The sequence below is a fragment of the Marinobacterium zhoushanense genome, from assembly GCF_014641945.1.
Lineage (GTDB): Bacteria > Pseudomonadota > Gammaproteobacteria > Pseudomonadales > Balneatricaceae > Marinobacterium_D > Marinobacterium_D zhoushanense.
The window spans coordinates 431845-546865 of sequence record NZ_BMIJ01000004.1; the positions used below are offsets into that span (position 1 = coordinate 431845).

The following is a 115021-nucleotide window of genomic DNA, read 5'->3' on the forward strand; positions in this document are numbered from 1 at the left end:
TGCCACTCGACCAGCACGAGCCGGTGCTGCGTAAGCTGTTCGCTCAGTTGAACCCTGGAGGTGTCTGTATCTTCTCCGCCGGAGGCCTTGATAGTGCCGATCAGCACCTTGATGCCAGCATGGGGCCGGAGCTGTATTACTCAACGCTGGGCATCCCCGCTTTGTTAAGAGTGATTGATGAAGCAGGCTGTCTCTGCAAGCATCTGGAGTTTGATCAATATCCGGAGTTACATACTTACTTCATCGTCCAGAAACCGGATTCATGAGTCGCCCACATATGGCCATCAGGCTATTTTTCACAGCTTCAGCCATTTGGCTCGCTATGGTGTTGTTGGCCATCGCCAATGGCCTTATCCGGGACAAGCTGTTGGCCGAACTCATCGGTCCGCACCCGGCGCTGATCGTCAGTGGGCTGAGCCTTTCGCTGCTCATATTGAGCGCCACCTACTGCGCGTTTCCGCTTATTGGCAAGCGGAGCAGCCGAGTCTATCTGGCGATAGGATTGCAGTGGGTCTGCATGACCCTGCTGTTCGATATACTCTTTGGTCACTTTATTGCCGGGAAAAGCTGGAGCGAGTTAGCCCAGCTATTTAACCCGGCCTCGGGCGATCTGCTACTGTTGGTGCTAATCACCACACTGCTGGCTCCCATCCTGGTCGCCCGGTTCAAGGGTGCCCCATGAGCCGCCATTAGGCTGGACGCCAATGGTTCAATACAACCACAAGAGATTGCCATGAACGCACAATGGATCGATATCCCGAACGTCGGGACAGAGGGCTTTTCCGGATACCTGTCATTGCCGCCCACCGGGAAGGGGCCCGGCATTGTAATCATCCAGGAGATCTGGGGTGTAAACAGCCATATCCGTGCCGTCGCCGAGCAATACGCACTGGACGGCTACGTCGTACTCGCCCCCGACGTATTCTGGCGCCAGCAGCCTCGCGTCGACCTGGGCTATGACGACGTGGGCAGAACCGAAGCGATAGCACTGCGCCAGCGCGTGGACGATGCCCAGGCAGGTGCCGATGTGGCGGCAGCCGCCGAGTACCTGAGGACGCTGCCGGAGGTCGAAGGCGGCGTCGCCGCGATTGGTTACTGTCTTGGCGGTCAATTGGCTTACCGCGCCGCGGCTGCGGGCAGCGTCGACGCCACGGTGGCCTATTACGGTGGCGGCATCCAGAACAGCCTGGAGCTGGCCGAGAAGATTACCCAGCCAATACTGTTTCACTACGCCGAGCTGGACAAGATGATCCCTGCCGAGGCCGTCGGCAAGGTCAGGAACAGTTTTGCCGGCCGCGAAAACGCGAGCTTCTTCGACTACCCCGGTGTCGATCACGGATTTAACTGCTGGGGCCGCCCCGCCTACAACCAAAAAGCTGCGGCCCTGGCCCATGGCCGGACGCTGACATTCCTCTCGGAGCAGCTGTAGCACTACCTGATACTCGAGCCACAGTGCGTCCGAATTTATAAGAGCAAGGAGCCTGACGATGAACACGCACGTAAACCTATGCCTGCGTCTGGTGGCCGCCGGTCTTCTGACGGTCGCCCTCGCCCCAGCATATGGCGAAAGCACGCCGCAACAGCATGTGCACCAGATGTCACACCATGTGATGCCGTTTGATATCGCCGGCAGCGTGCATCTGTTCAAAATGACCGAACAGGGCGGCCGCCAGCGTGTGGTATTGAGGGAGGGTCAGGACGAGCAGCAGGTGGCGCTGATCCAGCGCCACCTGAAACATGAGGCAATGCGCTTCGCGCAGGGCGACTACGGAGATCCCGCAACCTTGCACGGCGCCGATATGCCGGGACTGAAGGAGCTCGCTGATGGCGCCAGCAGTATCCGCGTGACTTATGCTCCTCTGCCCAACGGCGCCGAAATCCAGTTTGAAACCGATGACCTTAGCCTGCTAACCGCCATACATCGCTGGTTCGGCGCACAGCTGTCGGAACACGGCGCGGACGCACACGCCGAGTAGACGCTCACCCGTCCCTGTCGCTGGAGGGCCGCTAATCCGCCGCCGAACGGTATCTTGGCCACTGCGTGACCGAAAAAACCTGGTTGGAATTGGGATAGATATTCAATCCGATCACCGGCGAGCTGTTCCTGCTGGCCTTGACCGTCACACTCTGGGCGCCCTATCTGGTAGCCGGAATCCGAGGCATTTCGTAATCACCCCCCGTTTGCGATCGGTCAATCCAACCCCAAGAGCACCGCGCTATGATCATTCCTCTAGCCAGGAGCGCCCTAGATGCCCAAACCCAGCCCCCGAATCGCGATGCAGAACCTGATAGACAAAGCCAGGAGCACCCTGCCCTTCGACCTGCCGGAAGCCCAGGTTTGCGATGGCATCTGCAATGGCTGCTCCAAGAAGCTGCTCGATTATCTCGACGGTGAGTTACTTGACTGGCAGATGCGCCTTGATCGCGGCGAAATACCCAAGCTGGGTGAACTCAGCGCCCTCGGGCGAACCAGCCTCAAGATCTACCGCGTCGTTAAACGTAATGGCTTGATCAGTTAAGCACCCGCTTCCGCTTTCGCTATACGCATGTCCTGTCGAGCGTGGCGCAGAATGCTGACGCCGCTGGTCAGCGCCAATCCCGCCATAATGCCCGCCACCACCAGATCCGGCCAGGCATCGCCGGTGCCGAACACCCCGGCAGCGGCAAGGATCACCGCCAGGTTGCCGATTGCGTCGTTGCGGCTACACAACCACACCGACCGCATATCCGCATCCCCCAGGCGGAACCGATACAACATGACGGCAACCCCCACATTCGCGAGCAACGCCAGCGCGCCTATACTCGACATCACCAGCGGTTCGGGTGGCTGACCCAACGCCAGGCCCCAAACGGCCCGTGCCGATACCAAAAGACCGAACAGCACCATGGTCAGTCCCTTTATCCATGCGCCGCGTGCCCGCCATAGCAGCCCCATCGACATCACCACCAGCGACAGCAGGTAGTTGGCACTGTCGCCGAAAAAGTCGATCGCGTCGGCGAGCAGCGATACCGACCCCGACTGCAGGCCCGCGCCCAATTCCACCACAAACATCACCGCATTGACCGCGAGCGCGATCCAAAGCGCACGTCGGAATCGCCGCCCGTCCCGGGTGAGGGGCGACCCAGCCGAAATCGTCCCGCAACAATCCCCTGCCATCTGAACCTCCTGCTTCAACCTGAAGTAGAGCCCATTAAAAACCTTGGAGCCACTACAGGGTCAATACTGTTAAGCTATTAAATCGTCCATTCGAAGAGGAGGTCGCGATGCGCATCGGCACACTGGGCCGCCACACCGGGGTCGACCCGGAGACCATTCGCTATTACGAACGTGAAGGGTTACTGCAGCCGCCAAAACGTGAAGCGAACGGCTATCGACGCTACAGCAGCACCCACGCCGAACGCCTGCGTTTTATTCGTCACTGCCGTGCCCTGGAGATATCCTTGTCGGAGATTCGCGGATTGCTGACCCTGCTTGACTCACCCGACAGCGACTGTGACGAGATCAACCTGCTGATCGACCGCCACCTCACTGCCGTACACCAGCGTCGTGCAGAACTCGCCGAACTGGAGTCGCAATTGATGGTTCTGCGCCAGCGTTGCGCCCGGCACCAGACGGTGGCGCAATGCGGTATCGCCGAGGAGCTGAAGGCCGCTGCCACCGGCGAGTCCTGTATCTGCCATCGCGATTAACGGCCATAACTGGCGCGATAGCCCGATCTTTATCTCAACGCCATCAGAATCGACAGCGCCGCCAAGCGTTTTCTCTGATCGTATAGATCATTGGTGAACATCAGCTCATCGACCGGAAACTCGTTGATCAGCTGTTCCAGCTTCGACTTGAGCGTTGCCGGGCCGCCAACCACCTGAAGGCCGAGAAACGCCTCCACCGACGCTTTGTCATGCGGGCTCCACAACGCCTCCATGCTTTCCACCGGCGGGCGCAACCAGAGCGGTTCCCCACGCATCAGCGCCAATATGCGCTGCTGTGAGCTGGTCGCAAGATAGCGGGCCTCATCATCGCTGTCGGCCGCAATCAATGGCACCCCGAGCATCGCATAGGGCGCATCGAGCACCTCGGATGGCCGGAACTGTCGGCGATAAAGTGTCAGCGCCTCATAGGCGTAGCGTGGAGCAAAATGTCCGGCAAACGCATAGGGCAGCCCCCTCTCAGCCGCGAGCTGGGCACTGAACAGGCTCGATCCCAACAGCCAGATCTTCACCTGGCTTCCCTCCCCCGGTACTGCGCGCACCCGGGCAGCCGGATCCTTCGGACCCAGCAGTTTCTGCAGCTGGGCTACCTCCTCCGGAAACTGCTCGGCACGCATATCGTCACGCCGTAGCGCCCGACTGGTTAACGAATCGGTACCCGGCGCACGCCCAAGCCCGAGGTCGATCCGGCCAGGATAGAGTGCGTCCAGGGTGCCAAACTGCTCCGCGATTACCAACGGCGGATGGTTGGGCAACATGATGCCGCCGGAGCCCACCCGCATCCGCTGGGTATTGGCAGCCACCGCACCGATCAACACCGAGGTCGCGGAACTGGCGATCCCCTGCATGTTATGGTGCTCCGCCAGCCAGAAGCGTTCGATGCCCGAAGCCTCCGCATGGCGGGCAAATTCGATACTGCGGGCAAGGGTGTCGCTGACAGACTCATGCAGGCGTATCGGCGCCAGCTCCAGAACAGAGAATGGGATATCGGACAGTGCTTTCATCGTACGCTCCTTTTACATCCGCCCATGGTGCCATATCGTTTTTCAACGATATACCCCATGCCGCCGAAAAAGATCTGCCGCAGTCGCCAACAAAAAGCTAAGGCGTTAAATTTAAAGGCACAAGAAAGGTTGACCGGAGGCCAGCGCCCTACCCACCAACCCACCAACCCACCAACCGGGAGCACAGCATGATACGGGAGGTAAGAATTGCCGATCTGGACAGCTGCTATGAGATCGAAACCACAGCTTACGCCGGTGATGAAGCGGCCAGCAGAGAAAAGATCGAGAAGCGCATTCAAACATACCCCGAGGGTTTTATTGTTTTAGAACTCGGCAACAGAATCGTCGGTTTTGTCAACGGCGGCGCCACCGACAAGGTGGAGATGTCGGATGAAGCATTCAAAGAACTGGTCGGTCACGACCCTGCCGGTAAGCATATCGTGATCATGTCGGTGGTCGTGCACCCGGCATATCAGGGTAGAGGCTACGCCAGCCAGCTACTGGTCGCCTTTATCGACAAGATGCGCGCTCTGGGCAAGCACTCGATCCATCTGATCTGCCAGACCGAATTGATCGACTTCTACACCAAGCACGGTTTTCAGTACTGCTGCAAATCCGCATCAGACCACGGCGGATTGAGCTGGCACGAGATGCAGATGGATCTGAGATGATGCAGAAAGGCACTGAATAGACCCGGCAAACAGCAATCGCGTTCTGGATAACTTCCGCGTACTGAACTTCACTTCATTACATCACCCGCCAGCCACGGTGCTGACGGAGGGAGACACGCTCGATAGCCAATCGATCTGGAGGGCACCATGACATTCGTTGAAACCCTTGAAACGGTCTGGACACCCCGCGTCCAGTCGGTCCTGCGCATCGTTACCGCCTATCTGTTCCTGTTGCACGGCAGCTCGAAACTGCTGTTGATCCCCTATAACGAGCGCTATGAAGATCTGCAGTATTTCTCGATAACCGGATTTGCCGGCATGCTGGAGCTGGTCGGCGGCGCACTGCTCATTCTCGGTCTGTTCACTCGCCCGGTCGCTTTTCTTCTCTCCGGCGAGATGGCCTTCGCCTACTTCATGGCCCACGCCAGCGCCGATACCTTCCTCGCGCCCTTGATGAACCGAGGCGAACCTGCGGTACTGTTCTGCTTCATATTCTTTTTTCTGGCCTTTGCCGGCGGTGGTGCATGGAGCGTCGATAAGCTGATCGCGAAGCGGGAGTGAACGCCGGCATCAGACAGCCGGACTGATGCCGAGTGTCACCGCTAAAAACCTTCACTTCCGCTACCGCGCTAGCGGCTCGAGGGACGAAACACCAACCACCTAAAAAAGAAAAAAACCGGGCACCAGGCCCGGTCAAAACAACAACGGAAAATCAGCAGTAACCTCAGTTACTGAATACCACCGTTCGTTTGCCACTCAGGAACACACGCTTTTCCACGTGGTAGCGCACGGCGTTGAACAGGGTGATGCGTTCCACATCCTGCCCTTTGGAGACCAGGTCTTCCGGGTAGTGAGCATGGTCAACGCTCTGGATACCCTGGGTAATAATGGGGCCTTCATCCAGATCGTTGTTAACGTAGTGCGCAGTGGCACCGACCATCTTGACCCCTTTTTCCCATGCCTGGTGGTAGGGGCGTGCGCCCTTGAAGCCCGGCAGCAGGGAGTGGTGGATGTTGATCGCCCAGCCATCCAGCTTTTCGCACATCTCCGGTGACAGTACCTGCATGTAGCGGGCAAGTACGACCAGATCGATATCGTACTGCTCGAGCAGGTCGAGTATCTGCGCTTCCTGCTTCGGCTTGGTCTCCGCCGTGATCGGCAGATGGTAGTACGGTATGCCATGCCATTCGGCCAGAGGCCTCAGATCCGGGTGGTTGGAGATGATCACCGGGATATCGATATCGAGCTGTCCGGTACGGTGGCGGAACAGCAGATCGTTCAAACAGTGGTCGAACTTGGAAACCAGGATCGCCACCCGTTCGCGGTGTCCGGGCGGGGTCAGGTTCCACTCCATATCGAACTCGGTAGCCCGAGGCGCGAATTGGTCATCGAAGCTTTCAGGCGTGAAAGCATCGCCCTGAGGTTGAAACTCGATGCGGATGAAGAAACGCTCGCTGACGCGATCGTCAAACGAGTGGATCTCGTTGATGTAGTTTTTTGATTCCGCCATAAAGCGGGTCACCACATCTACAGTACCGAGCCGACTGGGACATTGGGCGGTAAAGATCCAGGAATCGGGCAGAGAGCTCATGGCAATCTCCTCCAGCAATCTAAGACGGTGCGCCGGGGGCGTCTGGCGGAAACACCCCGGCGCACCAAAACGGTTTAGCTCTTGATCACAAGACCGTATTCGCGGCTGGCATCCTGCAGCCAGAGCCAGATGTAGTCTGCGAAGCTGCGGCGCACCACCAGCTCCCAGCTTTCCTCACCGCTGCGGCGAACCACAGCCGTGCTCTTGGCAAATACAGTACCGGCGACCTTACCTACCGGGAACTGGCTCGGATGAACATCCAGAGGGCAGCTTTTCTTCAGCACGTCACGGGCGTTAGGCCCGGACAGCTCCAGGAGAGTCTGTCCACCGCTAACGTTAACCACCGAGAAATGGCCCTCGATAGCCGCACGCAGGCCCTGCTCCACTTCGTACGCCTGATCGGCAGGCAGCACAACCAGCCACTCGTCCGGGCTGATCCAGCGGATCGATACACTACCCTTCTCCACCGAAGTCAGGGGCTGGGTCGGCAATGCCAACCCCAGCACCTCGGCGCAGCCGTTCATGAAGCTTTCGTTCTGCTGCGAACCGCGCAGGGTCAGGTGACCGAGCAACTTGAGTTCACGCAGCATCACACCGCCGGTGCGCGGGTTACGCGCAGCCAGCTTGTCGAGTTCGGCGTGATGCAGCGGAGACTCGGCGCGAGCACCGCTTCCAGCCACTTGGTTCATAACCGCCACGTTGACGGTGCCTTCTTTTTCAGGTGCAAGTGTCTCAGACATTCTGACGCTCCCCTTTCGGATCGAGGAAGATCGGGCTGCAGATTTCAGCTTCGATCACGCGGCCATCGGCCAGCGGGTAGTAAACGGATTCGCCCATGCGCTCAAGGCCGCCTTTGACGAAGCCCATCGCGATACTGTGGCCCAGGTTGGCACTCCAGTAGCTGGAGGTGACGTGGCCAAGCATATCCATCGGGATCGCCTGCTTCGGATCGGCCACCGCTTGGGCGCCCTCCGGCAGAACCACCTTCGGATCCTTGGTTTTCAGACCCACCAGCTGCTTGCGGTTCGGGCGTACGCAATCTTCACGCGCCATACCGCGCTTACCGATATAGCTGAACGGCTTGTTGTTACCAACACACCAGCCCATGCCAAGATCGAACGGATGCACGGAACCATCGGTATCCTGACCGGCGATGATGAAACCTTTCTCTGCACGCAGAATATGCATGGTTTCGGTGCCGTACGGCGTCAGGTTGTACTTGGCGCCATGCTCGAACAGCTTTTCCCATACGTGCAGACCGTAGTTGGCCTGGACGTTGATCTCGAACGACAGCTCACCGGTGAAGGAGATACGGAACACACGTGCCGGTACGCCCGCCACTGTGCCTGCACGCCAGTCCATGAACTTGAAGCCGTCCTTATCCAGGTCGATGTCGGTCAGCTCGGCCAGCAGCTTGCGGCTGTTGGGACCGGAGATGGTCATTGTCGCCCAGTGATCGGTCACGCTGGTGAAGAACACTTCCAGCTCCGGCCACTCGGTCTGGTGGTAGAGTTCCAGCCACTCCAGAACGCCGGCGGCGCCGCCGGTGGTAGTGGTCATCAGGAAGTGGTTTTCGCCCAGGCATGAGGTCACACCATCGTCGAACACCATACCGTCTTCTTTACACATCAGGCCGTAGCGGCACTTGCCGACGCCGAGCTTGGCCCAAGCGTTAGTGTAGACGCGTGACAGGAATTCGCGCGCATCCTTACCCTGGATGTCGATCTTACCCAGCGTGGAGGCGTCGAGGATACCAACGCTCTCACGGGTAGCCTTGCACTCGCGATCCAGCGACTGCTGCATGGTTTCGCCCGCTTTCGGGAAGTACCAGGGACGTTTCCACTGGCCCACATCCTCGAACTTGGCACCGTTTTCCACATGCCATTTGTGCATGGCGGAGAAGCGCTTGGGATCGAACAGCTCGTCGCAGTTGCGTCCGGCAATCGCACCGAAGGTGATCGGTGTGTAGTTCGGACGGAACACGGTGGTACCGGTTTCCGGGATCGTCTTGCCCAGCACCTTGGCGGTGATCGCCATACCGTTGATGTTACCCAGCTTACCCTGGTCGGTACCGAAGCCCATGGCGGTGTAACGCTTGACGTGCTCGATCGACTCGAAGCCTTCGCGGGTCGCCAGCTCGATACCGGCAGCGGTTACGTCGTTCTGGTAGTCGACGAACTGCTTCGGTGCACGAGAGGTCGGCTTGGTGTGCGGTACGTGGAACAGCGCCATCGGCTTGCCTTCACGCAGGTTGCGCACGTTGGGCAGCTGTACGTCGGCCACAGTCAGGCCCAGACGCTTAGTCGCTTCCTGACCTGCTTTCGCACCTTCTGCCAAAACCTTGTCCAGCGCATAAGTGCCGGTGATACCGCCGGCAATCAGCTGCTTCTGCACGGTCGGGCCCGGCACGAAGCCGATAATGTCATCGCGCCATTCGGGGCGGCTACCGGCATGGCAGGACAGGTGCACAACCGGGCTCCAGCCGCCGGAGCTGGCAACGGTGTCGCAGCTCAGCAGTGAATGAGCCTTGCCGGTGACCTTCTCGCCTTTGGCGTCGATGCCGGCGACGGTGACGCCACTGACACGCTTCTTACCGCTAACCTCGATCACGGCGCTGCCGGTGATCACCTTGATGCCGCGCTTACGCACTGCTTCGATCAGTTCACCCTGAGGATTGGCGCGGGTATCAACCACAGCCACAACCTCACGACCGGCGTCAGCCCAGTCCAGAGCGGTCTGGTAAGCACCATCGTTGGTGGTCATCAGCACCAGCTGCTTGCCCGGTACTACGCCATAACGGTTGATGTAGGTGGACACGGCGGATGCAACCATACAGCCCGGTACGTCGTTATGGGCGAATACCAGCGGACGCTCCTGCGCACCGGTGGCCAGTACCACCCAGTGTGCACGCACGCGGTGCATACGCTGACGAACCTGACCAGACGGCGCCTTGTCGGCGATGTGGTCGGTACGACGCTCGTGAATGGTCAGGAAGTTATGGTCGTGATAGCCGTTCACGGTCGAACGTGGCAGCATCAGCACATCCGGGAAACTCGCCAGCTCCTCGACGATACTGGCAACCCAGTCAGCCGCCGACTTGCCGCCGATACGCTCGCGACTGGACAGCAGGTGACCGCCAAACTCGTTCTGCTCATCGGCGATGATGACACGCGCACCACTACGGGCAGCGGTCAGCGCCGCCATCAGACCGGCCGGACCTGCGCCCACGACCATCAGGTCGCAGTGCTGGTTAACGCTATCGTATTCGTCCGGATCGTTTTCCAGCGGTGAGCGACCGAAACCGGCAGCCTTACGGATCACCTTCTCGTAGGTTTCCCACATGGACTGCGGGTACATGAAGGTTTTGTAGTAGAAGCCCGGGGGCATCATCTTGCCGCCGACTTTACCGAGGATCGACATCATGTCGGACTCGGCGTTCGGCCAACCGTTGGTAGCACTGCACACCAGGCCGTCGAACAGCTCCTGCTGGGTAGCACGGACGTTCGGCACCTGGGTCGCTTCGGTAGCGCCCATCTGCAGGATGCCGTTCGGCTCATCGGCACCGGCAGTGACGAGGCCGCGCGGACGGCTGTATTTGAAACTGCGGCCGACGATATCGACGCCGTTGGCCAGCAGTGCTGAGGCGACGGTGTCGCCCTGGTAACCCTTGTACTGGCGACCGTTGTAGCTGAAGGTCATTGCCTTGGAACGGTCGATGCGGCCTCCGGACTGGAGGCGGTTTTTCTGGCTCATGCTTTCCGCTCCTTAACCCTTAGCAACCACTTGGGGCTGTTCGCCAATCTTGTAAACCTCTTTGATCTCGTAGCTGACCGTGTCGCGAGTCACGTTGAAAAACTTGCGACAGCCGGTGCTGTGGTACCAGATCTCGTGATGAATACCGCGCGGGTTCTTGCGGAAGAAGAGGTATTCCCCCCACTCCTTGTCGGTGCAGCTCTCCGGATCAAGCGGACGGGCGATATGCGCCTGGCCCTTGACGTGAAACTCTTCCTCTTCGCGATGCTCGCGGCAGTGCGGACAGTAGATATGCAACATTTCGTAAGTCCTCAGTGAGCAACGCCAGCGGCGCCGTGTTCGTCGATCAGTGCGCCGTTGTGGAAACGGAACATGGAGAACGGCTTGGCCAGCGGATGCGCCTCGCCCTTCGCCAGCGTCGCGGCGAAGACGTTGCCGGATCCCGGAGTGGCCTTGAAGCCGCCGGTACCCCAACCGCAGTTGAAGAACAGGTTCTCAACCGGAGTGGCGGAGATGATCGGGCAGGCATCCGGGCAGGTATCCACGATACCGCCCCACTGACGGTTCATGCGCACGCGGCTGAAGATCGGGAACAGCTCGACGATCGCCTGAACGGTGTGCTCGATGGTCGGGTAGGAACCACGCTGACCGTAGCCGTTGTAACCGTCGATACCGGCACCGATCACCAGGTCACCCTTGTCGGACTGGCTGACGTAGCCGTGTACGTGGTTGGACATGACCACAGTATCCAGAATCGGCTTGATCGGCTCGGATACCAGCGCCTGCAGCGGATGAGATTCCAGCGGCAGTTCGAAACCGGCCATCTTCGCCATCACACCGGAGTTACCGGCAGTGACGCAGCCCACACGATCGGCCTTGATCACGCCGTGACTGTTGGTCTTAACCCCCACAATAGCGCCATCCTCGATCACCATGTCGACCACTTCACACTGCTGGATCAGGTCGACGCCGTAGCTGTCGGCGCCGCGGGCGAAGCCCCAGGCCACCGCATCGTGGCGGGCAACACCGGCACGCGGCTGCCAGGACGCACCCAGTACCGGGTAGCGACGGTTGGCGGAGCAATCCATATGCGGAACGATCTCCTGAACACCCTTGGTGTCCAGCACTTCACCGTCGATACCGTTCAAACGGTTAGCGTTGACGCGGCGCTGGATATCACGCATATCCTGCAGCGTGTGACCCAGGTTGAGTACACCACGCTGAGAGAACATGACGTTGTAGTTCAGGTCCTGCGACAGGCCTTCCCACAGCTTCATGGCGTGCTCGTACAGGTGAGCCGCTTCGTCCCACAGGTAGTTGGAGCGCACGATAGTGGTGTTACGGGCAGTGTTACCGCCGCCCAGGTAACCCTTCTCGATCACCGCCACATTGGTGATACCGTGCTCTTTGGCCAGGTAGTAGGCGGTCGCCAGACCATGCCCACCACCACCAACGATGATGACGTCATACTTTTTCTTCGGCGTCGGGTTGCGCCACGCCCGCTGCCAATTTTCGTGATAGCTCAGACTGTGCTTGAACAGTCCAAATCCGGAATAACGCTGCATAACGTCAGCTCCACTGATAGCCGCTTGCGCGGATTTTCGAAATAACCAATAAGATCAACGGTAGACCGGGAAGTCAGCGCACAGCGCCTTAACCTGCTCTTTCACTTCAATGATCTTCGCTTCCAGCTTCTCTTCGTCGTTCAGGACGTCGAGGAGGTCGGCGATCCAGCCAGCCAATGTACGGCACTGCGCTTCCTTGAAGCCGCGAGTGGTCACAACCGGAGACCCGATACGCAGACCGGAGGTCACGAACGGAGACTGCGGGTCGTTCGGCACAGCGTTCTTGTTCACGGTGATGTTGGCACGACCCAGCGCAGCGTCAGCCGCCTTACCGGTCAGGCCCTGCTTGATCAGGCTGAGCAGGAACAGGTGGTTGTCGGTACCGCCGGACACAACATCGAAGCCGCGCTCGATGAACACTTCCGCCATCGCCTTGGCGTTTTTCACTACCTGAGTCTGGTACTCAGTGAAGGCGGGATCCAGTGCTTCCTTGAACGCAACCGCCTTGGCGGCGATGACGTGCATCAGCGGGCCACCCTGACCGCCCGGGAATACCGCGGCGTTCAGCTTCTTCTCCAGCTCCGGGTTGGACTTGGCCAGGATCAGGCCGCCACGAGGACCACGCAGAGTCTTGTGGGTGGTGGTGGTAACAACATCGGCGTACGGCAGCGGGTTCGGGTACAGTCCGGCTGCAACCAGACCAGCAACGTGCGCCATATCGACAAACAGGTAGGCTCCGACCTTGTCGGCGATTTCACGGAACTTGGCCCAGTCAACGATACGGGAGTAGGCAGAGAAACCCGCCACGATCATTTTCGGCTTGTGCTCCAGGGCCAGTGCTTCAACCTGGTCGTAGTCGATCTCGCCGGTGGCTTCGTTCAGACCGTACTGAACCGCGTTGTAGATCTTGCCGGAGAAGTTGACGTGCGCACCGTGAGTCAGGTGACCACCGTGGGCCAGGCTCATGCCCAGTACGGTGTCGCCCGGCTGGCACAGTGCCATGTAAACAGCAGCGTTGGCCTGGGAACCGGAGTGCGGCTGTACGTTAGCGTAATCGGCGCCGAACAGCTTGCAGGCGCGATCGATCGCCAGCGCTTCCACCACGTCGACATACTCGCAACCGCCGTAGTAGCGCTTGGCCGGATAACCTTCGGCGTACTTGTTGGTCAACACCGTACCCTGAGCCTGCATCACACGCGGGCTGGTGTAGTTCTCGGAGGCGATCAGTTCGATATGTTCCTCCTGACGCACCGCTTCGTGCTGGATCGCGTCCCAGAGTTCATTATCGAAGCCCTGAATATCATCACTCTTTGCAAACATCTTTTTCTCCTCCAATGCCAGACCTGCTAATGCCGATTGCTTGGGCCAGGTACAGCAAGAACGTGTTGGGTACACCAGTTCGGCCAAATAACTTAAGACCAGACTAGCTGGCTTTGAGAGGATGGTATCCAGAGCGATGGGAGACATGATGTTCCGCAACGCCTCGGCAATGTCGATTTGCGACACAGTGAAAAATCTCTGTCATTCAGCGATTCGCCAGGGTTGGCGCGAGATTGGATCGATTTTTACGACTGGATGGCGCCGACGGAAACGGGATTGACGTTGCCGGATAGCGACGTCGGCTGACGGGCTCAATTTGATGTGAAGCGAAATGACTCGGCGAATAACCCTGGCGGAGGGTTCAGAATGGCAACCGCCCCTCGACCACCAGAGCAAACAGCTGATTCTGGGTGCCGATACCGACCTTCTCGTAGAGGTGGCGCCGGTGCGTCAACACCGTGTTAACACTGATATCCAGATCCAGCGCGATCGCTTCGGAGTTATATCCAAGCACGATCCTCGCGCCGACATCCAGCTCCCTGGCCGTCAACAGTTGGCCACAGGCCCCCTGCAAACGCGACATCACCCAGGGCAAGTCGAATCGAACCTGCTGCTGACCGGCGAACGCAATATGCCGCTCCAGTATCGAAGCCAACACCGCACCGCCCTCCTCCAGCGGGCCACTGTCTAGATTGCGACGTGTAGCCGTATTCACTCGATACAGGTTCAGACAGAAGGGCTGGCCGTTGCTCTGGCCGATAAATGCGATCTTTTCGCGAATATCGCATCGTTCCATCAACTGATGCCGATACTCCTGATCGTAGAATTCGTCCACCTGCACCTGGCGGATCCTGGGCTCAGTTTTTCTATCGCCAGCGGCCATCAACCCCAGGTTAGGGTCACGCAGGTAAAACACCTCGTCATACAGGCGCCGACACTCCTGGGCCAGAGGCTCACGTATGGATCCAGCAGAGAAAAGCGTAAAGGGGTGTTTCAAATAAGCGGGATAGGAGACCAGCACGCAGTGATCGGCACCGGTCAGCTTGTGCATGGTGTCTGCCAGCACCCGGTCAAACCGACACTGTCCGACACTGGATATCAGCGTCGCCAGCGACGACTGGTCAAGCGTTGGGTTCATCTGTGGGCCTCATCGGCGCGTTTTTTATTGTTATCCACCCGTGTCGACCGGGCCTTCACTCGCCCTGGCAGTATTACACGCCCCATCGCCAATATCGAGCCTCACAAGATCTTGTGAGCGCCTCCCACACAGCGCTGATTTACCGTAGACACAGGCTTGCATACAACAACAAACAGGAGAGCCCCATGTCACTGACACGAGTCCAGCGCGCCGCCCAGGCCGCCTGCCGCCGAATGGCCGATCGCCAAACTCCTTTCATCTACAACGAATGGTATGTTGCCGCGCTGTCCCGGGAGGTGGGCCGGGAATTGATGGCGCGCACCATCCTCGGCCGTCAGGTCGTATTGTTCCGCAAAGAAGACGGCACGCCCGTTGCGCTGGATAACCGTTGTGGTCACCGCTCCTTCCCGCTGTCACGCAGCATGTTGGACGGCGACACGGTCGTCTGTGGCTACCATGGTCTGCGCTATGACGAAAACGGCCAGTGTATTGAGGTCCCCTCCCAGTGCAACTGCTCCGGCATCTCGATCCGCAGCTATCCCCTGCACCGGCAAGGTCCGGTAATCTGGATCTGGATGGGCGAGCCGGAACAGGCGGATATCGACAAGATCCCTGCTATGCCCATGCTCGAGGAGGGCTGGGTCACCTCCGAGGACTACATGGACCTGAAATGCAGCTATGTCTATCTGCATGAGAATCTGCTCGACCTGACCCACCTGAGCTTCCTGCACGCCAATACCTTCGGTACGCCGGATTATGCCCGTGCCGAATTCGATACCGATATCAGCGACGACCGTTTCCTACTCAAACGTTATGTGGTGCCTACCCGTCTGCCGCCGGTCTGGGCGAAACCCACCAGGCTGGAGGGCAAGGATGCGGCGCGGATCACCACCTCCGATTTCGTGTCACCGGCGCTGCATATCGTGCACGGCGAGTTCTACGACATCGCGTTGGATGAGTCTGAGCGCCCGGACCAGCGGATCAAGACTGCGCATATTCCGACCCCCGCCACTGCCGACTCAACCCACTACTTCATCGTGCACGGCCGCAACTTCGCACTCGAAGAGGATGAGGTCACCGAGTTCATGCATCAGCAGTTGATGGCCGCATTCCAGGAGGATGTGGTCGGTCTCCAGGCGGTGTCGCAGATGATCGAGGAGCAGGGCGATTCGGACGACTACTACGAGATCTCGGTCAAGGCCGATGCTGCCAGCGTGGCCATGCGCCGCTACCTCAAGCGCCGGGCCGAAGCTGAACTCACCGAGCGTGAAGCCGCTGTTGCAGTGAACAGCACGCCTAACAAACTAGCCCCTGCGTAACGCCACCTAGCAGTGCAGATACGACCGTACCGCGGATAGACCTTCGTCACCTGGGTTCCAGGCCAGCGTCTTAGGCCGACCGACAACCCGGCAGCACACTGATGAAATGCGCCTGCTGAACAAACTATGACCAGCTCAATATTAGAATAAAAAGGAGCACACTATGCTGAGCAATAAAGGTTTCAAAACCGCCCTCGCCGCTCTGATGCTGAGCACTTCACTGACTGCTTACGCGGACGAACCGATCATCATGCATATAGCCACCGCCGGCCCTCCGGGCCATGTCCAGAACAGCGTGGTATTCCCGACCTGGGGTAAGTGGATCGAGGATGCCACGGAGGGGCGCGTACAGATAAAGCTGGAGTACGGTCTGGGTGATCAGGGCTCATTCTTCACCCTGGTGGAGGATGGCGTCGCCGATGCCGCCTGGAGCTTCCACGGCTATGTGCCGGGGCGCTTCCGTCTGACCAAGATGGCGGAGCTGCCGGGGCTGGGCGTCAACGCTGAAGCCGCTTCCGCCGCCTACTGGGAGGTATACCAGCAGTACTTCGCCAAGGCGGGCGAACATGATGGCGTCGAGCTGATGGGACTGTTCACCCACGGACCCGGCCAGATCTTCAGCAAGCAGGAGATCAACAGTCTCGCCGATCTGCAGGGCAAGAAGATCCGCCTGGGCGGGGGGATCCAGCAGGATATCGGCGAACGTCTGGGCGTTACCCCGGTAGCGGCGCCGGGACCGAAGGTCTACGAGCTGATGCAGCAGGGTATCGTCGATGGCGTGTTCATGCCGGCGGCCAGTGAAAAGGATTTCCGCCTCGCCGAGGTCGCGCCCAACCTGACCCTGTTGCCGGGCGGGCTCTACCTGGGCAGCTTCGCGATCATCGCCAACGAGGAGTTCCTCGACAAACTGAGTGCGAAGGATCGACAGGCGGTTATGGCGGTCTCCGGAGCACAGCTCTCAATCCTGGCCGGCCAGGCCTGGGACCAGTCCGATAAGAACGGCATCGCCGCGGCCCAGCAGAACCAGGTTGCGATAAAACAGGTCGGAGACGACTCACCGCTTGCCCTGGATTACTGGAAACTCACTGCTGGCATGGATCAGAACTGGATCGACAGCGTCAGCGATCCCGATGTGAATGCGGCAGAAGCGCTGAACAGGTTCCGCGAAAGCGCACAACGCTATCAGTCACAACAGGGGGGCAGTGCAGCACGCTAACGCCTCGGGTCTGCGCTCTATGGGCAGGCCCTCCCCGCTTCTACGACTCCATTCGCCATCACTATGAGGTAGTTTTTCAACTTCCTTATCAGTTATGAATATTTTTCAACACATAATCTGCTCTTATCTGTCTCTGTGATCGCCTCCCCATCGCCCATGGGATAGCTGCGCACAAAAATGCGACATATCCAGCTTCGCCTTCGCCTGCAGCCTTGTCATATCCGTTGAATTCAACCGATTAGAGACGCCCTGTTTTGGCTCGACGTCAAAAATCGGTGTTCATTTTCGGCGCGATACCGGCCTTTTCACCCTCGGAGAACGGCTTTTCCTGGCAAATAACCACTGGCCTGATCACGTCACAAACCTTTCAATTTACGACACAAAATATATAAACCCTTACTTATCAACGATTTATAAATATTTGGCTTTTTTGACTTTTGTCAAAGAAGCTTTATTTTTAATTAAACGATCAATCAATAAAAAATTCCAGCTCCGTCAGGCTGGATGAGTTACCGGCTAGAGACTGAGGAATAACTTCGATGCAGCAGCACGCACTCTATATTCACGGCCAGTACCGCAACGCCAGCTCTGGCGAGACCTTCGTCAGCCGTAACCCGGCCAGCGGCGAGGTGATCGCCGAGATCCAGCAGGCCGCCCAGGCCGATGTGGATGCCGCCGTCGCCTCCTGCCGCGAAGGCCAGGCGATCTGGGGCGCCCTGAGCGGCGCCGAGCGCGGCCGTATCCTGATGCGCGCGGTGCAGATCCTGCGTGAGCGCAACGATGAGCTGGCCAGAATCGAGGTGCTGGATACCGGCAAGCCGCTGCAGGAAGCGATCTGCGTGGACATTGTCACCGGTGCCGACGTGATCGAGTACTACGCAGGTCTTGCCGCCTCCCTCGGCGGCGAACACCAGCAGTTGGGCTCTACCAACTTCTTCTATACCCGGCGCGAACCGCTCGGTGTCTGCGCCGGTATCGGCGCCTGGAACTACCCGATCCAGATCGCCATGTGGAAGGCCGGGCCCTGCCTGGCCGCCGGCAACGCGATGCTGTTCAAGCCCTCGGAGGAGACCCCGCTGGGCGCACTTAAGCTGGCCGAGATTTTCACCGAAGCCGGTCTGCCCGATGGCGTGTTCAACGTGGTGCAAGGCGATGCCCGGGTCGGCCAGATGCTCACCGCCCACCCCGGCATCGCCAAGGTCTCCTTCACCGGCGAATGCGGCACCGGCAAGAAGGTAATGGAAGCCAGTGCGAAAACCCTGAAGTCGGTGACCATGGAGCTGGGCGGCAAATCACCGCTGATCGTGTTCGACGATGCCGACCTGACCAACGCCGTGTCCGGCGCCATGCTGGCCAACTTCTATACCCAGGGCGAGGTGTGCACCAACGGCACCCGGGTGTTCGTGCATGAGTCGCTCTACGACGCCTTCCTTGAGCAGCTGGCCGAACGCACCGCGAAACTGAAGATCGGCGACCCGATGGATATGCAGACCCAGGTCGGCGCGCTGATCTCCGAAGCCCACCTGGACAAGGTGCTCGGCTATATCGACGCGGCCAAGGCCGCCGGCGCCCGCCTGCTCTGCGGTGGCCAGCGCGTGACCGAGGGCGAACTGGGCAAGGGCAACTTCGTCGCCCCCACCGTGTTCGCCGACTGCACCGACGACATGCCGCAGGTGCGCGAGGAGATCTTCGGTCCGGTGATGTCGGTGCTGAAGTTCAGCTCCGAGGAGGAGGTACTCAAGCGCGCCAATGATACCGACTACGGTCTGGCCGCGGGCCTGTTTACCCGCGACCTGAGCCGGGCACACCGGGTGATCGCCCAGCTGCAGGCGGGGATCTGCTGGATCAACACCTGGGGCGCCTCCCCCGCCGAGATGCCGGTAGGCGGCTACAAGCTGTCCGGTATCGGCCGCGAGAACGGCGCCGAGACCCTGGCCCACTACACCCAGACCAAGGCGGTGTATGTGGAACTCGGCGACATCGAGTCGCCCTATGCCTGACAGGCGCCTGTAACGACAAACATTTAACGGTTTAGCAGGGTACAGATAGATGAACGCTTTCGATTACATCATTGTCGGCGCCGGTTCCGCCGGTTGCGTACTGGCGAACAGGCTCAGCGCTGACGGTCGCACCTCCGTACTGCTGTTGGAAGCGGGCGGCTCCGATCGCAGCCTGTTTATCCAGATGCCGACCGCCCTCTCCTACCCGATGAACAACGAGCGTCACACCTGGCAGTTCCATGCTGAGAAGGATGCGGGAATCGACGGCCGCGCACTGCACTGTCCGCGCGGCAAGGTGCTTGGCGGCAGCTCCTCAATCAACGGCATGGTCTACGTGCGCGGCCACGCCTGCGACTTCGACCAGTGGGAACACGCCGGTGCCAGCGGCTGGAGCTACCAGGACTGCCTGCCCTACTTCAAGCGTGCCGAGACCTGGTCCGAGGGCGCCGACGACTACCGTGGCGGCGATGGCCCACTGGCCACCTGCAACGGCAACGAGATGTCACTGAACCCGCTGTACCAGGCTTTCATCGATGCCGGTGAGCAGGCGGGATATCCGAAAACCGCCGACTACAACGGTTATTGCCAGGAGGGCTTCGGCCCGATGCACATGACCGTGCGCAGTGGCGTTCGCGCGTCCACCTCCAACGCTTATCTGCGCGAGGCGCTGGCCCGGCAGAACCTGACGCTGCAGCAGGGTGTCACCTGCCGCCGCGTGCTGCTCGACGGCAAACGCGCCAGCGGCGTGGAGTATGAGTTGAATGGCAAGGTGGTACAGGCATCGGCCAGCAAAGAGGTGATCCTCAGTGCCGGTTCCATCGGCTCGCCCCATCTGCTGCAACTGTCCGGCATCGGCTCAGCTGAAGTGCTGAAACAGGCGGGTGTTGAGGTCAAGCATGAGCTGCCCGGCGTCGGCGAAAACCTGCAGGACCACCTGGAGGTCTACTTCCAGTACCGCTGCAACGAAAAGATCACCCTGAACGGCAAACTGGACCTGCTCAGCATGGGCCTGATCGGCAGCCGCTGGATGCTGTTCAAGGATGGTTTGGGCGCCACCAACCACTTCGAATCCTGCGGCTTCATCCGCTCCCGGGCCGGGCTGAAGTGGCCCAATATCCAGTACCACTTCCTGCCTGCGGCGATGCGCTACGACGGCCAGGCCGCATTCGATGGCCACGGTTTCCAGGTCCATGTCGGCCCCAACAAGCCGGAGAGCCGCGGCACGGTACGCATCAAGAGTGCCGATCCACATGTCGCCCCCGAGATCCGTTTCAACTACCTGAGCACCGAGCAGGATCAGCAGGACTGGCGCGACTGCATCCGCCTGACCCGCGAGATCCTCAATCAGCCGGCGCTGGATGGCTACCGTGGCGAGGAGATCCAGCCCGGCGCCAGCATACAAACGGACGAGGAGATTGACGCCTGGGTGCGCCAGAACGTGGAGAGCGCCTACCACCCCTCCTGCTCCTGCAAGATGGGCGCGGCCGACGACCCGATGGCGGTGGTCGATCCTGAGTGCAGGGTGCGCGGACTTGAGGCCCTGCGCGTGGTGGACTCGTCGATATTCCCGACCATTACCAACGGCAACCTGAACGCGCCGACGATCATGGTGGCGGAGAAAGCCGCCGACCTGATTCTGGGCAAGCAACCCCTTGCCCCCTCCGACGTGCCGGTATGGATAGATGACAAATGGACCGAGCGTCAACGTCCCGGCAGAGCGGCTCGTCCCGCTGCGGGGGCGACTACCGGCAGCTCAACCGCCGGACAAAGCCAATACCTGCCACTGGAGGTATCCAACTAACTATCTGGTCAGTAGAGAGCATCAGCTCCACGGCCCTTTTTGATCCTTTGCAGTGCCCCATAAAAAGACTAATAGCATAGAGGTATCAACGATGAAGAAAGCGAGTAGCCGTAATAACAGCATCCGCGTCAGTATCTACCGTGCCGGTGCAGCACTCACGCTGAGCACTGCACTCTCGCTGACAACCCAGGCCCAGGCAGCAGACTGCTCCACCGTACGTTTTTCCGATGTCGGCTGGACCGACATCACCGCCACCACGGCCATCACCAGTGAAGTGTTGCAGGGTCTTGGCTACAGCACGAAGACTCACCTGCTGTCGGTTCCGGTCACCTACACCACCATGGCCAACGGCTCGATCGACGTATTCCTCGGCAACTGGATGCCGACCATGGAGGGCGATATCGCCAAGTATCGCGATAACGGCACAGTGGAAACCGTACGCGCGAACCTAGAAGGGGCCAAATACACCCTGGCGGTGCCCAAGTACGTCTACGACGCCGGGGTTCACTCTTTTGCCGATCTAGCCAAATTCGCCGACCAGTTCAAGAACCGCATCTACGGCATCGAACCGGGTAACGACGGCAACCGCCTGATCCAGGATATGATCGACGCCGACGCTTTCGGCCTGAAGGGCTTCAAACTGGTTGAATCCAGCGAAGCCGGCATGGTGTCCCAGGTCTCCCGTGCCGTTAAGCGCGAGGATTGGGTCGCCTTTCTGGGCTGGGCACCACACCCGATGAACTCAAACTTCGAGATCGAGTACCTCTCCGGCGGTGATGACTACTTCGGCCCCAACTACGGTGGCGCAAACGTCTACACCAATGTGCGCAAGGGCTATACCGGGGAGTGCCCCAACGTGGGCAAGCTTCTCACCAACCTCAATTTCAGCCTCAAGCTCGAAAACGAAGTCATGGGCCTGATTCTCGACGAAGGCCAGCAACCAGACGCAGCTGCCCGCAGCTGGCTGAAAGCGAATCCCGACGTGCTCAATAGCTGGCTGGCCGGGGTCACCACCCTCGACGGTTCAGACGCACTCACCGCGGTTCGTTCGCATCTTGGACTTTAAAACGGGTAATCAACATGAACTGGCTAACCGAACATAAACTGCCGCTCGGCGCGGCGATGGAAAATTTCGTCGACTGGCTGACGATGCACGCCTCCTGGCTGTTCGACGCCATATCCGGTTCACTGGAGTGGATGATCCTCAACCTGGTCACGCTGATGCAGTGGTTTCCGCCGACTGTGCCGATTTTGGCGACTGCGGCCATCGCCTGGTTCTGGCACCGCAGCATCGCGCTGGTGATTTTCGTTACCTTCGCACTACTGCTGATCCTGAATCTGGGCTACTGGCAGGAGATGCTGGAGACCTTCGTACTGGTATTGGCCGCTACCACCCTCTGCGTTCTGATCGGTGTACCGCTTGGCATCCTGGCCGCGCACAAACCCTGGGTCTATACCCTGCTGCGTCCGATCCTGGACCTGATGCAGACCATACCCACCTTCGTCTACCTGATCCCGACGCTGGTGCTGTTCGGCCTCGGTGTGGTGCCGGGCCTGATCTCCACCATCATCTTCGCCATCGCTGCACCGATCCGCCTGACCTATCTGGGCATCGTCAACGTACCTGAAGAACTGATGGAAGCGGGCAAAGCGTTCGGCGCCACGCCGAGAAAACTGCTGTTCAAGGTGGAGCTGCCGGCCGCCATGCCACAGATCATGGCCGGCATCACCCAGTGCATCATGTTGTCACTGTCGATGGTAGTGATCGCGGCACTGGTCGGCGCCGACGGCCTCGGCAAACCGGTGGTGCGCGCGCTGAACACCGTCAATATCTCGCAAGGGTTCGAAGCCGGACTGGCGATCGTACTGGTCGCCGTGATCCTCGACCGCCTGTGCAAGGCGCCGGCAAGCCGTGCCGCGAAACGCTAAAAGGGGTAGAAAAATGAAAGCAGTCAGCATTCGCAACCTGGACGTAGTATTCGGCAACAATGTGCCACGCACTCTGGGCATGCTCGATCAGGGCAACACCCGACAGCAGATACTGGAAGCCACCGGCGATGTCGTGGGTGTGCACGACGCCAACCTGGAGGTAAACCAAGGCGAGATCTGTGTGTTGATGGGGCTCTCCGGATCCGGTAAATCCAGCCTGCTGCGCGCCGTCAACGGCCTTAACCCGATCAGCCGCGGCTCGCTCGAAGTCCGTGACGGTGACCGGATGGTCAACATGGCCGGGTGCCAGGGGCACAGCCTGCGTCATATGCGCAGCAAGCGTATCTCAATGGTATTCCAGAAGTTCGCCCTGATGCCCTGGCTCAGCGTGGTCGATAACGTGGCCTTCGGCCTTGAGATGCAGGGGATAGGGAAAAACGAACGGCGCAAACAGGCGATGGAGAAGCTGGAGATGGTGGGCCTGGCCGAGTGGCACAACAAGCTGCCACATGAGCTCTCCGGCGGAATGCAGCAGCGCGTCGGTTTGGCCCGTGCTTTCGCCATGGACAGCGATATCCTGTTGATGGACGAACCGTTCTCGGCGCTGGACCCGTTGATCCGTACCCAGCTACAGGATGAGTTGATATCCCTGCAGCGCCAACTGCACAAAACCATACTGTTCGTCAGTCACGATCTGGACGAAGCGCTGAAGATCGGCTCCCACATCGCGATCATGGAATCGGCACGCATTATCCAGCACGGTGCGCCCGAGGATATCGTACTCAACCCAAGCAACGCCTATGTGGAGAAGTTCGTCGCCCATACCAATCCACTCAACGTACTGCGCGGCCGCTCACTGATGACCGGCATCAACAGCCTGAGCTGCGAGAACAACCGTCTGTTGCTGAATGCCTACGACCAGAGCCATGTACACCTCGACGCCGGTAAACCGGTCTCAGCCCAGAGCAATGGCCAGGCACTCGAAATCAAGCAGTGGCAGGACCACTACCTGCTCGACGAGTTGCGCGAGAACATGCTGATGGTCGCCAACCCCGATATCTCCATGCGCACCGCCATCGAGCTGCGCTACCGCACCGGGCGGCCCGTGTTGCTCAGCGATGGTGACCGCCTGGTGGGCATGCTCTCGGACAAGGACTTCTATCACGCGTTGCTGGGCAAGCACTTCACCCAAACCGAAGCCGCCTGACTCAGATGAAGGTTGCGCCTATCCCCTGGGAGATATTGTGGGGCTCAGGGCGCGACCTTTAGATTTCCGCCGTTACCGCACAAAACCGCAACCGGCGATATGTGATCAAACCCAACCAACGATCCAAGGAACGTTCAATGAAAAAGGTTTTTCTTAGTGTGTTAGGCGCCCTGGCAATCACCCCGGCGTACGCAGTGGAAACCTCGGGTACCATCGGCTTCACCAGCGACTACCGCTATAACGGTATCTCCCAGACCGCTGGCGATCCTGCGATTCAGGGCAGTCTCGACCTGGCCTTCGACAGTGGCCTCTATGCCGGCATCTGGGGCAGCAACGTGGATTTCGGTGATGATGCCAATCTGGAGATCGACTACTACATCGGATACGGCAACGACATCACCGACGACCTGAGCTACGACGTCAACTACGCCTGGTACACCTACCCCGGCTATGACGCTGCCGATGCTGATTACGGCCAGCTCAACCTGAGCCTCTACTACGGCAGCGCCTCCGTGACTTACGGCTATGCCAACGACTACTTCAACAGCGGCGAAGCCGGTCAGTACATCGCCGTCGACTACAGTCACCCGCTGCCCTACGAGATGAGTCTTGATCTGCACGCCGGTCACAGTTTTGGCGACTACTGGGGCAAAGTGGATATCGATGACTACGAAGATTATTCCATCGGCCTGTCCGGCAGCTTCGCAGGTCTCGACCTGTCAGCCGCGTACATCATCACCAGCATCGACAGCGAAGACGAGGTCGACTCGGGTCTGTTCCGCAACGATAACGCGCTGGTTGTCAGTATTTCCCGCACCTTCTAAGGCTCTCCTTGCCTTTATACCCCCCTTGACGGGAGTCTTCGCGACTCCCTTTTTTACCTTGCCCCCTGTATACGCCTGTTAGACAATCGCCCCCACAGCCTAAAGATGCATATCATAAATATGAAAAGATCAGCGGAGTTAAGAGCGCTGTCCAGCGACCATCACCGGGCTCTGGTGCTTGCCAAGCAGGCAAAACAAGCGACTGCCGAGAACGAAGCGGCGCTGGCCAAACTCTGGCTAGAGATCGAACGGGCCTACCGGTCGGAGCTGGAACCGCATTTCGCGATTGAGGAGCGATATCTGTCGGAACCGTTGATGGAGCTCGGCGAGACAGCCTTGGTCGAGCGTCTGCACAAAGAGCATCGTCGTCTGCGCAGCTATTTTGCAACGGATGCGGATCACAGCCTGAACGCCCTGCACGCCTTTGGCGAACTGCTGGCCCGGCATGTACGCTTCGAGGAGCGGGAGTTTTTCAACATTGCCGAGTCGCGGCTCAGTACGGAAATCCTTGCTGCAGTGGAACACACCAGTGAGCACAGACAGCCTTAACCTGGTACTCGCTTAGCCGAGCCCGACGGCGCATCTGATTCACTATCGTCACGCCACGCCGCCACCCGATTGCGGCCCTGCTGCTTGGCTCGATACAGTGCTTCATCCGCACTTTGCAACAGCGCCTCATAACTGGTGCCGTGTTCGGGATAGCTGGCGACCCCCAGGCTCAGAGTAACCCCGGCCGAACGTCCATCCTCCAGCCGAATCTCCAGCGCCTCCACGGCCTGCCTGACACGTTCGGCGGTGTTGCGCGCGCCATCCATATCGCACTCCGGCAATACCAGTACCAGCTCCTCGCCACCATAACGGCAGGCCTGGTCCACCTCGCGCAACCCCTCGCTCAATGTTGCCGCAACCTCCCGCAACGCCTGGTCACCGGCCAAGTGGCCGTACCTGTCGTTAAACTGTTTGAAGTGATCGATATCGCACATGATCAGGCTCAGCGGGTTGCCGTAACGTTCGACGCGACCGATCTCATTGCTTCAAAATGCGGTCGAACTCACGCCGGTTGTGCAGACCGGTGAGCTCATCCGTACGTGCAGCCAGCAGCAGTGCCTGTTCCTGGGAGTGGATCCTGTCGGTCATCAAATTGAACGCCTCGGCCAGATTGACCAGTTCGCTCGGCAGTTCAATGTCGATCCGGCTCTCGCGGTCCCCTGCCGCAATACGTTTGGCTCCCGCCAACAGCTGGTCCGTACTTTTCACCAGGGAGCGGTTGATCAACAGGACGCCGATACCGGCAAACAGCAGCGACAATGCAAAACCTATCACAACCAGCAGTTCCGACCGTTCAAAGTCTGCCAGTGCGATGTCATGAATGCGCTCATTTTCACGACGCAGATCCTCGAAGATGACTCCGATATCCTGGCCAAGTCGGTCCATTCCCGCCTCGAAACCCTGAATCCGCCGGGAAGCCAGAGACGCAACACCCAACGGCGGTGTCGTCATGATTGATCCGGCCAGCAGGTTCAACTCGTCCCAATCCCGCTGCAGCGTTGCCATATCGCGCGACGTCGATTCGTATACGCCGACTGCCTGAGACAGGCTGGCGATGCCCTGGGTAATGTCGTCCAGCTCCCGCCGATAGTTGTGCGCGTGTTGATTCTCGCCGGTCAACGAATAGTCGATCACGTCCCTGGACATACCCCAGAGAGACAGCTGGATCTTTTGCAGTGGCTGCAGAATCTCGCGCTGCTCGCGTGACACCTCAATCAGGGGGCGGGCGATCGATTTTTCGTACAGGAGATAACCGAAGACCGAAAACAGCAGAATAGGGACGATAGCCAACGCCATGCCCGTTGCCAGCCAGAACTTCAGGGAACGTCGCCGCCAGAACGCTGAAATATGTCTCACTGAGTTCACCATCTTTCCCGAGGTCCTTCGCAGGATATGGTCCTCAGTGTAGGCAAAAAACGCTCGATGCTCTTACTGGAGACCAATATTTGCCGGGTTGATCCGCGTCCAGGCGGTCTCACAACAGGATATCGAGCGGCTCCAGCAAGGCGATCCGCTCTGCCGATATCGATGTCTTCCACGCCAGCACATCAACCCCGCTATCGCCAGCCTCGCGCAGCAGCTCGCCGTAGCGGGCATCCACCTCGTCCGCAGGACGGAAGGCCCGCGCACCGCTGTGCTGGACACAGAACAGCAGTACCGCCCGCTTGCCGCAGGCCACCACCTGCATCAGGGTCTGCAGATGTTTCTGTCCGCGCTCGGTGACCGAATCGGGAAAGGCGATCACGCCATCATCCGGATCATCCGGACCCGGCCCCAGTGTCACGTTCTTGACCTCGATGAAGGTGTGCGGATCTGAGCGTTTACCCAACGCCAGATCGAAGCGGCTGTCGTTAAACCTTACCTCCCGCTCCACGCCATCGTCGGGCGAGAGCGCGGAGATCAAGCCGGCGCGGATCGCCTCCTCCACCAGTGAGTTGCTACGTCCGGTGTTCACCCCGGCCCAATGACCATGCGCTACCTGCACCGCCTCCAGGGTGTGCCGATACTTACGCTTGTCATTCCCACTATCGGAGATCAACGCCGCCTGTTCCTGGCCGGGCAGCACGCCGTTCTTCATCGAACCGGTATTCGGGCAATGCACCGTTATCTCGCTGCCATCGGCGCGGCGCACATCGGCCATGAAACGCTTGTACCGGCGTAACAGAGTGACCGGCTCCAGAGGGGGATCGAAAATCACAGGGTGTTCCTGGCTCAAAGGCAAAGGAGGGAAGCTTCGGCAACTGCGCGCCTCCCGTCAAGCGGTGCCGATAGCCGCCGCACCTAACGGCCGCCTGCTGGTTTGCTTTCATCCAGAACAGTGCGGATCTGCTCCGCCAGCTCATCGATGGCGTAGGGTTTGCTGATCAAGTGCACCTGCTGATCCAGCTGTTCGAGCTGCGCAATCGCATTGCCAGTATATCCCGAGGTGTAGAGTACCGGCAGATCCGGACGCAATCTCCTGGCCTTTCTGGCGATATCGGGACCGTGCATACCACCGGGCAGCACCACATCGGTAAACAGCAGTTCGATCGCAGGGTCGTTTTTCAACAGCGACAGGGCCGCCGGGCCATCTGCCGCTTCAAGCACCTGATAGCCCAGACTGCGCAGAACACGAACGGCCAATGCCCGCACATCGGGCTCATCTTCAACCACCAGAATCCGTTCGTGTCCCGTGCGGTTGGGGGGGCGCTCCGGCTCAGCGTGAATAACCTCGCCGCCCGCAGGCGCCAGGGGCAGAAAGAGTTTGACCGTGGTGCCCCTGCCCTCGACGCTGTATATCTTCACATGTCCGCCGGACTGCTTGGCGAAACCGTAGACCATCGCCAGCCCCAGTCCACTGCCCTGCCCCACCTCCTTGGTGGTGAAAAAGGGTTCGAACACTCGTGACAGGTTAGCCTCCGAGATGCCGCTGCCGTTGTCCGACACCGCCAGTACGACATAAGAACCGGGCTTGAGATCCCCCTCCAGTGCTGCCGTTTGCTCGTCGAAGCGGATTGTTGAGGTCTCGATCAGCAGGCGTCCGCCCAGGGGCATAGCATCCCGCGCATTGACCGCCAGATTGAGCAGGGCCACCTCCAGTTGAGATGGATCAGCCAATGCCTTGGGCAAGTTATCCATCGTCCTGACATCGAGTTCTATCGACTCACCCAGAGTGCGCCTGAGCATGCTGACGATCCCCTGCGCCAGTGCGCTCAGGTCGATCAGTACCGGCTGTAACCGCTGACGGCGGGAGAATGCAAGCAGGGTGCGATTCAACTCCGCACCGCGCCGCCCCGCTTGCAGCGCGGCATCGATCAGTTCCCGGGCCAGTTCGTCATCCCTGCAGTGTCCGGCGAGAATCTGCAGGTTACCGTTAATGATGGTGAGCAGGTTGTTGAAATCATGCGCCACGCCACCGGTGAGCTGGCCGACAGCCTCCATCTTCTGCGCCTGGTGCAAAGCCTCCTCAGCGCTCCGCCGGTCGGCCATCTCCTCCTGCAACGCTTTATTGGCAAGTTCCAGTTCGGCAGTACGCTCCCGTACCCGGGTTTCCAACTCTGTCTTTGCCTTGCGCAGAGCCTGCTGTACCGCGCGTCGGTCACTGATATCACGAATCGACGCGGACACCAGCACGCCATCGGCGGTTTCCAGCGGGCTAAGACTGATCTCCACTGGAATCTCACGGCCATCCTTACATCGGGCCGCCAGGTCCAGGCCTGAGCCCATTGGCCGCACCTCGTGGTTAGCCAGAAAGTGATTACGGTGGTCGACATGCCGAGCCCGTGCCCGCTCCGGAACCAGCACCTCGATCGACTGGCCGATCAGCTCCTCCTTGCGATAACCGAACAACGGCGCAACCTGGGCATTGACCAGTACGATTCGCCCCTGCTGGTCGACCACAACCACCGCGTCCGGTGCCGCCTCAAGTAGGCGCCGGTAGCGCTCCTGTGTGGCGTTTGCTTCCGCCAGCGCTGCTTCCAGCTGCTTGATTTTACTGTCGATATCCTGGTTCACCGCCATCCCACCGCCATTGCGCCAGCCCGAGAGGGTACTCAGTTCTGCTCACGTGTCAGCGCATCCACAACGCTTTGGAACTGCTCGCGATTACCGGTCGAGAGCTCACAAAGCGTACGATGAGCATCGAGTATGGTTTGCCGCATCCCCGCTTCATCCGGCTCGATCCTGGGCACCACCTCGTCGGCACTCATCTGTGCCGAGCCCGCCACCATAAGGCAGTAGCGATCCAGGCAGAGTGCGCTGAGCAGTTCGTTGATCTCGTCGTTGGTACTGAAGATTACCGGCTTGCCGCCACCGGCTACGGCAAGCAGCCGTGTAATCTTGGCCAACAGCCCGATACCCGTGCTGTCGATTGATTGGGTGGCGTTCAGATCGATACAGACACTTTTCGGCGGTTGTGCGGTAAAGGTTTGATCCAGAAACGTATCCAGCCCGTGCGCCAGGGTATAGCGGATTGAGCCTTCGAAGCGCAAAGCCAGATCGTCACCGGATCTGGCGAAACTGACTTTTCCTTCATCCATTTGCGGATATCCTCCGTATCGAAAGAATACTGGCATCGTCCGGTAACGAGTTACACTCCACCAAGCCGATCTCCACGGCCAGTGCTTCAGCATCCCTGTCGTCCCGGGCGGCCACCGAAGCCAAATGCTCCTTGCAGCCATGCAGGTCCGCCTGCGGCAGCGTGTCCAGTACACCATCGGAATACAGCGTCAGCGAAAACCGCTCGCCGATACTGCGCTTGGCACAGGTATAGCTTGCCTCGTCGAAGAGACCGACAGGCGGGCTTCTATCGCCAACGACCTCCACCTGATCGCCGTCAAAGCAGTAGGGAAAGGGGTACTGACCACCGATGCCGTAGGTCAGCGAACACTTCTTCGTATCGACAATGGCGTAGAACATGGTCAGGTACTTGCCGTGATCGCCCTGTAACAGTTCGCCGTTGAGCGCCTCAAGCAACGCCGCAGGATCCAGCAATCGTCCATCGCGGTAGCGGCGAAAGTTCTCCAGATAACGCGACATCAGGTGTTTGACCATCACCGTGATCAGCGCGGAGGAGATGCCATGGCCGGAAACATCCACCATATAGAAGGCGAAGCGGTCACGGTCGATGGCGAAGTAGTCAACGAAATCGCCGCTGAGCAGTGATGAACTCTTGATATGGTGGCTGCACTCATACTCGCCAAAGCGCTGACGTTGCGGCGGCATCAATGCGAACTGCACCCGTCGTCCTGCCGATTCATCCTCGCGAATCTTTCCCAGGCTCCTTTCAAGCTGGCTATTGGCCCGCTCCAGGTACTGTCGGTAGTTACGGTTCTCTTCGATCAGTCGGCTGCGCTCCAGCGCTCGCTCGACTGCATGGCGCAGCACCTCCAGATCGGGCAGCGGTTTGGTCAGGAAGTCCGATGCACCCAGTTTCAGCGCCTGGATCGCGTCGTGCATCTCGCCAGTGCCGGAGACGACAATCACCGGCAGAGCCTCATAACGCCGACGCAGGGCCTCAAGCAGCTCAATTCCATCCATATGGCCGGGCATACGTAGATCACAAAGCACGAGTGCCGGTAACGCCTGATGGCAGGCTTCCAGTACCTCGCTGCCTTCGGCGCTGGTTTCAACCAGGTAGCCGAGCGTGCGCAGGTAGCGTGCGAACAGGTCCCGAACAGCCCGGTCATCATCGACGATCAGTATAGGTGCCGACAAAAAGCGATCTCCTCCGTTCCCTGATGGCGGAATTGTGCTGCTTATCTGTGACCAGGGGATGACCCAGGCTCTGACGCGGATCGTGTCCCTGAACCCTGCGCTCACCTCTTACCGGTGAACCCAACGACTCTTCCGATGCAGCACTACGCCAGCCGACTGATGACAGTCAGCCGGCCTGGATATCTTTCGAGGGGCGCTATGACATTAGCCCCGTATTACACAGGGTTAATGTCATAGTGTTTTAGTAGGATAAGAATAGACAGGCTATTACGGAATTTCTACCGGTTTCGAGGGAACCTACCTATCCTTTAGTATCAGTTTCGGCTCGCCAGGTAGACACCCGCCAGCGCCATGACCGACCCGGAGGTGCGATTCATCCCCTTCACCGCACGCTGGGAACGCAGATAACGGCGGGCTTGGGCGGCGCTGAATGCAATCAGCATAAGCCCAGCCAATAGCCCGACGAAGGTCAACAGCGACACCAAAACCATCCCTTCACCGCTGAGTGCGGTGACATCCATGAAGGTGGGCAGAAAGGCGATGTAAAACAGAATCACCTTGGGGTTGGACGCGGAGATCAGGAATCCCTGTGTCAACGCGTGCAATGCATCGCGTCTATCGGGCGTCGCAGACGCCTCTATCACTGTGACTGGCGCGGTCCACATCTTCCAGCCCAGGTAACAGAGGTAACCCGCACCCAATAGACGGATCACCGTAAACACCTCCCCCCAATGGGTAGCCAGTGCGGCCAAGCCCAGGCACGCCAGCAACAGATAGATGATATCGCTGACAATCATCCCCACCGACAACGGCAGGCAGCTCCATGCTCCGCGCTGCAAGGCTCGGGCTATGATGGCGAAGACGCCCGGTCCTGGCGTGATTCCGAAAATAAATACCGCAATCAGAAAACTGACAGCACTCTCAATGCTCATACAATGATTCCATGGTCGTGACTGCGCCTGTTCGCCACCATGCCTGATTAGCATGAGGACAATTCACCACGCTTGGCTAAACTTATAATTAAAAAAATAGAGCAGAGCAAAACTTGAAGATGGCCAGCCCCACCCCGTCCGCTATATCACGTTGCGGCCCATCAGCACGCCAATTTGCATTGGCGCGGCGCCATCCTGATACTATTACGTTCCTGACTAACTGGCCAAGTTATTGCTTGTACCGCAATAGTCTCGGCATACAGGTCATTCAGAGCAACTCCCCCCACCAACACCAAGGAGAGTCGATATGACGGATTCCAAAGATCCGATGATACCCGACGGCGAGGTCAACCCCTACGATACCGACTACCAGATTGGCCAAGACAATGTTGTGGTCAATGTAGGACCTTTCGGACTGGATATCCATAACCGAGTATTTGCCATCTCCGGGCTGACGATTGTCGCTTTCGTCGTTCTGACATTGGCATTTCAGAATCAGGTCGCACCGTTGTTCGGTGGATTGCGCAGCTGGCTGACGACCAATCTGGACTGGTTCTTTATAGGCGCCGGCAATATCTTCGTCATTTTAAGCTTGGTGCTGGCGTTTTCGCCACTGGGCAAGGTCCGCCTGGGTGGCACCCTGGCCACGCCGGACTACAGCTATCTCGCCTGGTTTTCCATGCTCTTCGCGGCCGGCATGGGCATCGGCCTGATGTTTTATGGCGTATCCGAACCCCTGTCGCACTTCTCCAGTTCCCTGGGCGGCACCAGCGTTGAGAACGGCGTACGCACAGACTGGGCACCTTTGGGCGCCGCCGTGGGTGACCCCGAAGCCGCCCGCCAACTGGGCATGGCCGCAACCATCTATCACTGGGCGCTCCATCCCTGGGCGATCTATGCAATGCTGGCCTTGGGCCTGGCACTGTTTTCGTTCAACAAGGGCTTGCCGCTGACGATGCGATCGGTGTTCTATCCGCTGCTCGGTGAATCCGTGTGGGGATGGCCGGGCCATATCATTGACATATTGGCAGTGTTTGCCACGCTGTTCGGCCTAGCAACCTCACTCGGCCTAGGCGCTTCGCAGGCGGCGTCCGGTCTAAATTACCTGTTCGATATCCCCATGGGCGCGACCACCCAGGTCATCCTGGTCATCGGAATCACCGCCATCGCTACCATCTCGGTTTTTGCGGGTCTCGAAGCGGGCGTTAAGCGCCTGTCAGAGATCAACATGATCCTGGCCGCGCTGTTGCTGCTGTTTGTGATTATTGTCGGTCCAACGCTGGCGTTGATCACCGGCTTCTTCTCCAACTTGGTCTCCTACCTGGAGTACCTGCCGGCACTGGCTAACCCCATCGGACGAGAGGACGCCAACTTCGCCGCTGGCTGGACCTCCTTCTACTGGGCCTGGTGGATCTCCTGGTCACCGTTCGTCGGCATGTTCATCGCCCGTGTATCCCGCGGTCGAACCGTTCGCGAGTTTATGATCTCGGTGCTGCTCATCCCCTCCCTGGCCTGCGTGTTGTGGATGACCGTATTTGGCGGTACTGCCATCCATCAAGTTGTCGACGAGGGCTACAGAGCGGTAGCAGATGCGGAGCTGCCGCTGCAGCTTTTCACTATGCTGGATGCGCTGCCTATGGCTCAGATCACCTCGTTCATCGGCATAATCCTGGTGGTGGTGTTCTTCGTCACCTCGTCGGATTCAGGCTCGCTGGTCATCGACGTAATCTCAGCAGGCGGTAAGGTAGACGCACCAACACCCCAGCGCGTGTTCTGGTGTACCTTCGAAGGACTGGTGGCGATTGCACTGATTCTGGGTGGCGGCTTGGTCGCTCTCCAAGCAATGGCGGTATCCACCGGGTTCCCGTTCACCATCGTTCTGCTGGTCGCATCGATATCGGTGATTAAAGGACTGGTAACGGAGCCCAGGCTGAGCTAATAAACATCGTACGTTAGAACGGGGCGGATAGTAGGCAGTCACACTATCCGCCCTTTTTATCACCGGTTCGGAATCCAGAGGACAAAATGCAGGCCGAGCACCTGGAAATCATGGACTTTCTGCGCCGCTACCCCCCTTTCAACGAGCTTCCGGAGGAAGCGCTGGGACGGGTAGCCGCCAATATCGACGTCAGCTACTTTAAAGCTGGTACTCAGATCCTGGAATTCGACCAAGAGGTGGACGCTTGGTACGTCATTCGTAGCGGCGCGGTGGAGGTGTACCGACGTAACGGCGATCTCTACAACCGGCTCAGCGAAGGGGGCTATTTTGGTGAGTTCGGTTTGTTGCGTGAGAACCGGGTGCGGTTTCCTATCGTCGCCCTGGAAGATACTCTCGCCTACCTGATTCCGGCGCCGATCTTCAAAGAACTGTTTGAGCAGTACGAAAACTTCGCAGATTTCGTCGAGGTGGAGGACCGTAGCCGACTGAGACAGACCGTAGCCCGCCGCGAGGACGCCAATGAACTGCTGACCTCCAGTATTGAGGTGTTGATCGGCCGGGCTCCGGTTACCATCGAGACCGGCAGTACTGTGCGCGAGGCTGCCATACGCATGAGCGACGAGGGGGTATCCTCGTTGTTGATCGTACACCCTTCAGGCTCAGATCAGGCCAATGTCTCCTGCATGGCCGGTATGATCACCGACCGTGACCTGCGCAACCGTGTAGTGGCAAAAGGATTGAGCTACGACACGCCGGTAACCCAAATCATGACGGCGGAGCTGATCCACGCCGAGCACAACCAACTGGTGTTCGAGGCGATGCTGGCGATGCTGCAGCACAATGTGCATCATCTGCCGATTCTCAAGCACGGAACCCCGGTGGGCGTTATCGCGCTATCCGATATTATCCGTTACGAATCGCAGAACAGTCTGTTTGTGGTCAGCCGTATATTCCGCGCGAATAGCGTTGAGGAGCTGAGTACGCTGGAGGGCGAGGTGCGTTCATGTTTCAGCCGCATGGTGCATGAGGATGCCAACTCGAAAATGATCGGTCGCGCCATGGCGGTGATCGGCCGCAGCTTCAAGCAGCGTCTGCTTGAGCTGGCCGAGGAGAAATTGGGGCCACCGCCTGTGCCGTACTGTTTTCTGGCTCTGGGCTCTATGGCACGCCAGGAGCAGCTGATCGTGACCGATCAGGACAACGCCCTGGTGCTCGACAACAGCTTCGACCCGATGAAACACGACGCCTATTTCCTCCAGTTGGCACAGTTTGTCAGCGACGGCCTTGCCGCCTGCGGTTATACCTACTGCAAAGGGGAGATCATGGCCACCACGCCAAAATGGCGTCAACCGCTGCGGGTATGGGAGCGTTACTTCGATGAGTGGATCGATGAGCCGACACCACAAACGCTGCTCAACAGCTTCATATTCTTTGACCTGGACGGCGTCTGGGGCAAAACCGAGTGGGCCGACCATCTTAGTCGCTATATCGCGAACAAGGCCCAGCACAACTCCCGCTTCCTGGCCTGCATGGCGCGCAACGCACTGCTGCGCACTCCACCGCTGGGCTTCTTCAAGGAGTTCGTCATGGAACCCTCGGGACAGCAAACTCAGTCGATCGATATGAAGCGGCGCGGAACCGCTCCGCTGGCTGATCTGATACGCGTGCACGCATTGGCCGTGGGCTCAGTCGCCCGCAACTCATTCGACCGACTTCAAGACGTTATCGAGGCGGATATTCTACCTCAGGGAAGAGGACAGGATCTGCGCGACGCGCTGGAGTTCATCTCGATGGTGCGCATCCGTCACCAAGCGCTGGACCTGGACGCAGGGCAAAAACCCGATAACAAAATCGAGCCGGAAAACCTGTCGGACTTCGAGCGCAAGAACCTTAAGGATGCCTTCCAGATTCTAAGCAGCGCACAGAAGTTCATAAAATACCGTTACCAGGCCAGCCGTATAGGTTAAGGACGAAGCGTGTTCTATCTCAGTAAGAAGCAGCTAAAGGAAGAGGAGCTACCGGCAGGCCATCGCTCACCTGACTGGCCATCCCGACTGGCCCAACTGGCAGAGCAGGCACGTAACCCGTCGCTAAAGGCTTTCTATGAAGCCGGCGTGGTCGCCGCCAACACACCGATATCGGAGGTGCCGCTGGTCGCGATGGATTTCGAAACCACCGGCATCGACGCTAGCCGCGACGAGATCGTCAGCATCGGCCTTGTCAGCATGAGCCTTGAGCGGATCCGCATGAGCGAAAGCCAGCACTGGATACTCAAACCTCGCGCGGACCTGCGTGACGAATCGGTGGTAATTCACGGTATTACTCACTCGGAGGTGGAGAGCGCACCTGACCTGACCCGGATTCGGGAGCAACTGCTTGAAACCCTGGCCGGTCGGGTCGTCGTCGTGCACCACAAGGGGATCGAGCGAAAATTTCTCGATGCCGCACTGAAACGGCGTATCGGCGAGGGTATAGAGTTTCCCTGTATCGACACCATGGAGCTGGAGGCACGCCTGCACCGTCGCAAGCCCAGCGGCCTGATCGACAAGTTGTTCGGCCAGAAACCCAGAGTCTCGATCCGCCTGCCGGAGAGTCGCGAGCGCTACCACCTGCCGCACTATCCCGCCCACAATGCCCTCACCGACGCCCTGTCCTGCGCCGAACTTCTGCAAGCCCAGGTCGCGCACCGGTTTTCACCGGATACGCCGGTTAGCACACTGTGGAGTTGAGCCTCTCCCCTTTTTAAGCACTCATTCAGTTAACTACTGTCTTAATAGTAAGCACCGGTAAACCTCAAACAGGAGGTGTAGTATGAAAACCGGACTTACGTCTCGAAATCTGCTGAGGGGCTTCACGCTGCTGCTGGCTCTGTCGCTGAGTGCCTGCGTGTATGGCCCCTATGACTCTCACGCCCGTGTCGGGGTACACGGCTATTATGACAGCGCCTACGACGACTTCTATTTTTACCCGGATGTCAGCGTCTATTTCGGTATCAACTCGGGCCGTTACTACTATCGCCCTCACGGACATTGGATCAGCACCTATACGCTGCCGCGAACCATTGTGCTGAAACCCGAGCGACGGGTGATCATCAAAAAGCTGCCACGTCGAAGCCCCTATGACCGATATCGGGACCACCGCAACCGCTATGATCGTCACGACAGAGACCGTTACCGTGATCACGACAGAAACCGCCGCTATTACTATGACGGTTCCCACGACCAGGATGGCGCTTATCGCCAGTTCTTCAGCGATCGCCGAGATCGCGATGGCCCACGCTATCGGCATGGAGACAGGGAGCGCTCACGCAGCCTGAATATCCAGCGGTTTACAGACTCTGTCGAATCGGGCCGTCATCGGGATCGGGATCGAGACCGCCCCGTCAGTACTATCCGCCACGAGAGCAGAAGCAATGACGATATCAATTCCCGGGTCAGGGTGAGAGTGCGCGACCGCACGCACGGTTTTAGCCACAACGACGAGCGTCGCCGGCGTAATAAAGGCACTCACACCTGGGATGGCGACCGCGAGCGCTCAAAGAGCTTGCACTTGAACAAGCGACTTGAGCGCGACGACTCGCAAGACCGGCCTCGAAACCGGATTCGCCTCGACGGCTGGCGGTAACTCGCCGCCGCCTCTAGAGGTTGAATAGCGACGGTGCGGGTTGGTAGAGCGCCGCGCGCCCGATATCTGCCAACGTCGGAGTCCCGGCCAACGCCATGCACACCTCCAGCTCCTCGCGCAGGATCCGCAGCATATGCGCCACACCGGGGGCACCGGCTACGGCCAGTGCGTAAAGCTGGGGGCGTCCGACCATCACCGCATCGGCACCGAGGGCGAGCGCCTTGAATACGTCGGTTCCGCGCTCGATGGCGCCATCGAGCAACAGGCTCATCTCCGCCCCCACCGCCTGACGAATCGCCGGCAGTACCTCGATGGCCGAGGGCACGCAGTCCAGCGCACGCCCACCGTGGTTGGAGATCACCAGACCGGCGATCCCCATCTGCTGTGCCTTGAGCGCATCCGCCGTGCTGAGCACGCCCTTGAGGATGATCGGCAGTCGGCTGTGTGACTGCAGCCAGCGGATACCCTCCCAGTTTGGCGCTTCGGTCATCATCCCCTGGAACACGATACTCTGACTCGGCTCCAGCACCCTGCGCGGCAACGGCGGTCGCTGCTTCAGATTGACCGCTTCCACCCCTTCGGGCAGTTCAAAGCCGGCCCGCTGGGCGCGGTTGCGGATACCGTGCAGCGGCGCATCGACGGTGATCATCAGGCAGGTATAACCGGCATCCTCGGCGCGGCGCACCAGGCTCAGGGTGAACTCCCGGTCCTGCTGGAAGTAGAGCTGGAACCAGCGCGGCGAGTCCAGCGTGCGGGCGATCGACTCCAGCTCGACGCTGGACAGGGTGCTGACTACCATAGGGGTTTCCAGCACGCTGGCGGCACGTGCGGTGGCGATCTCCCCCTCCGGATGCACCAGCTTGTGAAAAGCCACCGGCGCCAGCATGATCGGATGGCGGAAACCCTCCCCCAGCACCCGTGTTTCCGTGCTGCCCCGGGTGACATCGACCAGCACCCTCGGACTGATCAGCAGGCGGTCCAGCATCTCGCGGTTGCGGCGCTGGCTGATCTCGTCGGCACCACCGCCGACAATATATTCGTATACCGCCCTCGGCATATGCGCCGTTGCCCGTTTGGCATAGTCGCCAAGGCTGACCAGATCAGCGGGAATCTGTGCCAGCGGCGGCAACATGTTATCGCTACTCATCAGGTATCCGCCCACTGCTGAATCAACTTGTGATAAAGCCCGGACAGACGCATGACATCGACATCATCCGAGCCGCTTTTGATCGTCAGCGATTGCACGGAGCTGTCCAGATCGAACAGCAGTTCCCGCTGTTCATGGCTGCGCACCATGCTCTGGATCCAAAAAAACGCCGCCAGCCTCGCACCGGACCTGACCGACCTGACCCGGTGCAGGCTGGTCGAGGGGTACAGGATCATGTCACCCGCCTCCAGACGGATGCTCTGCTTGCCGTATTTGCCCTCGATCTCCAACTCTCCGCCGTCGTATTCATCGGGCGAGGACAGAAACAGGGTTGCCGACAGATCGGTACGCACCCGGGTAATGGTGCCCGGTACAACCCGTATGGCGTTATCCACATGCAGTTCGTAATGGCCGCCATCGCGATAGCGATTGAACATCGGCGGCAGAATCTTCAGCGGCAACGCCGCCGAAATGAAGCTTGGATTCTGTGCCAGCCTGGCCAAGATCAGGTCGCCCAATTGGCGAGCCAATGGCGACTGTTCATCCAACTGCTGGTTATGCTTCGCCCCGAGGGCCTGGGTACCGGCGGTACGGGCGCCATCGACCCAGTCGGCCGCATCGAGATGCCGGCGCACCGCCGCCACCTCCTGCGCGTCCAATACACTTCGAATGGGCAATATCAATCCGCACCTCCGTAAAAATTAAAAAGGCCGGCCGGGTCTAGCCCGACCGGCAAGCCGTCAAAACTTGTAGTTCAACGTCAGGTTGGCCGAACGGGCATCGCCCAGATATACGATGCTGCCGCCACGGTACACCGCGGTGTAGTACTCCTCATCGGTCACGTTCTGGACATTGGCACGCAGGCTCAGCTGTGGGCTGATCTGGTAGCTCGCAAACAGATCGTAGACGGTGTAGTCAGGCAGCTCGATATCGCCACTGGCACCCGCATCCGGCTGACCGCCGAAGATCTCGCTGGAGTAGGTTGCCACGCCACCAAAGGCGAACTTGGGCGTCAACTGGTAGCGCAGCTGGGCGTTGCCGCTCTTCTCGGCGAAGTTGGCCTTGGGCTTGCCCACATTCTCCGGGTCGTAGGATTCCAGGGTTTCCGACTCCATGATCGCCACGCCGATCTGGGCGCTCAGCTTGGGCGTGATATTGCCCGACAGCCCAAGCTCCAAACCCTCGACCCGGTTCTTGCCGGTGTTAAGGGTACCGCCGGTGACGTAGGAGTCGGAGCCGCCCTCGATGACGTCATCCTTGGTGGTGCGGAACAGCGCAGCCGTGAGCAGCAGCTTCTCATCCATCAGGTTCCACTTGGTGCCCAGCTCCAGGTTGGTCGACTGTTCCGGTTCGGCCTGGGCGTAGTTGCCGTCACTGTCCGCACAGAGACCGCCATACCCGCAGCTGGTGCCGGCATCGGCCTCACCACCATTGATGTTGGACGAGGTACTCCAACTGGCGTACACATTGCCGTGCTCCCAGGGCGAGTAGACGACCCCCAGGTGACCATTCAGGAAGCCATCGCTGAACTCATAGTTGGTAAACGTGGTCTCGCCTCGGGGAATGGCATCCAGCGAGTAATCGAAGTAGTCATAACGAAGCCCGGCGAACACCTCCCAGTCATCACTCAGGGTGACCGTGTCCATCAGGTAGGCGGACAGGGTTTTCAGATCCAGTTTGCGGGTTGCATCGCTACGCTCGACACTGCCAGCCCACAGGCCGTTGTCGGCGTTATAGGGATCGATAGTGAAGCTGCTGGTGGTGTCGATGATATAGCTGCCGGCATCCACGCCCTCCTTGGCAAACTCGATACCGGCGACAATGGTATTGCGCTTGCCGAACAGCTCCTTGTCGAGGATAAGGTTGGTCTGGTTACCCAGATAGGCGTTCTCCTGCCATCCGGTAAAGCTGCGCAGATCGGCGCGACGGGCGCTGTAGGCCGTAACGATATACTCATTGACCGTTTCGCCGATACGGGTCTTGTTCTGCAACTCGACGCCACGACCGAAATCATGCTCCACGGTGAAGGTCAGGATATCGGCCTCACTGCGCTGAAAATCCAGGCCGTTTTGGCCGACGTAGTCGTATTTGTCGAACTCGCCGGAATCTCGGTCCAAGCCATACCCGGGATCGGTGCGGTCATCGCCGCGGAAGTGGTAAAAGTCGGCCGACAGCAGGGTCTTGCGCCCCGGTTGATAGACGCCGGAGAGCAGGATGCCGTTGCGGCGTTCGCCCGCCGGCGCGCGATCCGGGGTATCGGCTTCGGTATACAGTACGTTGGCGCGCACACCCAGATCGCTGGTCACCGCCTTATTGGCATCGACGGTGTAACGCTTGTAATCGTCGGAGCCCAGCCCAGCCTGCAGGTTAACGAAATCATCCTCCATGCTGGCTTTCTTGGTCACGGTATTCACTGCACCACCGGTTGAACCACGCCCGGCAAAGGTGGAACTCGGCCCCTTGCTGATCTCCACCTGCTCCAGCGCGAAGGTCTCGCGGCTGATCAGGCCAGGTTCGCGCAAACCATCGGTGAACACGTCGCTGCGCGCCTCGTAGCCGCGGATGATATAGCGGTCACCGAAGGAGTTGCCGCCCTCACCGGTGCCCAGGGTGATGCCGGGCTGCGCGCTGAGAATATCCTTGAGCTCGGTCTTGCCGGAGTCCTCGATACTGTCCTTGGTCAGCACCGTCATGGTCTGAGGCGTATCGGCAATTTCACGCACCCGGCGCTTGTCGGAGGTGCTCTTTGCCTTGTAGGGCGCCTCGGGCTCCGCATAGGGGTTGGCATCGGCAGCGATGCGCCCATCCTCGACCAGCAGCGTATCCAGCGCCACCTCTTCGGCGTGCACTGAGCCCATCATCGCTGTCGAAATTGCAAAGGTAAGTGTACCCGCCATTGTCACTGAGCCACGCAGCACCTGTCCGCCACCGGCAGCAGCCGTTTGTTTAACTGTCAATTCAGCCATTATCCGTTCCTTTAAAGCATAGAAATCTATACACCTGGGGCCATATCCCCGGTGGGCTTAAATAGTTCTTATAGGTATATCCGTATAAAACGGCGTAAAACGACGGCTTTAATTTATTAGTTTTGTCCTTTTCAGGACTTAAGCAAAAACTCGACAGGCAGTGTTATTCTTATCTCATCCTGTTCCATTTCGGCCGGAAATTCAGGCAAAGGCTGGGCCTTTAACAGCATATCGATAACAGCTTCATCCAGCAGTTTATAACCTGAACTTTCACTTAGCTTATATTCCAGCAGTTCTCCCTTTCGGTTAACCAGAAACGAAATCTTGGCGACCCCTTCCTGCCCTCTTCTGCGCGCGGACAGGGGATAGCGCTTGTGTCTTGCCAGTTCGGCCGCCAGCTTGGCAAACCACGATTGTTTCGCTGCCGGACTTCCGCCCTGTGTCATCGCATTGGCGCTTCCAGTGCTGGCCTGCTGCTGCGCCTGCTGGGCCTGATCGCTGGCTTTAACGTCGCGGCTGGCAGTCTCGATTCGCGTCGGCATGACCACCGGTTCCTGCGATGTCTCAGCCTTTTTTGACTCAAGCTTGGGCTTGGGCGGCTCCTTTTTCGCCTTGACCACAGGCTTCTGCATCTCTGGTGGCGGTGGCGGCGCCTCGACCACAGGCTCCGGCGCCTTGATCGGTTCAGGCTCTGGCGGTTTCACCTCTGGTTCGGGCTCAGGCTCTGGTTCGGGTTGTGGCTCGACCACCCTATCCTCAAGCGTATCCTCCGCCTGGCCCAGATCGCCCAGCATCCCCAGATCGATCTCGATCCCCTGCTCACCCTGATCCTTGGTCCCATCCTCGTTATCCGCAGCCAGCACCACGATCAGCAGCGAAAGGTGCAGCAGCAGTGCTATGAGCAAGGCAACTAGCCAATGGCGTCGGCTCAGGGTCATGATGCGCGCTCCGACAACCGGGTAATCAGCGATACCCGAACCAACCCTGCATCCCTTACCTGCCTGAGCAGCGATCTAAGTTCGGTCACCGGAAGCTCCGCATCCACTTTTATACGTACCGACAGATTGTCCAGGTCGACATATTCAATTAGCTTTTTTTCGATAGCGGATGTTATATCGCCGATTTGAACCGGAACATCACCTATATAAGCAACACCTTCTGCGGTGACAATAATATCGAGTGAGTCCTGTTCGGAAAGACGGGTGTCATTAACCGATTTTGGCGGTTCAGTTTTAACCACATCTGACTTCGACACCTGGCCCGAAACCATAAAAAATATCAACATCAGAAAAACGATATTGATCAGGGGAATCACATTATCGTCACCGTTATCACGCCGCTTTATTTTCGCCGTATCGATAATCAAGGCAGCACGCCTCCAAGCGAAACCGTTTCTGCACCCGCCAATTTCAGCGCATCCACCAAACGAACCAGGCTTTGAGTATGCACGCCCTCTGCAACGTCGATACCGAATACGCCCTGACGCGCCGCGATCACCTCACTCAACCGCTCACCAGCCATCAGGCTCAACTGCTCTCCATCAATGCTGATCGTGCCATCGTTATCGAGCAGGCGTACCAGGATCACCTCCCGCGCATCCGCCTTCGCTGCAGTTGGGATCGGCAGATCCAGCTGCCGCCACTGGCTGAAACTGGAGGAGAGCATGAAAAACAGCAGCAATATGAACACCACATCGATCAGCGGCGTCAGGCTGATCCGCGCCGGCGTGCGAACGGTGTCTAGATCAAGCAGCATGCCTGAGCACCTCGGACCTGGCCGCCCCCTTTCCCTGCATAACCTCAGCGGTGAACACGCGGGTTACCGTATCATTCATCAGTAGCGCCACACGCTCGACCTTGCGCTCGAACCAGTTATGGACGGTCATCACCGGAATCGCCACCGCCAGCCCCACGGCCGTAGTCAACAGCGCCTGCCAGATACCGCCGGATAGGACCGAAGGATCCACCTGACTGCCGGCCGCTTCCATCTGCTGAAACGCGACAATCATGCCCAAAACGGTACCCAGCAGTCCCAGCAGGGGGCTTAGTGTGGCGATCACCTCAAGCGGGCGCAGGAAGGCGCGCAGTTGACTCAGCTGATGGGTGGCGACGCGGCTGAGCTCCTCACGCAGCAGCGTTTTATCCTGCCCCGATTCCAGCCCCTGAATGGCGAGCCCAACCAACGCCGATATAGGGCGAGCACGATTCAATGCCCCCAGCGCCGACTGCGCATCACCCGACGCCCAGTGGTGAAGCCCCTGCTCGGCATTAACACAGCTCTCGGCGCGCAAGCGTGCAAATTGCCAGCACTTGACCAACACGATGGTTAGCGCGACCAGCGAGAATACAAAGAGGATCCAGACCACCGGTCCGCCCACGGTCAGGAATTCCACTACCCGATCAAGCTGCCCGACAGGAGCAGCTACTGCCTCCGTACCGAGCGGTACTCGTGCCACATCAGGAACTGCCTGATCGTTGGCAAGAGCCAGGCCAGCCAACTCTTCCGGCGCGTGTGGCGCCGAGAAATCTGTGTCGTGCGTACTCACTGTAATCCCCCTTACAAAACCAGATTCGCTAATCTTAATGATAAATATTATTATTTGCATCATGTTTTTTAGATCGATATATTGCCTAACCGAATTGCAATGACGCTCTCAACAGTTCACAGGAAGGCAGTATGGAATCCGGACGACAGCAGAACCTTGTAACAAGCCCCCACCAGCTTGCCCTGGCGATCAGCCTGGCGATGGCAGTATCTGCCTCTATAGCTCAGGCGGAAGAGCCGGCCTCACTGGAAGCACTCAAGGTCGAGGGGGACTGGATCGGTAACCCGACCAAGGAGAAGGCCAAGACCTATCCAGGATCACGCACTGTCATCGAAACGGATGAGTTACAGGAGAGTGGCGCGCTGAACCTGGAAGATGCCCTGCGCTCCTCCCCCGGGATCCAGGTGCTGGACGAGACCGGCACGGGGATTCTGCCAAATATTGGCCTGCGCGGTCTCAACCCGCTGCGTAGCGAGCGCCTGCAGATGCTGGTGGACGGCTACCCTATCGCCATTGGTCCCTATAGCAACGTTGGCGTATCCCTGTTTCCGGTCACCCTGCCCAGTATCGATACGGTGGATATCGTCCGCGGCGGAGCTGCGGTTCACTATGGGCCCAATAATGTCGGCGGCGTGCTGAACCTGCATACAAGAGCGATTCCAAACGACACCGCACAGACGGTACAGCAACGCCTGACAATCGCCGACGAGAGCGGCAACGCCCTTTCCGACACCTACTACCGCATCGGCGGCTTCGTTAACGACAGCCTCGGGCTCCAGTTTCAGGCCAATATTCAGAGTGGAGACGGTTTCCGCGACCACTCCGACACCGAGGTCCGTAACTTCATCGTCGATGCGAACTATTTCCTCGACGACGCCAATGAGCTGGACCTGAGCCTGCAATACTATGATGTGGAGGCTGATCTGCCCGGCGCCCTGAGTCCGAGTGCCTACAAGCAGGATCGCACACAGTCACAGCGCCCCTATGACGGCTACGATGCGGACATGGTGCGTGGCACCCTGACCTGGATCTATACCCCCAGCAACGATCTGGAACTGGAGTGGCGTAATTTCGCGCACCATGCGGACCGTACCTTCTTCTTCGGCCAGGATCTCAGCGGCGGCAGTTGGGCCGACCCGGAGGCTGATGCCACCCATGTAGCCGACTCACCTCGGGTATTCGACGTCTGGGGAACCGAGCCGCGCCTGACCCTGCGTCAGGGCATCCATACCCTGACTTTCGGTACTCGTTACGTCAATGAGCAGGTGGATTTCGACGTCAACCGGCTGGAGCTATCCAGCGGCAGCTACGCCGACGTTCGCCGCTGGGACTCGGAAACCAATGCCGTGGCACTCTATGCCAGCGATACGCTGAGCCTGCTCAACGGCCGTCTGCAAGTGACACCGGGTATCCGGCATGAGAATGTGCGGATGGATTTTTATGACGAGCGCAGCGACTTAAGTTACAGCAACAATGCCAGCGAAACCCTGCCCGGCCTGACCATCGGCCTGCAGGCCAGCGACTCGCTTTACCTGTTCGCCGATGCCCAGCGTTCTCTGGTACCGGTGCAGATCGCCCAGGTGTCCCGCGGCGGCGATGTGGCAAACGAAACTGCATGGAACCAGGAGCTGGGCGCACGCTGGCAGTTCACACCGGCACTCGGCCTCTCCGCGACCCTGTTCCGCATCGATTACGAGGACCAGATCCAGTTCAACAAAGCCACCAGTGAATACGAAAACCTGGGGGAAACCCGCCATGAGGGTGCCGAGCTGGGACTCGACTGGCAGGCCAGCTCGCAACTCGATCTGAGCCTGGCGTACACCTACCTGGACACCGAGCAACTCACCGGTGACAACGAAGGCAACGAGCTGCCAAACGCCCCCCACGACCACTTCAGCGCCAGCGCCCGTTACAGGTATCTGCAGTGGACCGCCAGCCTGCACGCACACTACTACAGCGACAGCTTCAGCGATGCGGCCAATACCGAAGAGGAAACCGCCAACGGCGACGCCGGCAAGCTGCCCTCCTATACCCTGATCAATGCGCGTCTGGGTCGGGACATCGCACTGTCTGGAGGTAAGAATCTCAACATCGGTTTCGCCGCCACCAACCTGACCGACGAGGAGTACTACTTCCGCGGTGCCGATGTCAGCCCCGTGGGCCGCGTACCGGCCCCCGGCCGCGCCTTCATTCTGGAGGGCCGATTGGACTTCTGATGACCGAAGCTGGCAGCGGTATACACCGCCGTCACCCGGAACTCAGCAACAATCAACAGCGCTGCCACAAACGAGAGTCAATATGAAACCTATAGACCAAGGCATTCCGTTACGGGCCATAATGCCCCTGTTGCTGGGCATTTTGTTATTAATTGCAAGGCCCGTAGCGGCCGACCCGCAGCGGGTGGTCGCGCTCGAACTCTCCTTCGTCGATGCCTTAGCACTGGTGGAGATCACGCCGATCGGTATCGCCGACGATAATCAGCCGGCAAAACTGATTCCGGCGCTGCGCGAGCGGATCGGCAGTTGGCACTCTGTCGGAACCCGATCCCAACCCAGCCTGGAGCTGATTGCGCAGCTCAAGCCAGACCTGATCATCGCCGACAGTGCTCGTCACGCCGAGATCATCGATGACCTCCAGCAGCTGGCCCCTACCCTGCTGCTGCGCAGCCGCGGTACCACCTACGGCCAAAACCTGGAGACCCTGCAACGGATCGGCGACGCCGTCGGACGTAGCGAGATGATGGCGCAGCGACTGCAACTGCACCATCAGCGGATGGCCCGCTACCGCCACCGCCTCAGCCCGCACAAGGAGAGCGTGCAGTTCGCCGTCGCCAGCGACAAAGGACTCTGGCTGCACAGCGGCAACTCCTATGCCGGCAGTCTGATCCAGACCCTGGGCTTGCGGACACCGATTACCGCCAGCGACGCCCAGCCCTATGTGCCAACCGGTCTTGAGCAGCTGCTCAAGGTCAACCCGGACTGGTTGCTGGTTGGACGCTACAGCGACAAAACGCTGCTGGACAAGTGGCAGCATACCCCGCTGTTTTCACTGCTGAACGCGCAGCGCGCGCAACAGATCGTCGATGTATCACCGGCACTCTGGTCGTTGAGTCGTGGGGTGATCGCAGCGGAACAGATGGCGGAGCAGTTGGACCGTCTGCTCAACGCGCAGGGCTCGCCACTGCTGAGCCGGAGTTCGCATGGCCAATAACCTTCCCATCCGCGCACTGCTGCTGATTGCGGTGCTGATTACCGGGTTGGCGCAATCACTGGTGCTTTGGTCCTCGTTCGAACTGCACCTGGGCGATCTGCTGCCCCTGCTCGGCACCTACGCCGGAGATGGGGGCGACAGCCTGGCAACGCAACTGATGCTCGAGCTGCGTCTGCCACGTACCCTGGTCGCGGCGCTGATCGGCGCCAACCTGGCCGTGGCCGGGGTGCAGGTGCAGGCGCTGACCCGCAATCCGCTGGCTTCGCCAACCCTGCTCGGCATCAACGCCGGCGCAGCCTGTATGCTCGCCCTGGCCGTAGCAGGTCTGTTCGGACTGGCCGCCCTCCCGCTGCCACTGCTGGCACTGATCGGCGGTACGTTCAGCGCCCTGCTGGTACTGGCGCTGGGGGGCTATTTCCGGGCCCAACCCAGTCCCGTGCGCCTGATCCTGGCGGGGATCGCAATAACCGCGTTGCTGTCCGGACTCACCCGTGCGGCGCTGATCCTGTCGGAGGATATGGCCTACAGCATGTTACACTGGCTGTCCGGATCCCTCGCCCAAGTGGACTGGGACAGCTGGCATCAGCTCTGGCCACTCAGTGTTCCCGGACTGATACTGGCTCTGCTGCTCGGCCACGCCTTCAACCTGCTCGCGTTGGGCGAAGAGTCGGCTACCGGTCTGGGCATCCGTATCCACTGGGTCCGACGTCTGGCTGCCATCAGCGTCGTTCTGCTCTGCACGGCCAGTGTGGCCAGTGCCGGCCCCATCGCCTTCGTCGGATTACTGGTACCACCCCTGTGCCGCACTCTATTCGGAAACGACCATCGGCTGCTGCTGCCGGCCTCAGCACTGACCGGTGCAGCCTTTCTGGTCTGGGCTGACCTGCTCAGTCGTGGTGTAGCCTTCCCGGCGGAGACACCGGTTGGGGTGATTACCGCCCTGCTCGGCACCCCCTTCTTCATTCTGCTGGCGGCCCGGAGTCACAGATGAGACTGAGTATTTTCTGGCTGTTGGGCGCCGCCCTGCTGCTATCGACCCTGCTTAGCCTGGCTCTGGGGGCCGTCGGTGTGACGCTGCCGGATATCTGGCAAGCGCTGACCGAGGGTGGCGACCATGATTTCATCATCAACCAGTACCGGCTGCCGCGGGCGCTGCTGGCGATACTGGTCGGCGCCGGGCTCGGCCTCTCCGGTACCCTGGTGCAGGGGGTAATCCGCAACCCGCTGGCCTCACCCGATCTGATGGGGATCAGCGCCGGGGCCGGCCTTGCAGCCACCGCCGTTATCCTGTTTTTTCCCGCCGCCGGACACTGGCTACCGCTGGCCGCCGTGGCCGGCGGCATGGCCGCGGCGCTGCTTATCTATCTCCTGGCACGGCAGTACCAGCCGGCTCCCGCCCGTCTCGCGCTGACCGGTATCGCGGTCAGCGCCTTTTTGACCAGTCTGATCGACTTCCTGCTGATCGTTCATCCGGTGGAGCTGAACAGCGCCCTGGTCTGGCTGACCGGCAGCCTCTGGGGGCGTAGCTGGGAGCAGTTACCGCTGCTCGGTATAGGTCTGGCTCTCCTGCTGCCGTTGGCCATGCGCCTGGCCTGGCGGCTGGATATCTGCGCACTGGGTGATCAGAGCGCGGTGGCATTGGGTGCCGGCCCGAAATCACTGCAGATCCAGGCATTGCTGCTGGCGGTGGTGCTCGCCAGCCTGAGTGTATGCGTTGCCGGCACCATCGGTTTTGTCGGCCTGCTCGCACCACATTTCGCACGGCTGCTGTGCGGTGGACAGCACCGCCTGCTGATACCTGTATCAGCCCTGAGCGGCGCCCTGCTGGTATCGGCGGCGGACCTGATCGCGCGCACCTTGCACCCACCACTGGAGCTGCCAGTGGGGCTGGTCACGGCGGTTATCGGCGCGCCCTACTTTATCTTCCTGCTGTTACGCTACAAGGGGTGGTAGATGCTTGAAACCCGCTCACTCAGCGCTGGCTACGGGCGCACGCCAGTGGTAAAAAATCTGAACCTGCAGCTGCCCGAGGGCAGAATCACCGCGCTGATTGGCCCAAACGGCTGCGGCAAGTCGACCCTGTTGAAGACCTTGGCACGGGTACTCAAGCCCCTCTCAGGAGAGGTACTGATGCGGGGTGCCGCCCTGCATCGACTGGATGATCGTGCCATCGCACGCCAGCTTTCGATGCTGCCCCAGACACCGACACAACCAGAGGGGATCAGCGTGCGCCAGTTGGTGGAGTATGGTCGCGCGCCCTACCTGTCGCACTGGGGGCGACTGAAAGCGGAAGACCGGCAGAGGGTCGACCTGGCGATGCGGGAAACCGGAGTGCATGAGCTGGCGGAGCGGCCCCTGTCGGACCTATCCGGCGGCCAGCGTCAGCGCGTCTGGATCGCCATGATCCTGGCCCAGGATACCGACCTGGTGTTGCTGGATGAGCCCACCACCTACCTGGACCTGGCTCACCAGATCGAGCTGCTGCAGTTGTTGCAGCAATTGAATCGGAACGGGAAAACCATTGTCGTCGTGTTGCACGACCTGAACCAGGCGTGCCGCTACTGCGATCACCTTGTGGTCTTGAGGGAGGGGCAACTGGTAACGCAGGGCTCGCCGGACGAGGTTTTCGACGCTGAACTATTGGCCACCACCTTCTCGCTCAGCGCCCAGGTGATACGGGATCCCGTCGCCGGAACCCCGATGTGCATACCGCTCTAACCGGGATCAGCTGCGCGCCAGCTGGCAGTTCTGACCGTCCAGCTTGTGCAGCTCCTGCTCGATATCCAGTGCCTTGCGTGCGGCACGCATCTCGTCCCGGTGGTGCTGCTTGAAGTTGCGTCGCATCATCCCCTCGAGGAAGCGTTTGACCTCGACGTCATCCTCCAGAATCAGGCCGGGAATAGACACCGGTTTGCGGGTCTCCTCATCCACCGCCACCATGGTGAAGTAGGAGGTGTTGGTCGGTTTTACGACACCGTTGTGGAAATCCTCCGACACCACCTTGATCCCCACCTCCATCGAGGAGCGGCCGACGTAGTTGACCGACGCGTGCAGCGTCAGCAACTCGCCCACCTCCACCGGGTTGAGAAAATCGACGGAATCGATCGACGCGGTAACGCAGTAGCAGCGGGCATGGGACGCGGCGCAGGTGTAGGCGATCTTGTCCATCAGCGACAGGATTACACCGCCGTGAACCTTGCCACCAAAGTTAGCATAGTGCGGGACCATCAGCTCCTTGAGCGTGGTCTGCGAGGCTTTAACCCGGCGAAATTCGTGATCGGACACTTGGGTCCCTCCTACTTCAGAGTATTCCGCTTCAGTGTTTGTCGGCCTTGGAACCACCCATACAGTTGGGCGACGCCGGCACAAACCCCTGCGTTGCCTGCCACTCCTCCGGTGTATGCAGATGCATCGCCAGGGCGTGAATCGGGTTCTGCATCAGCTCTGACAGCAGGCCATAGATCATCTGATGGCGCTGCACCAGGCGCTTGCCTTCGAATGCGGGACTGACCGCTACCAGTTTGAAGTGGGTATCCATGCGATCACCCGAGTGCATGTGGCTCTCGTTTTCGAGCCGGTACTCGATCAGCTCAAGACCTGCCCGCAGGCGCTGTTCAATCTCGTTTTCGACGCTCATTGCGCTTTTTCCTCGCTTGCACTTCCGGCAGCTCGCTTTCAGCCAGGGTGTGGAAGTGGTGATGTATTCGGCGTGTTGCCAGCCAGACGGCCAGCAGCACTATGGGTACCATGATACCCGTTGCCACCGCTTTATCGAATGCAACACCTGCACCATAAAGCGCTTCAAGCAGATATTTCACCAACCCCACTAAATAGTAGCTGATCGCCGCGACCGACAGCCCCTCTACCGTATGCTGCATCATCAGTTGGATCTTGGAGCGCTTGTCCATGGAGCTGAGCAGTTCGCGGTTCTGATGCTGGATCGCCATCTCCACCCGGGTACGCATCATGTCCGATACCCGGTCGACCCGGCGTGACAGGTCCTCCAGCCGCTCGCCAACCGTATTACAGGTACGTACCGCCGGTGACAGACGGCGGCCGAGAAACTCGTTGATGGTCAGGTGACCGGACACCTCATCCTCGCGCAGCTCTTCCAGCCGGCTGCTGATCAGATCGGCATAGGCACGGGAGGCGGAGAAGCGGAAGGTGGTCTGGGCACGGAAGGCCTCGATCCTTGCCGCCATCTCAGTCAGCTCCGCGAGTAAGGCACTCTCGTCCTCGGCCCCATTCTCGGCCAGCGCTTCGGTGATATGGGCCAGCTGGGTATCCATATCACTGAGTACCGGCGACGTGCGCCTGGCCTCCGGCAGCGCCAGCAGCGTCATCAGGCGGTAGGTCTCGATCTCCACCAGACGCTGCACCAGTCGGCCGAGCTGGGAATCGCTCATCCGCTTGTTGTAGACCAGGAAGCGACCGAAACCGTCGGAGTGCAAACGGAACGTGGTCCAGACCCGCGCGTCGCCGTCTTGCGGGCTGGAACCCACCAGGCGCATCTGCTCAAACCAGGGCTTTACCTCGTTGGGTTCCGGCTCCTGCACCTCTCGCGCATCCTCGATGGCGATATGGAAAGCAGCAATCACCGTGCCGGGCATCTGCTCGAGCCAGCCGGCCGGCAGTACGCTGATCCCCTGCTCGGCAAAGGGATCCTGCGGCGTCTGTGGCGCCAGATTGATGAAGGTGTAGCTGGTAAACTCCAGGTGCTTTTCCCAGCGGATACGCAGCTCACCGAAGGTCTGCTCGTAGCAGTGGCTCTCGCGCTCAGGGATCTCGTATCCCAACAGCTCGTGCAGCCTCTGCAGGTGGTGGAACTGCGCGCGCTTCTGCTCCTCGTTCACCTGCAGCGCAATGTGGGTAATGCGCGCCGGACTGGGTATGACCTGAAACGGCCGCGAGTGCAGCTCTTCGTAGAGCATCTCGCGCAGTGGGTGTATCTCCAGATGCCGGATTACGTCCTTCATATGCTTACTGCTCCATCACCGCCTTAACTCTGACTAACCTTCCAGCTCCGCCCGCAGCAGCGGCTCAGCCGACAGGTCGAAGGCGAGAACCTGCGGATCAGCTTCGAACCAGCGCTCGAACATCATCTGGTCTAGCTTCTCCGGCCACTCGTCACCATACTCATCCCAGGCTGCCAGTTCGTTCTCGAAGATCTGCCGCCAGTCCCGGCTGAGAGCCTGCACAAATCCACTCTCCTCCTCGACTTCGTCGATCAGGTAGACCGTCCCCTCCATACGCAGGGTCGCAAGATCTGTCTCTTCGTCGGGTGCCACCCGAGCGGCCCAGTCTGCCATTGGCTGTTTCGGGCGAATCACTATAGCGGAGCGGTTTAGCAACTTGATCGTCATCGACCCAAGCGTCCTATAAAATAGCGTCGAACCCTAAAGGCTCGCGCTGATGATAATTCGTGTACTACCAGAGCTGGAAAATCGCGACCAGTGGCTCAGTTTTCTGCGCCGCGAGCAGCCCTATTGTCTTGTCGAACAGCCCGAGTGTCTGGTCGATTTCCAGACCCACTTTCTGCAGCTGACGCTATTCAGTCCCATTTCCAATCTGGGCCAGCGCGATCCGGAGCGCTACACCCTGGGCTCACGCAGCTCCATACAACCCGCCTGGGATCTGATCCGCGGCTGCAACTGGTCGCTCACGGCGATCATCGACGGCCTCGCCCAGCTCGAGTTCGGCACCAATGTCCGCGACAACTCGCTGCTCGGCCTGCACGGCGATGTCAGCGTACGCAAGCGCTTTGCCAGCGAGCGAGAACTGCTGCCGCCCAGCGCATCGGGCCTGTTCACACCGCTCACCCAACTGCCGGAACAGTGGTCCGGCGATACCCTATGCCGCCTACTCGCCAACGAGCAGTGGCGCGACTGGCAATCGGAGTCAGCGGATGAAACGCTCAGTCCGCGCGCCCTGCTGCTGGCCCTGCAACAGAGTTGCGATAGCTGGCAGGTGGCCAGACTCGGCGAGCGCCTGCTGCTGCGCCACGCGGGCAGGCCGATGGTCAGTTTCATCCCGGACTCTACACCGCCCAAGCCCCGGCTTGTCGATCGCGACCTGTAGTCCTGTACACAGTAGTCCTGTACAGAAAGGGAGCCCGAAGGCTCCCTTATCGATCATGCTGCCGGATCACACCAGCTCGGCCTGATCCTCATCGGCGCTCTCGAACTCCTCCCGCGGCATCAGCTTATAGGGGTGATCGGACGCCAGAAGCTCTTTGCCCCGCTCGGTCGGGAACTCCACATCGATATCAACCACGCGGCCATCACGGCAGACGTTGATGATGGTATCCATGCAGGATGACAGCAGCGAGTACTTCTCATCCGGCGCGGCGATAATGGTCTGCAGACCCAGGTCCGACATGAAGCCGAGCGAGGTGACGGTGTTCTCCGAGTCCAGCTTGTTGAACGCCTCGTCGAATACCGACAAGCTGAAGCCGCCCACCGGCTTGCCGTCGCTGCCCTCTTTCAGGCGATAGGTGGCGCCCAATGCCGCCGCCATGGCGACGTAGAACGGCACCTGGTGCTCACCACCGGACCCGGTCTTGATACGCTGGGTCAGCGTCGTCTTGCGATTGCCCTGCAGGTCCTTCACCACCAACTCGAAATTGTAGAAGTTACGGTAGTCCTGCAACAGGCTACTTTCGCCCTCATCCTTGAGTACGTCATGGATCTTGGCCAACGCATCGCGGTGGGTGCTGTCGCCGGTGTGCTGCAGGTCGAACAGCGAGCCCACGTTGGCCTGATCCATCCGCGTGTAGGCTTCGACCAGCTCGAGGATATCCTTGAGCTCCGGGTTGGGGCTCATCTCGAAGCTGTACATCTCCTTGTGGAACGGACGGTTCTTCAGGTGGGAGTTCAGCTCGCGGATCAGATCGCGGATCTTGTTGATCTGGTCGTTCAGGTGCGCAACGAAGTCGGAACGGAAGGCGGTTTCCGCCTCCAGACGGGCACGCTCGGCCTTCTTCGCGTACTGCGCCAGCTCCGATTCGCGCAGCGCCTCGACGGTGCTGTCGACGAACTTCTCCAGATCCTCATGGGTGGAGTCGGGACCGATCTTATCCAGCTCCTGGTGGCTCATGCCGCCGCCGTGGTAGCGCGCCTTGTACTGCGCCACGGCATCGCGCACACCGTTCTTTTTCTTCTCGTGCAGCTGCAGTTCGCCCTGGGCCTTCTTCGCCGCTTCGAAGATGATCCGCTCCAGCTCGCCGTCGCAGGCTTCGTCAAGATAGTCGCGTTTCTCCTGCGCGGATTGGGCGTCAAAGTTGCTGTTCTCTTCACACTTGGTGCGGCGCTCCACGTGCTCGACCAGCTCACCATCCAGCGCCTCGACCAACGCATTGTCCTTGATGATATTGGTGCGCACCTTCTGCAGCTTGTCCATCAGCGATTTCTGCTTCGCCTCCACCGCTTTCTGATGCTCTGCCAACTCGGCGATGCGGGCCTGGATGCCGGAATCGTCATGGTTGCGCAGGTCGGTGATCGCCTGCTCGAAGCCCTTGATCTCGCCGCTGATCTGCTCACGCTGAGTGCACAGGTCGTAAACGCGCTCATTAACGCCCATCAGACCGTTGGCCAGACTGATCAGCGAGTCGCGCAGCTTCTCCAGGGTTTCGTGCTTCTTGCCGAGGGTGGTGAACTCCTTGATCAGCTCATCTACCTGACGCCCCTGCACCTGCAACTGGTCGCCGCGCCGGCGGATACCCATGATCGGGCTCAGCTCGTTGATCGCAGTAGTGGAGCCCTCGGACTGCAGCATGCAGTCGTAGGTCAGCGCGCGCTCATGGCGCAGCAGCTCGTTTTCGGTCTCCACCGCCATCACCCCACCCAGGGCGCGGTTCATATAGGCGCGGGCATCGTCGTTGTCGGTATCGATAAACTGCGCCAGCGAATTCGGCTTGGTGCGATTCAACCATTCACCACTCTTCGTGGTGTTGATGATACGGCAGCCCTTCAGGTGGCGGCCCTTGCGGCGGTACAGGGTGATCGCCTCCTTGACCCGGTCCGGCGCCACCACCAGTGCCTCACGGCGGGCGCCGAGGAAGGACTCGATGGCGATACGCCACTTGTCGTCGTTGATATCGACCAGCTCGCAGATCGGCGTCGACTTGATGCCGTAGCCCTCCAGCAGCTCCATCAGCTCGCGGGTGTTGTGGCGGATCGGCGCCCGCCCCTGCTGCAGCTGCTCCACCGCGCTCTTCTGGTTCTGGATGGTGCTGCGCAACTCGTTTATGCGGATCACCGACTCCTCGTAACGGCGCGATACCGCCTTGCGCACGGAATCGATATTGCCGCGCAGCTGCTCCAGGGTGTTGTCCACTTCGACCGGGGAGATCGGCCAGGCTTCGGCGAGTACATTCTCGCCCGAGCGCCACAGCTCCACCGACTGCGCCACCACCGGACGGAACGCCTCCGGCAGCATATCGGTATGATCGGTGAAGCTGACCGTGGTGCGCAGCAGGCTGTACACGCTCTGGATCCGGTCCTTGACCACGTTCAGCTCATGCTGGTGGGCGCGGATGGAGGACTCCAACGCGTTGATCTGGTGGGCGGAGTCGGAGGTGTTCAGCTCGGCACGGGCGTTGGCCAGGTCCTGGATTGCCCGGTTCAGCGCTTCGCTGGTCTCGGCCAGCTCGACCTGCAGCGTGCCCTCCTGCTCCTGAGAGCTCTCCAGACGCTCGGCGGCCTCCTCCTTCTTCAGGTCGGCCTGCTCGAAGCGGGATTCATGGACCACCCACTCGTACTCGACCGAGTTGCGCAGGTTGCGGCTGATGCCGCGGCACATCTCCTGCACCTTCTCCAGCTCGGTGATACGGTTGGCCACCTCCTGGGTCTTCTGCTCCATCGCCCGGTACTCGTCCAGCGACTTGCGGAAGGCGCCGACGTGAACGATGTTCTCGTCCAGTACGAACTCGCGCACGAAGCGAGTCGGGCTGTCGATCGGTACGAACTTCAGCGCGTTCTTGAAGTTCTTGACGAACTTGTCGTCGTCGTTGGGCATCTGCGGATCGTGACTGAGATGGGTCACCATCTCCTTGACGAAGCGTGCGGCACGCTTCTCCAGGATCATCTCCGGGCACTGCTTGAGCAGGCCGTCGCGGACCTCATTCCACGCCTTGGGCATCCGGCCGTTACCCTGCTTGACGGTGAAGTCGTCCAGCGTCACGGAGAAGTTGGGCAGGATGAAACGGCCGAGGATCTCCTCGTCGGCGTTGGCTGTCGAAGCACTGATGGCGATACCGACACAGCTCTCCTGCGCGGTTTCGGTATCGAAGAAGCTCATCGCCAGGTAGGAGATGGAGTCCTCGCGCGCGTTGCCCTTCTTGCCCATATCGTCGAGGAAACCCAGGCAGTAGGTGCGTAGCGAGCGCTCGCTCTTCTCACCGGCGGAGGCGTTGAAACTCAGGTGGCGCTTGTGGCCGCCCATCAGCACCGTCTGCATCGCATCGAGCAGAGAGGATTTACCCGAACCGTTGGGGCCGACGATGGCGACGTTGCCCTTGATCGGGATCTCCATCGCCCCAAGCACATACCAGTTGACCAGCACCATGCGATTAAGCTGTTTCATTGCTGCGCTCCCCGGTGGTTTCCTCTTCGCTCATGGTTTCGACAGCCGCCTGTTCAGGCTCAGGATCGGGCGGTGTTGCGCCCGACTCCGCTTCGACTGCTGCGGCGACCTTGTCTTCGGCGCGGCGGTTCCGCTCCACCTCATCCTCGACATACTCGTCGGTCTGCTCGCGGTTATCGATATCGCAGAGCGCTTCGAGCTGGCCGATGTAATCCTCGACCACCACCTGGCGGATGGTCGGGTTGATGCGGATCGGCACGTTCTTCGGATCGGTCTCGTCGGATTTACCACGCTCGATGATGCCGTGGCGGGTGAACAGCGACAGGATCTCCTTGAGACGGGTCTCGTTGGGGATCTCCTTGCCGGTCAGGGTGTCGTACAGACGCAGCAGATCGTCGGAGGAGCTGAACGCCTTGCCGTCCTCCACCTCGAACGCCTCCAACTTGGCCTCGTAGGTCTGGCGCAGGCAGAGCAGCAGCAGCGACTCATCCAGACGCAGGCGCATCACCCGCTCCTCGCCCTGGGGCAGGATACCGAGGTAAGCCTCGTCGGGCTGATAGATCAGACTCCAGCCGATCGCCTCGAACAGGTTGCGGAAGTAATCCACGTTGCCGGCAATCAGAAAGTAGTGCTCGCGGTGCACAGGGCGGTCCGCGTAGAGGAACTGACTGGTCAGCAGCAGATTGGCGGCGCGGATGAAATCATCCGCCTGATGCTGTTCGTTACGGGAAACGACTTTTTGCAGGTCACCTAGCATTATTGAGTCCTGTGAATCACGAAGCCACGACACTCCACCATATCGGCGACGTTGACGTAGCGGTCTTCAAACTGAATCTGGTAGCGCGTAGCGGTCTTGCGCGCCTTCTTGCCGAGCGAGTTCAGGTGGCGTACGTAGCTGAAGCAGATGTAGTCTTCGATGCTGTCGATACGGAACTCGGTGGCATCGAGCTTATCGCGACCGGCGAACTGCTCCTCGAGGTAGGCCTCGATCTTGTCCACCTTGACCTCACGGCGCTCCTTCCACTCCTTGAACAGCTGACGCAGCGTCAGCACCCTGGGATCGATCTCGGCCTGGGTGATGATGCGCGGTTTGGTCTCGACACGGCGGCGGATCGGCGAGCGCACACTCGACGGCGAGATGAAGCCGACCTGCTCAAGGCTATCCACCAGCGGAATCTCGCTCTCGTTCTTCTTCGCCAGTTCGGCGATCAGACGCGACAGACGCGCTGCCATCCCCGGCGTGGTCTTGTCCATGTAGCGCACGGTGTCAGCCACCCGCTTCTCGAGCTGGTAGCGGAAGTCATCGATGGCGGCCAGACGCTGATCCACCGACTCAAAGATGCGGATGACGCGGTTGATGTGCTGCTGCACCAGCGCTTCCGCCTCCTCCACATCCAGCTCGTACTGCATCTGGTAGTGCTCGGCCAGCTGATCCAGCTTGAGCGGATCGAACTGCAGGTCGCGCATCATCGACAGGATCTGGCGGCGGAAGCGAAACGGGTTGTTCTTGGTCTTCAGCGTCTTGTAGTCGGAGACCAGGATATGCTCGACGAAACGGTCGAAGAAGCTGCGCACGATCTCCTGCGGCGTCGAGCTGTCGGCCAGGCTGATCTTCAGCTCACGCAGGCCGAGCAGCATATCGGTCAGGTGGGCACTGAAGTCGGACGCGGTCTGTGCCGCCTCCTCCAGCGCGATACCGCGCCCCACCGGGTCGGCCACCGCCGATTCCAGCGAGCTGAGCACGTTCAGTACCGCACCGCCGTAGCTGCGCTTCTCCAGCTTGGAGATCGACGCCAGCGAGCGCAGCAGGAAGCTGTTCGCCGGCGACATCAGCACGTAGGTGCGGTAGATCCGCTGCTCCTCTTCGAGCCAGCCGGTCTGCACCAGGCGACGGTAGATCCGGTTGGTGTAGTCGGCGCTGGAAAGTGGCAGATCGCTGTCACTTTCGTCATCCGCCTCGGCGGCCCAGCGGCGAATACCGTAACGCACGACCGCATTTTCAATGGTCGAGCGCACCAGATCCTTGGGGATGAAGGGATCGATCAGATCCTCGTCGAAGAACAGGTCTGCCAGCTCCAGCAGCACCACCTCGTAGATACGGCGGTTCTGGCCCGATAGCGGCAGAAAGATGTCGTCCGGAAGCTTGTTGAAAAGCACTGAGTTGGGGTCCGTTCACTTAAGCTTAAGAGGGCGATTCTAACGGAAAACCCGGCACGGGATAAGGGCTGATCCAAGCAGCGCCCAGGTTAAATCGCCTGCCACAATTCGCTGTCGCAAAAATGACATTTGTACCGGCCGCTACATTTTTTACATAACGCAAAATTTCATAACGCAAAACATATAATCAATACCTTTCATATACTTAATTCATTGGCATGGATTAAGCTGTCTCTCTGTACCGATCATTTTTTACATAACGGTCCCGAAGCATGGCGGAACAGAATCAACAACTTGAAGCGCTCGCGGCCCAGCTTGATAGCCGCGGCCGGCTGGAAAAACGGCTACGACTGCTGGAAGCGATCGCCTCCACCGGCTCGCTGACAGCCGCCGCGGAGCTGACAGGCGTCAGCTACAAAACCGCGTGGAATCATCTGCGCGAGCTGAACAGCGCCTGTGGTGAAACGCTGGTCAGCACCAGTACCGGCGGCGCCAGCGGCGGCGGTTCAAGGCTAACCGACAGCGGCGAGGCTCTGCTCAAGCTGCTGCGCATCCAGCGCACCGGTAGCCGCCACCGCCTGGCACAGAGGGTTCCTGCACTCAGGTTCAGTGCCCGCAACCAGTTGCCGGCGCGCGTAATCGGCATCAGCACCAGCGGCGTGATCGCCAGGGTCGACCTGCGCATCGGCAGCCTGGAGCTGTATAGCCATATCACCCGCAGCAGCATTGAACGCCTGGGGCTGAGCCAGGGCGGTGGCGCCTTCGCCATCATCAAGGCCAGTGCGCTCGAGCTGTTGCCGCCGGACAGCCCCGAGCCGGTCGGCGACATCAACTGCCTGCCGGCTCGGGTGCTCAGTTGCGAAAGCAGCGCCCAGGGCCGAGAGATCGAATTGGAACTGGCCGAGGGCGTCAGCCTGACCGTCGCCCGCGCCTTCAACCTGAGCGAAGAGGCGTGGATCTACCAGGGCGCAGCGCTTCAGGTACTGATCCAACCGGAAGAGATTATGTTGGCGACCGCTGCATAGGCGCTTACCCACAACAGCTAGAGCAGATCAACTTAAGGATGAAGATATGAACAGGTTCACAGGTCGCGTCACAGCTATCGCAACAATCGCCCTCTGCCTGCTGCCACTGGGCGCTCAAACCAGCGCAGCAGAGGTCAAAGCCGCCGTGGCGGCCAACTTCACCGCCGCGGCAAAGGAGATCGCCGCCGAATTTGAACAGCAGAGCGGACATAGCGTCAGCCTGAGTTTCGCCTCCACCGGCAAGCTCTACACCCAGATCGTCAACGGCGCGCCGTTCGATATTTTTCTGTCCGCCGATGCCGCGCGGCCGCGGAAACTGGTCGACTCGGGAGACGCGGTAGCCGACTCGCTGTTCACCTACGCGGTGGGCCAACTGGTGTTGTGGAGCGCCGATGCCGCGCTGATCGACAGCGAAGGTAGCGCCCTGAAACAGAAGACCCTGGAGCGCCTGGCGATCGCCAACCCGAAAACCGCACCCTATGGCGCCGCCGCAATCGAAACCCTGCAACAGCTTGACCTCTGGACCCATTACGAAAGCAGCACCGTGCGTGGTGACAGCATCGCCCAGACCTATCAGATGGCGTATACCGGTGCGGTCCAGGCGGCGCTGGTGGCCCGCGCCCAGATCGCGCTGGACAGCAGCGGCTCCAGCTGGCTGATCCCGGCAGAGCTGTACAGCCCGATCCGCCAGCAGGCGGTACTGCTGAGCCACAGTGCGGATAACGAGGCGGCGAAGGCGCTGATCGCCTACCTGCAGAGTGACAAGGCCCGCAGCATCATCGAACGTTACGGCTACGGTCTGGAGTAATCCGGTCGCCACAAGGAGCAGAGAGTATGACCGAAGCGATACTGCTGACACTGAAGCTGGCCGGACTGACCACGCTGATTCTGCTGCTGATCGGCACACCGCTGGCCTGGTGGCTGGCCCGCAACCGTACCTGGTGGAAGGAGATCATCAACGCCATGGTCGCCCTGCCGCTGGTGCTGCCACCAACGGTGCTGGGCTTCTACCTGCTGCTGGTGATGTCGCCGCAGAGCACGCTGGGCGGATTCCTCAAGCAGACCTTTGGCATCACCCTGCCCTTCACCTTCGAGGGGCTGGTGGTGGGCTCGGTGATCTACTCCCTGCCCTTCGTCGTGCAGCCGATCCGCAACGCCTTCGAAGCGCTTGGCAGTGCGCCGATGGAGGTGGCAGCGACTCTGCGCGCCTCACCGCTGGACCGTTTCCTCACCGTGGCCCTGCCGCTGGCACGGCCCGGTTTTCTCAGCGGCGCTGTGCTGGGCTTTGCCCACACCGTCGGCGAGTTTGGCGTCGTGCTGATGATCGGCGGCAATCTGCCGGGTGAAACCAAGGTGCTGTCGATCGCCATCTACGACCATGTGGAATCATTGGAGTGGACCCAGGCTCACATCCTCTCCGGCGGCATGCTGGCCGGCTCGTTCCTGCTGATATTCGCGATGATGCTGATCGAGAAACGCTGGGGGAGGCTGTCCCGATGAGTACACTCAATGCCCGTTTCCAGGGCAAGATCGGCGACTTCCGCCTCAATGTCGAGTTTGCCATCCCGGCACAAGGGGTCACCGCCCTGTTCGGGCCCTCCGGCTGCGGCAAAACCACCCTGCTGCGCTGTATCGCCGGGCTGACCCGTCTGCCGGGCGCCGAGCTGTCGATGAACGGCGATAGCTGGCAGCAGGGCCGGCACTTCGTGCCGACACACAAGCGCCCGATCGGTTACGTGTTTCAGGAGCCCGGCCTGTTCGCCCACCTCAACGTGATGAAAAACCTGACCTACGGCATGCGACGGGCCGGTGTCAAAACAGAGAACTCCAAAGCGCTTGGCGAGCTGACCGAACTGATGGGCATCGCCCAGTTGCTGCAGCGCCAGGTGCATGCGCTGTCCGGTGGCGAACGGCAGCGCGTGGCGATCGCCCGCGCCCTGCTGATGCGCCCAAAACTGCTGTTGATGGATGAGCCGCTGTCAGCGCTGGACCAGGACAACAAGAACGAAATCCTGCCCTATCTGGAGCAGCTGCACGCCCAACTGGAGATACCGGTCCTCTACGTCACGCACGACCGGCGCGAAGTGGAACGTCTGGCCGACCAGATCTTGCTGCTACGCGGCGGCGAGCTGCTGGCCCAGGGCGAGATCGGCGAGATGCTGACCCGCCCCGACCTGCCCTTCGCCTCCGCCCGGGATGCCGTGACCGTGCTCGATGGCCGGGTACTGCACTTCGACGTGCGCTATGGGCTGAGCACCCTGCAGCTCGACGGCGGGACGCTGGAGGTACCGGATACACTGGGTCCGACCGGCGTCTACAAGCGCCTGCGCATCGCCGCCACCGACGTCAGCCTGGCCCAGAGCCTCGATCACGCCAGCACCATTTTGAACCGCCTCCCGGCGGTGATCTGGAAAATCCTGCCCACCGACGGCCCCAGCCTCAACGTGCTGCTGCGTGTCGGCAATATGGGCGAGGGCAGCGCCCTGCTCGCCAGCGTCACCCGCAAGTCGGTCGAGAGCATGAACCTGCAACCCGGTCAGAGCGTCTATGCCCAGATCAAGGGCGCCTCGCTGCTCGGTTCGCACACCACGCCCCATCCACGTCAGCATCGGATGACGCCGCCGATCAACAGCTGATCTTGCACCGATCCAATGTCGCAAAACGCACAGAAAAGCCGAAAAACAGGCTGTGCGTTTTGCGACAACCGATCTGCGACAACAGGGTTGCCACAACGCCGCGCCCCGCAATTCAAGCCCTTAAGCAATCCCCCTGCCGCTGGTATGGAATTCGCAATAACCCGGTAACACCCGCCCCGCCGGGATCCGCTTAACTGTTGTAGCTGATGACCTGTAAGGAGAACATCATGGCACGTATCGGTCTTTTCTTTGGTAGCGACACCGGCAAAACCCGCAAAGTCGCCAAAATGATCGGCAAGAAGTTCGACGAACAGACAGTGGCCAAGCCGCTCAACGTCAACCGCGCCGACCCGGACGAATTCGCCAGTTACGAATTTCTGATCCTCGCCACCCCGACACTGGGTGAAGGTCTGCTGCCTGGCCTGTCTGCCGACATCGAAGATGAAAGCTGGGAAGAGTTCCTGCCCAAGATCGAGGACAAGGACTTCAGCGGCAAAACCGTCGCTCTGATCGGTCTCGGCGACCAGGTCGGCTATCCGGATGAGTTCGTCGATGCGCTCGGCGAGCTGTACGAATTTTTCTCAGAGCGCGGCGCCAACATCGTCGGCTCCTGGCCCACCGACGGCTATGAGTTCAACCACTCAGAAGCTGTAGGTGAGGATGGCAAGTTTGTCGGTCTGGCACTGGATCTGGATAACCAGTCCAACCTGACAGAAGAGCGCCTGAATGCATGGCTCTCACAAATAGCCGGTGATTTTGACCTCAACGTCTAATCCCGACTGCGTACATCTCTCATCACGTTCCCTATTGCGTGGCGCACCGGATTTCCGGCGCGCCTTTTTTTTGCCCTCTGCGCAGCCGGGAGACTCAGGTTCTATACCCAAATTAATCTCTCAACCACTGCCCCGACCGTGGACGCTTGAGTGACGCAAGCCAGCCATAGCCACTGACCATCACAATACCGGCGATCACCAGCGCCGATCCGAACAGGAAACTGGGCTCAAGTGCCTCACCCAGCAGCCAGGCCCCCAGCACAACGCCGAACAGCGGCGTCATAAAGGAGAGCACGCCGATCTGTGACGCCCGGTAATGACGTAGCAGCCAGAACCAGATCAGGAAACCGACGAACGACACCATGACCGACTGGAACCCGAGGCTGAACAGAGCCTCTGGTGTCGGATTGAAACTGTTCCGCCCCAACAGGACCGCCGCCAGCGACAGCAGCACGAAGGCACCGAGTAACTGATAGAGCAGGGTCTGGTTGGGCGATAGATGCGCCAGACTCGACGAGCGTATCACCACCGTGGTCAGCCCCCAGGAGGCACCCGCCAACAACGCCAACAGATCACCAACCAGCATGGCACTCCGATCCACCGGCAGCTGACCACTCGGCGCAGAATCTCCACCCATAAACGCCAACGCTATCCCGGAAAACGCCAGCGCAATGCCCAGCCACTGCAGCGGCGACAGGCGCTCGGTGTGCACCTTGAAGTGCAGGATGACCGCGGAAAAGATCGGTGAGGTATAGAGGAACACCACCGAGTGCGCGGCGGAGGTGCGCAGCAGCGCCTCGCCCAGCAGCAGATACTCCATCGAGAACAGCACGCCGACCACCACGCCCGGCTTCCAGTTGCCAGCGCCAAATTCGAGCTTCTCACGCCGAACCGCGATATAGGCCGCCACCAACAGCGCGGCGATACCGGAGCGCAGCGCCAACTGCAGGACCGGGGATATATCCGCGCCGGTGCCCTTGAGCAGGACCTGCTGCATACCGATGATCAAACAGAAAAACACCATCAGGCTAAACGCCCGCACGTCCACGGAGCTACGCATATCCACCGGCACTCTCCACACCCAGTTCCCATACTCAATCAAGATCCGCTGCCATTGTGGCTGTGTCAGTTAGGCGAGATATAGCTAGAATATGACAAACGACAGCGAAATCCTGACAGAGGTACACCTTGGCCCTTCCCACCCGGCAACTAGCAGACACCCCCTATACGACCGAGCTGCCCAGCCCGATCTGCTTCCGCACCGCCTGTGTGCCGGCGGATGCCGCCTATCCGGTGCACAGTCACCTCTGGGGGGAGTTCGTCTACACCTTCAGCGGCGTGATGGAGGTCAAGGTGGGTTATCAGCAGTATCTGGTGCCGACCCAATACGGACTCTGGCTACCACCCAACGTGGAGCATCAGGGGCTTAACCGCTACGAAGCCTGCCACTGCTCGCTCTATGTGGCGGAACCGATCAGCCACGTACTGCCCAACACCACCTGCGCGCTGACCGTGACCCCGCTGGTCAGCGCGATGCTGGAGCACCTGAAAGCCAGGGCGCTCACGCCCCCCTACAACGAAGAGGATCAGCGCCTGCTGCAGGTGCTGGTGGATCAACTGGCAATGGCGGAGTGCGTCGGCAGCTATCTGCCCAGCTCCGACGATCCCTTGCTGGCACCGATCCTTGAACAGCTGGACAACTCACCGGGCGACAACGCCACTCTGACCGAGTTGGCCAACCGGGTGCACACCACCGAGCGCACGCTGATCCGGCGCTGCCAACGGGACCTGGGCATGTCACTAGCGGAGTGGCGGCAGCGCCTGCGCGTGATCAAGGCGCTGCCGATGCTGGAAGCGGGCGACAAGGTGGAAAGTATCGCCCTGGACCTGGGCTACGGCAGCTCCTCGGCCTTTATCAACATGTTCCGCCGCTTAATGGGGGTCACGCCGGACGAGTACCGCAAGGGTCTGAACGGCTAATCGAAGCGCTCAATCGACGCTCACCGTGCGCCCCTCAGCCCAGTGACGAAGCGCCGCGATCGATTCGGCGCGCACCACCGATAGTGGCTGGGTCTGTTCGATCTCGCGCAGGATATGCTCGCTCGCAAGCGGTTCACTCTGTGAATGCGCCCAATACCCGGCGGAAACAATCGCCTGCTCGATCTCGGCACCGGCAAACCCCTCCGCCCTGTCCGCCAGCAGCGGCAGATCGAAGCTATCCGGGTTTTGCTCGCGCTTGCGCAGGTGTACGGCGAATATGGCCCGGCGCGCGTCGGTATTGGGCAGATCCACATAGTAGATCTCATCCAGCCGCCCCTTGCGCAGCAGCTCCGGCGGCAACCGCTCGATATCGTTGGCGGTGGCGACGATAAACACCCGGCTGGTTTTCTCCGCCATCCAGGTCAGCAACGTGCCGAGAATCCGGCTGGCGGTGCCGCTGTCGTCGCTACCACCACTGCTGATCCCCTTCTCGATCTCGTCAATCCACAGCACACAGGGCGACAGCATTTCGGCGGATTTCAGCGCCTCGCGCAGGTTACGCTCCGACTCACCGACGTACTTGTTGAACAGCGCGCCAAAGTCCAGTTTCAGCAACGGCACGCCCCAACTGCCGGCGATCGCCTTGGCAGCCATGCTCTTGCCGCAGCCCTGGACCCCGATCAGCATCAGCCCCTTGGGCAGATCAAAACTCTTGGTCCCATCCCCTTCGACAAAGAAGGGTTTGCGCACCTCCAGCCAGGATTTGAGCCGGGCAAAACCGCCGATCTCAGAAAAATCACTGAGATCGAAACTGTAGGTGATCGCCCCACCCCGCGACAGCATCCGGTACTTGGCGTCCATCACCCCCTTGATATCGCTGTGGGTGATCGCGCCATCATCGTAGATCGCACCGCGGATAAAACGCCGTGCATCGGCTTCGGTAAGGCCGATCAAGTTGCGCACCAGCAGCTCTATCGCTTTCGGGTCGCCCTTCAGGCGTTCGTTCTTTTTTAATGCCCAGATCTTGGCTTCCTTCTTGACCAGCGCGGTAATCTGCTCGGCCGACGGCATCGACAGTTCGAAGTGGGTGCACATCCGCTCGATCTCCGCCGGCACCTCGAAGGCATGGCTGACGAACACCAGCACCGTGTTGTTGACGTAGAACTGCTGTGCGATCTCCTTCACCACACGCAGCACCATCGGGTTGCTCAGGTAGCTGTGAAAATCGGGCAGCAGCAGGATGCTGTCGCGTACCTGCTCCTTCACCGCCTTCAGCATCTCCAACGGGTCGGCCATATCCGCCTGATCGGCAGCGCTGCTACGCGATGTATCGAGGCCTTCCACCTGCCATTTGGAGGTATCTGGCGCCTTGTACAGATCCAATCCCTCACCTGCACTCCAGATCCGCAGCGTGCCCAAAGAGTTGTCGTCGGCAGTGGCGCTTTTCAGCAGCTCGACCACCCGCTGCTCATCGTGAGTCTCAATGATGATGATGGGGAAATGGTCCTTCAGTTTGAGCTTGAGGTTATGCAGATCCATGGTCGCGCTAATGTCCTATGCCGAACAGATACTCAAGGGCGATATCAAACGTAACACATCCCCAAACTACTTATAATAACGCCGCTCGAACCCGGCAACGCTAAATCCCTGCATCTTTTCGTTCTGGCCAATCAGGATCAAAGGGTAGCCGGTACCGCCCAGCTTTTTAAACTCCCGCATCCGCCTGGGCAACTTCTCCACATCATACTCGGTGTAAGCGATGCTGTTTTCTTTAAAATATTTCCGCGCTTGTGCACAGTACGGGCACCATGATGTCGCGTACATGACGACATGAGGCTTATCGACTTTATCTTTCGGTGTAGTAGGCGCAGAATCGTTTTTCTCCACATCAGACGATTTAACCACGCTGGCCGGAGTGATGTTGACTGTTTCATGCTCAGCTTCAGCTGGAGGATGATCACTGAAGTGCATAACCCCATTGCTGTCTCGCCACTTGTAAATCTCGGCACTGACCGGCGTTACAGACGAAACGCCAAGAACCGATACCAAAAACACACCACCCAATAATTTCACCGCACCATCCATGACGATATAGAATAATTTCACCTTTACCCCCAAGAAATCATATTAAAAATCTTCTTTGGCGTTTTAGCAGCTCAATCGTACTAAACATTCTCATTGTAAAACCTAACATACGTTTTCTTGAAGTTTTTACTCAACAGTATATTAAGAGCGATCGAGAACGCTGTGACAACCGTGAGCCAGTTCCCGATTATGAGTAGTGCAGTAGAAAGAAAGTCTGGTAGTGCAGCGCCAGCCACGCTTAAGCATATGTTGACTGTTGCCAGAGGTAGGATGCCAATACCCATGCTCAGTAAAATCAGCCGCCAAGCCAACGACCAGCAAAACTGGAAACTGGGCTCTATTTTAAAGGAAGTTGATTTAACTTGATCATCCTTATTCATATTTCATCCTTGATAATCAACGATTATATTTGTGTTGGCTACTGCGAAGCAAAGAAGGAAAAAAGCAGTAGACGTCCAACAACATTTTTTTGAGCTGTACTTTCTGCTCTATTCATTTCTGTACTCTGGTACGAACACAACGAACCCCTCAGTAACTCTATCCCTTAGTTTGGATAACTCTCTACTTTCTTCGGCTTCGTAGAAAGCTTTTGCCCTTTGCTTGCTATCAAACTTATACACAACCATATGAGTATACGGTGAGCCTTCAAGACGTGTTACCGAGGAGCCAACGACCAACTCTCCACCATACTTTTTTAATATCGGTAACGACAGTGAACCAAGCTCGTTTATTCCTTGCTTATCGAGAATGTTGTAGTGATAGATGATATATCCACTCATAAGAACTTCCCTATTTTAGTATGGGTAACTCGGACACATAACGCCCACACTACCGGCGAGCGTAACATCGTGAAGCGAGTCCAGCCCAAATTGCGCTGATTGCAATTTGGGCGTGGTTGGTGTGTTTGTTATGCGCGCCTTGCACATAGTAGAAAATATTATTCAGGGAAGCCATCGTATTTTTTTGATTTAACCCCCTCTTCATACCAACTTGCTCTTTCCGACCAAAATATATTGTCTTGTGGGCCGATGCTAGGTGTTTTGTCTAAGCTGCCAGCAGGTACCACAAGCGCCTTACCGGATTTAGACAAATATGGAACCGGCGAACCGCATTTTCCACAAAATGCGCTGGTTATAGTTCTTCCAGGGACATCATATCTCCGGATATTTTCCTCTCCAGATATCCAAGAAATATTGTCGCTATCGGTAAACAGATTGGATACATGTGCAGAACCCGTTGCTTTTTGGCATTGCGCACAATGGCATAGATGAAATGAATTAAATGCATCATTACATTCAAATTTCACTTCGCCACATAGACAACTACCGCTTACTGAATTCATATTTTTACCTCGGGCCAATGTTCGAATAACGCCGCGCACAGGGGCCGGCAAAAAAGCGCAGCGTTTTGACGGTCCCAGCGACCAACGGGAGCAACTGCTGCGGATTGTTAGCCATTTCTCTGATACTTCTCGAAATGGCGGATTAATTCAACGGCTGCATTTACATAACTCAGTGCCTGCGACTGTGAAATTGAAAGCATTGAGTCCTTTTCGTGCGCCACCTTATTTCTAAGCATTCGCATCTCATGAAGGAGGCTCTCATGCTTTTTGGATAACCGGCCATTTTTACTTAGGGTTTCAATGTTATGCATTGGGGAGCGGTACGAAGGCGAATCCGGTGATATAGCCAACCTAGATACTGCTGATGCAATAGATGTTTCCAGACCTGACCATGCCAGAAGTATTGCAGCAGATGGAGCTCGATCAACTGCATCCATCATTTGTTCTTCTAATGAAGTGAACACAGGACTCTCTACCACCGGTTCTTCTTGCGCAAACTCTATGTGCAACTCCTCGGCCTGTTGTTTTACTTTCTCAAAGTCTAGCTCTAAGTCTTTATATTTCACATGTGCAAGCCGTTGAACTATTTTTGCCAATTCCGCACGAAACATAAATAAGAATGCGATAGCTACCGACGGCCAAGCCAGGTTCGATATTATATCTGCTATAAATTGTTTCCAGTCCATCGGTGTTGTTCTCTTATGATGGCTAACGCCGCACTAAAGGGCCGAGCGTAGCGAGGTCCCAGTGAGCGAAGCGAACGATTTTGAGTGCTTTGTTATGCATTTTTTCTACCGCTCAAGTATTTATAGACATTTAGAAGTAAAGTTAGCACTAATCCAACGACGATACTTACTCCAAAAAACCAGCTCGCCCATAAAGTTGCCAACGACAACCAATTGATAATGCCTTCACAATGGAATTCACATTGAGGATTGTGTGTCCAACCAATGAAGCACATTACTAGGCTTATGATTAAGCCGAGTATCGTACTAATCTTGAATTCCTTCACCATTACTTTGACTTCACCTTAATTGCATAACAGCGTATTAGGCATCACAAGACTTCTTTTCTTGAGATGCACATGGCTTTAAAAAGGGCCTAATTGCTTCTTTGGGTGATAATTTTGTCAACATTCCTTTCCACGCACCACCAATTCCCACTGCATGAACCCACTTCCCCAAGATATAATCACCGTCCCTTATTCCTTTAAACCTTATATCTTGAGATTTATCGCTACCCATTTCTGTCCTATGAATTACAAAACTGTATGTACTATTGGACAAACCTCCCGAAATAGATCCTTCATACTCGAAGCCATTACTTACTAGCCCACTTATCTGTTCATTCTGTATATTCATTTGAAAATACAATGGCGAAAGTTCAACACCGTCATCAAAGGAATATGTAATTACCCAATTTTCTTCCCTCTCATCACCAAAAGCTGTAATAGAACAGAACAGCATTAGTAACAATATGGTTATTTTCTTGCGCATATTATTTTAAGCATCTCCCTGCCTAACAGCGTATTAGACGTCCCGTGCAAGCTTTGTTACCTTGCAAGGTCCAAATATCTTCCAAGGACAGGAGGAGTCGATGTACCAGAGAAGCCGCAAGTATCAGCAAAAGATTACGCAAAACGCTAAGGCGAAAGCGGAGAGGGAACGAAGAAGAATTGAAGGTCATCATCCTGATTATCCGCCTGAATTGCCTGAACTTCGCAGGAAACTTGTAATTACGGACTACGATACGGGTACTCCTGTTACCCATCAGTTCGAACTATATCGCAGCAATCGTATCGATTGCTATAACGTTTGGGTGGACGGCAGACTGTGGAAAGAGCGCATTGGCTGGAGCAAGGTGCTTGAAGGTTTGCGCAAGGCGATGCCTAGAGCACGCATCGACTGGTGGAACTGAGCTACCTATTCGATAGGTCTCGATAGGGAATACACCAGTGCGCCTGTCATTGGCAGGCGCACTGCTCCTTGGCCATCGGATAGTCGATCAGTATCGCCAAGTTACTGAGCACGGCTTTTCACGCCAGCCTCCGCCTGCTCCTCGACCACGCTCTCCTCGCTCTCGCCCAGGATCTCCCGCACGATCAGCTCGCTGGCATCGTCGACCTGTTCGCGGTCGACCACCGCTTTCTTGAGCTGCGGGTTGGAGGGCATTTCGTACATGGTGCGGCGCAGGACCGACTCCATGATCGAGCGCAGGCCGCGGGCGCCGGTACCGCGGTCGCAGGCCAGCTGGGCGATGCGCTGCAGCGCCTCTTCGGTGAAGCTGAGTTCGACGCCCTGGTAGGCAAACAGCTGGCTGTACTGCCTGACCAGGGAGTTTTTCGGCTCGGTCAGTACCCGTATCAGCGCGTCGGCGTCCAGCTCATGCAGGAAGGTGATCACCGGAAAGCGGCCGATGAATTCGGGGATCAGGCCGAAGCCCTGCAGGTCGTCCGGCTGCAGCGCGGCGAGCAGCTGGTCGTGGGTGTGCTGGGGGTCTTCGACGAAGGCGGCCTGGAAGCCGATGCCCCCCTTCTGCGGGCGCAGGCGTTTGCGCACCAGATCCTCGAGGCCGGGGAAGGCGCCGCCGACGATGAACAGGATATTGGTGGTGTCGATGATCTCGTCGCCGCCTTCATGGCGGCGGCCGCTCTTGGGCAGTTTGACCTCGTTGCCCTCGACCATCTTCAGCAGTGCCTGCTGCACCCCTTCGCCGGAGACGTCACGGGTGTTGGTCGCGCCCATCCCCTTGCTGGCCAGCTTATCCACCTCGTCGATGTAGACGATGCCCCACTGGGCGCGCTGTACATCGCCGTCGGCAGCATCGACCAAACGGCGCAGGATGGTGTCCACGTCATCACCGACATAGCCGGCCTGGGTCAGGGTGGTGGCGTCGGCGACCACGAAAGGCACGCCGATAACCCGGGCCAGGCTTTTCACCAGCAGCGTCTTGCCGGTGCCGGAAGGACCGGCCATCAGCACGTTGGACTTCTCCAGCTCCACCGCCTGATCGGCGTCGTGCAGGCTGCCGCTCTGGCCCATATTGATCAGCCGCTGGTAGTGGTTATAGACCGCCACCGCGAGGATCTCCTTGGCGCCGTCCTGGCCGATCACGTACTCGTCCAGATGCGCCTTGATCTCTTTCGGCACCCGCAGGGTTTCAGCGAGCTCGGCACGCTTGGCGCTCTGCCCCCAGCTGTTGACGACCTGGTGGGCCAGTTCGACACAGGCTGAACAGATATAGCCGTCGTTACCGGAGATGAGTGGCGTTTCCGCCGACTGTTCGACACCGCAGAATGAGCAGTTGAGCTTGGATTTGTCTGTCATGCGTTCACCACTTGTGCAGGTGCATTAAGGCGATGGAGCTGTTCCGCGATCCACTGACGCTGGAACTGAGCGCGCTGACGCTCTTCGAGGCTCTGCCGCAACTTGGGGAGTATTTCGCCCAGGGGGACCTGACGGGGCTGTTCGATCTCGCCGCAGTAGAGCAGATGGAAACCGAGCTCCGAACGCACCGGGGCGCTGATCTCTCCACTGGCCATGTTGAACAGCACCTCGTCCAGTTCGGTAAACAGCTTGCCGCGCTCCACCTTGCCGACGAGACCACCGTGCAGGGCGGTGGGGCATTCGGAGTGCTTCTGCGCCTGCTCCTCGAAACGGCCCGGCTTCTTCAGCAAGCGGCTGCGGATCTGTTCGATACGCTGCAGTGCCAACGCTTCGGTATTCTCGGCGTAGTCCTCGTTGACGGTGACGAGGATATGGCGCACCTCACGCTTCTCGCTGACCGCGAAGCGCTCGGGATGCAGGTAGTAGAACAGCTCGGCGTCGGCTTCACTGACCTGCACCTGACCGACACAGACCCGCTCAAGCACCGCCTCGACCTGCAGTTCGCGCCGCAGACCATCCTTGAGCAGCTGCATATTCAGCTCTGCCTGCTCCAGCGCCTGCAGGAATGCCTCTTCGTTCTGGAAGCGGCCCTTGATCTCGGCGATCGCGGCGCTCACCTGCCCCTCCGGTACCACGATACCGGTGTTCTCTTCCGAGTAGAGGATGGCGCTTTCGATATTCAGCTGGTGGGCCACGCGGGCCGCTGCCTCTTTCTCCCGCTCACCAGTCAGTTCGGCCGGTGAACAGCCATACTGACTCCAGGCCAGCTTGAACAGCGCATACACCGCATGGGGATTGTCAGTGTTGTATTTCATCGGCCTGCTCCTGCGTAGTGACAGAATCGAGAGAGGCAGCATCAAGCGCCCGCTCGGGGAGCATGATGTTGCAGCCGTTGATGTAGAGGTTGTAGAAGATCTCGTCCTCATCCTCTTCGCGCAGCACGTTCTCGATCTCGCCGATATCACCCTTGCGGGCGATCACCTCGCCATCGAGCTGCAGCGCGCATCGGGCCTGCACCTTGTCACGAAACTCGAAGCGGTTTTGAATCCACTTCTGCGCCACCGGGATCAGCTCCTCCTCACGACAGCCGACCGTTTTACCGGCATCGATAAAGTGGACGCGATAGATCAACTGGTCCTGCAGATAGGTGCCGACATCGTAGACGACACCCGTGGCGCCGCGCTGGATCAGCAGCTCGCCCACCTCTGTACCCGGGTAAGTGCCGTCGTTGCGTACGTTGCGGGTCAAGCGTACTTCGTCGCCGTACTCATACCTCGGTTTCATAGGCTCAGGACTCCAGCAGCTGGTCCAGTGGAACGAAGGTGGTCTGCGGACCATGCATGTGGAACACCTTGAACACCTTCTCGGTCAGCGCATCGGACTCGACGAAGTCCTGATAGGCCTGGGTCAGCATCTGCTTGTACGCCTCTTTCAGCGTCGACTCCTGATCGGGCAGGGTTCCCGCCTTCTCGGCTTGCTGCAGATAGTCGTGGTAGCGCTGCATGATATGCAGGCGGTTGATCATCACCACCTTGGCATCGAACTCGATCTCGAAATAATCGAGAAACTCTTCCGCTGAGCTCAGTTCTTCCAGATCTTCAATAAACTCGAAGTCGCTCATATGTTTCCCCTCACGCAGTCATGCGCTGTTTCAGTGTGTAGATACCCATGTGGTTGTAGGCGACTTCCAGCAGCATCGTCACGTTGAGCCGGTCAGCCGTATCCAGCTGCTGTACCTTCTCCAAACGCTCGACGCCGGCTTCGATCTCGCCCATACGCAGCAGCAGATACCCCGCGCCCTTAAGCGCCAGCAGGTAGAAGCGCACCATGCTGAACGACTGCACCATGCCGTGAGCCAGGATCTCCAGCGTCATCTGGCGCCAGTGCCCGCGATAGCCGAACAGTCGGCCTGAGATCGCAATCGCGCACTCGGCCACGCTCAACGCATCCGCATAGCGGTGCTGGTAGTAGTAGAAGCGGTACAGGGCCACGTGCACCATCAGGTTGTCCGGCGCCAGCGCATGAGCTTCCTGCAGATAGGGTTCAGCCTCGCCATCGCCATAGGCCTCGGCGGCCTGTTCGAGCAGCGCCAGTACGCGTGGCTCCGGTGGCGACTCGAAATAGAGATCGTTGACGTCGAAATCATGCAGGTCCATCGCGCTATCCCCTGGAAAAATGCTGTTTGCCACCGGCACAGTCGACTTCGCAGATCTCGCTCGACGGTGTGCAGCTATTGTAGAAACTGGCCTGGTAATCGGGCTCGAGGCGCCCCTGGGCTTCGAGACGGGACTCAAGCTTGTCGATGCGCTCCAGCAGGCAGCTGATGGCGCGCCCCACCGGATCAGGAATCAGATGGTGGTTCAGGTTGATGCCGTACTCGCCACTGGTGACCGGCTGGTCGGACACGATCCGCCCGGGAATGCCGACCACGGTGCCGCCGGCGGGTACATCCTGCACCACCACCGAGTTGGCCCCAACCCGGGCGTCGCTGGCGACGGTGATCGGCCCCAGCACCTTGGCCCCTGCCCCAACCAGCACCCGGTCGCCGAGCGTCGGATGGCGCTTGCCTTTGTTCCAGCTGGTGCCGCCCAGCGTGACACCGTGATACAGGGTGACATCGTCACCGATCACCGCGGTTTCCCCGATCACCACGCCGGCACCGTGGTCGATGAACAGGCGCGCGCCGACGCTGGCACCGGGATGAATATCCACGTTGGTCAGCAGGCGGACCAGGTAGGCGATCAGCCGCGCACTATAGCGCCAGTTCGCCCGCCACAGCCGGTGCGATACCCGGTGCATCAGTACCGCATGCACCCCCGGATAGGTGGTCAGTACCTCGACCCAATTACGCGCCGCCGGGTCGCGCTTGAATACACAGCGCACATCCTCTTTCCACGCGGCCAGCAGCCCGCGCTTTTCGGCCCCCTGGGTTGTGACACTTGCATTCATGGCAACGCTCCTTGAGATTGTCCGCTTATTTACCGGGGCAGCGGGTCATCGGCCGGGCGACTGGCACTCCACGCCCCATAACGAACCCGGTCAAGACCAGGTGTCGCTTCATGGCCGCCGCATGCTGGTCTTCCGCTTGCAGACGTTTTTGCTCTTCGTTGCGTTCAGTTTCCGGCTTCATAATGAAGACCTCCATCAGCATTGAGGATATTGAGGTGGAACTGCTGCAGCTCCATCAATGAGGGGCTGCGTTTGGTTTGGGTAACGAAGTGGCGGATCGGCTCGAGTATCATCGCCGCCTCGGCGCGACTGAGTTCGATACCGATACCGGCGAAGGCGTGGATCACGCCCTGAGTGCCGGAATGCTTGCCCAGCACCAGCTCGTGCTTGCGCCCCAGCAGCAGGGGATCGAGCCCCTGATAGTTGCGAAAATCTTTCAGCAGGCCATCGGTGTGGATGCCGGACTCATGGGTGAAAACATGGCTGCCGACCACGCTTTTCTGGCAGTGCACGGCCCGTCCGGAGGCGGACTCCACCAGCGCCGAAAGGCTCGGCAACTGGGCGATATCCACGCCGGTATCGATGCCGTACAGCTGCTTCAGCCCGACTACCGACTCTTCAAGCGCGGCATTGCCGGCACGTTCGCCAAGACCGTTGACGGTGGTGTTGATATGGGTAGCGCCGCCGATCACCGCGGCCAGGGTGTTGGCGGTAGCGAGGCCGAGATCGTCATGGGCATGCATCTCGATCTCGATGTCGCTGCCGCTGCGCAGCTGCTGCATCTGCGCCAGGACCGAGAAGGGTTCGAGAATACCGAGAGTATCGGCGTAACGGATACGGCGGGCACCGGCGCGCTCGGCGCTCTCCAGTATCCGCTGCAGGAAATCGAGGTCAGCGCGGGAGGCATCTTCACAACCGACACAGACTTCGAAACCAAGATCCACCGCCTTGCGCACCTGCTGATCGATCTGGTTCAGTACCCAGCCCCGGTCGCGGCGCAGCTTGTGTGTGATCTGCTGGTCGGATGCCGCAATCGACAGGTCAACCAGGTCGACACCGGTTCCCACGGCAGAGATCAGGTCGTTGTCACACATACGACACCAGGCCATCAGCCTGGCACCGAGCCCCTGGCTGGCGATGGCTCGCATCACATCACGCTCGGCCTCGCCCATCGCCGGGATACCGATCTCCAGCTCGCCAACACCTGCCGCTGCCAACGCTGCGGCAATATGCAGCTTCTCCTCGGCATTGAACGCCACTCCGGCGGTCTGTTCACCGTCGCGCAGCGTTGTATCGTTGATTACGACCTGGCGTTGTGCAGCTGTCATCTGATTACTCCCGCAAGCCAATGGAATCGACTCTGGATTCAGTGTTCAGGGAGACAGCTGCAAACTGCGTTCCACGAAAATTTTATATGATTTTCATAAGGTTAAATAAATCTGGAAGGACTACAAACACTGACAAAGAAACAAAACGACAGCTTTTGTAGCAAAACAGACAGCGGGGAGAAGCCTCAAATCGTAGCTCGGTATTACCGGCTATTCGATTTCAATTGCGGACTGAAAGGCGGTGTCAGACGGCAGGGCCTCACCCGTGAATTGGGATCGGCCCTGTAACTCAGCGCTTGCGGCGGTCGATATCGCGCAACAGGCCGCTGATATCCAGATCGGCCGCTTCGGCCAGGGCTGCGATATCCTTCGGTGGACTGGGCGGCATGCCACCCACGGCACGCATCGGCTGCTGCTGTTTACGGCTCTGCTCTGCTGCCTGGCGTTTAGCCCGCAGATCCTCTTCCTGCTTTTTACGACGCAGTGCTTCCTGCTGCCGTTTAAGCTTCAGCTCTTCAGCCCGGCGCTTTTTATCCTCGGCTTTTTTAATGACCAGTTTAATGACCAGTTGATTTATCTCTTCCAACTGCTCAAGTGAAAACTGCTGTAGATAAGCGGTAATATCGTCTTCGTTCATATTGGAGTGCTGAAATATAGCGAACAGGCGATGAGAATATCGCCCGAAGTCAGATTGGGATTAGTGTATCCACTTGCAGCCTAACACTGAAGTATTTATTGCTGAAATATAAAATCTTAAATATCGAAACGATCGTCTCATACAGGAACACCCGGCGGCATTGGCAGCTCACGCATCGGGTTGGTCGGCCATAGGGGCTCGAAGAACTGATCCACGCAGGCCTGATCCACCTCGACCACCGAGCGGTAGCTCCACTCAGGCTTGCGATCCTTGTCTACCAACAGGGCACGCACCCCTTCGGGAAATTCCGCATGCAAGCCACACTGCACCGCCAGGTTCAACTCGGCGGCGAAGCACTCGCGCAGCGACAGCTGACGGCAGATCCGCAGTTGCCGTTCAATAATCCAGATAGAGAGCGGACTGCCTTGACGCACCGCTGTTTGAGCGCGTTCGATCCAGTTATCGTTGCTCTCGGTGGCCAGCAGCGCACCGACAATCTCCGGCACATTGTCGTGATCGGTGATCGCCTGGATCAGGTCGTAGTGATCCCGGATCGGCGAGTGGGGATTCAGCATCGGCTCGGATACCGTTTCCAGACCACGTACGATTTCGGAGACAACGGAGTTGGCGCTCAAGCCACTCCAGTTCGCTGCCTTCAGTGCCGCCAACATCTCGCCATAACGGGAGTGTTCAATAAACCGGTCGGCCAAGCCAAGATAGAGCGCATCGGCCGGATTGATCGGGTTACCGGTTAACGCCAAAAACAGACCCGTACGCCCCGGCAGCCGGTTAAGAAACCAACTGCCCCCCACGTCCGGGAACAGACCGATGGTTACCTCGGGCATGGAAAGTGCCGAGCGCTCGGTCACCACCCGCACACCACATCCATTCATCAACCCCATACCGCCGCCCATTACGATGCCGTCAGCCCAACAGATAAGGGGTTTGGGGAACTGGTGCAGCTGATAATCAAGACGATACTCGGCTTCGAAATAGCGCTGTGGCGCCTCCCTGTCACCCGCTTTGATCCGGTGGTATAAACTGACCACATCGCCACCGGCACAGAAGGCTTTCTCGCCCGCGCCGCTTAGTACCACTGCACATACCCGCTCGTCGGCTGCCCAGGCATCGAGCGCCGGACTCAGCAGTTCGATCATCTCCAGGGTCAGTGCGTTCAGAGCGCGCTCTGCGTTCAGCACCACCTCGATCAGCTGATGGCCATCGGTCGTGTCGTGGGTATTGAACAGCACTGCGGACATTAGCAACTCCTTCTATATTTAGCCGATGAATGTGCACACGCATCGCGGTCGATCTGCTCAGTCGCTCCCATCAACCGGATAGCGCGTTTCCTTCAAAGACTCCTTGATCCGGCGCAGATGGGGCAAAAAGTGCGGACCGCGGCGCAGGGTCACGCCGGTGGCCAGGATATCGACCACGACCAGGTGCACGATGCGGGACAGCATCGGCATGTAGATATCGGTATCCTCGGGCTCCTGCACGCCGAGCACAGCGGTGCAGTGCCTGGTCAATGGCGAACCGGGGTTGGTGATGCCGACCACCGTTGCCCCACTGTCGCGGGCAATCTTGGCAATATCCACCAGTTCGCGGGTACGGCCGGTATTGGAAAATATCACGATAACATCGCGCGTACCGGAGGCAGCGGCCGCCATGCGCTGCATCAGCACGTCGTCGTACGCCACCACCGGGATGTTGAAGCGGAAGAACTTGTGCTGGGCATCCTGGGCGACGGAACCGCAGGCGCCCAAACCGAAAAACAGGATCTGTTTGGCCTGGATCAGCTGATCCACGGCGAGATCGATATCGGCGGGGTTTAACCCCTCCTTGGCCAGCGCCAGGCTTGCCATCGTCGCATCGAATATCTTCGGTGTATAGCGTTCGGCGGTGTCATCCGGTTCGACGCTGCGTGTGACATAGGGCACCCCACTGGCCAGTGACTGTGCCAAATGGAGCTTGAAGTCCGGAAAGCCTGCAGTATTGAAACGCTTGCAGAAACGGTTGACGGTAGGTTCGCTGACCTGGGCCTGTTTGGCCAGCACCGCGATCGAGGCACGGGTCGCTGCCTGGGGATCGGACAGAATCACCTGCGCCACTTTTCGCTCGGAGCGGTTGAGTGTGTCGAGTGCGCTATTAATTTCCTGAACAAGGTTAAAGGTTGTCATGCGTTTCCTTGCCAGCAAGAGACAAAAAACTATAAGTGTTTTAAAGCACCTAACTATAACAACTCTGTAGCCGAATAACCGCAAACGCTGGCTAACGAGCCTGCGGCACCGATATGCACCATATCAGTGCATAGGCATACACCTTGCGACCAGGTGCACCAAGGCTGGGCCAGTAAATGTTTTATAAACGGTTGCATTCGGCGTCAACCGGGGGATTTGTCGTGTTTTGTATCGAACTGGCACAAAGATCGCTTTATGACAGGCAGACCAAATAGAAAAGAGCGTCAGGAGACCTGACCGGCATTCGCGCCCCTCAATCGCACCCGATGCCGGCTACCAGCCATGACTTACTCGAACCCGCAACAGACGGCTCCACCGCTGCTGATCGTGACCGATCTGGATGGAACCCTGCTTGACCATGACAGCTACAGTTTTGCCCCGGCGCGCCCCGCGCTCGAGCGTGCCTACGCTGCCGGCATCCCGGTGATTGCCAACACCAGTAAAACCCGCGCCGAGCTGATCGACCTGCGCGCCAGCCTCGGCAATAGCGACCCCTTCATCATCGAAAATGGCTCGGCGATCTGCATCCCCGAACAACAGATCCACCTGCGTCGCGACGACGATCGGATCGACGAGGGCTATATCGAGCTGCCGCTCGGCGTTGGTATAGACGAGATCCGTAGTCAGCTCACAAGACTAAGCCGGGAGTACCGTTTCGAAAGCTTCGGCCAGTGGAGCCTGGAGCAGGTGATCACCCATACCGGGCTGTCGCCGGACGCCGCCCGACAGGCACAGGAGCGTCGCTACAGCGAAGCACTGCTCTGGCTGGATAGCGATGCGCGCCAGCGGCAGTTCAGCCGAGAGCTGGCAACCCAGGGTCTGCACTGCCTTCAGGGTGGGCGTTTTCTCAGTGTGCTGGGGGCTGAAGCCGACAAAGGCCGGGCGCTGGAGCGGTTGAAGAATCTCTACCGCCCGTTGCTGGGCGAAACCCCATTGGTGATCGCCCTCGGCGACAGCGATAACGATGTGGCGATGCTGGAAGCAGCCGATATTGCCGTGGTGATCGCCAATCCACACCGACCCGCGCCCGTAGTGCACGCGAATGAAGTGATCTATAGCCAGGCCGCAGGCCCTGCGGGCTGGAACAACGTGATCCAGGTGTTACTGGATCGTTACCAGGCTGCCGAAAAACGTTAACGACTCTCTAATGTTTTACTCTAATGTTTTTCAGCCGCCTGTTAAGGAGCTCGTAGAGCTATCAAGCGCGCTTGCGCTAGCCTGACAGGAGAATGTGATGGGCGATTTTTATCAAAATGGTGTCATTACCACCCTGCACAACCTGTGCGACCGTCCCCTCGACGAACTCGAAAATGAATTGGCGCAATATGGCCGCCGACGCCCCATGTCGTTGGTGCTGCCCTCGCTCTACTCCGAACTGGAGGGGCCAGCGCTCGGTCATATCATCGACGAGCTTGCGCAGGTGCCCTACCTCAATGAGATCGTCATCGGTCTGGATCGCGCCGACAAGCAGCAGTACCGCCAGGCGCTGAAGTTTTTCGACCGCCTGCCCCAGCACCACCGCGTGCTGTGGAACGACGGACCACGCCTGCGCGAGGTGGATAAGCTACTTAGCGAGCTAAACCTGGCACCACGCGAACCGGGTAAGGGGCGCAACGTCTGGTACTGCCTGGGCTATGTGCTGGCCACCGGGCGCGGCGAGTCGGTAGCGCTGCATGACTGCGACATTCTGACCTACGATCGCAGCCTGCTGGCCCGGCTGATCTACCCGGTCGCCAACCCGAACTTCAACTACGAGTTCTGCAAGGGCTACTACGCCCGCGTGGCCGGCAATCAGATCAATGGCCGCGTCAGCCGGTTGCTGGTGACGCCGCTGCTGCGCGCGCTGAAGAAGGTGCTCGGACCGATGGAGTACCTGGAGTTCATGGACTCCTTCCGCTACCCGCTGGCCGGCGAGTTCTCCTTCCGCCGCGACGTAATCAACGATATCCGCATCCCCAGCGACTGGGGCCTGGAGGTGGGGATGCTGTCGGAGATGAATCGCAACTACTCCCACAACCGTATCTGTCAGGTGGATATCGCCAAGACCTACGACCACAAGCACCAGCCGATGTCGGCTGAGAATGCCGAGGCCGGGTTGTCCAAGATGTCGATCGATATCAGCAAATCGATGTTCCGCAAGCTGGCCACACAAGGGGTGGTGTTCAACACCGAGACCTTCCGCACCATCAAGGCGACCTACTTCCGCATTGCGCTGGACTTTGTCGAGACCTACCGCAACGACGCCCTGATCAACGGTCTGGATTTCGATATCCACAAAGAGGAGCTGGCGGTGGAGATGTTCTCGCGCAACGTCATGCGTGCCGGCGAGGATTTCCTCAGCAAGCCGATGGAGACCCCCTTCATCCCCAGCTGGAACCGGGTCATCAGCGCCGTTCCCGATATCTTCGAGCGTCTGGTGGAGGCGGTCGACGCCGATACGGCGGAGTTCACATCATGAGTCAGGGCGATCTCGATCTGCTGCGCAAACGGGTTGTCAGCCATCTGAACCGCATCTACGGCGGTGCCGACAACGGTACCCTGGCGGATCAACTGATCGAGAAAATGGCGCTCGACGCCAGTTGTCGGACGCCGGAGCCCCACGCCAACCTCTGGGACCAGGAGGATATCCTGCTGATCACCTACGGTGACAGCCTGCTCTGCCCGGATGAGAAACCGCTGCAGACCCTGCGCAGTTTCCTGCACCAGCACCTGCACGACTGCGTCAGCGCGGTGCATATCCTGCCCTTCTTTCCCTGGAGCTCCGACGACGGCTTCTCGGTGATCAACTATGTCGAGGTCAACGAAGCGCTCGGCGACTGGCAGGATGTGGAGGCGATCGCCGGCGAGTTCGATCTGATGGCGGATCTGGTGATCAACCACTGCTCCAGCCGCAGTCTCTGGTTCGAGAACTTCAAGGCCGGGCGTGATCCGGGGCAGAACTATTTCCGTCTTGCCTCGCCCGACGACGATCTGAGCATGGTGGTGCGCCCCCGCACCTCGCCGCTGCTGAAGGAGGTGGAAACCCTAAATGGCACCCGCTATGTCTGGTGCACCTTCAGCCACGACCAGATCGATCTGGATTTCTCCAACCCGACGGTGCTGCTGGAGTTCGTCGGCATCCTGCGCCAATACCTGGACCACGGCGTGCGTATCTTCCGCCTGGATGCGGTCGCCTTCCTGTGGAAGGAGCTGGGCACCAATTGCATCAACCTGCCGCAGACCCATGAGATCATCCGCCTGCTGCGCCTGCTGGTGGAGCACGCGACACCCGGTGCGGTGATCATCACCGAGACCAATATCCCCAAGCAGGAGAACCTCTCCTACTTCGGCAACGCCAACGAAGCGCACACGGTCTACAACTTTCCGCTGCCGCCGCTGCTGGTCAACACCCTGATCACCGGCGAGTGCGGCGCGCTGCGCGACTGGCTGATGAGCATGCCGCCCACCCAGCAGGGCACCTGCTATCTGAACTTCATCGCCTCCCACGACGGCATCGGCCTGCGCCCCGCCGAGGGTTACCTGAGCGAGCACGAGGTAAACCAGCTGGTACGCACGCTGGAGGGGTTCGGCGCCCGTGTCTCCTGGCGTACCCTGGCCACCGGACAGGCCCGCCCCTACGAGATCAATATCGCCCTGTTCGAAGCGATGCGCGGCACCCAGAGCGGTGAGGATGAGTGGCAGATCGAGCGTTTCATCTGTGCCCATACGGTGATGCTGGCGATGGAGGGAATGCCCGCATTCTATATCCACAGCTTCCTCGCCACCCCCAACGACGAGCGCAGGGTGGAGCTGTCCAATCACAATCGCGCCATCAACCGCCACCAGTGGGACCGTCAGCAGCTTGAGGAGCGGCTGAACGACCCCGCAACCGACCAGGCCAGGGTGCTGGGCCGCCTGAAGAAGCTGATCGACCTGCGCGTCAGACAGAAGGCGTTCCATCCCAACGCCGTGCAGTACACCCTGCAGCTGGGTGACCATATACTGGCACTCTGGCGCCAGAGCCTGGATCGAAGCCAGCACATTTTCGCCATCACCAATGTCACCAACTGTCCCCGCCAGGTCGATCTCGGCGAAGTGAACCTGCCCAGCGCGGACAAGTGGGTCGATCTGATCAGCGGCATGGAGTTCACCGACCGTTACACGACACTGACGCTCCAACCCTACCAGAGCATGTGGCTGTGCAATAATGAGCAGTGAAGCAGGCATCAGGGGTCAAGGAGGGTCAGACCGATGCGCCGTCGATCAACTCGTTTCAGCAGTGCCAGACCGGTGTACACCTGGTTCCGGTTGCTCTTTGGCATCACGGCCTCACTGCCCCTGCTTGCGCTGACGACAAACAGCTACGGTGACGAGGGCTGGCGCCACTGGAAGACTGAGAACCAGGTCAGCATTCATTACCGAACAGAGGCAAGCTCGGGCCTTACCGAGGTGAGAGCGGATACCTCGGTGCGCTGCACCCTCTCCGCGTTTATCAACCTGCTGCGCGATACCGAAAACGCCGACAAGTGGCTCGACAGGGTGAAGTCGGTCGAAGAGCTTGAGCGCTATTCGGCAACCGAGAACCTGGTAGAGATCCGTTTCAAAGGCTTTCATATGGTCGCAGAGCGCTGGGTACAGACCAGATCCAGCATAACCCAGGATGAGAACCTGCAACTGAGCCTGAGTATCCACAATCAATACCAGGCGGCGCGGGAGGCACCCGGAATACAGGTCAGGCGACTGGAGGCGCTATGGACGTTGACCCCGTCGCAGGATGGACAGGTCCATATCCGCTATCAGGGCATCATCGATCCGGACGGTTCCATACCCAACTGGATGGCGCGCAACCTGAATCTGGAGTCCGCCTACAGAACCTTTGTGAACCTGAGGAAACGGATTCAGTTACCAGGCTATCAGCAGCCCAAGCTCCCCTTCATTACCGAACCCTAACCTGCCACCTTCGGCTGCGCCCGCGCGATCAGCGCCGAGCAGTCGATGTTCGCCGGCAAGGTGCCGTACATCTGTCCATCCGAGCACAGCCGAGCGCTGATAAACGCCTCGGCGATCATCGACTCGCCGTGCCTCAACAGCGTTGCTCCCTGCCAGGCCAGCGCCAGTGACTCGATCAGCTGACGTGCCAGATACTGCTGCTGATCGCTCACTCGCAGCTGCGCCACCAATCGGCGCAGATAGCGGTCGAAGCGCTCGTCCAGCCCCTCGGCGCCATAGAGCTCGCCTAGAAAAGCGTCGAACAGCCGGGTCTCCCGCTGCATCACCCGCAGTATATCCAGACACTGGAGATTGCCCGATCCCTCCCAGATCGCGTTGACCGGCGCATCCCGATACAATCGCGCCAGCGGGTTGTCATTGATGAACCCCACCCCGCCAACACACTCCATGCACTCGTAACTGTGCTGGGGCACCCGCTTGCAGGTCCAGTATTTGCCGATTGCCGTGCCCAGACGCACGACTGCGTCCTCCAGGGGATCGCCGCGGTTATCCAGCGCATGTGCCGTACGTAGCGCGATTGCCAAACCCGCCTCTGCCTCCAGCGCCAGGTCGGCCAGTACATTCTGCATCAACGGCTGGCGGTGAAGTGGCTGGCCAAACGCCTCGCGTCCGCCGGTGTGATGGATCGCCAGCATCGCGCCCTGGCAGAGATTGGCGGCCGCCGCCAACATGCAGTCGAAACGGCACAGTGCGACCATCTGCAGGATCGTGTTGATACCCCGTCCCTCCTCGCCGACCCGCCAGGCAAAGGCACGGTGAAACTCCACTTCCGACGAGGCGTTGGAGAGGTTACCGAGCTTGTCCTTCAAGCGCTGGATCTCAATCGCGTTTTTGCCCCCGTCGGGGCGCCAGCGCGGCGCAAGGAAGCAGCTCATGCCGTTGTCGGTATACGCCAGTACCAGAAAGGCATCGGACATGGGTGCTGAGCAGAACCATTTATGCCCGACCAGTTCGAAGCTTGGCACTCTGGCATTCGTGCCGGATGGATAGGCGCGAGTGGTATTCGCACGCACATCGGATCCGCCCTGTCTCTCGGTCATCGCCATGCCGATGGTGAGGGAGTCCTTGTCATAGAAAGGCAGATTGCGCCCATCGTAAGGTGCGGCCGTTATGCGCGGCTCCCAGTACTGGGCCAACGTGGGCTCGCAACGCAGTGCCGAAACCGAGGCGCAACTCATGGTTAACGGGCAGCAGCTCCCGGCATCCGCCTGGTTGTGCAGATAGAACAGCGCCGCCCGTACCAGTCGGCTCCCCGAACGGCGCTCCCGCCAGGGCAATGACACCAGCCCGGCATCGACAGCCTCGGCCATTAACCGGTGATAGGCCGGGTGATAACGCACCAGGTCGATGCGCTCGCCGGAGCCGTCATGGGACAGGAGCTCGGGCAGAAAACGGTTGGCCTCGAAGCCCGCCCGCATCAACTCGCCACCCACCAGCTCACCATAGGCGTGAAGACGCTCTCGCGCCCAAGCACCGCCGAACTGGCTGACCCAGTATTGCAGCAGTGTGTCGGCCGCCCAAGCATTGTAATCAGCAAGCGGTGGGGGTTGATTAACACCTGGTTGGTTTAGCAGGTGTTCGTCTGACATGGCCATACCAATGGGCTGAATGGGATCGGTTAATTGGGGTCTGCTAATAGGGTCAGTATAGTTAGATCAACCGGTTTCCCTCCTCCTCGAAACTCATCCGAAATTTTTTTGAACCGTTTTGAAACTGCTTTCGACATAGGTCACAGCAACACCCAATTATGTGAACCAGGAGACCAGACCATGAAAGCACGTATGATCAAAAACCTTATCGCCACCGCCACTCTGTCCATGATCGCCTGCGGTACTTTTGCTGCCGCGCCGAACAATTCAGGGCCCGCCCCAAAATGCCCGTTTGGCCAGATCGCCGTGAAGAAGAACGATCTCTGGGTCTGCGAGCCGCTGAAAATCAAGGCCCCCACTAAAGGGCTGGAAGCGGTTCCCACCGCCGGCAAGCAGTACCAGGCCGCTGAGCAAACCAAGCCGGCGCGGGCCAAGCCCGACCTCACGGTTGCCGACGGCAGCGATACCGTCGGCCGCGCGCTACCCAACTCAACGCCGAACTGGGAAAAAAAGATCTACGTGCATATCAAGAATATCGGCAGCTCCGCCTCCCAAGGCGGCTATGTCGAGGTCAAACTGAGTAACGGCGCAATCGGCAAGGGCAGTATGCCCACCATCAATCCCAACCAGACCCGCCTGGTGTTTGTCGAGTTCCGCGCACCGCTGCCGGAGGGCCGACTGGTGGCCAATATCAAGGCCGACAGCACCAATCAGATCGCCGAAAGCAACGAGAGCAACAACACCAAAACCGCGGTATTCCAGTAACGGCTATTATTGTTTGACTGCGGATCGGTTACGGGGGGAGTCATCGCGACTCTCCCCGCATTTTCTATTATCCGATGAGTGCTGCTGATCAGAATTCATTTACCAACCCGCACAAACACTGGCATTATTTTTCGGGCACATTAACCCTCATAACACTTCAGGGCAGGAAGATGCTGGTTAAATCAGGAAGGCTGTTAACCTCATGTGGATTATTGCTGTGCAGTCTCCAAGGCCACGCTGCCGAGACTATTCAATTGGCTTTTCAGCAACCCTTGCAGGATAAAGCGCTGGAGAGCATCGCCGTCGAGATCGGCGGTTACGACGTGACCCCTTTTATCGAGCGCACCGACGATGGCGTGATCGTGTCGCTGGACTCCGGACTGGAGGCCGGCACCTATCAAGCCTATGTGCTGGCGTTTTACTCCGACGGCGAGATCCAGACACTGAGCGAGTCCCAGGTTACCATCGCCGCGTCCGGCAGCAGCACGCAATGGAACCTCAACTCAACGCTATCCACCCAGGTGCGCGTTGCGGAGGATGACACTACCGATTACCGCAGTGTCGACCACCGACAGAGCAACGGTGCGCTGAGCGCGGATAGCGATCACCGTGACGGCAATATTCATACTTCTGCGCGGCTGCAGGCCGTATACGACAACCTGCACCAGGGACACTATCCCGACAGCGAATGGCAACTGCCCGAATACCAGGCGGGTATCGCTCATGAGAGCGATGCAGGCACTGCCGGCGTTCAAGTCGGCAACTATGCCCATCCCAATGAGGACCTGCTGTTTTCCGGCTATCAGCGCCGCGGAGTCAACCTCTTCGCCAACAACCCTGAGCAGACCCTGAAGGCTTCGCTGTTCGGCACCGCCAGTGAAACCACCAACAGCGTCGAGCAGGATCTGTTCTGGCCCGAAAAGCAGAACAACCAGACGCTTGGCGGCACACTCGCCGTCAGCCCCCTGACAGATAATCCCGAACGCCTGACCCTGGGCGCCAGTTATGTCGACGGCAAGGGCACCTCGACCGGCAGCGGTTTTACCGTGCTCGATGATGAGAGTATCTACGGCGGGCACAGCTGGGGCTTTACGCTGGACTCGATCTGGCTCAACCGATCGCTCTGGCTGCACTGGCAAAAAGCGCAATCCAGTTTCGACAGCGACGGTCTGGATTACGGCGACGGCGCCCTCGATGACGATGCCGACAAGTGGCTGGTTCAGCTGAACTCCGGCCCCGATCTCCCCGCGTTCGGCGTCGACCAGTGGCAATTAAGTGCCCAGCGCCAGCGGGTTGGCGAATACTTTTACAGCATCGCCAATCTGGGCCTGCCCGGCGATCTGGACACCCGGCAACTGGCACTCTATGCCAACAAAGGGGGCCTCAGCCTGAATACCGAGGGCCAGCACCAGCAGAACAATATCGAGGACCGCGCCGATCGCGCCACGCTGACCGTGCGTTACTTTGGCCTGGACCTTAACTACACCCCCGGCGTCGATCTGCAGTCCGGCCCATGGCGCTATATCGGCTCCCCCAGCTATACCACGTATTACCATGTCACCCGCAACAGCCAACCACGCAGCGATGTTCTACTCAGCGGTCTGGATGTCGACAACACTCAGCGGGAGTACTCGGTCGGCGCCAGCTTCAGCCACGAACGCTGGAGCTGGGGGCTGAACTACGCGTTGGTGAAAACGGACGATCGCAGCGACCCGGTGGAGCAGAACGGCTTCGAGATCTACACGCCGGTGGGCGATACCGAAAACCACCTGACCAGCCTGCAACTGAGCTGGTTCCCGAACGAACGCCTGACACTCTCCCCCACTCTGCAGTGGAACCAGTACAAGGAGCTGGAGAACGACAACGCATACAAAACCCTCAACGCCGGCATCGACGGCCAGTACGCATTTATTCCCAATAAGTTGCTGATGCACGTGAACTATTTTTACGGCCATTACGACAACCGCTATGGAGACCCTGACTCCCTGGATACCCAGCAGGACAACCATACCGGCAATCTGCAGCTGACCTGGAAAGCGGTTGAAGCCAAGCGGCTAAAACCCGGTATGGACTGGTTCCTGAAAGGAAACTACGGCAGACAGGATGACACTATCGATGCAAACGATTACGAAAGTTGGCAGGTCCGACTGGGCTTCAGTGTCTATTGGGCCGGCTACAACGAGGGTTAAAAGAACTGCTATGAAAAAACTTATCCATACCCAGCTTCAACGCCGGCTGACGTCACTGGCGCTACTCCTGATCGGCTGCTGCGCTCTGCTGTCCAACGCGGCGCAGGCAGCCGTCACCAGCGCGACGGGAAGTTCAGCCACATCGGTTCTGGTCGCAAACAAAAACAACAACTTCACCATCCGCTGGCAGGTCACCACGACCACCAACCGTTTTTCACGGGAGGCCAGTGTTATCAATCTGGCGTCACCGCTCACCCTGAATGGTGTCATCACCCCGGCAGGGGATATCACCAACGAGAGCTTCTCGATCAGCGGTGCCCAGGTAAAAAGCTGGATCGACGCCGGTTTGAGCACCATCATTATCCGTCGCAACTTCACCGACCTCTCAAGCGCACCAGCAGGCGGCATCAATGCCGACGTGCGCTTCAGCCTGAGCAGCAGCGGCCTGCGTGCCACCCGCGAGAGCGGTGCATTCGCCGTGCAGAGGCTTCAGCTCAGCTTCTCCAATCAGACCAGTCTGGCGGTGGTAGAACCGGGCCAGGAGCTGTTCGGCTACCTGGATGTGGACTTCAGCGGCACCGGCATTCTGGAAGGTTACTGGCAGCTGTCCGAACCCGGAGGCTCCGACGCGGCGCCACTCTTTCGCACCCTGAAGCTGGAGCGCCAGACGCTCAGCAGCCTGCAGCATCTGCGCCTGCCCAGCCCGCGCCTGCCCACCGGTAAAACCGGCAAATATCTGCTGCGCTTCTGCGTCATCGATCGCAACACCACCGACGGCAACGCGTTCAACTGCCCAGATGAGGGCAAGGTCGTCACCGTCGCCTATCAAGTGCTCGCCGCCCCCCTGGGCCAGATCGAGGAGATGCAACTGAGTGCCGATACGCAACCGATCGGCCCGGCCACCCCGCTGCACTGGAGCCCGGTCGAGCACGCGGTGGTCTACCAGTTACAGATATTCCAGGCCGCGGGCAATAATGCCCCTACCTTCGTCGCCGGTATGCTGCTGCCCAGCTCGACACCGGGTACCAGCTTGTCGACACTGGTTCTCGACAAGCTGAACCCCCATCAGCAGTATCTATGGCGCATCAACGCCCTGGACTCTCAGGGCCGGGTCATCGGACAGAGTGAGATGACCGCGATGACCTACGTTCCCTGACGCTTCTGATGCTTCGGAGGATAGTGCCACATGGATGAAGACAAGGCCCTGATCGAGGCGATCATCGCCCGACAGGAGAGCGCATTGGAAAGCTTCTACCGGAAATATTCCGGCCTGGTATATGGCTTTGCGCTGCGCACGCTGAAGAACCCTGTGGATGCCAGCGAAGTGATGAACGAGGTGATGCTGGAGGTCTGGAACAAGGCCTCCAGCTTCGCCTATAAATCCTCGATCAAGACCTGGCTGCTCTCGATCACTCACCATAAAGCGGTAGATATGGTGCGGCGTAACGTGCGCCACGACCATGCGGATGAATCCGAGATCGATCTGGAATCCTCCGATTCGCTCAGCTGCTCGTTGGAGCAGGGCGAGATCTCGTCCGAAAACAGCGGCCATATTAAATACTGCATGGATGCTCTCGGCATGGCCCAACGCCAGGTGGTCTATCTCACCTTCTTCGAGGGCTGCAGCTACCCGGAGATCGCCGCCACGCTGGAGATCCCCGAAGGCACGGTGAAAACCCGGATGATGCACGCGAAGAAACTGCTTCTGGCCTGTCTGGGCCGGTTGATACCGAAATGGGATTGAACCGATTTCCGGTAAACGACGACCTAGCAGAAAGAGAGACAGAAGCGAGTACCGACGATGACCGACTCGAACCATGACGAAAACCTGATGGCGCTGCTGCCCTGGTATGTCAACGGCACACTGACCGAGGACGAACGCCAGGCCGTCGAGGCGCTGCTGCAGCGCTCTGCCGAAGCCCGTGCCACGCTGGAGACATTGCAGACCCTGCAGACTGATATCAAGGCGGAACTACAGGAACCTGTTCCCGGCGACCTGGGCTGGAAACGCCTGCAAAAGAGTATCCACAGCCAACCGACGCCGATCCCAAAGACACAGCGGGATCGACCGATATGGAACCGGTTCCTCGCCGCGGCGGCCGTGCTGATCATCGCGCTGCAGGTGGGGCTGTTACTCAAGACACCGACCGACACCACGCCGCAGTTGCTGGGCACCAAGCCCGGTACCGAGCAGCTTCAAGACGCCCAGCTCTACCGTCTGGTCATCGCACCCGATGCGCGCTGGTCGGAGGTGGAAGCCCTGTTGCTGGAGCTGAATGCACAACTGGTGGACGGACCCTCAGCGGTAGGGGTCGTCAGCGTCGCGATTAAGGCTCCAGCGGATCAGGCTGAAACGGTGCTTGAGCAACTGAACAGCCATCCGGCAATCGAGCACGCTCAGGCTGTACGCAATGAGTAAAGCGCCTTTGTGCGCCTTGCTCGCTGTTGCCAGCCTGATCAGCAGCGCGCATGGGGCCGCCGCAACAGCCCCCGCCCCCCCGGAACAGTATCCAACAGGCCGTGCAGTCGGCACAGGGCCGGTGGGCAATAGCCCCCGCTCGCCCTCCGACACCGCGGCCAGTCCTGCCACCGAAGCACGGGACCCTGCGCACGCGCCCCCCGATACAGGCAACAGTTCACCGCCGTCGATCCCCCGCGATATGCAGTTGTTGAACCATCAACTACCCAGCATTCCCGGTCGACCGGCACCCGCTGTCGATACCACCAGCGACATTATCAAGTCCGAGATTCTGGTCGGTGCCGCGGATCTGGATACGGCGAATCGACAACGCCAGCTCCTTGACTCCCTAGGCTTGCGTATCAAGGGCCGACAAGTGCTGGGCGGACTCGGGTTCGTGCTCAGTGTGTATCGTGTACCTGAGGGTGAGGATCCCGATGCGCTTCTGGCACAACTGCGTCAGCAATGGCCGGAGCTGGGCGCCGAGTTCAACCGTATCTACCGTTTACAAGGCAGTCGCGGACGCCAGTTTGCACGTCGAATGGTTGCCTTGCCCGACACGCCGAATCTAGGGACAGGGATCACCCTGGCGATGCTCGACGCGACGGTGGATACCAAACACCCCGCCCTCGCCCATAGCAAGATCGACGCGATTGATATCACCGGCCGGGCCAACGCGCCGAGTCGTCATGGCACTGCCGTAGCCAGTTTGCTGGTGGGACGGGCGATGGTGGATGGCGCCCTGCCGGGTGCCGATCTGCTGGCGATCAATATCTTCACCGGCGGGGAGGATGACGGGCTCGAGACCCGAACCGACTGGTGGCTTCGGGGCCTGGATCAACTGCTGCTCAACAACGCTAAGCCCAGCGTCGTAAACATGAGTTTCGGCGGAGGCCGCAGCGAACTCGTAGCCGGAGCTCTGCACACCTTACAGCATAGCGGTATCGGCCTGGTCGCCGCAGCGGGGAATGATGGCCCAGGCAGTTCGGCCATGTTTCCGGCCAACCAGCCGGGCGTCATCGCCGTCACCTCGGTCGATATCGACAAGCGCATTGCCCGCCATGCACCGCTGGATGACGTGATTACGCTGGCCGCCCCCGGAGTCGATATCTGGGCGGCCGACCTGAACGCAAAGGGTTTCTACGCCAGCGGCACCTCCTTTGCTGCACCCTGGGTCAGTGGCGCACTGGCACTGGCCAAGCAGCGCGGTGAAACTCTCGACTCACTTATCCACAACGCCGAAGATCTCGGCGAAAAGGGACACGATCCAGTATTCGGATATGGCCTGCTATACGACCTACGCTGATGCAAAGGTCTCCTGGTTGAATCCCTCCTCTGGCGAACCACACTGCAGCGACATCGTTTAGATAAAAAAGAATGGGCCATAGGCCCATTCTTGAATGTTGTGTTGGCAGGCTGAACTCAGTTCTTAGCTCTTGCCGGAGCCGGCGCCGGCGCCTGTTGCTGCAGGATACCGCCATTCCCCGAGGTTGCCTTTATGCCTACCATCGGTTTACAGGTTTGCTTCCACTGGTAGCTGTCGACAAAGTCCCAATCGTTCCACGGATCGTTGGGTTTGGCCTGGGTTTTGACGTACATGCTGAAGGAGTAGTTCTGCATGGAATTGAGCGGCTGGCCATTGAGCTCCGCTTTGACCATGAAGTTGTGCTGTACGTTACCGCCGTTGTAGTCAAAGCGCTGCGAGGTATAGATCGGCTGTCCGTTGCGCTTGATATGGATCTGCATCTTACCCTTGCCCTGGGCGACCAGCTGGCCCTGAAAATTCACATCCGTGGGACACTGGCCGGAGAAATCCCCCTGCGGGGCGATCAGCTGACCGGCGCTGATGGTAATACCATACTGGCTCTCGATCTGGCCGTTGCCACCCAAGGGAACCGCGATCACCTTGACCGGTTTAGCGATCTGGGTACCGCCCACCATCGCCTGGGGAGACCCTTCGTACTCCACCATAAAGTCGGCCTGTACCTGTTTCACCGCGTAGGCGGTATCGCCATTATTGTTGTGGGTGCATTTAGCGGCCAGTGTTACCGGGCGCTCAACTTTGAATAGCCGGGTTTTCGACAGGAATGACGCCTCGCTCATCCCGCCCTGCTTAGCTTTCTGCAGCTCAGCCTCTACGGTTTTGACCGGATCGAAATAGTGCGCGGCAATGTTGTTGACCTGAATATCGAACACCAGCGGTGGCTCGGAGTTCGCTTCGACGATCTCGCCCTTTACATAGGAAGCGACATTGACCGTCCAGTCCGACAGCCTGGCCTGCGACTTGTTCAGCGACGCACCGGACGCGGTGACCGGCCCCAGGTAGAGCTCTGCGCCGGTGAAATGGTGGCGCTTGCTACAGTAGACACTGGCGCCTCCCAAGCCCATGGCGGCGCTGGGCGTCATCAGCGTCAGCTTACCGTTGACAAGCTTTACCTTGTACTTAGTTTGCATCGCCGTGTTGGCGCTGTAGTTGAAATTGATCGAATCGACGGGGGCGGCACTTACAGTGCCCGCGAGCATCATGCCCAGGACCGATGCGAGAAGCGTTTGAGTTTTCATGTTGTTCTCCTTTTCATTTGACGGCTTCCCCATAGTCGTAAGCCCTGACAGAACGGTTCAAAGTTTTAAGGCCTTTTCCCGTCGAGAAGTTCAATCATTGGAAAAACTGGCAAACACCTCCTCTCCGGTCATATTTTTCGTCTCGTTGGCAAAGGCATAGTATTCGGGCTTTTCATCGATAAAGATCTGGTGATCGAAGTTCAGCGCTTCCGCCGTATCGAACAGTCCGGCTGGAATAATGTACTGACCATTCTGCTTCAGCCGGTAAAACAGGTGGCTTCCACACCTGGCACAGAACCCCCGTTCCGCCCAATCCGAAGATGAATAGGTTGAAATATTCTCCTCACCTGAGAATTTAACCTCGGTACCGCAGTCAACGGCCATCAGCGGGCCGCCGGTCCACTTCCGACACATGCTGCAGTGACAGGCACCAACGTGCTTCGACATCGACTCTGCCTGAAGCCTGACAGCACCACACAAACAGTTTCCCGTTGCTCCCATTACGCTCATAGCACCCTCCTGTGCGACTACTGTTTCGTTACGTTAAATATACTGGGCGACTCAGCCCTATCCGATAAGAGCTCAAATTATAGCCCTGATACGGTCACTGTCAGGAACCGATTCTGCTGTAGGTCCAATCAGGCATCGATAACCACCATCACCGGCTATGAAGCACTAACAAGCTGAGGCGATATAATCGTTCAGCCATCGATTTTCTGTTCTAATTACCGCTTTACCCGAACACGTCACACTCAAGGGTTGCGATGAACACTATAAAAATCAAATTCATAGCGGCACTAACACTGGTCAGCCTTCTGGTAGGCGCCATCGTTCTGATCCTGACCCCTTATATGGTCAAGCATGAGATAGTCGAGAACGCGCTTGAGCACCGAAGCAACACCTTCGAAAAGTCGATCAAACACTTCATAGAGGAACATGGCTCTTGGGGGAGTGCTGGGGATGCGGTCGCCTTTGCCAACTCGGCGGATTTCAGACTGGTTGAGGAGGTTAGCGATATCAACCAGATCCCGATCAAAGTCACCGTATTCGATCAAAATGGCCACGTGTTGCACTCAGGATCAGGTTTTACTATCGGCAGCAGGGTTGATATCGGTTCGATGGAGGATCCGGAGGAGATCTACGTCCGCGACGAGGTCGTTGCCTACATGGCGGCAACCGGTGACGTCCAGCTATCCCCTTGGGAAAAGGCCTACCTGCATACCCTTGAAGAAACCCTGTTCTTCTCAGTTCTGATGGCCATTATCACCATCCTGCCTTTCGGCATCTGGCACGGTAGTCGGCTAGTCTATTCGCTGAAACACCTGACCCGCGCCGTCAACAGCATGGCGGAAGGGAAACTGCAGCAGCAGGTACCGATCAACTCCGGCGATGAAGTTGGCGTACTTGCCCAGGCGTTCAACTCAATGAATCAGCAGCTTGTAAGTGCCTATAAGGAGCTGGAAACCTCCCGCAACCTGATTGCGGATCAAGCCGAGAAGCTCAAGGAGCTGAGTATTCGCGACGAGCTGACGGGACTGTATAACCGACGCTTCTTCAATGAAGAGGGCGCCACCCTGATGGCCAGTTCGGTTCGTTATAATCAGCCACTCTCAATCGTGCTCGGTGATGTCGATCACTTCAAAAAGATTAATGACAACTACTCCCACGCCACCGGAGACGCGGTGCTGAAACAAGTCTCGAAGATTCTGCAGCAAGGGGTTCGCGCCAGCGATTTGGTCGCGCGTTTCGGTGGTGAGGAGATGGTACTGGCACTGCCCAACACCTCGTTACCTGAAGCAACCGAGATGATTGATCGCATCCGTGCGGCCATTGCCGATTATCCCTGGTCTGACGTGGCCGAGGGGCTGAGCGTGACGATGAGTTTCGGCGTATCTGCCGACGAATCGGTGCAGAGCCTGGAACGTCGGTTGGACCTGGCCGACACCGAGCTGTACCGCGCCAAGCGCGAGGGGCGAAATCGCGTCTGCGCCTGCGAGCCGGCCTGAGCCCCAAAGGGTGTTATCGCTGTCGACAATACAGCGACTATGCTTTCATTTAAGTAATCATGCCGTATCTGATACGGCATCTGTATAGAGAGGTGGGTATGTTCAAACCCTTCACCCTGCCCGGCCGCGTGCGTTTCTATGCAGGCCCGGGACAGTTGCCGCACTGCGAGTTGACGGCGCCAGCCGGGCAGGTCGTGCTGTGCCTGCAGGGGGCTCAGGTGTTGAGCTATATTCCGACCGGACAACCGGACCTTTTGTGGATCAGCCCCAATACACAGTACATACAGGGCAAAGCGATCCGCGGTGGTATACCGGTCTGCTGGCCCTGGTTCGGCGATCATCCGGAGGATGGCAACCTGCCGGCACACGGTTTTGCCCGAAATGCACTCTGGGAGATACGTTCCAGCTTCGCCGCCGACGACACCACCCAGATCCAGCTCGGGCTCACCGAGTCGGCTACTACTCGGCAGATTTGGCCGACACCTTTTGACCTAACCCTGGATATCGAGCTGGGCCATACCCTCAAGTTGACGTTGACCACCCGCAACACCGGCCCACAGAGTGTCATGGTCACCGAGGCCTTACACAGCTATTTCGCCGTCAGCAGTACTGACAGCATCCATATCGAGGGGCTTAGCGGGTGCCGCTATCACGACAAGCTCGAGGCGTTCGCGATCAAACCCCAGCGCGAGGAACTGACGCCCACCCCGCCGCTGGACCGGGTGTATGATCACTCGGCCTCAGGTCTCAAGCTTTTGGACTATGGATTGAAGCGGGTAATTCAGATCGACAAGAGTGCCAGTGACTCCACCATCGTCTGGAACCCAGGAACCGAGGTCGCCGGCGGGATTGGCGATATCGGCGCCGAACCCTCACGCCGCTATATCTGTATCGAGTCGGGCAACGCGCTGGGCAGTGCGGTTTCCCTGCCCCCCGGTGCCAGCCATGCCCTGGTCATGGAGCTCAGCTCAGCCGCGCTGGAGGAGTGAGCTCCAGCGGTTTTGACTCTCGCGTTTCTATACTGGAGAATACCGCGCGAGTCATGAGGAGTTGAGACACTTCATGATGACGGCCTAACGGGAGATGCCGGTCTGTTTACGGCAGTGCCCTTTTCAACAGGTTTTAACCTGCTCTACCGATCTCCGGTATCTACCTTGGCGCTCCCAACGGGAGAGTGTCAGATTGATCCAGCCGTCCCAACTCCGCCACGGCGGCAGATAACGATGCATCCGCGCGAGTCAGTTCTCCTGAGTTAACCGGACAGCAATGTCGCCGCATGATACTCGTCACAACACCCGACAATCCACGCACCGCGTCAGACCCGCGACAAAGGGGGTCACTTGCCGGTGCACGAACGAAAGGAGGAGTGAAATGAGTACGCAAGAGGATCTCTATCCGTCACGGGATATCGAAAAACCACAGGTGATCAAACGCCAGGATCCGGTTCTCTACAACAATAAGCCTGACCAGGGCCCAATAAGCGAAACGCTACTACGCCAGTATGAACGCGACGGTTACCTGCTACTGCCAGAGCTATTCAGCCAAGCCGAGGTGAACGAATTCCTCGCCGAGCTGGAGCGGATGCAACAGGACCACGAGCTATTGGCCACGGAGGCGGCTGTCACTGAGCCAAGCAGTAACGCGCTACGCTCTGTGTTTCAGATCCACCGCAACAATCTGCGCTTCAGCCAGGTCGCGGCAGACCCGCGTATCGCCGATATCGCCCGCTTTATTCTCGATGACAACGTGTATATCCACCAGTCACGGCTCAACTTCAAACCCGGATTCAACGGCAGGGAGTTCTACTGGCACTCCGATTTCGAGACCTGGCACAGCGAAGATGGCATGCCGCGCATGCGTGCCCTGAGTGCCTCTATCCTGCTGACCGATAACACCGAGTTCAACGGTGCCTTGATGGTGATGCCGGGCTCGCAACGCGAGTTTATTGGCTGTGTCGGCAAAACCCCCGATGACTACTACCGCGACTCACTGAAGGCACAAACCATCGGCACACCGGATATGGCATCGCTGGCCGGATTCCAGCGCCGTTACGGCCTGCGCTCGACTGCGGCTAAAGCCGGCACAGTTTTGCTGTTCGACTGCAACCTGATGCATGGATCCAACTCCAACATCAGCGCCAGCCCGCGCAGCAACCTGTTCTTCGTCTATAACGCCGTCAGTAACCGAGTCGTGGCGCCGTTCAACGGCAACAAGCCGCGTCCGGAGTTTCTGGCCACGCGCGAAACCTTCGCTCCGCTGATCTCGCCGGAGCCACACAGGAAAGCGGGGTGAAACCCGCGTGGACCATACGTTCCGTGCATAATGGAAAAGGGGACCCGAAGGCCCCCTTTCCAGAAGTTACGAAGGACCGCTGACGCGATCTTGTTCGCACCTGCAGTATAACCCGGACAGACAGCTTACTGCCATCGACCGGGCTAGTCTGCGCACCCTGGTTAACTAGGGAATGAGTAGGTCACCCCTTCCCGCACACCGCTGGAGGGCCAGCGCTGGGTGATCGTCTTGCGCCGGCTGTAGAAGCGGATCGCATCCGGACCGTAGGCACTCAGATCGCCGAACAGCGAACGCTTCCAGCCACCGAAGCTGTGGTAGGAGACCGGCACCGGCAGCGGTACGTTGACGCCGACCATACCAACCAGGATCTGATCACAGAAGTAGCGCGCCGCCTCACCGTCGCGGGTGAAGATGCAGGTTCCGTTACCGTATTCGTGACGGTTGATCAGGTCGATCCCCTGCTGCAGGTTATCGACACGTACCACCACCAACACCGGACCAAAGATCTCGTCGGTGTATATCGTCATATCTTCGGTCACTCGATCGAACAGCGTCGCGCCGACAAAGTAGCCGTTCTCGTGCCCCGGCACGACGATATTACGACCGTCGACCACCAGCTCGGCGCCCTGTTCGACACCTGCGTTGATGTAGCCGAGTACGCGGTCACGCGCCTGGGCGGTGATTAGCGGTCCCATTTCGTTACTGTTATCAAGGCCGGACCCCACTTTCAGATCCGCAATCTTCTCCTTCAGCGACGCCACCAGCTTATCGGCGATCTCATCCCCTACCGCCACAGCAACGGAGATCGCCATGCAGCGCTCGCCGCAGGAGCCGTAAGCCGCGCCCATCAGTGCGTTGACGGCATTATCGAGATCCGCATCCGGCATCAGGATGGAGTGGTTCTTGGCGCCACCCAGGGCCTGGCAGCGCTTGCCGTTGGCTGCCGCCTGCTCATAGATGTACTGGGCAATCGGGGTGGAGCCGACGAAGCTGACCGCCTGCACGGTCGGCGACTGCAGCAGAGTATCCACCGCCTCCTTATCGCCGTTGACCACATTCAATACCCCCGCCGGCAAGCCCGCCTCCATCGCCAGTTGGGCGATCATCAGCGCACTGGACGGGTCGCGCTCGGAGGGCTTCAGTACGAAGGTGTTGCCACACATGATCGCAGCCGGCCACATCCACAGAGGTACCATCGCCGGGAAGTTGAACGGGGTGATACCCGCCACCACGCCGAGCGGCTGGAACTCGCTCCAACTGTCGATCGCAGGGCCAGCGTTCTTGCTGTGTTCACCCTTGAGCAGTTGCGGGATACCGCAGGCAAACTCGACGTTCTCGATACCGCGCTGCAGCTCGCCAGCCGCGTCATGCAGTACCTTGCCGTGTTCGCGGCTGATCGCCTGGCAGATCTCGTCGGATTTCTGCTCCAGCAGCATCTTGAAGCGGAACATCACCTGGGCACGTTTGGCCGGCGGGGTGTTGCGCCAGGCCGGATAGGCCGCCTGGGCATTGGCGATCGCTTGCTCGACGGTGGCGACGCTGGCCAGCTCCACCTCGCCACAGACTTCGCCGGTGGAGGGGTTATAGATCGGCTGGGTACGGCCCTGGGTCAGGACGTTTTCGCCCCCGATAAAGTGTCCAACTGTCTGAGTCACAGCGGTGTCTCCTGTCATTTTTTTACTCGTATTCAACTCTAAGCCGAACTTATCAGTCGGCGCTGTTCAACGCATCACCGAGGATGTTGACGATCTGGTCGATCTGATCCGCTTCCATAATGAACGGCAGCCCCAGTTGCAGGGTGTCACCGCCGTAGCGCACATAGAGCCCCTTGTTCCAGCACGCCATCGCGATCTCCCAGGGACGACGGGCCGGCTCTCCCGGCTTGCTGGCAATGGTCATACCGGCGGCAAAACCGTAGTTGCGAATATCGGTGACATGCTTGCAGCCCTTGAGGCTGTGCACCTTCTCCTCGAAGATCGGCGCCATCTCGGAGACACGGGGGATCAGCTGATCCCGCTCCAGCAACTCCAGCGTCGCCAGACCTGCGGCGCACGCCACCGGATGTCCGGAGTAGGTGTAACCGTGCGGCAGTTCCACGTTGTAGTGGGCGCCGCCGGCTTCCATGAAGGCGTCGTGAATCTCGTCCTTGACGATCACCGCCCCCATAGGAATGGCACCGTTGGTGATCTGCTTGGCGACGTTGATCATATCCGGCACCACGCCGAAGGCATCGGCACCAAACATGGCGCCGGCACGGCCGAAGCCGGTGATCACCTCGTCAAAGATCAGCAGGATGCGATGCTTGTCACAGATCTCGCGCAGACGCTTCAGGTAACCCACTGGCGGGATGATCACGCCGGCGGAACCGGAGAACGGCTCAACAATGACGGCAGCAATGTTGGAAGCATCATGCAGTGTCACCAGATCTTCCAGTTCATTGGCCAGGTCGGCGCCCTGCTCCGGCATCCCCTTGCTGAACGCCATCTCCGGGCGCCAGGTGTGGTTCAGGTGATCGGACTCCATCGCCTGGCCCCACAGCTTGCGGTTACCGCCGATACCGCCGAAGCTGATACCGCCCCAGCTGGCACCGTGGTAGCCCTTGGCACGGCCGATGATGCGGGTTTTGGTCGCTTCACCCTTCTGCCGCCAGTAGGCGCGGGCGATCTTGGTCGAGGTGTCGGCAGACTCGGAACCGGAGTTGGTGAAGAACACCTTGTTCAACCCCTCCGGGGCCAGTGAGGCAACCTTCTCCGCCAGCTGGAACGCCAGCGGGTGTCCGTACTGGAACGCGGGTGCGTAATCCAGCTGCCCCAGTTGTTTGGCAACCGCTTCCTGAATTTCGGGACGGTTGTGACCGGCGCCACAGGTCCACAGTCCGGACAGACCGTCCAGGATCTTGCGCCCTTCGGCATCGATCAGGTACGCGCCCTCAGCCCCGGTGATAATACGGGGGTTGGCCTTGAACTCGCGGTTGGAGGTATAGGGCATCCAGTAAGCATCGAGCTGAGCCTGGGTCAGCCCGGCGGATTCGGCTTGGTTCATCGCAGTACTCATTCAATCAATTGGTGACGTGGTTGAACTTGGTTGCGATGCACTTTAGGCCAGGTGTTAAGTTTGATAAATTACAATTAATCGAAACTTACTTGCATTTTAATGAAACATTAATCGAGGCCCCGATGCGCGCATTACTGGGTAATCTTTCCGACGCCGATATCCGCCTGCTGCGGGTGTTCATGGCCGTGGTCGAAGCCGGTGGATTGAGCGCCGCCGAGCTGGAACTGAACATCGGACGCTCCACCATCAGTCGCCACCTGAAGGATCTGGAGCTACGCCTGGGCTTGACCCTGTGCCGGCGTGGCCGTGGCGGATTCTCGATGACCCAGGAGGGCGTACAGATCTACGAGTACGCCCAGCGGCTGATCACCTCGATCGAGGATTTTCGTCACCAAGTCAACGATATGCACCGCACCCTGCAGGGCCAGCTGTCGATTGCCATGTTCGACAAAACCGTCAGCAACCCGGAGTGTCAGGTGCCCAGAGCGATCGCCACCTTTACCGCCAGCGCACCGGAGGTACAGATCGATATCCACGTGGTACCGGTCAATCAGATCGAGAAGGGAGTCCTGGACGGCCGCTATCATGTGGGCATTATTCCGACCCACCGTCCATCCAGCAGCCTCAAGTACATACCGCTGTTCGGCGAAAATATGCATCTTTACTGCGGCAGGGGGCACCCGCTGTTCGAGCATGCAGCAAGCGCCGATGCTGACGCGATTCGCAGCCAGCGCTACGCGGGGTTGAGTTTTCACAGCCCCAACATGGAGACCGGTCGCAAACATGGGCTGGAAAAAAGTGCGGTCGCCAACGATCAGGAGGGGATCGCCACACTGATCCGCTCGGGGGCCTATATCGGCTACCTGCCCGATCACTATGCCGCCCCCTTCGTGGCCTCAGGGGAGATGCGCCAGATCGAGCAGAGCCGGTTCGACTATTACTGCGAGTTCGCTGCGCTGTACCGGAAGTCGCCTGCACCGACGCGTCTGGTACAGCGTTTCCTCAACGCCCTACAGGAGAGTCACGGCAGCACTATTACCGAATGAGGCCGACGACCAGCAGGCAGGCGCTCCATGCAACGAAGTGGAGCGCAAGTCGCGCTAGGAGGCGAATCGGGAGAGGATCTCGAGCAGCAACTCTTTTTCACCAGGCTTCAGACGCTCGCAAAGTTTATCCTCGTGAGCCGCTACACGATCCACCAGTTCTTTGTAGAACTTCTGGCCATGGTCGGTCAGATAGAGTGCGTAGGAACGCCGATCCTTCTTCGATGGACGGCGTTCGATCAGATCCAGTTTTTCCAAACGATCGACTGCGGCCACCATGGCGGAACGATCATTGCCGAGTGCCTGCGCAACGGCGGTTTGCGTGAGTCCCGGATTCTCCTTGGCGATCACCAGCACACCGAACAGACCGGGGCTTACCCCCAGGTCAGAGCAGGCGGTCGAAAAGTTGTTGAAAAATGTGAGCTGTGCACGTCTTAGACGGTAGCCAAGCATCTCACCAAGAACGCCGAAGCTTATTTCGTCCGCTGGTCCTGTAGAACCGTCCATCAAACCTCCACCGCCGGAAAAGGCAAAAAAACGCTATATTTAAAAACTAAACAATTAGAATTTTAAACATATAATTTTTTCACACAACCCCATATGTTTCTTGCATTCCCACTGCTGCACATCTATGTGCCCGCGGCATACCGTACATCCTGTTATATCCCGCTCCTGTGCATCCCTGCACCCGCGGGATACCGTACATCCTGTTATATCCCGCTCCTGTGCATCCCTGCACCCACGGGATACCGTACATCCTGTACATAAAAATGGGGAGCAGACAGCTCCCCTAATGGCGACACAAGGCTATTGAAAGCTTTTCACTTACAAAATGAGGCGTTAACCGAGCAGGTGCACCAGCACCAGCGTGATCGATGGGAACGCGACCAGTAATCCGACGCGGACCACATCCGACATCAGGAAAGGTACGATTCCCCTGAAGCATTCGCCCAAGCTCAAGTCGTTATCAAACGACTTGATGATGAATACGTTCATCCCCACGGGTGGTGTAATCAACCCCACTTCGACCACCACCAGCGCCAGAATACCGAACCAGATACCGACGTCAGCCACCGGGAAGCCGAAATCCATGGCGATGATCATCGGGAAGTAGATCGGGATCGTCAGCAGTATCATCGCCAGACTATCCAGGAAGCAACCCATAACCAGATAGGTCACCAGCATCAGGATCAGCACGGTATAGGGCGACCAACCGGAGTTTTCGATAAACTCGACACCCGCCGCCGGCAGCTGTGACAGCGCAATAAACACGCTGAACAGGTCGGCCCCGAACACGATGAAAAAGATCATCGCCGTTGACACCGCGGTACGCAGTAGCGCCTCGCGAAAATCAGCCAGTTTCATGCGTCCATGGGTAAAGGCCAGGATTGCGGTCAGCACCACGCCCACAGCGGCGGCTTCATTCGGAGTGAAAAAGCCTAGATAGATACCGCCGAGTACGATCAGAAAGATCAGCGTGATATGCCAGACATCCTTGGTTGAACGGAACTTGGCAGCCCAAGAGGTTTTCTCGCCCCGAGGCCCCGCCTTGGGATAGAGCCTGACGTAGATCGCAATCGCGAGCATGTAGCCAAACGCCGCGAGGAAACCGGGCACGAAGGCCGCGATGAACATCTTCGCAATATTCTGCTCAGTCAGTACCGCAAAGATGATCAGTACCATCGACGGCGGGATCAGGATGCCCAGCGTACCGCCTGCCGCCAACGACCCGGCCGAGAGTCCACCGGCGTAGTTCAGGCGCTTCATCTCCGGCAGGGCTACCTTGCCCATGGTGGATGCGGTTGCCAGGGACGAGCCGCAGATCGCACCGAAAGCCGCACAGCCCGCGACAGCAGCCATCGCCAAACCACCTTTCATGTGGCCGATCCAGGTGTTACAGGTGCGAAACAACTCCGCCGTAATTCCAGCCCGCGTTGCCAGTTCACCCATCAGGATAAACAGCGGCACGACGGACAGATCATAGGTGGAAAACTTGTCGACCGGGGCTGTACCAAGATACTCCAGCAGAGAGGGCATCCCGGCCAGCAGCGTATAACCCAACGCACCGCATCCCAGCATCGACAGCGCAATAGGAATACGGCATCCCATCAGCAACAGCAACAGCAACATCATCGCGAAAGCCAGCTGAATATCACTCATCGAACCAGCCTCCGAAAGAGATAAATATAAAGGTTATGCAAACTGCAAAGCCCCATCAGGATCAGCGACACAATACCCACGGCGAAGACCCACCATAGCGGCAGCTCAAGGATCATCGACTGCTCCATGTAGTCGTAGGCCTCCATACCACTGAGGCTCATCCGCCATACCAGCACAGCCGACACCAGGGCAAACAGCAGGTCACTTAACGCTTCCAACCGTCTGATCGTGACCAGACGGCAATGCGCCGTGAACAGGTCGACCACCACATGTCCCTGTTTCAGGTAGCACTCGGGCAGGAACAGAAACACCGCAATGCCCAACCCGATTTCCACCAGTTCGTAATCACCCTCTACAGCGGCACCCATGGTGCTTCGACCGACGATGCTGACAACGGTCATGAAGGCCAGTGCTAGCATGATGAAACCTCCCACCAGCGCGAACTGGTGGGATAACCATGCCAACCACCTGCCGACAACCGTCTGGCAAGCAGATTGATCCAGGTTCATGGCGCTCATGATTCCCCGTTGAGTTTCTCGTATTTGCTGATCAGCTCATTGGCCTCGTCATACAGGCGCTGGCCGTCATACCCCTCTGCGGTCATATCCTGAATCCAGGCATCGGTGATCGGCTGCATCGCCTGCTTCCAGGCATCGCGCTCGGCATCCGGCAGGGTGTAGAAGGTGTTGCCCCGATCGACGGCCACCTGGCGGTTCTTGACCTCGGTTTCATCGAACAGCTGCCCCATTTGCCGGGCCAGCTCGATACCGGAGTTGTCGTCAATCACCTTCTTCAGTTCCGCCGGCAGCGACTCGTAGGCATCCTTGTTCATGGTGAACAGGAAGGTGTTTGCATACAGGCCACGATCACCCTTGATTTCGGTGTGGTACTTGACGAGCTCGTGGATCTTCAGCGGGGCGACCACCTCAAACGGCAGTACTGCGATATCCAGCACCCCTTTGGAGAGTGCGCTCGGCATCTGTGTAACCGGCATGAATACCGGGTTGGAATCAAACACCGCAAAGGCGTCGGCCATCACCTTGTTCGGGGCACGCACCTTGGTACCTGCAAGGTCCGCTCCGGATTGAATCGGCTTTTCACGGGAGTGCAGAGAGCCCGGCGAGTGGGTGTGAACCGCTAGCAGGTGTACGTCTTTCAGCTCCTCGGCCATCTCCTTCTCGGCGTACTCCTGCATCGCCATACTGGTGACCTTGGCACTGGCCGGAACAAACGGCAGTTCAAATACGGTGGATTTTGGGAAGCGGCCCGGCGTGTATCCGGTAACTGTCCAGGTGATATCGGCTATGCCCTTGCGCGCCTGGTCAAACAACTGCGGGGGTTTACCACCCAGCTGCATGGCGGGATACACCTCGATATGGATGCGACCATCGGACTCTTTTTCGATCTTCTCGGCCCAGGGGGTGAGAATCTTCGAGTGTGCCATCGACATCGGCGGCAGCATATGGTGCAACTTAAAAGAGAATTCAGGATCAGCGGCCAGGCTGCTGGTGGACAGGGTGGTCCCTGCAATTGATAGCGAAACCGCTGCTACGAGAGTTTTTATACGCATTTTCAGCACCTTATTATTGTTTTCTCAGATATGTAACGCCTGCAGTCAGTGGCAGATGGGCTCCGCCGCTCACTTGTCACAATATTTATTGCACATATTGTTTACAAGAACAACATATGTTGTCATCAATTTTTTAATCCTAGCACCACTCAGTCTGAGGTTGGCCATCGGATGTGCTAGTCGCCAGCCGTTTGAGCATGTCAACGAGCTGGCGATGCTCCCCTGCCGACAACACGGCAAAGAATTCCCGATTGTGCTGTAGCGCCCGTTCACGTACTCCCGCCTGGAACTTTTTTCCCTGAGCGGTCATGTAGAGCGCCTTTGATCTGCGATCCACCGGTGACGGGCGGCGCTCTATAAGCCCACGCTTTTCAAGCCGGTCGATAATGGCGACCATCGCCGAGCGATCATTACCCATGGCGTTGGCGACTGCGGTTTGGGTCAGGCCCGGGTTGCGATCGACGATCTCCAGTACACCGAACAATCCGGGTGTCATCTCAAATTCGTCGAAAAAGAAACGTCTCACATTGCGGTAGGTGTTGATCTGCGCCGAGCGCAGCCAGTATCCGGTTAATTCATGCAGTGTGCCGAAGTCGATCTCCGCACCTGTCTGCGTCACCCTTTCATCAGTAGCCACGGCGATACCTATAGTGATCAGTCGTCGGTTTATTCTTATCAATTTTTAATAACATAGCAAAACTGTATAACCAAACAACTTTTTAACCAATCACCAATTATTCACCCCTTATCTCAACGATCAGCGACATGCGCCAACTGATGCGCAATAAATTTATTGCCATTACTGTTGATAACGTAAACAATTAAATATATAAACCAATACCTAGAACAGCTAATCGCGCCATCGTGCAGCGGCTGTCCCGTCCCAGAGAATAAATAGGGTGTACACATCGATGAGCAAAGTGATTACCGCAGACCAGGCTGCCGCCTTGATCAAGGATGGCGATACCGTTGCGTGGACCACCATCGGCATGTCCTACTTCGCCGAAGAGATAGCCAAAGCACTTGAAAAGCGTTTTGTTGAAACCGGCTCCCCCAAGGACATTACCCCGGTGCACGACTGCGGCTGCGGCGACGGCAAAGATGCCGGCATGTCACATCTGGCCTACCCCGGACTTGTCAAGCGGCTGATCTCCGGACATACCGGCCAGGCGCCGAAGATGGCGCAAATGGTGGCAGACAACCTGATCGAAGCCTACCTGCTGCCTCAAGGCGTGCTGGCCACGCTTTGGCGCCAAATCGCGGGCCACAAACCTGGGGTGATCACCAAGGTCGGCATGGGTACCTTCGTCGACCCCCGCATCGCTGGCGGCAAGGTCACCGACAAGACCACCGAAGACCTGGTCAAGCTGATAGAGATCGAGGACGAGGAGTGGCTGCTTTATAAGAGTTTCCCGGTTGATGTGGCGATCATCCGCGCCACCACCGCCGATGAGAACGGCAACCTCACCGTCGAGGAGGAGGCGCAGATCAGTGAAGCGCTGCCGATGGCCCAGGCCGCCCACAATACCGGCGGTATAGTGATCGCCCAGGTCAAATACCTGGCCGAAGCGCACTCCCTGCATCCAAAACAGGTCAAAATTCCGGGCGCGCTGGTCGACTATGTCGTCGTCGCGCAGCCAGAAAATCACATGCAGACCATCACCACCCTGTACAACCCCGCTCTGGCCGGTAACACCCGGGCACCGCTTGGCGCCATCCCGCCAATGCCGTTCAGCGAGCGCAAGCTGATTGCCCGCCGCGCCGCCATGGAGCTACGCCCGAACACCCTGGTTAACCTGGGCATCGGCGTACCCGATGGAATCGCTTCGGTGGCCGCCGAGGAGGGGGTGGTCAAGCAGTTCACCCTGACCACCGAGCTAGGCACCTACGGCGGTATCCCCGCCTCCGGCGGCGACTTCGGTGCGGCCTGGAATGCCGATGCGATCATAGACCATCACGCCCAGTTCGACTTCTACGACGGTGGCGGTCTCGATATTGCCTTCCTCGGCCTGGCGCAGGCTGACACCAGGGGCAACCTGAACGTCAGCAAGTTCGGCCCCAAGGTGGTCGGCCCCGGTGGCTTCATCAATATCACCCAGAGCGCCAAAAAAGTGGTGTTCTGCGGCACGCTGACCGCGGGCGCCAAGTTGGAGTTCGGTGAAACGGGGGTACGGGTGCTACAAGAGGGTAAAGCGAAAAAGTTCGTCGAAGCGGTCGACCAGATCACCTTCAGTGGCGATATCGCCCGTCAGAATGGCCAGCCGGTGGTCTATGTCACCGAGCGCGCGGTGTTCGAACTGCGTGACGAGGGGATCACCCTGACCGAGATCGCTCCGGGACTGGACCTTGAGCGCGATGTGCTCGCGGCGATGGATTTCCGTCCGCAGATCGCCGACGACCTGCGCCAGATGCCGATCGAGCTGTTCCAAGAGAGCTGGGGCGGCCTGAAACAGATCATGAATGCCGACCAGTAACCGGTTATAGCAAACAACAACAGATAATCAAGGGAGAGATACCCCATGTCCTTGAACAACGTAGAGATCCCTTACGGCGCTTACTGGTCGACCCCGTTTACCAAGTGGCAGGGCAGCCTGCAGCACCTGCACGCAATGAAATTCGCCGCCTGGGTAGCCAAAAGTGAGCTGGCCAAGCGGGACATCGACCCGACCCTCTTCGACTCCGGCGTACTGGGCATGACCAACGCCCAGTACCAGTCTTTCTACGGCGCCCCCCTCCCCCTGTATGAGCTGGGCGCTGTCAACACGCCCGGCCACATGCTGAGCCAGGTGTGCGCCACCGGCGCACGCGGCCTGTTCGCCGCCGCCTCCGAGATTGCCCTGGAGATGGCGGAAACCTCCCTGCTGCTGACCGCCGACCGCTGCTCCAACGGCGCCCATATCTACTACCCGGCACCCAACGGCCCGGGCGGCTATGGCCAGTCCGAAGATCAGGTGACCTACAACATGATGCACGATGCCATCGCCGGTCACTCGATGATCCAGACCAGCGAAAACGTCGCCAAAAAATTCGACATCACCCGGGACGAGCTGGACGCCGTGGCACTGCGCCGCTTCGAGCAGTACCAGGACGCATTGAAGGATGATCAGGCATTCCAGAAACGCTACATGACCCTGCCCTTCAGCGTGCCCAATGCCGCGTTCAAGAAGGAGGCCTGTGTTCTGACCGGCGACGAAGGGGTGTTCCCGACGACTGCCGAAGGATTAGCCAAACTCAGGCCGGTGGTCGAAGGCGGTGTCACCACCTTCGGCAACATGACCCACCCGGCCGATGGCAACGCCGCCGTAATCCTCACCACAGCGGACAAGGCGCGCGAACTGAGCCGCGACAGCGCCATCCGTATCAACATCTGCGGTTTCGGCCAGTCCCGCACGGAGCTCGCCCACATGCCGGCAGCCCCGATTGGTGCAGCCGCCAACGCGCTGAAGATGGCGGGTATCGACTACGACCAGGTCAAGGCGATCAAAACCCACAACCCCTTTGCCGTCAACGACGTCGCCTTTGCCAAGGCCACCGGCGTCGATGTCATGCAGATGAACAACTACGGCAGCTCGATGATCTGGGGCCATCCGCAGGGACCGACCGGCATGCGTGCGGTAATCGAACTTATCGAGGAGCTGGTACTGACCGGTGGCGGCTATGGCCTGTTCACCGGCTGTGCCGGCGGCGACCAGGGTATGGCGGTGGTGATCCGCGTCAGCGAGCGTTAATCGCTTTAGGCACAGGCGGGCACCTGCTCGCCTGTGCTGCCCCGCGCCCGGCGTCCCCCTATTCACAGCGAAAGCCCAAACCCGACTTCTGTTTACAAAAAACAACGTAACAAACAGTTTGCAATTATATTTGTTGTAATATACAACTATTAAGAACAAAACAAGATTTGAAAGCGAGCATGCTCCGCCCACAAGGGCCTCTTTCAATGCTCGACTCTCAGAATGAAGAGGCAGACCTACGATGACTGAATACCGCCACTTGACCTTCTCAGTAGAAGAAGGTATCGGCTACCTGACCCTGAACCGTCCGGAGAAGAAGAACGCGATCAACGATGCGCTCTGTCTGGAGATAGAGGACGTGTTCCGCAATCTGCCCTCCGATCTGAACGTGATCCTGTTGTCAGGCAACGGCCCCGAGTTCTGCTCCGGGCTGGATCTGTCCGAACACACCGCACGCGAGCCGTTCGAGGTGGTGAATCACTCGCGTATGTGGCACCGCGTATTCAGCCTTATCCGTAACTCCGGTGTACCAGTGGTCGCGGCCATGCACGGCGCCGTGATCGGCGGCGGTCTGGAACTTGCGATCTGCGCTCATGTCCGCGTCTCCGACGAAACCACCTTCTACCGCCTGCCCGAAGGGCGCCACGGCATCTTCGTCGGTGGCGGCGCATCGGTAAACGTGGCGCGCGTCATGGGAGCCGGACGGATGACCGAAATGATGCTGACCGGCCGCACCCTGGGTGCCGAAGAGGGCGAGCGTCTCGGTCTGGCCCACTACGTAGTCGCCAAGGGCGAGGCATACCAGAAAGCGGCCGAACTCGCCGCTACCATCGCCACCAACTCCCGCTACTCCAACTGGGCCATGGCCACCGGTCTGTCCCGTATCGACAACATGTCGGCAGATGACGGCCTGTACACCGAATCCCTGATCACCGGCATCACCCAGACCAGTGGCGAAGTGAAAGAGCGTATCGACGCCTTCCTGAATCGCAAAAAGAAGTAAACCGGCAGCCAAACGGAAGGAGATAACAGATGAACTTCGAGAATAACCACTTTGTCGTCACCGGTGCTGCCTCGGGTATCGGGGAAGCGGTCGCACGCCGTCTACACGGTCTCGGTGCCCGCGTCACCCTGGCAGACGTAAACGCTGAGCGCGGCGAGCAGGTCGCCGCATCCTTGGGTGAAAACGCCCAGTTCTGCTCCACCGACATCAGCGACGAGCAATCGGTTCAGAGCAGCATCGACGTCGCCATCGACCGTTTCGGCCCGATCAGCGGCCTGGTCAACTGCGCCGGAATTCCAGGCGCCGAACGTGTTATCGGCCGCGAAGGCCCGCATCGCCTGGCCAGCTTCGAACGCGCCCTGCGCGTCAACCTGCTCGGCACCTTCAACATGATCCGCATCTGCGCCGACAAGATGCAGCACAATGAACCGGGTGTGGACAACGAGCGCGGCGTGATCATCAACACCGCCTCCGTAGCCGCCTTCGACGGCCAGATCGGCCAGGCCGCCTACTCCGCCTCCAAGGGTGGCGTTTGCGCCATGACCCTGCCGATCGCCCGCGAGCTGGCCCGCTTCGGCATCCGTGTACTGACCATCGCACCGGGTATCTTCAAGACCCCGATGATGGACGTATTGCCTCCGGAAGTTCAGGAATCTCTGGGTGCCTCCGTGCCCTTCCCCCAGCGCCTGGGTGATCCCGATGAGTTTGCCGCACTGGCGCAACACATCATTGAGAACCGCATGCTCAACGGCGAAGTGATCCGCCTGGACGGCGGCATTCGTATGGCCGCCAAGTAATCTCGAGGTACAGCATGAGTCTCTATCAGGCCCCTCTGAAAGATATGCAGCTTCTGGTTCAGCAGGCGATCGCCAAGGCGGGTCTGCGCGACCTGCCGGAGCTGGCCGAGTTCGATGACGAGCTTGTCGCCGCAGTGTTGGAGGAAGCCGGCAAGTTCGCCCAGGGCGAGCTGGCACCGCTGAACCAGAGCGGTGATGTGGAAGGCTGCCACTTCGACAATGGCAAGGTCACCACGCCTAAAGGCTGGAAAGAGGCCTACCAGCAGTTCTGCGACGCGGGCTGGATGGGGTTGGCGCTGCCGGCAGATTTCGGCGGCCAGTCGCTGCCCAAGTTTATCGCTCAACCGGTCAACGAGATGTGGCTGTCGGCCAACCTGGCGTTCGTCATGTTCCATGCGCTGACCCAGGGCGGTAGCGAAATTCTACTGCACATGGGTAGTGAGGAGCAGAAAGCGCGCTACCTGGGGCCGATCGTCAGTGGGCAGTGGACCGTGGCGATGTCGCTGACCGAGCCTAATGCCGGTTCCGACCTGGGCTCACTGAGCACCAAGGCGATCCCCCAGGACGATGGCCACTACCTGATCAAGGGCCAGAAGATCTTCATCACCTACGGTGAGCATGATCTGGCCGAGAACATCATCCACCTGGTGCTGGCACGCACACCGGATGCACCGGCCGGTAGCCGCGGCATCTCCCTGTTTGCCGTGCCCAAGGTACGGATCAACGCAGACGGCTCGCTGGGCGACGCCAACGATGTGGTCTGCACCGGCATCGAACACAAGACCGGTCTGCACGGCAGCCCGACCTGCTCGATCAGCTACGGCGATCAGGATGGCTGTTTCGGCGAACTGATCGGCGAGGAGAACAGGGGCCTGGCCGCCATGTTCATCCTGATGAACGAAGCCCGTCTCAGCTCGGGCCTGCAGGGTGTCGCCTTCGGCGAGGTCGGTTTCCAGCGTGCGCTGGAGTATTCGCTCGAGCGTACCCAGGGTAGTGACTACCAGACCGGCAAGCAGCGGGTAAAGATTGCACAACACCCGGACGTTGCCCGCATGCTACTGTCGATCCGCTCCGAGGTGATGGGGCTGCGCTCGCTGGCTTATCTTATCGCCGCACTGATCGACAAGTCCGAGTTAACGCTGAATGCTGCCGAGCGCAAATCACTGCAGGCCCGCGTGGCGCTGCTGACACCGATCTTCAAGGCCTTTGCCACCGAGCATGGCAACCTGATGACCGGCACCACGATCCAGATCTTTGGCGGTATGGGCTTCATCGAGGAGACCGGCGTTGCTCAACTGATGCGCGATGCCCGGATAAATACCATCTACGAAGGCACCACCGGTATTCAGGCCCGCGACCTTGTGTTCCGCAAGATACAAAGCGATGGCGGCGAAGCGATCTCGGCCCTGCTGGCCGAAATAGTCCGCCAGGCCGATGCACTACAACGCGACGATGCGCTGAGCACGCAGGGCCAGGCCTTGCGCAGCGCCTGCTCAGCCGTAACGGAGAGCCTGCCCTGTATCCTCAATCGCGACTCAGCCAACCTGCTGCAGCTCAATGCCGGTGCGGTTCCACTGCTTGAAGCCTTGGGCACCCTATGCTGCGCATGGCAGTTAGCGGAACTGGCACAACTGGCGCAGTCCCGGTTGCGCGAAGGCCAGGATCCCGACTACTACTCTAATCTGCTGGCGTTGACGCGGTTCTATTTCGCTTTTTCGGTTCCCAATATCCATGCCCGTCTGGCAACCTTCAGACAGGCCGATGCGGGTGTTGAGCAGTATCGATTTGAGGTCTGAGCCCCAACCGGATTCAGACGGCAGAACAACAAAAACACACAGGATCGCCAGTCGGTACAAATAGAAAAAGTCGACTGGTGAGGGAGAAGCCCGACATGTTAGCTGACTTTCATTCGATAAACGTCACCAAGCTCGAAGTCGAGATCGAGAAGCGCGACAACGGTGAGCAGATCGTACGCTGCAAACAGCCGCTGGAAGCCTACGCCGAGACCTGGATCGATCGTCTGGAGTACTGGGCCGACGCGGCGCCGGATCGTGTCTTCGTCGCGCAACGCTCCGAAGATGGACACTGGGACGAGATCACCTACAGCCAAGCCCTGGCAAAGGTGCGCGCCATCGCCACCTGGCTGCTGAAACAGGAACTCAGTATCGACCGCCCCCTGGTCTGCCTCTCCGGCAACAGCAACGAACATCTGCTGATCGCCCTGGCGGCGATGTATATCGGTGTACCCTACGCGCCGATCTCCACCGCCTATTCGCTGATCTCCACCGATTTCGGCAAGCTGCACCACGTGTTCGATTTGCTCACCCCCGGACTGGTATTCGTCGATAACCTGGGTCCCTACCGCAAAGCCATCGATGCCGTTGCCGGCAATCTGCCGCTGGTCGCGCTATCCACCGATCACGGTGACGATAACCTGGATAATCCGGTCACCCGGTTCAGCGAGCTGTTGGACACCGAGCCGACCGCGGAAACCGATAACGCCCGTGCGGCAATCAGCGGCGATAGTATCGCCAAGTTCATGTTCACCTCCGGCTCCACCGGTATGCCCAAGGCGGTGATCATCACCCAGCGCATGATGTCCGCGAACCAGGTGATGATCAACGGCATGATGGCGTTCCTGAAGGATGAGCCGCCGGTGCTGGTCGACTGGCTGCCGTGGAACCACACCTTCGGTGGCAACCACAATGTCGGCATCGTGCTCTACAACGGAGGCAGCCTCTATATCGATCACGGAAAACCGACCGAAAAGGCGTTCGATATCACGCTGAACAACCTGGCCGACGTCGCACCGACCGTCTACCTCAACGTACCCAGCGGATACGAACTGTTGGTGAAGCGTCTGCGCGAGCGGCCTGAGATCGCCAAGACCTTCTTCTCGCGCCTGAAACTCACGCTGTTTGCCGCCGCGGGTCTCTCCCAGCATATCTGGGATGCGCTGGATGAACTGGCGATCGAACACACCGGCAAGAAGATTCCAATGGTTACCGGGCTTGGTGCGACGGAAACCGCCCCCTCTGCCCTGT

Annotated in this window: 112 protein-coding genes (2 of these 112 running past the window's edge); 54 read left to right on the top strand and 58 right to left on the bottom strand. The window is 59.0% G+C overall.

Annotation, left to right across the window (positions count from 1 at the left end; translation table 11 throughout):
* The 5 genes from IEX40_RS11710 to IEX40_RS11730 all read left to right on the top strand — a co-directional run.
* Window positions 1–266 carry the final stretch of a class I SAM-dependent methyltransferase gene (locus IEX40_RS11710; RefSeq protein ID WP_188748409.1) on the top strand. 340 nt of this gene lie to the left of the window's left edge, so the window shows 266 of its 606 coding nt (coding positions 341–606); the start codon falls outside the window, past its left edge; its stop codon occupies window positions 264–266.
* A gap of 101 nt (window positions 267–367) precedes the next feature.
* Window positions 368–682, top strand: a complete 315-nt coding sequence (locus IEX40_RS11715; RefSeq protein WP_188748411.1) for a hypothetical protein — start codon at window positions 368–370, stop codon at window positions 680–682.
* A gap of 51 nt (window positions 683–733) precedes the next feature.
* The gene (locus IEX40_RS11720) at window positions 734–1429 is read left to right on the top strand and encodes a dienelactone hydrolase family protein (protein WP_188748413.1); all 696 of its coding nucleotides are present in this window, start codon (window positions 734–736) and stop codon (window positions 1427–1429) included.
* A 58-nt stretch (window positions 1430–1487) separates the two neighbouring features.
* Window positions 1488–1976, top strand: coding sequence for a hypothetical protein (locus IEX40_RS11725; protein WP_229680724.1), 489 nt, complete (start codon window positions 1488–1490; stop codon window positions 1974–1976).
* 273 nt (window positions 1977–2249) lie between these two features.
* Window positions 2250–2519: a hypothetical protein gene (locus IEX40_RS11730; RefSeq protein WP_188748415.1), complete on the top strand. Its 270-nt coding sequence runs from the start codon at window positions 2250–2252 to the stop codon at window positions 2517–2519.
* On the opposite strand, the gene IEX40_RS11735 is transcribed toward IEX40_RS11730, so the two are convergent.
* Entirely contained in the window at window positions 2516–3157 is a 642-nt protein-coding gene (locus IEX40_RS11735) for a cation efflux transmembrane domain-containing protein (protein WP_188748416.1), read from the bottom strand. The genes IEX40_RS11730 and IEX40_RS11735 overlap by 4 nt on opposite strands.
* A 107-nt stretch (window positions 3158–3264) precedes the next feature.
* On the opposite strand from IEX40_RS11735, the gene cadR reads away from it, so the two are divergent.
* On the top strand, window positions 3265–3690 hold the full coding sequence (gene cadR / locus IEX40_RS11740; RefSeq protein WP_188748418.1) for a Cd(II)/Pb(II)-responsive transcriptional regulator: 426 nt from the start codon (window positions 3265–3267) through the stop codon (window positions 3688–3690).
* Window positions 3691–3719: 29 nt separating this feature from the next.
* Here cadR and IEX40_RS11745 read toward each other — a convergent pair whose 3' ends face one another.
* Window positions 3720–4712, bottom strand: coding sequence for an LLM class flavin-dependent oxidoreductase (locus IEX40_RS11745; RefSeq protein ID WP_188748420.1), 993 nt, complete (start codon window positions 4710–4712; stop codon window positions 3720–3722).
* A 188-nt stretch (window positions 4713–4900) separates the two neighbouring features.
* Here IEX40_RS11745 and IEX40_RS11750 point away from each other — a divergent pair, with 188 nt between their 5' ends.
* Together IEX40_RS11750 and IEX40_RS11755 are read left to right on the top strand one after the other, a co-directional pair.
* A complete protein-coding gene (locus tag IEX40_RS11750) occupies window positions 4901–5383 on the top strand; it encodes a GNAT family N-acetyltransferase (protein ID WP_188748422.1) in 483 nt (160 codons plus the stop codon).
* 147 nt (window positions 5384–5530) lie between these two features.
* Window positions 5531–5944, top strand: a complete 414-nt coding sequence (locus tag IEX40_RS11755) for a DoxX family protein (protein ID WP_188748424.1) — start codon at window positions 5531–5533, stop codon at window positions 5942–5944.
* Window positions 5945–6107: 163 nt separating this feature from the next.
* Here IEX40_RS11755 and purU read toward each other — a convergent pair whose 3' ends face one another.
* The 7 genes from purU to IEX40_RS11790 form a co-directional block, all read right to left on the bottom strand.
* Window positions 6108–6974, bottom strand: a complete 867-nt coding sequence (gene purU / locus IEX40_RS11760) for a formyltetrahydrofolate deformylase (RefSeq protein ID WP_188748426.1) — start codon at window positions 6972–6974, stop codon at window positions 6108–6110.
* Between the two features lie 74 nt (window positions 6975–7048).
* Window positions 7049–7714, bottom strand: coding sequence for a sarcosine oxidase subunit gamma (locus IEX40_RS11765; RefSeq protein ID WP_188748427.1), 666 nt, complete (start codon window positions 7712–7714; stop codon window positions 7049–7051).
* The gene (locus IEX40_RS11770) at window positions 7707–10727 is read right to left on the bottom strand and encodes a sarcosine oxidase subunit alpha (protein ID WP_188748429.1); all 3021 of its coding nucleotides are present in this window, start codon (window positions 10725–10727) and stop codon (window positions 7707–7709) included. The genes IEX40_RS11765 and IEX40_RS11770 overlap by 8 nt, the downstream gene beginning before the upstream one ends.
* 12 nt (window positions 10728–10739) lie before the next feature.
* Window positions 10740–11027: a sarcosine oxidase subunit delta gene (locus IEX40_RS11775; protein ID WP_188748431.1), complete on the bottom strand. Its 288-nt coding sequence runs from the start codon at window positions 11025–11027 to the stop codon at window positions 10740–10742.
* A gap of 11 nt (window positions 11028–11038) precedes the next feature.
* On the bottom strand, window positions 11039–12292 hold the full coding sequence (locus IEX40_RS11780; RefSeq protein ID WP_188748433.1) for a sarcosine oxidase subunit beta family protein: 1254 nt from the start codon (window positions 12290–12292) through the stop codon (window positions 11039–11041).
* 54 nt (window positions 12293–12346) lie between these two features.
* Window positions 12347–13612 carry a serine hydroxymethyltransferase gene (gene glyA / locus IEX40_RS11785; RefSeq protein WP_188748435.1) on the bottom strand — a complete coding sequence of 422 codons (1266 nt, stop codon included), beginning with the start codon at window positions 13610–13612 and terminating at the stop codon, window positions 12347–12349.
* 361 nt (window positions 13613–13973) lie between these two features.
* Complete coding sequence (locus IEX40_RS11790) at window positions 13974–14750, bottom strand: helix-turn-helix transcriptional regulator (RefSeq protein ID WP_188748436.1); 777 nt, start codon at window positions 14748–14750, stop codon at window positions 13974–13976.
* 185 nt (window positions 14751–14935) lie between these two features.
* Here IEX40_RS11790 and IEX40_RS11795 point away from each other — a divergent pair, with 185 nt between their 5' ends.
* The 9 genes from IEX40_RS11795 (at window position 14936) to IEX40_RS11835 (ending at window position 25595) form a co-directional block, all read left to right on the top strand.
* Complete coding sequence (locus IEX40_RS11795; protein ID WP_188748438.1) at window positions 14936–16069, top strand: Rieske 2Fe-2S domain-containing protein; 1134 nt, start codon at window positions 14936–14938, stop codon at window positions 16067–16069.
* A 163-nt stretch (window positions 16070–16232) separates the two neighbouring features.
* Entirely contained in the window at window positions 16233–17285 is a 1053-nt protein-coding gene (locus IEX40_RS11800; RefSeq protein WP_188748439.1) for a TRAP transporter substrate-binding protein, read from the top strand.
* 539 nt (window positions 17286–17824) lie between these two features.
* Entirely contained in the window at window positions 17825–19285 is a 1461-nt protein-coding gene (gene betB, locus IEX40_RS11805; RefSeq protein WP_188748441.1) for a betaine-aldehyde dehydrogenase, read from the top strand.
* A gap of 49 nt (window positions 19286–19334) precedes the next feature.
* Window positions 19335–21086 (top strand): choline dehydrogenase, encoded by a 1752-nt coding sequence (gene betA / locus IEX40_RS11810; RefSeq protein ID WP_188748443.1) that lies wholly within the window; start codon window positions 19335–19337, stop codon window positions 21084–21086.
* 91 nt (window positions 21087–21177) lie between these two features.
* The gene (locus IEX40_RS11815) at window positions 21178–22152 is read left to right on the top strand and encodes a choline ABC transporter substrate-binding protein (RefSeq protein WP_188748445.1); all 975 of its coding nucleotides are present in this window, start codon (window positions 21178–21180) and stop codon (window positions 22150–22152) included.
* Window positions 22153–22166: 14 nt separating this feature from the next.
* On the top strand, window positions 22167–23015 hold the full coding sequence (gene choW, locus IEX40_RS11820) for a choline ABC transporter permease subunit (RefSeq protein WP_188748447.1): 849 nt from the start codon (window positions 22167–22169) through the stop codon (window positions 23013–23015).
* Between the two features lie 13 nt (window positions 23016–23028).
* A complete protein-coding gene (gene choV, locus IEX40_RS11825; protein WP_188748449.1) occupies window positions 23029–24222 on the top strand; it encodes a choline ABC transporter ATP-binding protein in 1194 nt (397 codons plus the stop codon).
* A 137-nt stretch (window positions 24223–24359) separates the two neighbouring features.
* Complete coding sequence (locus tag IEX40_RS11830) at window positions 24360–25046, top strand: TorF family putative porin (RefSeq protein ID WP_188748451.1); 687 nt, start codon at window positions 24360–24362, stop codon at window positions 25044–25046.
* 120 nt (window positions 25047–25166) lie between these two features.
* Entirely contained in the window at window positions 25167–25595 is a 429-nt protein-coding gene (locus IEX40_RS11835) for a hemerythrin domain-containing protein (RefSeq protein ID WP_188748453.1), read from the top strand.
* On the opposite strand, the gene IEX40_RS11840 is transcribed toward IEX40_RS11835, so the two are convergent.
* The 7 genes from IEX40_RS11840 to IEX40_RS11870 form a co-directional block, all read right to left on the bottom strand.
* A complete protein-coding gene (locus IEX40_RS11840; RefSeq protein WP_188748678.1) occupies window positions 25592–26029 on the bottom strand; it encodes a GGDEF domain-containing protein in 438 nt (145 codons plus the stop codon). The two genes, IEX40_RS11835 and IEX40_RS11840, sit on opposite strands and share 4 nt — an antisense overlap.
* Window positions 26030–26072: 43 nt before the next feature.
* Entirely contained in the window at window positions 26073–26951 is an 879-nt protein-coding gene (locus IEX40_RS11845; RefSeq protein WP_188748455.1) for a HAMP domain-containing protein, read from the bottom strand.
* Between the two features lie 118 nt (window positions 26952–27069).
* Window positions 27070–27792 carry a DNA/RNA nuclease SfsA gene (gene sfsA, locus IEX40_RS11850; RefSeq protein WP_188748457.1) on the bottom strand — a complete coding sequence of 241 codons (723 nt, stop codon included), beginning with the start codon at window positions 27790–27792 and terminating at the stop codon, window positions 27070–27072.
* An 83-nt stretch (window positions 27793–27875) separates the two neighbouring features.
* Complete coding sequence (locus IEX40_RS11855; protein WP_188748459.1) at window positions 27876–29594, bottom strand: PAS domain-containing hybrid sensor histidine kinase/response regulator; 1719 nt, start codon at window positions 29592–29594, stop codon at window positions 27876–27878.
* A 32-nt stretch (window positions 29595–29626) separates the two neighbouring features.
* Window positions 29627–30112, bottom strand: coding sequence for an STAS domain-containing protein (locus IEX40_RS11860; protein WP_188748461.1), 486 nt, complete (start codon window positions 30110–30112; stop codon window positions 29627–29629).
* Window positions 30105–31289, bottom strand: a complete 1185-nt coding sequence (locus IEX40_RS11865; RefSeq protein WP_188748463.1) for a response regulator — start codon at window positions 31287–31289, stop codon at window positions 30105–30107. Before IEX40_RS11865 ends, IEX40_RS11860 begins: the two co-directional genes overlap by 8 nt.
* A 314-nt stretch (window positions 31290–31603) precedes the next feature.
* Window positions 31604–32221: a LysE family translocator gene (locus tag IEX40_RS11870; protein WP_188748465.1), complete on the bottom strand. Its 618-nt coding sequence runs from the start codon at window positions 32219–32221 to the stop codon at window positions 31604–31606.
* A 307-nt stretch (window positions 32222–32528) separates the two neighbouring features.
* Between IEX40_RS11870 and IEX40_RS11875 the strand changes: the two genes are divergently transcribed.
* The 4 genes from IEX40_RS11875 to IEX40_RS11890 all read left to right on the top strand — a co-directional run bounded on the left by IEX40_RS11875 (window position 32529) and on the right by IEX40_RS11890 (window position 37784).
* Window positions 32529–34160: a BCCT family transporter gene (locus tag IEX40_RS11875; RefSeq protein ID WP_188748467.1), complete on the top strand. Its 1632-nt coding sequence runs from the start codon at window positions 32529–32531 to the stop codon at window positions 34158–34160.
* A gap of 86 nt (window positions 34161–34246) precedes the next feature.
* Window positions 34247–36127 (top strand): DUF294 nucleotidyltransferase-like domain-containing protein, encoded by a 1881-nt coding sequence (locus IEX40_RS11880; protein WP_188748469.1) that lies wholly within the window; start codon window positions 34247–34249, stop codon window positions 36125–36127.
* A 9-nt stretch (window positions 36128–36136) separates the two neighbouring features.
* Entirely contained in the window at window positions 36137–36889 is a 753-nt protein-coding gene (locus IEX40_RS11885) for a 3'-5' exonuclease (protein ID WP_188748471.1), read from the top strand.
* A gap of 82 nt (window positions 36890–36971) precedes the next feature.
* Entirely contained in the window at window positions 36972–37784 is an 813-nt protein-coding gene (locus IEX40_RS11890) for a hypothetical protein (RefSeq protein ID WP_188748687.1), read from the top strand.
* A 13-nt stretch (window positions 37785–37797) separates the two neighbouring features.
* On the opposite strand, the gene IEX40_RS11895 is transcribed toward IEX40_RS11890, so the two are convergent.
* The 7 genes from IEX40_RS11895 to IEX40_RS11925 all read right to left on the bottom strand — a co-directional run bounded on the left by IEX40_RS11895 (window position 37798) and on the right by IEX40_RS11925 (window position 44442).
* Window positions 37798–38931, bottom strand: coding sequence for an alpha-hydroxy acid oxidase (locus IEX40_RS11895; RefSeq protein WP_188748473.1), 1134 nt, complete (start codon window positions 38929–38931; stop codon window positions 37798–37800).
* Window positions 38931–39608, bottom strand: coding sequence for a Fe2+-dependent dioxygenase (locus IEX40_RS11900; RefSeq protein ID WP_229680725.1), 678 nt, complete (start codon window positions 39606–39608; stop codon window positions 38931–38933). The genes IEX40_RS11895 and IEX40_RS11900 overlap by 1 nt, the downstream gene beginning before the upstream one ends.
* Window positions 39609–39671: 63 nt before the next feature.
* Complete coding sequence (locus tag IEX40_RS11905; protein ID WP_188748477.1) at window positions 39672–41897, bottom strand: TonB-dependent receptor; 2226 nt, start codon at window positions 41895–41897, stop codon at window positions 39672–39674.
* 131 nt (window positions 41898–42028) lie between these two features.
* On the bottom strand, window positions 42029–42835 hold the full coding sequence (locus IEX40_RS11910; protein WP_188748479.1) for an energy transducer TonB: 807 nt from the start codon (window positions 42833–42835) through the stop codon (window positions 42029–42031).
* Window positions 42832–43263 carry an ExbD/TolR family protein gene (locus IEX40_RS11915; RefSeq protein ID WP_188748481.1) on the bottom strand — a complete coding sequence of 144 codons (432 nt, stop codon included), beginning with the start codon at window positions 43261–43263 and terminating at the stop codon, window positions 42832–42834. Before IEX40_RS11915 ends, IEX40_RS11910 begins: the two co-directional genes overlap by 4 nt.
* Window positions 43260–43652 (bottom strand): ExbD/TolR family protein, encoded by a 393-nt coding sequence (locus tag IEX40_RS11920; RefSeq protein ID WP_188748483.1) that lies wholly within the window; start codon window positions 43650–43652, stop codon window positions 43260–43262. Before IEX40_RS11920 ends, IEX40_RS11915 begins: the two co-directional genes overlap by 4 nt.
* On the bottom strand, window positions 43642–44442 hold the full coding sequence (locus IEX40_RS11925; protein ID WP_229680726.1) for a MotA/TolQ/ExbB proton channel family protein: 801 nt from the start codon (window positions 44440–44442) through the stop codon (window positions 43642–43644). Before IEX40_RS11925 ends, IEX40_RS11920 begins: the two co-directional genes overlap by 11 nt.
* Window positions 44443–44573: 131 nt before the next feature.
* Between IEX40_RS11925 and IEX40_RS11930 the strand changes: the two genes are divergently transcribed.
* From IEX40_RS11930 to fecE, 5 genes are all read left to right on the top strand, one after another.
* Window positions 44574–46658 carry a TonB-dependent receptor family protein gene (locus IEX40_RS11930; RefSeq protein WP_188748485.1) on the top strand — a complete coding sequence of 695 codons (2085 nt, stop codon included), beginning with the start codon at window positions 44574–44576 and terminating at the stop codon, window positions 46656–46658.
* A gap of 82 nt (window positions 46659–46740) precedes the next feature.
* Window positions 46741–47652, top strand: coding sequence for a Fe(3+) dicitrate ABC transporter substrate-binding protein (locus IEX40_RS11935; RefSeq protein ID WP_188748487.1), 912 nt, complete (start codon window positions 46741–46743; stop codon window positions 47650–47652).
* Complete coding sequence (locus IEX40_RS11940; protein WP_188748490.1) at window positions 47642–48643, top strand: FecCD family ABC transporter permease; 1002 nt, start codon at window positions 47642–47644, stop codon at window positions 48641–48643. Before IEX40_RS11935 ends, IEX40_RS11940 begins: the two co-directional genes overlap by 11 nt.
* On the top strand, window positions 48640–49605 hold the full coding sequence (locus tag IEX40_RS11945) for a FecCD family ABC transporter permease (RefSeq protein WP_188748492.1): 966 nt from the start codon (window positions 48640–48642) through the stop codon (window positions 49603–49605). Before IEX40_RS11940 ends, IEX40_RS11945 begins: the two co-directional genes overlap by 4 nt.
* The gene (gene fecE / locus IEX40_RS11950; protein WP_188748494.1) at window positions 49606–50370 is read left to right on the top strand and encodes a Fe(3+) dicitrate ABC transporter ATP-binding protein FecE; all 765 of its coding nucleotides are present in this window, start codon (window positions 49606–49608) and stop codon (window positions 50368–50370) included.
* 6 nt (window positions 50371–50376) lie between these two features.
* Here fecE and IEX40_RS11955 read toward each other — a convergent pair whose 3' ends face one another.
* The 4 genes from IEX40_RS11955 to IEX40_RS11970 are packed head-to-tail and all read right to left on the bottom strand — an operon-like array spanning window position 50377 to window position 53015.
* The gene (locus IEX40_RS11955) at window positions 50377–50937 is read right to left on the bottom strand and encodes an acyl-CoA thioesterase (protein WP_229680727.1); all 561 of its coding nucleotides are present in this window, start codon (window positions 50935–50937) and stop codon (window positions 50377–50379) included.
* 31 nt (window positions 50938–50968) lie between these two features.
* The gene (locus IEX40_RS11960; RefSeq protein ID WP_188748496.1) at window positions 50969–51289 is read right to left on the bottom strand and encodes a BolA family protein; all 321 of its coding nucleotides are present in this window, start codon (window positions 51287–51289) and stop codon (window positions 50969–50971) included.
* Window positions 51267–52628 carry a DUF3422 family protein gene (locus IEX40_RS11965; protein WP_188748498.1) on the bottom strand — a complete coding sequence of 454 codons (1362 nt, stop codon included), beginning with the start codon at window positions 52626–52628 and terminating at the stop codon, window positions 51267–51269. The genes IEX40_RS11960 and IEX40_RS11965 overlap by 23 nt, the downstream gene beginning before the upstream one ends.
* 33 nt (window positions 52629–52661) lie before the next feature.
* A complete protein-coding gene (locus tag IEX40_RS11970; RefSeq protein ID WP_229680728.1) occupies window positions 52662–53015 on the bottom strand; it encodes a hypothetical protein in 354 nt (117 codons plus the stop codon).
* Window positions 53016–53064: 49 nt separating this feature from the next.
* Between IEX40_RS11970 and IEX40_RS11975 the strand changes: the two genes are divergently transcribed.
* A complete protein-coding gene (locus IEX40_RS11975) occupies window positions 53065–53730 on the top strand; it encodes a hypothetical protein (RefSeq protein ID WP_188748500.1) in 666 nt (221 codons plus the stop codon).
* A 66-nt stretch (window positions 53731–53796) separates the two neighbouring features.
* Here the strand turns inward: IEX40_RS11975 and IEX40_RS11980 are convergent, their stop codons facing one another.
* From IEX40_RS11980 to IEX40_RS11990, 3 genes are read right to left on the bottom strand one after another with little or no spacing between them, the layout of a single operon-like run.
* Complete coding sequence (locus IEX40_RS11980; protein ID WP_188748502.1) at window positions 53797–57234, bottom strand: SbcC/MukB-like Walker B domain-containing protein; 3438 nt, start codon at window positions 57232–57234, stop codon at window positions 53797–53799.
* Window positions 57221–57991 carry a DUF4194 domain-containing protein gene (locus IEX40_RS11985; RefSeq protein ID WP_188748503.1) on the bottom strand — a complete coding sequence of 257 codons (771 nt, stop codon included), beginning with the start codon at window positions 57989–57991 and terminating at the stop codon, window positions 57221–57223. The genes IEX40_RS11980 and IEX40_RS11985 overlap by 14 nt, the downstream gene beginning before the upstream one ends.
* The gene (locus IEX40_RS11990; RefSeq protein ID WP_188748505.1) at window positions 57991–59391 is read right to left on the bottom strand and encodes a Wadjet anti-phage system protein JetA family protein; all 1401 of its coding nucleotides are present in this window, start codon (window positions 59389–59391) and stop codon (window positions 57991–57993) included. Before IEX40_RS11990 ends, IEX40_RS11985 begins: the two co-directional genes overlap by 1 nt.
* A gap of 272 nt (window positions 59392–59663) precedes the next feature.
* On the opposite strand from IEX40_RS11990, the gene IEX40_RS11995 reads away from it, so the two are divergent.
* The 5 genes from IEX40_RS11995 to IEX40_RS12015 all read left to right on the top strand — a co-directional run bounded on the left by IEX40_RS11995 (window position 59664) and on the right by IEX40_RS12015 (window position 63825).
* The gene (locus IEX40_RS11995) at window positions 59664–60416 is read left to right on the top strand and encodes a TOBE domain-containing protein (RefSeq protein WP_188748507.1); all 753 of its coding nucleotides are present in this window, start codon (window positions 59664–59666) and stop codon (window positions 60414–60416) included.
* A 46-nt stretch (window positions 60417–60462) separates the two neighbouring features.
* A complete protein-coding gene (modA, locus tag IEX40_RS12000; protein ID WP_188748509.1) occupies window positions 60463–61224 on the top strand; it encodes a molybdate ABC transporter substrate-binding protein in 762 nt (253 codons plus the stop codon).
* A 26-nt stretch (window positions 61225–61250) separates the two neighbouring features.
* Window positions 61251–61916: a molybdate ABC transporter permease subunit gene (modB, locus tag IEX40_RS12005; RefSeq protein WP_188748511.1), complete on the top strand. Its 666-nt coding sequence runs from the start codon at window positions 61251–61253 to the stop codon at window positions 61914–61916.
* Complete coding sequence (modC, locus tag IEX40_RS12010; RefSeq protein WP_188748513.1) at window positions 61913–63052, top strand: molybdenum ABC transporter ATP-binding protein; 1140 nt, start codon at window positions 61913–61915, stop codon at window positions 63050–63052. Before modB ends, modC begins: the two co-directional genes overlap by 4 nt.
* Window positions 63053–63279: 227 nt before the next feature.
* The gene (locus tag IEX40_RS12015; RefSeq protein WP_188748515.1) at window positions 63280–63825 is read left to right on the top strand and encodes a flavodoxin; all 546 of its coding nucleotides are present in this window, start codon (window positions 63280–63282) and stop codon (window positions 63823–63825) included.
* A gap of 112 nt (window positions 63826–63937) precedes the next feature.
* On the opposite strand, the gene IEX40_RS12020 is transcribed toward IEX40_RS12015, so the two are convergent.
* A complete protein-coding gene (locus tag IEX40_RS12020; RefSeq protein WP_229680729.1) occupies window positions 63938–64885 on the bottom strand; it encodes a DMT family transporter in 948 nt (315 codons plus the stop codon).
* A gap of 128 nt (window positions 64886–65013) precedes the next feature.
* Between IEX40_RS12020 and IEX40_RS12025 the strand changes: the two genes are divergently transcribed.
* Entirely contained in the window at window positions 65014–65805 is a 792-nt protein-coding gene (locus IEX40_RS12025; protein ID WP_188748518.1) for an AraC family transcriptional regulator, read from the top strand.
* A gap of 9 nt (window positions 65806–65814) precedes the next feature.
* Here the strand turns inward: IEX40_RS12025 and IEX40_RS12030 are convergent, their stop codons facing one another.
* The 6 genes from IEX40_RS12030 to IEX40_RS12055 all read right to left on the bottom strand — a co-directional run bounded on the left by IEX40_RS12030 (window position 65815) and on the right by IEX40_RS12055 (window position 70728).
* Window positions 65815–67344 carry an AAA family ATPase gene (locus IEX40_RS12030; protein ID WP_188748519.1) on the bottom strand — a complete coding sequence of 510 codons (1530 nt, stop codon included), beginning with the start codon at window positions 67342–67344 and terminating at the stop codon, window positions 65815–65817.
* A 66-nt stretch (window positions 67345–67410) separates the two neighbouring features.
* The gene (locus tag IEX40_RS12035; protein WP_188748521.1) at window positions 67411–67911 is read right to left on the bottom strand and encodes a DUF4124 domain-containing protein; all 501 of its coding nucleotides are present in this window, start codon (window positions 67909–67911) and stop codon (window positions 67411–67413) included.
* 467 nt (window positions 67912–68378) lie between these two features.
* Window positions 68379–68669 carry a DUF1330 domain-containing protein gene (locus tag IEX40_RS12040; protein WP_188748527.1) on the bottom strand — a complete coding sequence of 97 codons (291 nt, stop codon included), beginning with the start codon at window positions 68667–68669 and terminating at the stop codon, window positions 68379–68381.
* A gap of 158 nt (window positions 68670–68827) precedes the next feature.
* On the bottom strand, window positions 68828–69232 hold the full coding sequence (locus tag IEX40_RS12045; RefSeq protein WP_188748529.1) for a GFA family protein: 405 nt from the start codon (window positions 69230–69232) through the stop codon (window positions 68828–68830).
* A 107-nt stretch (window positions 69233–69339) separates the two neighbouring features.
* On the bottom strand, window positions 69340–69918 hold the full coding sequence (locus IEX40_RS12050) for a DUF4145 domain-containing protein (RefSeq protein ID WP_188748531.1): 579 nt from the start codon (window positions 69916–69918) through the stop codon (window positions 69340–69342).
* Between the two features lie 363 nt (window positions 69919–70281).
* Entirely contained in the window at window positions 70282–70728 is a 447-nt protein-coding gene (locus IEX40_RS12055; protein WP_188748533.1) for a hypothetical protein, read from the bottom strand.
* Window positions 70729–70828: 100 nt separating this feature from the next.
* On the opposite strand from IEX40_RS12055, the gene IEX40_RS12060 reads away from it, so the two are divergent.
* Window positions 70829–71149, top strand: a complete 321-nt coding sequence (locus IEX40_RS12060; RefSeq protein ID WP_188748534.1) for a hypothetical protein — start codon at window positions 70829–70831, stop codon at window positions 71147–71149.
* Between the two features lie 101 nt (window positions 71150–71250).
* Here IEX40_RS12060 and clpX read toward each other — a convergent pair whose 3' ends face one another.
* From clpX to hexR, 11 genes are all read right to left on the bottom strand, one after another.
* Complete coding sequence (clpX, locus tag IEX40_RS12065; RefSeq protein ID WP_188748536.1) at window positions 71251–72558, bottom strand: ATP-dependent Clp protease ATP-binding subunit ClpX; 1308 nt, start codon at window positions 72556–72558, stop codon at window positions 71251–71253.
* Complete coding sequence (nifM, locus tag IEX40_RS12070; RefSeq protein WP_188748538.1) at window positions 72555–73433, bottom strand: nitrogen fixation protein NifM; 879 nt, start codon at window positions 73431–73433, stop codon at window positions 72555–72557. Before nifM ends, clpX begins: the two co-directional genes overlap by 4 nt.
* Entirely contained in the window at window positions 73417–73902 is a 486-nt protein-coding gene (locus IEX40_RS12075; protein ID WP_188748541.1) for a nitrogen fixation protein NifZ, read from the bottom strand. Before IEX40_RS12075 ends, nifM begins: the two co-directional genes overlap by 17 nt.
* 4 nt (window positions 73903–73906) lie before the next feature.
* Entirely contained in the window at window positions 73907–74239 is a 333-nt protein-coding gene (nifW, locus tag IEX40_RS12080) for a nitrogenase-stabilizing/protective protein NifW (RefSeq protein WP_188748542.1), read from the bottom strand.
* Window positions 74240–74249: 10 nt separating this feature from the next.
* Window positions 74250–74774, bottom strand: coding sequence for a hypothetical protein (locus IEX40_RS12085; RefSeq protein WP_188748545.1), 525 nt, complete (start codon window positions 74772–74774; stop codon window positions 74250–74252).
* A gap of 4 nt (window positions 74775–74778) precedes the next feature.
* Entirely contained in the window at window positions 74779–75567 is a 789-nt protein-coding gene (gene cysE / locus IEX40_RS12090) for a serine O-acetyltransferase (protein ID WP_188748547.1), read from the bottom strand.
* A gap of 25 nt (window positions 75568–75592) precedes the next feature.
* Complete coding sequence (locus IEX40_RS12095) at window positions 75593–75748, bottom strand: hypothetical protein (RefSeq protein WP_188748548.1); 156 nt, start codon at window positions 75746–75748, stop codon at window positions 75593–75595.
* Window positions 75732–76895 (bottom strand): homocitrate synthase, encoded by a 1164-nt coding sequence (nifV, locus tag IEX40_RS12100; RefSeq protein WP_188748550.1) that lies wholly within the window; start codon window positions 76893–76895, stop codon window positions 75732–75734. The genes IEX40_RS12095 and nifV overlap by 17 nt, the downstream gene beginning before the upstream one ends.
* Before the next feature lie 289 nt (window positions 76896–77184).
* On the bottom strand, window positions 77185–77532 hold the full coding sequence (locus IEX40_RS12105; protein ID WP_188748552.1) for a hypothetical protein: 348 nt from the start codon (window positions 77530–77532) through the stop codon (window positions 77185–77187).
* A gap of 137 nt (window positions 77533–77669) precedes the next feature.
* Window positions 77670–78791: an enoyl-CoA hydratase/isomerase family protein gene (locus IEX40_RS12110; protein WP_188748554.1), complete on the bottom strand. Its 1122-nt coding sequence runs from the start codon at window positions 78789–78791 to the stop codon at window positions 77670–77672.
* A 57-nt stretch (window positions 78792–78848) separates the two neighbouring features.
* Entirely contained in the window at window positions 78849–79712 is an 864-nt protein-coding gene (gene hexR, locus IEX40_RS12115; protein WP_188748556.1) for a transcriptional regulator HexR, read from the bottom strand.
* A 342-nt stretch (window positions 79713–80054) separates the two neighbouring features.
* On the opposite strand from hexR, the gene IEX40_RS12120 reads away from it, so the two are divergent.
* The 4 genes from IEX40_RS12120 to IEX40_RS12135 all read left to right on the top strand — a co-directional run bounded on the left by IEX40_RS12120 (window position 80055) and on the right by IEX40_RS12135 (window position 84701).
* Entirely contained in the window at window positions 80055–80909 is an 855-nt protein-coding gene (locus tag IEX40_RS12120) for an HAD-IIB family hydrolase (protein ID WP_188748558.1), read from the top strand.
* Window positions 80910–81006: 97 nt separating this feature from the next.
* On the top strand, window positions 81007–82230 hold the full coding sequence (locus IEX40_RS12125) for a glycosyltransferase family protein (protein WP_188748560.1): 1224 nt from the start codon (window positions 81007–81009) through the stop codon (window positions 82228–82230).
* Window positions 82227–83969 carry a sugar phosphorylase gene (locus IEX40_RS12130; protein ID WP_188748562.1) on the top strand — a complete coding sequence of 581 codons (1743 nt, stop codon included), beginning with the start codon at window positions 82227–82229 and terminating at the stop codon, window positions 83967–83969. The genes IEX40_RS12125 and IEX40_RS12130 overlap by 4 nt, the downstream gene beginning before the upstream one ends.
* 33 nt (window positions 83970–84002) lie before the next feature.
* Window positions 84003–84701: an SRPBCC family protein gene (locus IEX40_RS12135; RefSeq protein ID WP_188748564.1), complete on the top strand. Its 699-nt coding sequence runs from the start codon at window positions 84003–84005 to the stop codon at window positions 84699–84701.
* Here IEX40_RS12135 and IEX40_RS12140 read toward each other — a convergent pair.
* Window positions 84698–86350 (bottom strand): acyl-CoA dehydrogenase family protein, encoded by a 1653-nt coding sequence (locus IEX40_RS12140; RefSeq protein WP_229680730.1) that lies wholly within the window; start codon window positions 86348–86350, stop codon window positions 84698–84700. The genes IEX40_RS12135 and IEX40_RS12140 overlap by 4 nt on opposite strands.
* A 180-nt stretch (window positions 86351–86530) precedes the next feature.
* On the opposite strand from IEX40_RS12140, the gene IEX40_RS12145 reads away from it, so the two are divergent.
* From IEX40_RS12145 to IEX40_RS12170, 6 genes are all read left to right on the top strand, one after another.
* A complete protein-coding gene (locus IEX40_RS12145; protein ID WP_188748568.1) occupies window positions 86531–87115 on the top strand; it encodes a CARDB domain-containing protein in 585 nt (194 codons plus the stop codon).
* A 254-nt stretch (window positions 87116–87369) separates the two neighbouring features.
* Window positions 87370–89304: a hypothetical protein gene (locus IEX40_RS12150; RefSeq protein ID WP_188748569.1), complete on the top strand. Its 1935-nt coding sequence runs from the start codon at window positions 87370–87372 to the stop codon at window positions 89302–89304.
* A gap of 10 nt (window positions 89305–89314) precedes the next feature.
* Window positions 89315–90460, top strand: a complete 1146-nt coding sequence (locus IEX40_RS12155; RefSeq protein WP_188748571.1) for a hypothetical protein — start codon at window positions 89315–89317, stop codon at window positions 90458–90460.
* Window positions 90461–90490: 30 nt separating this feature from the next.
* Window positions 90491–91048 (top strand): RNA polymerase sigma factor, encoded by a 558-nt coding sequence (locus IEX40_RS12160; RefSeq protein ID WP_188748573.1) that lies wholly within the window; start codon window positions 90491–90493, stop codon window positions 91046–91048.
* A 57-nt stretch (window positions 91049–91105) separates the two neighbouring features.
* On the top strand, window positions 91106–91723 hold the full coding sequence (locus tag IEX40_RS12165) for an anti-sigma factor family protein (RefSeq protein ID WP_188748576.1): 618 nt from the start codon (window positions 91106–91108) through the stop codon (window positions 91721–91723).
* Window positions 91716–93068, top strand: coding sequence for a S8 family serine peptidase (locus IEX40_RS12170; RefSeq protein WP_188748578.1), 1353 nt, complete (start codon window positions 91716–91718; stop codon window positions 93066–93068). The genes IEX40_RS12165 and IEX40_RS12170 overlap by 8 nt, the downstream gene beginning before the upstream one ends.
* A gap of 116 nt (window positions 93069–93184) precedes the next feature.
* On the opposite strand, the gene IEX40_RS12175 is transcribed toward IEX40_RS12170, so the two are convergent.
* Together IEX40_RS12175 and IEX40_RS12180 are read right to left on the bottom strand one after the other, a co-directional pair.
* Window positions 93185–94324, bottom strand: a complete 1140-nt coding sequence (locus IEX40_RS12175; protein ID WP_188748580.1) for a hypothetical protein — start codon at window positions 94322–94324, stop codon at window positions 93185–93187.
* A 90-nt stretch (window positions 94325–94414) separates the two neighbouring features.
* Window positions 94415–94834, bottom strand: coding sequence for a GFA family protein (locus tag IEX40_RS12180; RefSeq protein ID WP_188748582.1), 420 nt, complete (start codon window positions 94832–94834; stop codon window positions 94415–94417).
* A 254-nt stretch (window positions 94835–95088) separates the two neighbouring features.
* Here IEX40_RS12180 and IEX40_RS12185 point away from each other — a divergent pair, with 254 nt between their 5' ends.
* From IEX40_RS12185 to thpD, 3 genes are all read left to right on the top strand, one after another.
* Window positions 95089–96330, top strand: a complete 1242-nt coding sequence (locus IEX40_RS12185; RefSeq protein ID WP_188748584.1) for a GGDEF domain-containing protein — start codon at window positions 95089–95091, stop codon at window positions 96328–96330.
* A gap of 98 nt (window positions 96331–96428) precedes the next feature.
* Window positions 96429–97319, top strand: coding sequence for a D-hexose-6-phosphate mutarotase (locus tag IEX40_RS12190; protein ID WP_188748586.1), 891 nt, complete (start codon window positions 96429–96431; stop codon window positions 97317–97319).
* A 382-nt stretch (window positions 97320–97701) separates the two neighbouring features.
* Window positions 97702–98622 carry an ectoine hydroxylase gene (gene thpD, locus IEX40_RS12195; protein ID WP_188748588.1) on the top strand — a complete coding sequence of 307 codons (921 nt, stop codon included), beginning with the start codon at window positions 97702–97704 and terminating at the stop codon, window positions 98620–98622.
* A gap of 161 nt (window positions 98623–98783) precedes the next feature.
* Here the strand turns inward: thpD and IEX40_RS12200 are convergent, their stop codons facing one another.
* Window positions 98784–100277 carry a CoA-acylating methylmalonate-semialdehyde dehydrogenase gene (locus IEX40_RS12200; RefSeq protein WP_229680732.1) on the bottom strand — a complete coding sequence of 498 codons (1494 nt, stop codon included), beginning with the start codon at window positions 100275–100277 and terminating at the stop codon, window positions 98784–98786.
* A 52-nt stretch (window positions 100278–100329) separates the two neighbouring features.
* Window positions 100330–101664, bottom strand: a complete 1335-nt coding sequence (aptA, locus tag IEX40_RS12205) for an omega-aminotransferase AptA (RefSeq protein WP_229680733.1) — start codon at window positions 101662–101664, stop codon at window positions 100330–100332.
* Window positions 101665–101798: 134 nt separating this feature from the next.
* Here aptA and IEX40_RS12210 point away from each other — a divergent pair, with 134 nt between their 5' ends.
* On the top strand, window positions 101799–102722 hold the full coding sequence (locus tag IEX40_RS12210) for a LysR family transcriptional regulator (protein WP_188748594.1): 924 nt from the start codon (window positions 101799–101801) through the stop codon (window positions 102720–102722).
* Between the two features lie 54 nt (window positions 102723–102776).
* Here IEX40_RS12210 and IEX40_RS12215 read toward each other — a convergent pair whose 3' ends face one another.
* The 5 genes from IEX40_RS12215 to IEX40_RS12235 form a co-directional block, all read right to left on the bottom strand.
* Complete coding sequence (locus tag IEX40_RS12215; RefSeq protein ID WP_188748596.1) at window positions 102777–103226, bottom strand: MarR family winged helix-turn-helix transcriptional regulator; 450 nt, start codon at window positions 103224–103226, stop codon at window positions 102777–102779.
* Between the two features lie 333 nt (window positions 103227–103559).
* Window positions 103560–104879 (bottom strand): TRAP transporter large permease, encoded by a 1320-nt coding sequence (locus tag IEX40_RS12220; protein WP_188748598.1) that lies wholly within the window; start codon window positions 104877–104879, stop codon window positions 103560–103562.
* Window positions 104876–105298 carry a TRAP transporter small permease gene (locus tag IEX40_RS12225; RefSeq protein ID WP_229680734.1) on the bottom strand — a complete coding sequence of 141 codons (423 nt, stop codon included), beginning with the start codon at window positions 105296–105298 and terminating at the stop codon, window positions 104876–104878. Before IEX40_RS12225 ends, IEX40_RS12220 begins: the two co-directional genes overlap by 4 nt.
* A gap of 95 nt (window positions 105299–105393) precedes the next feature.
* Window positions 105394–106449 (bottom strand): TRAP transporter substrate-binding protein, encoded by a 1056-nt coding sequence (locus tag IEX40_RS12230; RefSeq protein ID WP_188748600.1) that lies wholly within the window; start codon window positions 106447–106449, stop codon window positions 105394–105396.
* A gap of 139 nt (window positions 106450–106588) precedes the next feature.
* A complete protein-coding gene (locus IEX40_RS12235; RefSeq protein ID WP_188748602.1) occupies window positions 106589–107086 on the bottom strand; it encodes a MarR family winged helix-turn-helix transcriptional regulator in 498 nt (165 codons plus the stop codon).
* Window positions 107087–107360: 274 nt separating this feature from the next.
* On the opposite strand from IEX40_RS12235, the gene IEX40_RS12240 reads away from it, so the two are divergent.
* The 6 genes from IEX40_RS12240 to IEX40_RS12265 form a co-directional block, all read left to right on the top strand.
* Window positions 107361–108923: an acyl CoA:acetate/3-ketoacid CoA transferase gene (locus IEX40_RS12240; protein WP_188748604.1), complete on the top strand. Its 1563-nt coding sequence runs from the start codon at window positions 107361–107363 to the stop codon at window positions 108921–108923.
* A 45-nt stretch (window positions 108924–108968) separates the two neighbouring features.
* Window positions 108969–110177 (top strand): thiolase family protein, encoded by a 1209-nt coding sequence (locus tag IEX40_RS12245; RefSeq protein ID WP_188748606.1) that lies wholly within the window; start codon window positions 108969–108971, stop codon window positions 110175–110177.
* 241 nt (window positions 110178–110418) lie between these two features.
* Complete coding sequence (locus IEX40_RS12250; protein WP_188748608.1) at window positions 110419–111180, top strand: crotonase/enoyl-CoA hydratase family protein; 762 nt, start codon at window positions 110419–110421, stop codon at window positions 111178–111180.
* Between the two features lie 29 nt (window positions 111181–111209).
* The gene (locus IEX40_RS12255) at window positions 111210–111977 is read left to right on the top strand and encodes a 3-hydroxyacyl-CoA dehydrogenase (RefSeq protein ID WP_188748610.1); all 768 of its coding nucleotides are present in this window, start codon (window positions 111210–111212) and stop codon (window positions 111975–111977) included.
* 14 nt (window positions 111978–111991) lie between these two features.
* On the top strand, window positions 111992–113773 hold the full coding sequence (locus IEX40_RS12260; protein ID WP_188748612.1) for an acyl-CoA dehydrogenase family protein: 1782 nt from the start codon (window positions 111992–111994) through the stop codon (window positions 113771–113773).
* A 95-nt stretch (window positions 113774–113868) separates the two neighbouring features.
* Window positions 113869–115021, top strand: partial view of a feruloyl-CoA synthase gene (locus tag IEX40_RS12265; RefSeq protein WP_188748614.1) — the 5' portion only. Its footprint extends 701 nt past the window's final position; only the first 1153 of its 1854 coding nucleotides appear in the window; the start codon lies at window positions 113869–113871; its stop codon lies off the right edge, out of view.

What these genes read in the sequence shown, in the direction of transcription:
- IEX40_RS11720 (WP_188748413.1), top strand. Translation starts at nt 734, where the DNA reads ATGAACGCACAATGGATCGATATCCCGAACGTCGGGACAGAGGGCTTT.
- IEX40_RS11725 (WP_229680724.1), top strand. Translation starts at nt 1,488, where the DNA reads ATGAACACGCACGTAAACCTATGCCTGCGTCTGGTGGCCGCCGGTCTT.
- IEX40_RS11730 (WP_188748415.1), top strand. Translation starts at nt 2,250, where the DNA reads ATGCCCAAACCCAGCCCCCGAATCGCGATGCAGAACCTGATAGACAAA.
- IEX40_RS11735 (WP_188748416.1), bottom strand. Translation starts at nt 3,157, where the DNA reads ATGGCAGGGGATTGTTGCGGGACGATTTCGGCTGGGTCGCCCCTCACC.
- cadR (WP_188748418.1), top strand. Translation starts at nt 3,265, where the DNA reads ATGCGCATCGGCACACTGGGCCGCCACACCGGGGTCGACCCGGAGACC.
- IEX40_RS11745 (WP_188748420.1), bottom strand. Translation starts at nt 4,712, where the DNA reads ATGAAAGCACTGTCCGATATCCCATTCTCTGTTCTGGAGCTGGCGCCG.
- IEX40_RS11750 (WP_188748422.1), top strand. Translation starts at nt 4,901, where the DNA reads ATGATACGGGAGGTAAGAATTGCCGATCTGGACAGCTGCTATGAGATC.
- IEX40_RS11755 (WP_188748424.1), top strand. Translation starts at nt 5,531, where the DNA reads ATGACATTCGTTGAAACCCTTGAAACGGTCTGGACACCCCGCGTCCAG.
- purU (WP_188748426.1), bottom strand. Translation starts at nt 6,974, where the DNA reads ATGAGCTCTCTGCCCGATTCCTGGATCTTTACCGCCCAATGTCCCAGT.
- IEX40_RS11765 (WP_188748427.1), bottom strand. Translation starts at nt 7,714, where the DNA reads ATGTCTGAGACACTTGCACCTGAAAAAGAAGGCACCGTCAACGTGGCG.
- IEX40_RS11770 (WP_188748429.1), bottom strand. Translation starts at nt 10,727, where the DNA reads ATGAGCCAGAAAAACCGCCTCCAGTCCGGAGGCCGCATCGACCGTTCC.
- IEX40_RS11775 (WP_188748431.1), bottom strand. Translation starts at nt 11,027, where the DNA reads ATGTTGCATATCTACTGTCCGCACTGCCGCGAGCATCGCGAAGAGGAA.
- IEX40_RS11780 (WP_188748433.1), bottom strand. Translation starts at nt 12,292, where the DNA reads ATGCAGCGTTATTCCGGATTTGGACTGTTCAAGCACAGTCTGAGCTAT.
- glyA (WP_188748435.1), bottom strand. Translation starts at nt 13,612, where the DNA reads ATGTTTGCAAAGAGTGATGATATTCAGGGCTTCGATAATGAACTCTGG.
- IEX40_RS11790 (WP_188748436.1), bottom strand. Translation starts at nt 14,750, where the DNA reads ATGAACCCAACGCTTGACCAGTCGTCGCTGGCGACGCTGATATCCAGT.
- IEX40_RS11795 (WP_188748438.1), top strand. Translation starts at nt 14,936, where the DNA reads ATGTCACTGACACGAGTCCAGCGCGCCGCCCAGGCCGCCTGCCGCCGA.
- IEX40_RS11800 (WP_188748439.1), top strand. Translation starts at nt 16,233, where the DNA reads ATGCTGAGCAATAAAGGTTTCAAAACCGCCCTCGCCGCTCTGATGCTG.
- betB (WP_188748441.1), top strand. Translation starts at nt 17,825, where the DNA reads ATGCAGCAGCACGCACTCTATATTCACGGCCAGTACCGCAACGCCAGC.
- betA (WP_188748443.1), top strand. Translation starts at nt 19,335, where the DNA reads ATGAACGCTTTCGATTACATCATTGTCGGCGCCGGTTCCGCCGGTTGC.
- IEX40_RS11815 (WP_188748445.1), top strand. Translation starts at nt 21,178, where the DNA reads ATGAAGAAAGCGAGTAGCCGTAATAACAGCATCCGCGTCAGTATCTAC.
- choW (WP_188748447.1), top strand. Translation starts at nt 22,167, where the DNA reads ATGAACTGGCTAACCGAACATAAACTGCCGCTCGGCGCGGCGATGGAA.
- choV (WP_188748449.1), top strand. Translation starts at nt 23,029, where the DNA reads ATGAAAGCAGTCAGCATTCGCAACCTGGACGTAGTATTCGGCAACAAT.
- IEX40_RS11830 (WP_188748451.1), top strand. Translation starts at nt 24,360, where the DNA reads ATGAAAAAGGTTTTTCTTAGTGTGTTAGGCGCCCTGGCAATCACCCCG.
- IEX40_RS11835 (WP_188748453.1), top strand. Translation starts at nt 25,167, where the DNA reads ATGAAAAGATCAGCGGAGTTAAGAGCGCTGTCCAGCGACCATCACCGG.
- IEX40_RS11840 (WP_188748678.1), bottom strand. Translation starts at nt 26,029, where the DNA reads ATGTGCGATATCGATCACTTCAAACAGTTTAACGACAGGTACGGCCAC.
- IEX40_RS11855 (WP_188748459.1), bottom strand. Translation starts at nt 29,594, where the DNA reads ATGGCGGTGAACCAGGATATCGACAGTAAAATCAAGCAGCTGGAAGCA.
- IEX40_RS11860 (WP_188748461.1), bottom strand. Translation starts at nt 30,112, where the DNA reads ATGGATGAAGGAAAAGTCAGTTTCGCCAGATCCGGTGACGATCTGGCT.
- IEX40_RS11870 (WP_188748465.1), bottom strand. Translation starts at nt 32,221, where the DNA reads ATGAGCATTGAGAGTGCTGTCAGTTTTCTGATTGCGGTATTTATTTTC.
- IEX40_RS11875 (WP_188748467.1), top strand. Translation starts at nt 32,529, where the DNA reads ATGACGGATTCCAAAGATCCGATGATACCCGACGGCGAGGTCAACCCC.
- IEX40_RS11880 (WP_188748469.1), top strand. Translation starts at nt 34,247, where the DNA reads ATGCAGGCCGAGCACCTGGAAATCATGGACTTTCTGCGCCGCTACCCC.
- IEX40_RS11890 (WP_188748687.1), top strand. Translation starts at nt 36,972, where the DNA reads ATGAAAACCGGACTTACGTCTCGAAATCTGCTGAGGGGCTTCACGCTG.
- IEX40_RS11895 (WP_188748473.1), bottom strand. Translation starts at nt 38,931, where the DNA reads ATGAGTAGCGATAACATGTTGCCGCCGCTGGCACAGATTCCCGCTGAT.
- IEX40_RS11905 (WP_188748477.1), bottom strand. Translation starts at nt 41,897, where the DNA reads ATGGCTGAATTGACAGTTAAACAAACGGCTGCTGCCGGTGGCGGACAG.
- IEX40_RS11910 (WP_188748479.1), bottom strand. Translation starts at nt 42,835, where the DNA reads ATGACCCTGAGCCGACGCCATTGGCTAGTTGCCTTGCTCATAGCACTG.
- IEX40_RS11920 (WP_188748483.1), bottom strand. Translation starts at nt 43,652, where the DNA reads ATGCTGCTTGATCTAGACACCGTTCGCACGCCGGCGCGGATCAGCCTG.
- IEX40_RS11930 (WP_188748485.1), top strand. Translation starts at nt 44,574, where the DNA reads ATGGAATCCGGACGACAGCAGAACCTTGTAACAAGCCCCCACCAGCTT.
- IEX40_RS11935 (WP_188748487.1), top strand. Translation starts at nt 46,741, where the DNA reads ATGAAACCTATAGACCAAGGCATTCCGTTACGGGCCATAATGCCCCTG.
- IEX40_RS11940 (WP_188748490.1), top strand. Translation starts at nt 47,642, where the DNA reads ATGGCCAATAACCTTCCCATCCGCGCACTGCTGCTGATTGCGGTGCTG.
- IEX40_RS11945 (WP_188748492.1), top strand. Translation starts at nt 48,640, where the DNA reads ATGAGACTGAGTATTTTCTGGCTGTTGGGCGCCGCCCTGCTGCTATCG.
- fecE (WP_188748494.1), top strand. Translation starts at nt 49,606, where the DNA reads ATGCTTGAAACCCGCTCACTCAGCGCTGGCTACGGGCGCACGCCAGTG.
- IEX40_RS11960 (WP_188748496.1), bottom strand. Translation starts at nt 51,289, where the DNA reads ATGAGCGTCGAAAACGAGATTGAACAGCGCCTGCGGGCAGGTCTTGAG.
- IEX40_RS11965 (WP_188748498.1), bottom strand. Translation starts at nt 52,628, where the DNA reads ATGAAGGACGTAATCCGGCATCTGGAGATACACCCACTGCGCGAGATG.
- IEX40_RS11970 (WP_229680728.1), bottom strand. Translation starts at nt 53,015, where the DNA reads ATGACGATCAAGTTGCTAAACCGCTCCGCTATAGTGATTCGCCCGAAA.
- IEX40_RS11975 (WP_188748500.1), top strand. Translation starts at nt 53,065, where the DNA reads ATGATAATTCGTGTACTACCAGAGCTGGAAAATCGCGACCAGTGGCTC.
- IEX40_RS11980 (WP_188748502.1), bottom strand. Translation starts at nt 57,234, where the DNA reads ATGAAACAGCTTAATCGCATGGTGCTGGTCAACTGGTATGTGCTTGGG.
- IEX40_RS11985 (WP_188748503.1), bottom strand. Translation starts at nt 57,991, where the DNA reads ATGCTAGGTGACCTGCAAAAAGTCGTTTCCCGTAACGAACAGCATCAG.
- IEX40_RS11995 (WP_188748507.1), top strand. Translation starts at nt 59,664, where the DNA reads ATGGCGGAACAGAATCAACAACTTGAAGCGCTCGCGGCCCAGCTTGAT.
- modA (WP_188748509.1), top strand. Translation starts at nt 60,463, where the DNA reads ATGAACAGGTTCACAGGTCGCGTCACAGCTATCGCAACAATCGCCCTC.
- modB (WP_188748511.1), top strand. Translation starts at nt 61,251, where the DNA reads ATGACCGAAGCGATACTGCTGACACTGAAGCTGGCCGGACTGACCACG.
- modC (WP_188748513.1), top strand. Translation starts at nt 61,913, where the DNA reads ATGAGTACACTCAATGCCCGTTTCCAGGGCAAGATCGGCGACTTCCGC.
- IEX40_RS12015 (WP_188748515.1), top strand. Translation starts at nt 63,280, where the DNA reads ATGGCACGTATCGGTCTTTTCTTTGGTAGCGACACCGGCAAAACCCGC.
- IEX40_RS12020 (WP_229680729.1), bottom strand. Translation starts at nt 64,885, where the DNA reads ATGCGTAGCTCCGTGGACGTGCGGGCGTTTAGCCTGATGGTGTTTTTC.
- IEX40_RS12030 (WP_188748519.1), bottom strand. Translation starts at nt 67,344, where the DNA reads ATGGATCTGCATAACCTCAAGCTCAAACTGAAGGACCATTTCCCCATC.
- IEX40_RS12040 (WP_188748527.1), bottom strand. Translation starts at nt 68,669, where the DNA reads ATGAGTGGATATATCATCTATCACTACAACATTCTCGATAAGCAAGGA.
- IEX40_RS12045 (WP_188748529.1), bottom strand. Translation starts at nt 69,232, where the DNA reads ATGAATTCAGTAAGCGGTAGTTGTCTATGTGGCGAAGTGAAATTTGAA.
- IEX40_RS12050 (WP_188748531.1), bottom strand. Translation starts at nt 69,918, where the DNA reads ATGGACTGGAAACAATTTATAGCAGATATAATATCGAACCTGGCTTGG.
- IEX40_RS12055 (WP_188748533.1), bottom strand. Translation starts at nt 70,728, where the DNA reads ATGCGCAAGAAAATAACCATATTGTTACTAATGCTGTTCTGTTCTATT.
- IEX40_RS12060 (WP_188748534.1), top strand. Translation starts at nt 70,829, where the DNA reads ATGTACCAGAGAAGCCGCAAGTATCAGCAAAAGATTACGCAAAACGCT.
- clpX (WP_188748536.1), bottom strand. Translation starts at nt 72,558, where the DNA reads ATGACAGACAAATCCAAGCTCAACTGCTCATTCTGCGGTGTCGAACAG.
- nifM (WP_188748538.1), bottom strand. Translation starts at nt 73,433, where the DNA reads ATGAAATACAACACTGACAATCCCCATGCGGTGTATGCGCTGTTCAAG.
- IEX40_RS12075 (WP_188748541.1), bottom strand. Translation starts at nt 73,902, where the DNA reads ATGAAACCGAGGTATGAGTACGGCGACGAAGTACGCTTGACCCGCAAC.
- nifW (WP_188748542.1), bottom strand. Translation starts at nt 74,239, where the DNA reads ATGAGCGACTTCGAGTTTATTGAAGATCTGGAAGAACTGAGCTCAGCG.
- IEX40_RS12085 (WP_188748545.1), bottom strand. Translation starts at nt 74,774, where the DNA reads ATGGACCTGCATGATTTCGACGTCAACGATCTCTATTTCGAGTCGCCA.
- cysE (WP_188748547.1), bottom strand. Translation starts at nt 75,567, where the DNA reads ATGAATGCAAGTGTCACAACCCAGGGGGCCGAAAAGCGCGGGCTGCTG.
- IEX40_RS12095 (WP_188748548.1), bottom strand. Translation starts at nt 75,748, where the DNA reads ATGAAGCCGGAAACTGAACGCAACGAAGAGCAAAAACGTCTGCAAGCG.
- nifV (WP_188748550.1), bottom strand. Translation starts at nt 76,895, where the DNA reads ATGACAGCTGCACAACGCCAGGTCGTAATCAACGATACAACGCTGCGC.
- IEX40_RS12105 (WP_188748552.1), bottom strand. Translation starts at nt 77,532, where the DNA reads ATGAACGAAGACGATATTACCGCTTATCTACAGCAGTTTTCACTTGAG.
- IEX40_RS12110 (WP_188748554.1), bottom strand. Translation starts at nt 78,791, where the DNA reads ATGTCCGCAGTGCTGTTCAATACCCACGACACGACCGATGGCCATCAG.
- hexR (WP_188748556.1), bottom strand. Translation starts at nt 79,712, where the DNA reads ATGACAACCTTTAACCTTGTTCAGGAAATTAATAGCGCACTCGACACA.
- IEX40_RS12120 (WP_188748558.1), top strand. Translation starts at nt 80,055, where the DNA reads ATGACTTACTCGAACCCGCAACAGACGGCTCCACCGCTGCTGATCGTG.
- IEX40_RS12125 (WP_188748560.1), top strand. Translation starts at nt 81,007, where the DNA reads ATGGGCGATTTTTATCAAAATGGTGTCATTACCACCCTGCACAACCTG.
- IEX40_RS12130 (WP_188748562.1), top strand. Translation starts at nt 82,227, where the DNA reads ATGAGTCAGGGCGATCTCGATCTGCTGCGCAAACGGGTTGTCAGCCAT.
- IEX40_RS12135 (WP_188748564.1), top strand. Translation starts at nt 84,003, where the DNA reads ATGCGCCGTCGATCAACTCGTTTCAGCAGTGCCAGACCGGTGTACACC.
- IEX40_RS12140 (WP_229680730.1), bottom strand. Translation starts at nt 86,350, where the DNA reads ATGTCAGACGAACACCTGCTAAACCAACCAGGTGTTAATCAACCCCCA.
- IEX40_RS12145 (WP_188748568.1), top strand. Translation starts at nt 86,531, where the DNA reads ATGAAAGCACGTATGATCAAAAACCTTATCGCCACCGCCACTCTGTCC.
- IEX40_RS12155 (WP_188748571.1), top strand. Translation starts at nt 89,315, where the DNA reads ATGAAAAAACTTATCCATACCCAGCTTCAACGCCGGCTGACGTCACTG.
- IEX40_RS12160 (WP_188748573.1), top strand. Translation starts at nt 90,491, where the DNA reads ATGGATGAAGACAAGGCCCTGATCGAGGCGATCATCGCCCGACAGGAG.
- IEX40_RS12165 (WP_188748576.1), top strand. Translation starts at nt 91,106, where the DNA reads ATGACCGACTCGAACCATGACGAAAACCTGATGGCGCTGCTGCCCTGG.
- IEX40_RS12170 (WP_188748578.1), top strand. Translation starts at nt 91,716, where the DNA reads ATGAGTAAAGCGCCTTTGTGCGCCTTGCTCGCTGTTGCCAGCCTGATC.
- IEX40_RS12175 (WP_188748580.1), bottom strand. Translation starts at nt 94,324, where the DNA reads ATGAAAACTCAAACGCTTCTCGCATCGGTCCTGGGCATGATGCTCGCG.
- IEX40_RS12180 (WP_188748582.1), bottom strand. Translation starts at nt 94,834, where the DNA reads ATGAGCGTAATGGGAGCAACGGGAAACTGTTTGTGTGGTGCTGTCAGG.
- IEX40_RS12185 (WP_188748584.1), top strand. Translation starts at nt 95,089, where the DNA reads ATGAACACTATAAAAATCAAATTCATAGCGGCACTAACACTGGTCAGC.
- IEX40_RS12190 (WP_188748586.1), top strand. Translation starts at nt 96,429, where the DNA reads ATGTTCAAACCCTTCACCCTGCCCGGCCGCGTGCGTTTCTATGCAGGC.
- thpD (WP_188748588.1), top strand. Translation starts at nt 97,702, where the DNA reads ATGAGTACGCAAGAGGATCTCTATCCGTCACGGGATATCGAAAAACCA.
- aptA (WP_229680733.1), bottom strand. Translation starts at nt 101,664, where the DNA reads ATGAACCAAGCCGAATCCGCCGGGCTGACCCAGGCTCAGCTCGATGCT.
- IEX40_RS12210 (WP_188748594.1), top strand. Translation starts at nt 101,799, where the DNA reads ATGCGCGCATTACTGGGTAATCTTTCCGACGCCGATATCCGCCTGCTG.
- IEX40_RS12215 (WP_188748596.1), bottom strand. Translation starts at nt 103,226, where the DNA reads ATGGACGGTTCTACAGGACCAGCGGACGAAATAAGCTTCGGCGTTCTT.
- IEX40_RS12220 (WP_188748598.1), bottom strand. Translation starts at nt 104,879, where the DNA reads ATGAGTGATATTCAGCTGGCTTTCGCGATGATGTTGCTGTTGCTGTTG.
- IEX40_RS12225 (WP_229680734.1), bottom strand. Translation starts at nt 105,298, where the DNA reads ATGCTAGCACTGGCCTTCATGACCGTTGTCAGCATCGTCGGTCGAAGC.
- IEX40_RS12230 (WP_188748600.1), bottom strand. Translation starts at nt 106,449, where the DNA reads ATGCGTATAAAAACTCTCGTAGCAGCGGTTTCGCTATCAATTGCAGGG.
- IEX40_RS12240 (WP_188748604.1), top strand. Translation starts at nt 107,361, where the DNA reads ATGAGCAAAGTGATTACCGCAGACCAGGCTGCCGCCTTGATCAAGGAT.
- IEX40_RS12245 (WP_188748606.1), top strand. Translation starts at nt 108,969, where the DNA reads ATGTCCTTGAACAACGTAGAGATCCCTTACGGCGCTTACTGGTCGACC.
- IEX40_RS12250 (WP_188748608.1), top strand. Translation starts at nt 110,419, where the DNA reads ATGACTGAATACCGCCACTTGACCTTCTCAGTAGAAGAAGGTATCGGC.
- IEX40_RS12255 (WP_188748610.1), top strand. Translation starts at nt 111,210, where the DNA reads ATGAACTTCGAGAATAACCACTTTGTCGTCACCGGTGCTGCCTCGGGT.
- IEX40_RS12260 (WP_188748612.1), top strand. Translation starts at nt 111,992, where the DNA reads ATGAGTCTCTATCAGGCCCCTCTGAAAGATATGCAGCTTCTGGTTCAG.